Here is a 115,343-nt window from a genome sequence, read left to right as displayed (position 1 = left end):
GAATGGTGCTCGACGCGGACGGTTCGGCCCGCCGCATCGGTAACAGTGTTCAGACTTCCGCCGTCGTAACCGAACTCGAGGCCTTGGCCCCGTTGGTCGTGAATCGACAACAAGCGGCCATCGGCGGCGAACGACAGCTCGCGCTGATCCGGGGTAACCGCGCGGAAGCCGCCACCGTCCCTGGCGAACAGCTGGGTCCGCACCCCCGGTGGTGCCCGATAGCCGCTCAGATAGCGCCGGAACGTCGCCTCCGAACCGTCCTCGGCACGAAGGATCACTCGCGGTTCGTTCGGCAGCGGAAACAGGCGCATGCCGTAGGACCAGTTCCACCCGGGCCCGAGCGCACCGTCACGGGTGTCCGAGGAAACATAGGTGCGCTCCGCGGCGAAGGTCTCTCCGAAACCGGGCAGCGTGAGATCCGTGCGGTTGAGGTTGTACGCCCCCGTCGCCGTGTTGACCGGGTCGCCCCGCAACCCGTTGAGCACCGATGTGCACCCCAGGCTCGTTCCGGCGGAACATCCCTGACCGTGTCCGAACTCAGGCTTCGGAGGCACCGGTAGACGCCTCGGTGAGGCGACGTTGGACAGTGTTTCAACAGCGGGCTGTTTTGGGTCGTAGGAGACCGAGAGGCGGATCTTGTACTGCTGCCCGGCCTCGATTGGTGGCGGAGTTGCCCCCAATGACGGACTGAAGGTGTAGCAGTAGGCCGTGCGTACACCGCAGCGCAGTTTCGTCAGATCTTCGGGAAAGAACTGGACATACCAGCGATCAACCGATTGCCCGGACTCGTCCAGCAGATCGAAGTACATCTTGGCGTAGTCGGTGTCCGGCAGGTTGAAGTACAGGCGCATCGAGAGCTTGCCGGTAAGCGTTCCCGGGGCCAGATGCACATCGGTGGCGCCGCTACCTGCAGCCGCGGACGTACCGGAGCGAACACGAGGCTGTGCTGCCCGCTGTCGGTCTCGATGGCCTGGCTTGGTGAACGGTTCGGTCGGGGCCCGCTGGTCCGGGGACAGACCGTGGTGCGACAGCGAGGTGAACGGAGTCCGCGACGTGCTCGACTCGGCCGCATCCTCACGAGGAGGTTCGGCCGCGACAGCTTGAGTCGGGATGGTGACCAGCGAAACCAGCAGTGTCCAGGCCACCAACAGCGTCAGGATCATCGCGCCGCGCCGCGTTCCGATACGCACAGCCGGTGCGTCGGGCATGACATCCCCCAGTGAGGAAAACGAGAAACAGTCCGCGCGGAGACCACCGGAAAAACAACCAAGATCTCTCCACGCCGCCGAAGGAGGCTAGGGGACACGAAAGACCGACACAACGGTCGAGACCGTTCCGATCGCAAATACGTCCATATGGACCACGCAGTTTTGCAACGATCACCAGCATCCCCGTGTGCGATTTGTCACGATATTTTTTCTTGGCGTGCTTACTCCCGCTCGCTAGGTTCGACGCAATCGTGTGACCAACAAGGAGATGCGATGAGCAAAACACACCGTGTCCTCGGAACAGTCATCATGGCGATGTCGATATTCGCGTTGTGCACGACACCTGCCTTCACTTCCACTGCCCGAAACTCTTCGGACGAAACAAGATTGACATTACGTCCGGCTACCGGAGCACAATCGCGGATGGCAAGACCGCCCAACATTCCAGATGGCGCCGAAGGCCCTTTCCTCATAGCCAGTTCCTACAACGACTTCTGCCTGGATGCGGACCTCAACACGATTGGCGAAAACGGAACGAAAGTCCAGCTGTGGACCTGCACAGACGGAAACACCAATCAGTGGTGGTGGTCGGAAACCACTGATAGCGGACATCGTCGATTCATCAGTCACTACAGCGGCCAGCATCTGGATGCGAACCTGAACAACATCGGTCAGAACGGCAGCGAAGTGCAACTGTGGGAGCCCCTTGCCGGCGTCAAAAACCAGCAGTGGAAGCTCGAGGATTCCTCCGGAGAAAGCTTTAGAATCAGCAGTGTGCACAGCGGTCAGTACCTGGATGCGAACTTGAACAACATCGGTCAGAACGGCAGCGAAGTATACCTGTGGGAATCTCTCGCCGGCGTCAAAAACCAGATGTGGTACTGAATCCCCGGGGCAGCGCAACGCTGGAAAACATGTCTCGGGGATGAGGCATCCCGGCAGCAACGATGGGGCAACCGAGGAACGCCAGCGGTAGGAGCCAGGTACGTATCGGGGGACAGCGGCCAACCGATGGCATCGCGCCTACGACGCGGACGAAAGCGAGGGTTGGCCTCCCGTAGCTCTGGCTGGTATCGGGCAAAACTGGATGCCAAAACCTACGCCCGCTAATGGCCGAGGCGCTTGAACACACCTGGTCGCTCCGTCGTTGGGTTCATCTCCCGACGACGGAGCGACCGGGTGAAGTGGTTCAGCGCACGGACGTCACGCTTCGCTCGGGTTCGGCCCCCACTCCGGTGCTGGTGACTGCCCGAACGTGCGGTACAGCCCGCGCTTGCTGATGTACTGAACGATCCCGTCGGGGACGAGGTACCAGACCGGCATTCCGGCGGAGACGCGCCGGCGGCAGCCGGTGGAGGAGATGGACATGGCCGGTATCTCGACCAGCGTGACCGACCCCTTCGGCAGGTGCTCGTCGTCGAGCGCGTAGCCCGGGCGCGTGACCCCGATGAAGTGGGCCAGGTCGAACAGGTCCTCGATCCGGTGCCAGGACAGTATCTGCTCCAGCGCGTCCGCACCGGTGATGAAGTACAACTGCGCGTCCGGGTACTGGCGTTGCAGATCGGCCAGGGTGTCGATGGTGTAGGTCGGACCACCACGTTCTATGTCCACCCTGCTGACGGAGAACCGCGGGTTCGAGGCCGTGGCGATCACCGTCATCAGGTACCGGTCCTCGGCCGAGCTGACCTCCTCGTGACCCTTCTGCCAGGGCTGCCCCGTCGGGACGAAGAGCACCTGCTCCATGCCGAACTGGGCCTGCACCTCGCTCGCTGCGACGAGATGGCCGTGGTGGATGGGGTCGAAGGTTCCCCCCATGACGCCGATTCGACGGGGTCGCGACATGGTGCCCCAGCCTAACCCGACGCGCCGGGACGTGTGACGGGCAGCCGAGCACGTGGTGATCGACCCCACCCGTGGCTCCCCCGCTCTTGGCGACCGGCACCTCCGCCGCGAATCCGCGTGCGGTCGCGGCGAGCTCCGGATCCGGCGCGCCCGCAGAGCCCGATCAGTACTCGGGGGCCAACTTCCGCCCCGAGTCCGCCTCCCGCACGGTGATGGCCTCCACCGGACAGGACTCCGCCGCGTCGACGACGTCGTCCGCCGGATCGACCTCGGCGCGCACCGGCTGGGAAACCCCGTCCACCAGCTCGAAGTACCCCTCCGCTATCGCCGAGCACATGCCCGAGCCGATGCACGTCCCACCGTCGACCTCGATCCGCCAGCTCATCCGAAAACCTCCAAGTTCCGCATCCACCGATGTCCCGGGAGAAAACCCCGATCAGCCCGCTTGCCAGGCGACCGGAAGTCGCTGGGGCCCGCGCACCAGCATCCCGCTCTTCCACGAAACGTCCTGCTCGGCCACCCCGAGGCGCAGCTCCGGCAGCTCGCCCAGCAGGGTGCCGAGCGCCACCTGCAGCTCCATCCGCGCCAGCTGGGCGCCCAGGCAGTGGTGCGGACCGTGGCCGAAACCGATGTGCGCGTTGGACTCGCGCGCCAGGTTCAGCTCCTCCGGCCGCTCGAAGACCTCCTCGTCGCGGTTGGCCGAGGCCAGGCTGGCCAGCACCGGCTCACCCGCGCGGACCAGCACACCACCCAGCTCCACGTCCTCCAGGGCGTACCTGGGGAAGGCCGCGTTGACACCGAGCGGCACGAAGCGCATGAGCTCCTCGACGGCCTCGGGAACCCGTTCCGAGTGGTTCCGCAGCCACTCGAGCTCGGCGGGGTGGGTCAGCAGCACGTAGACGAAGTTGGGGATCTGGGTGGCCGTGGTCTCGTGCCCCGCGACCAGCAGGCCGACGGCCAGGTCCAGCAGCTCCGTCTCGGAGAGCTTGTCCTGCTCGTCACGCGCCTGTATGAGTCCGCTCAACAGGTCGTCCTCGGGCCGGGCGCGGCGTTGCTCGACCAACCCGGCCATGTAGGCCCGCATCTGCGCGACGTAGTCCTCGATCTGCTGCTCGGAGAGCTTGCTCGTGGACAGGAACGCATCGGACCAGACCCGGAAGTCGTCCCTGTCCTCGTAGGGCACCCCGAGCAGTTCGCAGATCACGGTGATCGGGAGCGGGAGGGCGAACTCCTCGACCAGGTCCAGCGGAGCTCCCTTCCGGCGCATCCGCCCGACGAGGTCGTCGGCTATCCGCTGGGCGCGCGGCCGCAGCTGCTCCACCCTCCGCGCGGTGAACGCCTTGGCCACCAGCTTGCGCAGCCTGGTGTGCTCCGGGGGGTCCATCGTCAGGATCCCCGTGCGCTGCTGAGTCGGTCGCGCTCTCGGCTCGTCCCGCTCGGCCGCTTCGGCGCGGCTGAAGCGCGGATCGGCGAACACGGTTCGCACATCGGAGTACCGCGTGGCCAGCCACGCGGTCTCCCCGTAGGGCAGACGCACCCTCGACACCGGTTCCTGCTTGCGCAACTCCGCGTAGAACGGGTCCAAGCGCAGTCGGTCGGGGGCACTGAACGGGTAGGTTCGCGGCGTCGGGTCGGTCGTGGTCATGCTCGGCTCCCCGGACACGAGACGAAAGTAAGCAACTGCTTACTAGGGTCATCGTAGGCAGCCGCACCCCGCACGAGCACTCCGCCGAACAGGTGGCGTTCCGCGCGCCTCAATCCTCCCCCAGGTCCTCCTCCGGCGCGGGGGCGCTCTTTTCCAGCAGGTACGAGACCGCGCGGGTCACGTGCCCGAGGATCACCTCCTCGGAGGCCTCGGCGAGCGGGTCCTTGCCCAGCACGGAACGCATCATGCCGATGCCGAACAACCAGGCCAGCACCAGATCCGCGCGCAAGTCCGCGTCCGCCGCGTCGCTGAGCCGCGCGAGGCGCTCGACGTAGGACCCGCCGAGTTCGTCCCGCAGCACACGAGCCGCCCGCTCGTCGCTGAACGAGCGCAGCATGGCCACGATCGTGTGCTCGGCCCCGGAACCGGCCCGCTCGGCGAGGACGTTCTCCAGTATCCGCCTCGGCAGCTCCGGGGCGGCGACGCTGTCCAGCAGGGCCTCGCTGTTGTGGCTGAGCACCTCGGCGAACAGCTCCTGCTTGGAACCGAAGTAGCGGAACAGCAGAGCCTGGTTCACCTCGGCACGGGCGGCGACTTCCCGGACCGTGGTCTGGTCGAAGCCGCGCTCGGCGAACAGCTCGGCGGCCGCCCGCAGCAGCGCCGTTCTGGTCGCGGCGGGGTCACGCCTGCGCCGTGGCTGCCGGTCCGCGCACAAACCGCCTCCCGAGACCGAGCCGGGGAATCTGGAGCACCGACGGTAGAGCATGCGGCCCGGAGATTCACCAGGAACTCACGACGAACTGCCTGCAGCGGCAGCGCAGCGGACGCCCCGGCGCCCACGGCGAGCGACCGCAGCGGATCCCCCGAGCGGCGTCGGCTCGAGCTGCCGCGCGCCCAACCGGTGGGCAGCGGCCTCCCCGCGGCAACGGCGGGATCAGTTCGCGGGCCGGACCTGCCCCTCGCCGTGGACCAACCACTTGGTCGTGGTCAGCTCGGGAAGGGCCATGGGCCCACGCGCGTGCAGCTTCTGCGTGGAGATGCCGATCTCGGCCCCCATGCCGAACTCCCCGCCGTCGGTGAAGGCGGTGGAGGCGTTGACCATCACCGCCGCCGCGTCGACCCGCGCGGTGAACTGCTGGGAGGCACGCAGGTCGTCGGTGACGATCGCCTCGGTGTGCCCGGAACCGTGCGCGGCGATGTGCTCGACCGCGTCCGGCAGCGAGTCCACGACGGAGGCCGCGATGTCGGCCGAGAGGTACTCGGTGTCCCAGTCCTCCTCGGTCGCGGGGACCACACCCTCGCCGCCCCCGGCCAGCGCCAGGAAGCGCTCGTCGGCGTGCACCGTCACGCCTTCCGCGCGCAGCGCCTCGACGGCCTCGGGGACGAAGGACTCGGCGATGTCGCGGTGCACCAGCAGGTTCTCGGCCGAGTTGCACACGCCGTAGCGCCGCGTCTTGGAGTTGAGCAGGACGTCCAGCGCGGTCCGCCGGTCGGCTGCCGCGTCGACGTAGAGGTGGCAGTTGCCCACTCCGGTCTCGATCGCGGGCACGGTGGCCTGCTCCACCACCGTCGAGATCAGCCCGGCCCCTCCCCGGGGGATCACCACGTCCACCAGCCCGCGCGCGGTGACCAGGTGGTGCACCGAGGACCTGTCGTGGCAGGGCAGCAGGCGCACCGCGTCCGCGGGCAGCTCGTGCTCGCGCAGCACGTCGGTCAGCACGGACACCAGCGCGGCGTTGGAGCGCTCGGCCGAGGCTGAACCGCGCAGCAGCACGGCGTTGCCCGACTTCAGCGCCAGCCCGGCCGCGTCCACGGTGACGTTGGGACGGCCCTCGTAGACCATGCCGACCACCCCGAACGGCACCCGCACCTGCTGGAGCCGCAGCCCGTTGCCGAGCACGCTGCCGCGCACGACCTCGCCCACCGGATCGGGGAGCTCGGCGACGGTGCGCAGCCCCTCGGCCATGCCCCGCACTCGCTCCGGGGAAAGGGTCAGCCGGTCGACCAGGCTCGCCTCCGTGCCGGAAGCCCACGCCGCCTCCACGTCGAGGGCGTTGGCAGCCAGGATCTCGTCGCAACGATCGCGCAGGGCGTCCGCCAGGGCGTGCAGCAGGGCGTCCTTGGTGTTGCGCGTGGCCAGCCCGAGCTCGTTCGCGGCGCGGCGCGCCCGGCGCGCGTCCTCGCGCACGCGCTCGCGCAGGTCCTGCCCCGTTTCCGGACTCTCCGCCACGGCTACCTGCCCGTCGCCGGATTCGGTGTCGATGCTCACACCGCCAGCTTAGGCGATCCGGGGCTCGGCCCACGCGGGTGGTTCCGGCCGGTGACACCCCACGAGCTCCCGCTGCCTCCCACTGCGGACGCCCCGACGTCGGCGACGTCTCCCCGCGCTCCGGCGGGGTCGTCCGCGCCGGAGCACCACGGAGGAACCGGACCGGTTACCTCGCGCCGAACGGCCTGCGCAAGAATCGGCGCGTGGACGAACAGGCTCTTCGCGAGATGGCCGAGCAGCACCTGCGCGCGCTGGCGGGACCCGACGCCGAACTACGCGAGGACCAGTGGAGCGCCATCCGCGCCCTGGTGCTGGACCGGCGACGGGCCCTGGTCGTGCAGCGCACCGGCTGGGGGAAGTCGGCGGTGTACTTCGTGGCCACCGCCCTGCTGCGCGAGCTCGGGGAGGGGCCCACGGTCATCGTCTCCCCGCTGCTGGCCCTGATGCGCAACCAGGTCGACGCGGCGGCGCAGGCCGGCGTGCACGCCGTCACGATCAACTCCGCCAACCCGGAGGAGTGGGCCTCCGTCGAGGAGGAGGTCGCCATCGGCGCGGTGGACGTGCTGCTGGTCAGCCCGGAGCGGTTGAACAACCCGGAGTTCAGGGACAACGTGCTTCCCGAGCTGACCCGCAACACCGGGCTGCTCGTCGTCGACGAGGCCCACTGCATCTCCGACTGGGGGCACGACTTCCGCCCCGATTACCGCAGGCTGCGCACCCTGCTCACCGAGCTGCCCGAAGGCGTGCCCGTGCTCGCCACCACGGCCACCGCCAACGACCGCGTGGTCCACGACGTGTCGGAGCAGCTGGGCGTGACCGACCAGTCCGACGGCGCCGACCGCCCGCTGGTGCTGCGCGGCACCCTCGACCGGGAGAGCCTCCGGCTCGGGGTGCTGCGGCTGCCCGAGCCCCGGCAGCGCCTGGCCTGGCTGGCGGAGAACCTCGATCGGTTGCCCGGTTCGGGCATCATCTACGCGCTGACGGTCGCCAGCGCCGAGGAGACCGCCGACTTCCTCCGCGAGCGCGGCTTCGAGGTGAGCTCCTACTCCGGCCGGACCGGTGCGGCCGAGCGCGGCGCGGCCGAACAGGCGCTGCTGAACAACGAGGTCAAGGCCCTGGTGGCCACCTCTGCCCTGGGGATGGGCTTCGACAAGTCCGACCTCGGGTTCGTCGTGCACCTGGGCGCCCCCGCCTCCCCGATCGCCTACTACCAGCAGATCGGCCGCGCGGGGCGCGGCGTGGAACGCGCCGAGGTGCTGTTGCTGCCCGGCCAGGAGGACCAGCGGATCTGGGACTACTTCACCTCGCTGACCTTCCCGCCCGAGGCGACCGTGCGCGCGGTGCTGAACACGCTCGACCAGGCGGACCGCCCGCTGTCCACCGCCGCGCTGGAGCCCCACGTCGAGCTGAGCCGCTCCCGGCTGGAGATGGTGCTCAAGGTGCTCGACGTGGACGGGGCCGTGCAGCGGGTCAAGGGCGGCTGGACCAGCACGGGCAACCAGTGGTCCTACGAGGCCGAGCGCTACGAGCGGATCGCCGAGCAGCGCCGCGCCGAGCAGCGGGCCATGCTCCAGTACCTGGAGACCACGCAGTGCCGCATGGAGTTCCTGCGCACCGAGCTCGACGATCCGCACGCGGCCCCGTGCGGGCGGTGCGACAACTGCACCGGCACCAGGCTCTCCGAGCAGGTCTCCGCGGAATCCGTCGAGCAGGCGCAGCACCACCTCGACCGGGCGGGAACGCCGCTGACCCCCCGCAAGATGTGGCCGAGCGGGATGCAGTCCGTCGGCATCGAGATCACGGGCAGGATCCCCGCGGACGAGCAGCACGAACAAGGTCGCGCTCTCGGCAAGCTGACCGACATCGCCTGGGGGAGCAGACTGCGCGAGCTGTTCGCCGCGGACGCGGCGGACGGGCAGGTCCCCGAGGACCTCGTGCAGGCCTGCGTGCGCGTGCTGGCCGAATGGGACTGGGCGCAGCGGCCGGTCGCCGTCCTGGGAGTCGGTTCCCTGAGCAGGCCGCAGCTGGTCGGCAGCCTGGCCGAGCGGATCGCCGCCATCGGAAGACTGCCGCTGCTCGGCCAGGTGGCCCCCGATCCGGCCCGGCGGGTCTCGGCGAGCCCGAACAGCGCACGGAGGTTGGCCGGCCTGTGGAACAGGTTCGAGCTGCCCGCCGGGAGCTCACCGACCGAGCTCGGCGGCCCGGTGCTGCTCGTGGACGACTACACCGACACCGGGTGGACCCTCGCCGTCGTGGCGAGGCTGCTGCGCAGGGCCGGGGCTCCGAGCGTCCTCCCGTTGACCCTGGGAACCACCTGATGGTGCTTCGCCAGTACGTTCATCCGTTGTCCCAGAAGGGCTCCGTCCACCCCGAGTGCTCTGAGCCTGCGCTCTCATGGCCACGACCGGAGACGTCGTGCAGGCCGCTACCCGATCGGGGCACCCGCTCACGAGCCCACGAGGGGTCCTGCCACGGAACCCACCAAGCAAACCAAGCCGCGCACTCTCTCAGTGCGTCGGTGCGAGATCGTCGGCATGCACCACCTCGCGGCGCTGCTCGACCGGGAGCTCGTGGCTGGACCGTCCGATCAGGTCCGGAAGCTCGGCGGCGTCGTAGGCCACCACTCCCCTGGCCACAGCACGACCGGAGGGACCCACGAGCTCGACCACGTCCCCACCGGCGAAAGCGCCCTCCACCCCTGTGATCCCGGCAGCGAGCAGCGAGCGGCGCCTGCGGATCACCGCCGAAACCGCCCCCTCGTCGAGGTGCAGCCTGCCGCTGGCCCCCGCGGCGTGGGCCAGCCAGAACCTCCGGGCCGACAGCCGGGGTCCCGTCGTCGCGAAGACTGTCCCCACGTCGGCGTCCCCCAACGCGGAGTCCGCCAGATCGGCCGAGGTCAGCAGCACGGGAACCCCCGCGGAGCAGGCCACCCGCGCGGCCTGGACCTTGGAGGCCATCCCACCGGTCCCGAGCCCGGACGAGCCCGCACCGCCAACGGCGACCTCCTCGAGGTCCTCGGCGGAGGAAACCTCCCGCACCGCGCTGGCCCGCCCGTCACGCGGATCACCGTCGTAGAGCGCGTCCACGTCCGACAGGAGCACCAACGCGTCGGCACCGACCAGGTGCGCCGCCAAAGCGGCCAGCCGGTCGTTGTCCCCGAAGCGGATCTCCGCGGTGGCGACCGTGTCGTTCTCGTTGACCACGGGAATCGCGCCGAGGTTCAGCAATCGCTGCAGGGTCCGGTGGGCGTTGCGGTAGTGCGACCTGCGGACGACGTCGTCGGCGGTCAGCAGCACCTGACCGACGGTGAGGCCGAAGCGGGCGAAGGTGGCCGCGTAGGCGTGGGCCAACGCCTGCTGCCCCACGCTGGCCGCGGCCTGCTGCGTGGCCAGGTCCACGGGACGCCTCTCCAGCCCCAGCGGAGCGATGCCCGCCGCTATGGCACCGGAGGAAACCAGCACCACCTGGCTGCCCGCAGCCACGCGTCGCGCCAGCGTCGCCACCAACGCGGTCAACCGTTCCTCGTTCAGCCCGCCCTCGGCCGTGGTCAACGAGGACGAGCCGACCTTGACCACCACGCGGCGTGCGGTCGAGACGGCACGCCGGGTGGGTGATTCCGCGGAGGTCGCGACACCGGAACTCATCGCAGTTCGTCCTCGTCCTCGTCCGCTTCCGCCTCGGAGATCTCGACGGGCTCCGCGGCGCCCTCCTCGGCCGCGGGAAAGCCCGCGGCGTCGGTGGTCCCCGTGCGGCGGGCCCGTTTCGCCGCCTTGCGCTCCTCCGGAGAAGCTCGCCCCCGTCCGGACACGCCCGCACCACCGGTGGCGGCGTTGCCCTCGGGGGTGGTGGGCTCCCACTCGAAGGACACCGAGCCGATCGTGACCTGGCTTCCGGGCTGAGCCCCCTGCCGGGCCAGCTCGTCCTCCACGCCGAGCTTGGCCAACCGGTCGGCCAGGTAGCTGACGGCCTCCTCGTTGTCGAAGCTGGTCTGCCGCACCCACCGTTCCGGCTTCTCGCCGCGCACCACGTAGCCGTCCGCGACCTCGGGGTCCGATTCGACGGTGAATCCGCTCTCGTCGACCGGTTTGGGGCGCACCGTCACCCGCCTCGGCTCCGGGGCCGGTAGCTGCGCACGGAAGTTCTCGACCTGCTCAGCCAGCGCGAAGCGCAGCTCCCGCAGCCCGTCGTGCGTGGCCGTGGAGATCTCGAACACCGGCCACCCGCGCTCGCGCACCCCCTCGTGGACCAGGTCCGCCATGGCGCGCGCGTCGGGGATGTCCATCTTGTTCAGCACGATCAGGCGCGGCCGCTCGTTCAGGTCGACGGCCCCGTGCTCCTCGCTCAGCGCCGGGGTGTACTCGGCGAGTTCGTGCTCCAGGGCGTCGATGTCGGACAGCGGGTCCCGCTCCGGTTCGAAGGTGGCGCAGTCCACCACGTGGACGAGCACGGCACACCGCTCGACGTGCCTGAGGAACTCGAGACCGAGCCCACGGCCCTGGCTGGCCCCGGGAATCAGGCCGGGAACGTCGGCCACCGTGAAGACCTTGTCATCGGCCGTGACCACCCCCAGGTTCGGAGCCAGCGTGGTGAACGGGTACTCGGCGACCCGGGGACGCGCCGCGGAGAGCACCGAGACCAGCGAGGACTTGCCCGCGGAGGGGAAGCCCACCAGCCCCACGTCGGCGACCGACTTCATCTCGAGGACGAAGTCGCCGGACTCACCCGGCTCGCCCAGCAGGGCGAACCCGGGGGCCTTCCTGCTCCTCGAGGCCAACGCGGCGTTGCCCAGACCGCCGTTGCCTCCCCTGGCGAGGACGAGCCTGGTTCCCTCGCCCACCAGATCGGCGATCACTTCGCCTTCCGAGTCGGAGACGACGGTTCCCTCGGGGACCAGCAGTTCGAGGTCCGCACCGGAGGCCCCGTTGCGCATGCTGCCCTGCCCCTGCTTGCCCCGCTCGGCGGTGACGTGGGGGCGGTAGTGGTAGTCCAGCAGCGTGTGCACGCCGGGGTCCACCACCAGCGTCACGTCACCGCCCTTGCCCCCGTTGCCACCGTCGGGGCCCCCGTAAGGCTTGAATTTCTCCCGGTGTATCGAGGCGCAACCATTACCTCCGTCGCCTGCGGCGACATGAATCGTCACGCGATCGACGAAGCGCGACACGGGAACCTCCAAGGCGGGGGTGGAAATCAAACGAGGGGCGGCGCCGGTTCGCGACCGGCCCGCCCCTCGCGGAAAACACGGATGTGCCGGAAGCCGGTTCAGGCCTCGCTCGGCACCACGTTGATGAACTTGCGGCCGCGCTTGCGGGCGTACTCCACCGAACCGGCGGACAGGGCGAACAGCGTGTCGTCACCGCCACGCCCCACGTTGCCACCGGGGTGGTACTTGGTACCGCGCTGCCGCACCAGGATCTCGCCAGCGTTCACGCGCTGGCCGCCGAAACGCTTGAGTCCCAGGAACTTGGGATTCGAGTCACGGCCGTTCCGAGAGTTGGACGCGCCCTTCTTAGTTGACATGTCTTCTCACGCCCTCACTTGGTGATGCCGGTGACCTCGACGCGGGTCAGCTGCTGCCGATGCCCCTGCCGCTTGTGATATCCGGTCTTGTTCTTGAACTTGTGGATGTGGATCTTGGGACCTTTGGTCTGCTCGACCAGCTTACCGGTCACCGAGACCTTCTTGAGCGCGTCGGCGTCGGCGGTGACTTCGGAGCCGTCGACGACCATCAGCGCCGGGAAGGTGATCTCGGAACCCGGTTCGCCCTCGAGCTTCTCGACCTCGACGACGTCCCCGACGGCGACCTTGTGTTGTTTGCCGCCGGTCTTGACGATCGCGTACATGAGTCGGAAGTCTCCTGCTGCTCGGTTTCGCTAGTTCACCAGTCTGCGACGTACGCACATCCCCACTTGCAAGGGGGATTCCCAGTACGCCGACCAGGCGGCGCCACAGTGGGTTCCTGCCTCCGCGACGACAGCCGACCTTACCGGGCGGACCTCGCCTGACAGGCGTCGAACCCCCTCCGCCCGTCCGGCGGCGAGAAATTCCACACCATCATACAGTGCTCTGCACAGCGCATCTCGCCCAGGGGTCGCCCGAAGGCACCGTGCGTTCGAAGAGAACGACGATCCCGCGCAAGGCCGCTCGCAACCCACGTCACTCCGGGGCGATCTCCGCCCCCGGTATGAACAGTTTACCCCCGTCGAGATCGACGTTGCGCACCACCGCGTCACTGAAGGTCAGCTTCGGCAGCTCCAGGAACCCCAGGTCGAGGTTCGGCAGCAGCAGCGCCTCGGGGGAGAGCTCCACCGGCACGAGCGGGTAGCCCGCGACGTTGAGCTTTCCGGTGAGCTTGCGCGTGTAGAGCTCGATGGGGCCTTCGGTGATCGTGGACACCGAGCCGCGGTCCGCCGCGACCCGAACGTCCTTCCCGCCGGCCAGGCGGCCACGCTGCACCAGGTCCCCGATCCGCAACGCGTCGACGGTGAAGTGCATGGTGCGCACCTGCTCGCCGTTGACCTCATGGGTGGCGAAGCCGTTGTAGTGCACCCCCTCCAGGGTCAACGTGCTCGCCGTCAACGTCCAGATCCGTCCCGGTCCCGGCCGCACGTCGGGTCGCTGCTCCGGAGGAGGTGGCAGTCTCTCCGCCGCCCCGCTGTCGCCGGAGCCCTCCTCACCCGGTTCCGCGGAACCTCCCGCGGACGTTCCGTCCTCCCGCTCGGAGCTCTCCTGCTGCCCGGCTCCCTGCTCGGGAGGAGTTTCCGAGGACGTGGGCGCCTCCTCCGGGGACTCGTCGCTGCCCGGCAGCAGGGACGTGTCCGTCGGCCCGGGAAGGAGCTGCACGGAGTCCGACTGCTGGGCCACGCCGAAGGGCGGGTCGACCAGTCCGGCGGCCCCGGTCACCACGGCCAGCCCCATCACCAGCGAGGTCGTGCCGACGCCTCGGACCCTGCCCGAACGCCCGCGGGTCGCCTCCGCGTCCTTGCGCGGTGAGCGCGCGTGTTCGCGGTCCCGACTCACGACTCGCCTCCGTCGACTCGCGCGGCACCCGCGGGCGAAGCCGTCCCGTCCCCGTCCGTCCCGGCGCGCTCGCGCGGGACCGGGGAAGGCTTGGAAACGTCGTCGCGGGCAGGGGCGGTTCCGCTCGAACCCTCGGCCCCCGCGGAGTCCGCGGCATCCCCGGAGTCCCGCTCGTCGCTTCCCCGCCGCGGGGACCAGGCGATCGCCAGGGCGGCGCCGATCAGTCCCGTGGTGGTCCCGAGCAGCAAGGAACCGAGGTTGACCGTCACGACGGCCACCACGGACAGCACCAGGGTCACGATGCCCGCAGGCATCCGCAGCTCCGGACGCAACCAGAACGAGAGGCCGCACGCGATCAGCACCATGCCGATCACGAGCGCCGTGATTCCCGCCGTAGTGCGCAGCGACACCTCGATGTCGCCGAACTTCAACGAAGCGTACGGCGGGTACAGCAGCAGCAGTGCGGCGATCAGGGTGAATACTCCCGCCCAGAACGGTCGCGTTCTGCGCCACTCCCGGAAGACGACGCGCCCTCTCGCGAGCCGCTGCCTGTTGCTCCCTCCCGGGTGGTTCTTCGACGCTTTGCTCACGGGCGCCCCCTCCTCGGGCCGTGCCTCACGGCGTACGGATCGGGTCGTCAAACGGACTGGTCGAGCGGACGGTCGGAAGCGACTCGTCCACGTCAGTAGCAGGGATCGTTCCCCGCCGTCGTGGAAATGTTCACGTCGTTGAGGTTGAGCGTGGAGGCCGTCGTCGACCAGGCCTCCTGCTTCAGGTCATCGATCGTGGCGCCACTGGCCTGAATGCCGAAGCCGCCCGAGGTCCCCTGGACCCCCTCCGGACCCGCGTCCAGCTTGGCGGCGTCCCTGCCGATCTCGACGTTGTTCAGGGTCAGGTCCCCCTGGACCTGTTCGACGCCGAGGACGAGGTTCTCGGCGGTCATTCCGTCGGCGGCCTCGATGCGCACGGTCGCGTCCCCGATGCCGGGAAGGTCGGGCACGCGGATGGACTGGCAGAAGTTGGTCAGCTTCGCGTGTTTGAAGCCGTTGACCAGCACCGGGTGCGCTTCCTCAGCGCTGCGGTCGACGGAACCGAACTGCACCACGCCCTCCGCGGTGAGTTTGTCCGCCGAAGCCTTGTAGCTCGTACCGGAGACTGCGAAGGAGGCAGCCACGGCACCCTTGGAAAGTCCCGTGAGCATCAGCGCCACTCCGGAGAAACCCACTACGAATACGAGCGTGAAAACCTTCCAGCGGGTGCGTCCATTGGCTGCGTTGTCGTTTTCGGCGTCGGCCCTTCGCCTCGTGGCCATGAGGTCACCTCGGTGGTCCGGGAACTTGAGCAAGCACGGCACTCACTCGACCAGTGGGATGAAAAACACAGTGAGTGATATCCATTACTTTTACCGACAGGTAACTCTAGACGCAAGTCACACGGAACGCCATACCGTGACCTTAAACACGAAGAAATTTTGTGAAATTAGTCACTATGAGCTACTTCGGGCCGGTGCCTCGCGCGCAACCACCCGCAGGCGAGAACGCCGTTGTCCGACGTGAGCGCCACGCGCCGAACACTCTCCCGGAGCGGACCGGGCACGTTGCGCAACAACTGCGCGCTGGGACAGCACACCGCTGCCCGGAACAACAAAACCGTGCCGTTCCCGTCACGAGCACGACACGGTCATGCAGGCACCGACAATTCGGATGAAAACCCGAGCCCGATCGGGAGAGCATTCGACGGAAGAATACGCTTACCGAATCGCTTTCATGAAAACTGCAGGAACCGAACCACTGCCGGAACACGCCATTCGGTTCCGCGACGCGCTCCACTCGCGAGGGATGCGTCCCTTCCCCCGCCAGTTCGCAAGACGCGGTGCTATCGGTGAAACCGGGCAGCGGCCGGAACCACGACGAGCAGTCGGGTCCCGGCCGCGCCGCAGATCACTCCTCGGAGGGCTCCACCGGTGGCCCCGTGGCGCGTCCCGCCGCACGGCGCCTCGGACGACGTGCGGGCCCCGCCGAGATCACGGAGGACTCCGTCTCCGTGCTCGCCTCCCCCGAGGCGACTTCGGAGGAATTCGGCGCGGGGTTGACGACCACGGGCTGGGCGGTCGAGCCGGTGCTGCCCATCGGCCTGCTGGCCTTGCGCCTGCTCCGTCCCGCAGCCTCCGTGGAGGATCCCGCGCTCTCGGCGGACTCCTCCCCGGAGGACTGCGGCTGTCCGTTCCGCTGCTGCTCGGAATCGGCCTCTGCCGGAGCGGATGCGGCCGGAGCGGACTGAGCGGGACCCGATGCGGCGGAGCCGGATTTGGCCGACCCCGACTTGGTACCTCCCGACTTGGCCGACCCCGACTTGCTACCTCCCGACTTGGCCGAGTCGGACTTGGCCGAGTCGGACTTGGCCTGCGCTGAACCGTTGGGGCTCACCTCGGCGACCGGTTCGGCCGCGGTGCCGTCCCGCCCGTTCTCCGCGGCGGCTTCCTCCGCTTCACCGGCGGAGCGGGCGGTCTTGCGCTTCCACTCGGAACGCTTGCCCGTGGTCGCGGTGGAGTCCGCCTTGCCGGACTCCCCGGTCGCGGAGGGCTTTTCCTCCGCGGCGGCACCGCCGCGATCCCGCGAGGTCTCCGCGGTGGCGGAAGCGGAGGCGGAGGCCTCGGACTGACGGCCCGAATTCTCGGACGACTGGCCCTTGCCGCGCTGCTTGTTCTTCCGCGACCCCCCGGAAGAACCGCCGTGCTGGCTGTGGTCGATCGGCTCGCTGGAAACCAGCACCCCGCGACCACGGCAGTGTTCGCAAGTGCTGCTGTAGGCCTCCAGCAGCCCCGTTCCGACCCGCTTGCGGGTCATCTGCACCAGCCCCAGCGAGGTGACCTCCGCGACCTGGTGCCGCGTCCGGTCCCGGCCCAGGCACTCGGTGAGCCTGCGCAGCACGAGATCCCGGTTCGACTCCAGAACCATGTCGATGAAGTCGATGACCACGATGCCGCCGACGTCCCGCAGTCGCAGCTGGCGGACCACTTCCTCGGCCGCCTCCAAGTTGTTGCGCGTGACCGTCTCCTCCAGGTTGCCCCCGGAACCGGTGAACTTGCCCGTGTTCACGTCGATGACGGTCATGGCCTCGGTGCGGTCGATCACCAGGTAGCCGCCGGAAGGCAACCAGACCTTGCGGTCGAGGGCCTTGGCGATCTGCTCGTCCACCCGGTACTCGGTGAAGACGTCCTTGTTGCCCACGTGCTTGTTCAACCGCCCCAGCAGGTCGGGAGCCACGTGCTGCACGTAGGACTCGATCGTCTGCCACGCCTGCTCGCCCTGCACCGTCAACGAGGAGAAGTCCTCGGTGAACAGATCACGGACGACCTTGACCAGCAGATCCGGTTCCGCGTAGAGGAGCTGCGGAGCCTGCGTGCTCGAGGCCGCGGACTTCTCCTTGATGTCCTCCCACTGCGCCTGCAGCCGCCGCACGTCGCGGTCGATGGCCTCCTCGCTGGTCCCCTCGGAAGCCGTGCGGATGATCACCCCGGACTCGTCGGGAACGATCCGCTTCAGGATCTCCTTCAGGCGTTTGCGCTCGCTGTCCGGCAGCTTGCGGCTGATCCCCGTGGCACCACCGCCCGGAACGTAAACCAGGAAACGACCGGGCAGGCTGACCTGGGTGGTCAACCGCGCGCCCTTGTGCCCCAGCGGGTCCTTGGTCACCTGAACCAGCACGCTGTCGCCCGTGGAAAGCGCCTGCTCGATCCTGCGGGACTTGCCTGCCAGCCCGGCGGCCTCCCAGTCGACCTCGCCCGCGTAGAGCACCGCGTTGCGGCCACGGCCGATGTCCACGAACGCCGCCTCCATGCTCGGGAGCACGTTCTGCACCCTGCCGAGGTAGACGTTGCCGACCAACGACCCGTTCCCGGAGGAGGTCACGAAGTTCTCGGCCAGGATGTCGTCCTCGAGGACAGCGACCTGGGTCTGCCCCTCGCTCTCCCGCACGACCATCTTGCGCTCGACGGACTCGCGCCTGGCCAGGAACTCGGACTCGGAGAGCACCGGCGCCCGGCGACGTCCGGCCTCCCTGCCGTCCCTGCGTCGCTGCCGCTTGGCCTCCAGGCGCGTCGACCCCTTGATCGCGCGCACCTCGTCCTCGGCCTCCTGGCGCCCGCCCTCGGGGCTGTTCTCCCGAACGTGCACCACGGTGTTCGGCGGGTCGTCCTCGCGGGTGGCGCTCTCGGAGTCGCCGGAGCTCTTACGCCGCCTGCGGCGCCTGCGCCTGCTGACCGAAGCCGTTTCCGCTTCCTCGTCCTGCCCAGCGGTGGACTGCTCGGCGCTCTCGGGAGCGGACTCGGTCGAGACCCCCCCGCCGGAGCGGCCACCCTGCTGCGTGGTGGAACCGGACTCGGCCTGCTTGTCCTTCTTGTCCTTCTTGGACTTCTTGTCCTTCTTCGATTTCTTGTCCTCACGAGCGGCCTTGCCGCCGTCGGACTCCTCCGCGGTCGCGGAGTACTCACCGGAGTCACTCGACACAGCGCCTTCGGAGGAGGACTCGAAGCTCTCGTTCTCGCTCTCGCCCTCACCGCCTCGGCCGCGACCACGACCCCTGCGGCCGCGGCGCCGCCTGCGCCGCGTCGACGCCCCCTCGGACTGCTCGCTCTCCTCGACGGTGCCGGCGGAGTCGGACTCCTCCTCCCCCTCGACCGTCTCGGCAGTCGCGGTGCTGTCGGGAACTTCCGCGTGCGTGTCCGCGGACTCGGCGGCCCGCCGGGTCTCGGGCGCGAGGAACATGGCCTGAGGCGCGGCGAAGGCGGGCGCCAGCGCGCCTTCCCCCTGTTCCGCGCTCCTGTTTTCCGCTTTTTCGGAGCGCGCGCCCATTTCCTCACCCACCGTACCGGGGGTCTTCGGCGAGTCCGAGTCACTCGTCCCGCCGGCCTCCCCGCTAGTCTCAGTCCGTTGTGTCGGTTCACTCTCCGTGTCTTCGGAAGCGGTCCGGGAGGCCTCCGCAGCCGCACCCGGTGCACTCGCCCCGGTCGACTCACCCGGATCAGCGCCGCCCTCGTCACGCCCCGCTCCGGAGTCGAGCCGTTCCGGGCGCAGCGAACGCACCACTTCGAGAGCGACCTCCCGCGTGATGTTCGACTGCGCACTGCGCACGGATTGGCCGATCTCACCCAGAGTGGCTATGACCTCGCGGCTGGTCGCCCCCAGCATCTTCGCCAAAGCGTGCACCCGCAGCTTGGCGGGCACTTCAAAGGTTCGATTGGCGGATTCGTCCTGCGCCCGCTCATCCCTCTGAGATGTCACCGATTGTCCGCTGGAGTCTCCAGCGGACGTGTCCCTGTTCAACATTCAGCTCCTTCGCCCCCGGGCGCGTCCGACGCGGACGCGGCCACACGGGGGTCTGCATACGTTCTCTGCCCTCCGCCACTCGGTGGCGGTAATTCTGTTGGATCCCTTGCGCCCCTGGCCAAAACCCCAGGAAACCGCACGGTGGTCGACGGCGTCCCCGCCGAACCCATCACCCGAACGTGGTGCCCACTTGCCGGGTTCCGGCCGCCGCCCTGTCAGGGGCCAGCGGATCGGCGATCGCGCCTCCGTCGTCGAGCCGACCCTGCGCCAACCGTGTGGCTCGCGCAACCCCCGGTGCGGGCAGGTCGGCGACGACGCGAAGGGCCTTAAGTACGTCGTCGGGTCGCACGACCGGCGTAGTGTGTCGTACAACCATCACAAGTATCCCATATCGTTGTGCACGATCTGGGCAATCGTCCACACGAGGGGCATCGACCGAGTGACAAGCACTCTCCGTGTCTTCGTGTGCACCGGGGTGTGCGAAATCGCGCACCTCGGCGGAAACCAACGCCGCCCTCACGTCCAGGGTACGACGCCCCTTCTTCGTTACCCGCTCGACCTCCGCGGTCTCGGAGTCCAGCAGCTGCCGTACCGCCCGCTCCAGCTCGGCCGGCCCGACTCCCTCGATCTCGACCCGCCAGGAACTGGCTTCCAGGCGTTCGGACAGCGCACCCGACTCCGCGGGCACGATCTCCGCCACATCCATCCCGGCGGGAAGCGTCGAGCGCAACTCCTCGTGCAGGGTCGGCACGGCGATGTTGCGCACGAGCTGAACCTCGGCGTACTCCGCCTCACTGGCCACCCCCGTCGGAGCCGCCCCGGCCCAGGAGATCTTCGGGTGCGGGCTGTACCCCTCGGAATAAGCCACGGGCACCCCCGCACGCCGTAACGCGCGCTCGAAGACCCTGGCCAGGTCGCGATGCGAGGTGAACCGCAGGTGACCACGCTTCGTGTACCGAAAACGAATCCTGTGCCCCGTGGAGAGCACGGGGCGAGGCTGGTGTTGCGGACTCAGAGCATCCTCCGTGGTCTTGTCGAGGACGAAGCCGACCCCGGACGAGACACCAACCGGGGACATCCCGCACCATACAGCCTCACCGATGTTTTCTGTTCTTCCTCTTCGCAGGTACTCGCGCGCGACTTCCCCGCACTCGGCGGAAAGCCCCGCACGAGACCTGCGAGCCGACCGGAGGAGCTCCGTCAGGCGTGGCCGCCCGCGGAGTCGAACGCGGCGTTGTTGACCGGCGTCCCGCTGCTCACCGGAGTGATCGGAAGCAGGGGCCGGTCCGAGGGTCCCACCTCGATGTCGGTGCCCATGGTCGGACACACACCGCAGTCGAAGCAGGGTGTCCAGCGGCAGTCATCCTGCTCACGGGCATCGAGGGCGTCCTGCCAGTCCGTCCAGAGCCACTCCTTGTCCAGCCCCGAGTCCAGGTGCTCCCAGGGCAGGATCTCGCCCTCGGAGCGCTCCCTCGTCGTGAACCAGGCGAGGTCCACGCCCAGCGGGTGCAGCGCCTCGGCGGCGGCCGTCACCCAGCGGTCGTAGGAGAAGTGCTCGTTCCAGCCGTCGAAGCGCCCGCCCGAGCGCCACACCTGCTCGACGACCCGGCCGACCCGGCGGTCCCCGCGCGAGAGCAGTCCCTCGATCAGCGAGGGCTTCCCGTCGTGGTAGCGCACGGCGATGTTGCGCCCCAACCTGCGGTCCGAGTTGATCGCCTTGCGGAGCTTGCGCATCCGCTCGTCGACGGTGTCCGGATGAGCCTGAGCGGCCCACTGGAACGGGGTGTGCGGCTTCGGGACGAAACCACCGATCGAGACCGTGCAGCGGATGTCGTTGCGGCCGGAGACCCTGCGGCCCTCCCTGATGACCTCCTTGGCCATCGAGGCGATCTGCAGCACGTCCTCGTCGGTCTCCGTCGGCAACCCGCACATGAAGTACAGCTTGACCTGCCGCCAGCCGCTGGAGAAGGCGGTGGACACGGTTCTGATGAGGTCCTGCTCGGAAACCATCTTGTTGATGACCCGCCTGATCCGCTCACTTCCCCCCTCGGGGGCGAAGGTCAGACCGGAACGGCGGCCGCTGCGGGAGAGCTCGTTCGCCAGGTCGACGTTGAAGGCGTCCACCCGCGTGGAGGGCAGCGACAACCCGGTGTTGGTCCCCTCGTAGCGGTCGGCGAGCCCCTTGGTGATCTCACCGATCTCGGAGTGGTCGGCCGAGCTCAGCGACAGCAGCCCGACCTCCTCGAAGCCGGTCGCCTCCAGGCCCCGCTGGACCATGTCGTTGATCCCGCGGTTGGAGCGCTCCCGCACGGGGCGAGTGATCATCCCGGCCTGGCAGAACCGGCAGCCGCGCGTGCAGCCGCGGAAGATCTCCACGCTCATCCGCTCGTGCACGCTCTCCGCCGTCGGCACCAGCGGCTGCTTCGGATAGGGCCACTCGTCCAGATCCGTCGTGGTCCGCTTGAACACCCGGTGCGGCACCCCGGAGCGGTTCGGCACCAACTCGGCTATGTGGCCGGCCTCGTCGTAGTGCACGTCGTAGAAGCCGGGGACGTAGATCCCGCTCGCGGCGAGCCTGGACAGCAGCTCGGCTCGCCCTCCCGGAGTTCCCTCCTCCTTGAAGGCGCGGACCAGTTCGGTGATCTCCAGCACCGCCTGCTCGCCGTCACCGAGCACCACCGCGTCGACGAAGTCGGCGACCGGCTCCGGGTTGAACGCGGCGTGCCCACCCGCCAACACGATCGGGTGCTGTTCCGTGCGATCACGGGCGTGCAGGGGGATTCCGGCGAGGTCCAGCGCGGTGAGCAGGTTCGTGTACCCCAGCTCGGTCGCGAAGCTCACCCCCAGCACGTCGAAGGCGTCGACCGGTCGATGGGCGTCCACGGTGAACTGGGGAACCCCGTGCTCACGCATGAGCTCTTCCAGGTCGGGCCAGACGGAGTAGGTCCGCTCCGCGAGCACGCCGGGCTGCTCGTTGAGGATCTCGTAGAGGATCATCACGCCCTGGTTGGGCAGCCCGACCTCGTAGGCGTCCGGATACATCAGGCACCAGCGAACGGTGGCCTCGTCCCAGTCCTTGACGGTGGAGTTGAGCTCGCCGCCGATGTACTGAACGGGCTTGGAAACCCGGGAAAGCAGCGGCTCCAGGCGATCGTACACGGATTCCACAGGCACGTCCCCAGCGTAACGAGCGGGCCACGCGGAGAAAGTCGGTGTGCCCGCCCGCGTGGCGAGAACACGCCGGGCGGGCACGCCGTGGACCGCAGGCTCGACGCACGCCCCGGGAACGTCGCCCGGACGATTCCGGAACCGCCCGCGAGCCGGTAGGCCGATGCACGCGGGCGCGCCTCGGCCGTCGGTTCGGATTGTTCAGAGGTCGCGGGTCAACCACACCTCGTCGTGGAACTGCTCGTCACCGGTCCGCAGGGAGCGCGGCCAGCGCCCCCGTTCGGTCCAGCCCCGCTCGGAGTAGAACTGCTCCGTGGCCGCGTCCGAACGGGCCCGCAGAGTCAGCTGGGTCAACCCGAGCGCCACGGCGTGCGACTCGGCCGCGTCCAACAGCTGCTCTCCGACGCCGCGTTCGGAGACCTGCGGGTCGACCAGCAACCACTCGACCTCGGCGCGGTGCCGCTCCACCGGGAACTCGCCCACGCGCAGCACCACCGCCCCCGCGAGCGTGTGCTGCTTGCCCGCGGTGAGGATGTGCCGCCGCTTCGGCCGCGTGGAGGCGTCGTCGACCACGCGCTGAGCCGTGTCCGTGAGCGTTTCCAGTTCGGTGTCTGCCGTGAAACCGGTGGCACCCCCCGCGACCGTCACCCTGCCGAGCAGGTCGGCCAGTGCCTGGGGCAGCTCGGGATGCGGCTGGTCGACCCGGTGGGGGCCGCTGATGAATTCCTCTTCGCTCATGCCTGCAGATCCGGGAACCAGAGCTTGAGCTCGCGCTCGGCCGACTCGGCGGAGTCGGAACCGTGCACGAGGTTGTACTGCACTTCGAGACCGTAGTCGCCGCGCAGACTGCCCGCGTCCGCCTTCTCCACGGGGTCCGTTCCACCGGCGATCTGCCGGAAGGCCGCGATGGCCTTCGGGCCCTCCACGACGGCGGCGACGACGGGGCCGGAGGTGATGAACTCCAGCAGCGAGTTGAAGAACGGTTTCCCGTCGTGCTCGGCGTAGTGCTGCTCGGCGAGCCGCTGATCGACGTGGCGCATTTCCAGCGCGACGAGCTTGAGCCCCTTGCGCTCGATCCGGCTGATCACCTCACCGACCAGGCCTCGCTCGACGCCATCGGGTTTGACGAGGACGAGAGTGCGCTCGCTCAACGGGTTTCTCCTACAAGTCCGGGGTCGCTGCGGACCCGGTCGACAACGCCGGGATTCCTCCCGTGTCAAGGGTATTCGCCACGTTTTCCCCCTCGATCCAGGGGGCGATTCCCGGAGTCCGGCCCGATTCGGTCGCGCTCTCGGGGGTGGTCCGCACGCGGTTGTCGCGGTAGCTTCCCCGATGATGTACCGACCAGCTGGTCTGTCGCCCGAGTGGTGAGGAGCTCAGGTATGCGCGCCGCCGTACACACCGCCGTGAACGAGCCACTGCGCTTGGAGGACATCGAGCACGCGGCCCCAGCCGAGGACGAGGTGACCATCGACGTCGCCTCCTGCGGCGCCTGCCACTCGGACCTGCACGTCCGCAAGGGCGAGCTTCCGTTCCCGACTCCGGCCGTGCTCGGTCACGAGGTCGCGGGAACCGTCGGCGAGGTCGGGCGCGCGGTGAGCGGGCTCTCCCCCGGAGACCGCGTGGTCACCAGCTTCATCATACCGTGCGGGCGCTGCGCCCGGTGCGCGGCGGGCGAGGAGGAGATCTGCCTGGACTTCTTCGCCTACAACAGGGCCAAGGGCCAGCTCTACGACGGCCGGAGCAGGTTGTCCCGCCCCGGCGGCGAACCGGTCTGGATGTACTCGATGGGCGGACTGGCCCAGCGCACGGTCACCCCGGCCACCTCGGTCTACCGGGTTCCGGACGGGGTCGAGCTCTCCGACGTGGCCGCGGTCGGCTGTTCGACGATGACGGCCTACGGAGCGCTGCGTCACGCGGCCGACGTGCGGGTCGGCGACACGGTCGCCGTGATCGCAGCGGGTGGTGTCGGTTCGGCGCTGATCCAGCTGGCCCGCGTCTTCGGCGCGGGGGAGATCATCGCCGTGGACATCGGGGAGGACAAGCTCGAAGCGGCCAGGCAGCTGGGCGCGACCAGCACCGTGAACTCGAGCGAGACGGACGCGCCCGCCGCGATCCGCGAGCTCACCGGAGGACGTGGTGTAGACGTCGCCTTCGAGGCGCTCGGTTCACGGGCGACCTTCGAGGTCGCGCGGGACTCGGTCGTCGAGGGCGGCCAGGTCGTCGTGGTCGGAATCGCTCCGCCCGAGACGGTCGGCGAGCTGAACCTGGCGACCATCGCTCGGCGCAAGCTCCGGGTGAAGGGCTCCTACGGGGCCAAGCCGCGCCGGGACATGCCAGTGCTGCTGGACCTGGTGGCCCGCGGGTTGCTGCGCCCGCAGGACGCGGTGAGCAGGCACTATCCCCTGGACGAGGCCGAGGAGGCGTTCAACGCGCTGGACCGCGGGGAGATCAGGGGCCGCGCGGTCATCGACGTGGCCTGAAAGCACCCCGAGCAGCCGGCGGCGGGTTCCCGCTCCGCTCGGCGGATCGCTGCTCGGCGGATCCGCCGCCTGCTCGTACGCGAGGTCCGCCCGCGCTCCCGAGCCTCACCGCTGCGGCGGATGCCCGGGAGGATGACCGAGCTGATCGGCCAGCCTCCCCTCGCGCATCCGCTTGGCCACGTCGTGCCGCAGGTACAGCACGTAGCCCCAGACACCGGCGAAGATCAACCCCATGATCCCGATGGCCGGGTGCACGAGGAAGCACGCGATCATGCACAGCTGCAGCACCAGCGCCACGCCGAGACCCCAGCGGCGGCGCTGCACGAACGCCGCGCACAGCTGCAGCACGGTCAGCACGGCCACCACGGCGAAACCGACGCTGCTCGCGCCGGATCCGAGCTGCCAGACGACCGGAAGCGCGAGCCCGAACACTATGAACTCGAGAACCAGGGTCCCCGCCATGACGCCGCGCAACCCCTTCCACGGGTCGCGCACCTCCTCGGGCGGCTCCGGAAGTCCCCGACGGCGTTCGGCCCGCTCCGCGTCGTCCGCGCGCCCCTCGTTCACACCGGCTCCTTGCCGAACAGGGCGCGCGCCTCACCCGCCGTCACCACGGAACCGGTGATCACGATGCCCGCTCCCGAGATGGAGTCGCTCGGATCGGTGGTGTGCTCGGCGAGGCTGATCGCCGACGCCACCGCGTCGTCCAGCCTGGGCTCGACGTGCACCCGGTCCCTGCCGAAGATCTCCTCGGCCAGCGCGGCGAGGTCGTCGGGCTCCATGGCCCGCGGAGCGGAGTTGCGGGTGACCACGAGCTCCTCGATCACCTGTTCCAGCTCGGTGAGGATGCCCCTGGCGTCCTTGTCGCTCATCACGCCCACGACACCGACCAGCCTGCGGAACGAGAACTCGGCGCTGACCGCGTCGGCCAGCGCCCGCGCGCCGTGCGGGTTGTGCGCGGCGTCGACCAGCACGGTCGGGGCCGCGCGGACCCTTTCGAGCCTGCCCGGGGTCACCACCCCGGCGAAGGCGTCCCTGACCTGCTCGATGTCGAGCTGCCGCTCCGTGCCCGCACCGAAGAACGCCTCGACCGAGGCGAGCGCGAGCGCGGCGTTGTGGGCCTGGTGCTCCCCGTGGACCGGGAGGAAGACGTCCTCGTAGATCCCGCTGAGCCCCTGCAGTCGCAGCATCTGCCCGCCCACGGCGACGGTGCGCTCCAGCACGCCGAACTCCTGGCCCTGCCGCGCGACCGTGGCGTCCATCTCCGCGACCTTGCGCAGGATGGGGTCCTGGGCCTCCTGGCTCTGGGAGGCCATCACCACCACCGAGTCCTGCTTGATGATCCCGGCCTTCTCCGCGGCGATCTCGGCGATGTCGGACCCGAGGTACTCGGCGTGGTCCAGCGAGACCGGGCACAGCACGGCCACCTGGGCGTCGGCCACGTTGGTCGCGTCCCAGCCGCCTCCGAGCCCGACCTCCAGCACCGCGGTCTCCACCGGGGCCTCGGCGAAGGCCGCGAAGGCCATGCCGGTCAGCACCTCGAACTTGCTCATCGGGACCTCGCTGTTGGAGTCCACGATGGAGACGTAGGGGGCGATGTCCCGGTAGGCCTCGACGTAGGCGCTGGGGCTGATCGGCCCGCCGTCGATGTTGATCCGCTCGGTGACCAGTTGCAGGTGCGGGCTGCTGTAGCGACCGACGCGCAGTCCGATCCGAGTCATCAGCGCGTCGACCATCCGCGCCGTCGAGGACTTGCCGTTGGTCCCCGCGACGTGCACGACCGGGTAACCCCGCTGCGGCTCGGCCAGCAGATCGGTCAGTGCCCTGATCCGGTCCAGCGAGGGCTCGATCTTGGTTTCCGGCCAGCGCTCGTTGAGCTCGGACTCGACGACCCGCAGTTCCTGCAGCTCGCCGGACTCGGACTCGGCCACGAATAACACTCTCCTCCCGGTGCGGCTCCCTCCCCGGGGCAACCCGCACCACGACACGCTCACGCCTCCGGAAGCGACTCCAGCCGGGTGTTGATGCGCTCGATCTCGGCGAGCGCACTCTCCCGCCGGGAGCGGATCTTGTCCACGACCTCCGCGGGAGCCTTCTCGGTGAACGACGGGTTGTTCAGTTTCTGCTCGGTTCCGGACAGCTCCTTCTGGGCCGCCTCCAGATCCTTCGCGAGCCGGTTGCGCTCGGCGGCGATGTCGACGGCTCCCGAGAGGTCGACCCCCACCGCGACCTCACCGTCCTGCAGGCCCACGCGCATCGAGGAGGAGGCGCCGAAGTTGTCCCCCGGCTCGGTGAGCTTGGCCAGCGTGCGGATCGCGGCCTCGTGCTCGGCGATGCCGACCGCCTCGATGCCGGCCAGCTCGGCCGCGACCTTCTGGTTCGGTTTCAGTCCCTGGTCGGCCCGGAACCGACGGATCTCGGTGACCAGCTTACGGACCGCGTCGATCCGCTCGGCGGCCGCCGTGTCCGCCGGAGTCCCCTCCGGGGTCGGCCACTCGGCGATCACGACGGACTCCCGCCCGGTCAGCGCCGTCCACAGCGCCTCGGTGACGAAGGGGATCGTCGGGTGCAGCAGGCGCAGCAGCACGTCCAGCACGTGGCCGAGCACCGCCCTGGTCGACTCGGCCCGCTCGCCGCCCTCGTCGAGCTGGACCTTGGACAGCTCCACGTACCAGTCGCAGAACTCGTCCCAGGTGAAGTGGTACAGCGCCTCGACCGACTTGGCGAACTGGAAGTCCTCCAGCAGCTCGTCCACCTCGGTGACCAGGGCGTCGCAGCGGTCGAGGATCCAGCGGTCGGCATCGGTCAGCGTCTCCCGGTCCGGCAGCCGCTCGGGGGCGAAGGCCTCCTTGCCGAGCGCGAACTTGGTCGCGTTGAACAGCTTGGTCACGAAGCTGCGCGCCCCGGCGACCCACTCGTCGCTCATCGGCGCGTCCGCGCCGGGGTTGGCCCCCCTGGCCAGGGTGAAGCGCACGGCGTCGGTGCCGTAGGTGTCGATCCACTGCAGCGGGTCGACGGTGTTGCCGGAGGACTTCGACATCTTCTTGCCGTGCTTGTCCCGGACGATGCCGTGCAGCGCGATCCTGCGGAAGGGCACCGCCTCCTCCGGAGCACGATCGGACATGCCGTAGAGGCCGAGCATCATCATCCGGGCGACCCAGAAGAACAGGATGTCGTAGCCGGTGACCAGCACGCTCGTCGGGTAGAACTTGCGCAGGTCCGGCGTGTCGTCGGGCCAGCCCATCGTGGAGAACGGCCACAGGCCGGAGGAGAACCACGTGTCCAGCACGTCCTCGTCCTGGCGCCACCCCTCGCCCTCGGGGGGCCGCTCGTCCGGCCCGACGCAGACGACCTCGCCGTTCGGCCCGTACCAGATCGGGATGCGGTGGCCCCACCACATCTGCCTGGAGATCGCCCAGTCGTGCAGGTTGTCGATCCAGTCGAAGTAGCGCTTGGCCAGTTCCGGCGGGTGCACCTCGACACGGCCGTCGCGCACGGCGTCGCCCGCCGCCTCGGCCAGCGGACCGACCTTGACGAACCACTGCATGGACAGGCGGGGCTCGATCGGCTCCTTGGAGCGGGAGCTGTGCCCGACGCTGTGCACGTAGGGACGCTTCTCGGCGACGATGCGCCCCTCCGCGCGGAGCGCCTCGCGCACCGCCTCGCGCGCCTCGAAGCGGTCCATGCCGTCGAACCGGGTGCCCGTGTCGGCGATGCGCCCGCGCTCGTCCATGACGGTCGGCATCGGCAGGTCGTGGCGACGCCCGATCTCGAAGTCGTTGGGATCGTGCGCCGGGGTGACCTTGACCGCACCGCTGCCGAACTCGGGGTCGACGTGCTCGTCGGCCACGATCGGGATGCTGCGCCCGGTCAGCGGGAGTTCGATCTCCGTACCGATCAGGTGCTCGTAGCGCTCGTCCTCCGGGTGCACGGCCACGGCCGTGTCACCGAGCATGGTCTCCACCCGCGTGGTGGCCACTTCCAGGGCCGCGTCGCCGTCGCCGTAGCGCATCGTCACGAGCTCGCCCTCGACCTCGCGGTGCTCGACCTCGATGTCCGAGATCGCGGTGCGCATCTCCGGCGACCAGTTGACCAGCTGTTCCGCGCGGTAGATCAGCCCGTCCTCGTAGAGGCGCTTGAACATCGTGTTGACGGCCCTGGACAGGCCCGCGTCCATGGTGAATCGTTCGCGGCTCCAGTCCACCCCGTCACCGAGGCGGCGCATCTGGGAGAGGATCGCCCCGCCGTGCTGCTCCTTCCACTGCCACACCCGTTCGAGGAACTTCTCCCGACCGAGCTCGCGGTGGTCGATGCCCTCTTCCTGCAACTGGCGCTCGACCAACGCCTGGACGGCGATGCTGGCGTGGTCCATGCCGGGCAGCCAGAGCGCCTCGTAGCCCTGCATCCTGCGGCGCCGCGTGAGCAGGTCCATCAGCGTGTGCTCGAACGCGTGGCCGATGTGCAGGCTCCCCGTCACGTTCGGCGGGGGGATGACGAGTGAGAACGGCGGACGATCGCTGTTGGGGTCCGCCTCGAAGTAGCCGGCGTCTACCCAGCGCTGGTACAGCTCGGCCTCTACGTCGGCCGGGTTCCAGGTCGACGGAAGTTCACGGGGCTGTGCTGCTGGGCTGGTCTGTGTCACACCGGGATTCTACGAACCCCGTCGGGCATGCTTGTACGGTGCTAGGCCTCAACGGCGGATCCGAGCGTGGAAGGCGGCCCGCGAACCATGAACGAAGCCGTTCTAGACCGGGTGAGGGAAGGTCATCACGAACTGTTGGACCTGGTCAGCGAGCTGGAGCCCGAGGACTTCCGGGCGGGTTCCAGACTGCCCGGTTGGTCCCGCGCGCACGTGGTCGCTCATCTGGCCAACAACGCGATCTCGCTGGCGAACATGACCAGCGCCGCGGGGCGCGGGGAGTTGGTGGACCCGTACCCCGACGGTGATCGGGACGAGGCGATCGAGCGCGACGCGAGCCAGGACGCGATCGGGCTGGTGCAGCAGCTGGCCACCTCGCACGCGCAGCTGGAGATCGTCTGGGACTCGGTGGCCGAGCAGGACTGGCAGCGTCCGGTGCGCTTCCGCGACGGCACCGTCTCCGACCTGGTGCTGTGCCGCTGGCGTGAACTGGAGATACACATGCTCGACCTCGATCTGGGGCGGACCGAGCAGAGCTGGTCGTCCGAGTTCTGCGCCCACGCGATCGATTTCCTGCTGCCGCGGCTGGAGGGCGCCGAGGTGGTGCTGGCTCCGCGGGATCTCGACCGGACGTGGGAGGTGGGCAGCTCTCCGACTCACAAGATCGAGGGATCTTCTCACTCGATCGCGTGTTGGTTGGCGGGGCGCACGCCGCAGCAGGAGCCGAGCGGCGGCCCGCTTCCCGAACTCGGCCCGTGGCCGTGAGGAACGCGAGGTGATTTTTCTTCCGGTCACGAGAGGTTCGGAATCGACTCCTGGTTCGGGTGTGACTGGCGAAGTGCAGTGGAGCGAGTTGCAGCGTGACCCACGCTCCGTGGCGGAACGGGCCGAGCGCGGAGCCGTCCGTGTTCACCGGCGGGAAAAGGTCCCGCTGCTTCTCCTCCAGGAGGCGGGCTTCCCGTGATCGCCGCTGAGCGCCACGGGACACTCGCCGACGAGTCCACGCGGGGTCGCGCCGCCCCGCATCGCCGAGCAGCCGCGATCCGCGCGGACCTCACGGGCGAACTCGCGACGTCGTCCCCTCGGGATCCGGCAGGCGGCGCCGGCCACTCCGACCACATGGCCGTCGGGGATGTGGAGCGGGAAGTGCTGCCGGTTCACCGCCTCCGATCAGGCTGTCGCATCGTCCGGACGAGTGGCCCGCTGGCACGGTCCTGCCGTGGCAGGACGGGCGATGGCGGAAGGAACGCCGGCAGCAGGCACCCCGGATTAGTCGTCTCTTCCCGAACCCGGAAGGGCGATACGTCTACGCTTCGGCACGGACGGCCGCCAGGAAGGACCGCCACTGGGCAGCCGGAACCGCGAGCACACCCGTGTCGGGCGACTTCGAGTCCCGCACAGCGGTGAAACCTTCGCCGAAGGCGACCTCGACGCAGTTACCGCCGCCGGCTCCCCCACCTCCCGAGCGACTACTCCTACGCCACGCTGTCAACACGGAGTTCTCGATGCTGCTCACTGGTGCGTCTCCTTCGAATGCGGACTACAGCGAAGTATCGCCTGTTCGATCCTCTTACGTGAATCGTCCGCGGAAAATGCCTGCTCGGTAAGAGTACCGAAGCGCAGCGTGTAAGACCTCACATCGTCACGATCCTCTATGTAGACAGCACGTCCAGGCCCTTCCGAGTAGCCGATGTCCGGCATCGGTGCTGGTGGCGTGAGCACCGAGAAAGGCCCCTCCAGAGCAGGACTCGCTCCGGAGCTTTTCGGCAGCACCTGCAATGTGACGTTCGAGCGTTCGGCCACTTCGTTGAGATGTACGAGCTGGGGCCGCATAACCGCGAGCGGTCCCACGTGCCTGTCGAGCAGAGCTTCATCGATGATGACGTGCAGCTGTGGCGGAGTGGCACGCTCCAACACGCGTTGACGCGCCATGCGAGCAGTCACCCGCCGCTCTACTTCCTCCTCGGTAAGGCCCGGATTGACGCCGCTGATGATGGAGCGCGCGTACTCAGGCGTCTGGAGCAAGCCTGGCACGAGCAAAGTTTCGAACTGCCGCAGCGCAACCAGCTCACCTTCCATGTTGAAGAAGGTGTGGAAGTCCTCGGGGAGGTTCTTCCGCATGTCGACGGCCCACCCGCGCGCACGTGCCGTGGTGGCGAGCTCGAGCAGCCAGCCACGAAGCGAGCTGTCGACCACACCGTAGATATCGAGCAGCTGCTCCACCTCACGAGCTTTAATTCCCTGCGCGCGGTTCTCTATGCGAGACAGCTTCGGCCGCGACCACTTTCCCGGCACCCTCCGCAGTTCGGCGATCACTTGATCATGCGTAAGTCCTGCCTCTTCGCGAGCTCTGCGCAGCGTTTCGGCAAGCTGCCATCGCCGGACCACAGACCCCGTTTCCTGAGCTTCGTTCGTCATCGATTCCTCACGTCCCGAGCGCCTTCACCTATCCGAGTGTTTATGCAGACGTTCACTTCCAAAAGTGGACGTTCACATACATGCTGTCTATCGCACACAGTGTCCAAACAACAACGTTTCGGGAGGTTGCGATGCTATCCGGATCAGCTGAAAGCAAGATGGTCTCCTTGTGGGAGACCGCAGCAGGAACGGTCGAGACTGTCAGCCTCGAGCAGCGACCCCAGGTGTTCGCGCTGCTGGAGAGAACCGGGCCCGATACCGGCGAGCTGGAGCTGTTCGCCTGGGGTGTGGAAGTGGGTGGGAGTGCCAACGTGTTCCGCTCCGACGGGCACGTGCTGGCCCACTGCGGCTCCGCTGCCGACGCGCAGCACATGTTCGCCCTGATCCGCGACGTCGTACTCGCCTGGCCCGAAGAAACCAACCGGATCGAGTGAAGTCCGGCGGAAGCGTCCTGCACGCCGAAGCCACCCCTGCGGAGAAGCCGGACCGCCCGGCGACTCCGGAACAGCGGAGATCGCCGGGCTGGTTCACCGGTAACCACAGCGCCCTGCTCTCCGGGAACAGCTCCAGCAGCCGCGCGTGGCCGGGAATGCCGTCGAACTCGCGGCAGGCCACCACGGCCGCCACGATCCTCTCGCAGTGCTCCGGCAGCAGGTAGTTCTGCGCCTCGGCCCGCCGAGGGGTCGGCGGCGGCGTCGACGAACAGCACCTCGTTCCGCCGCTCCACCGACATCCCGGCTGCCGTCCCCGAGCAGCTCCGCAACACCCCTCCACGAGCCGATCCGCCGGGGACTGCCGGAGCGTATGCTGTCCGAACGCACCGGTCCGGCTGCGCGGAGCAACGCGGGAGGAGCACATGGGGCGGATAACGACACGGCGACCCGTACTGCGGGTGGACGCGGGTAGCACCAGGAACCGTCCCGACACCCTCGCGGCCGAGGAACCGCTGGAGATCAGGCTGAGCTCGAAACCGCTCACCGTCACCATGCGCACCCCCGGCCACGACGTGGAGCTCGCGCACGGCTTCCTGCTCACCGAGAGCGTGATCGGCGACCACGCCGACGTGGCGGGGGCGCGCTACTGCGACAGCCCCGGCCCCGACGGGCGCAACACCTACAACGTGCTCGACGTCCAGCTGGCCCCCGGGGTCCCGCCGCCGGACAACTCGGTGGAGCGCAACTTCTACACCACCTCCTCCTGCGGGGTCTGCGGCAAGGCCGCGCTCGACGCGGTCCGGCTGCGCAGCGCCCATCCCCCCGAGCAGGACCCGCTGCGGGTCCGGGCGGAGACCCTCGTCGACCTCCCGGACAGGCTGCGCACCGCGCAGCGCGTCTTCTCCAGCACCGGAGGCCTGCACGGGGCGGGCCTGTTCGACTCCGCGGGAGAACCGCTCGCCGTCCGCGAGGACGTGGGCAGGCACAACGCCGTGGACAAGGTCCTGGGGAAGGCACTGCTCGACGGGAGCGTGCCGCTGCGCGGCAGCGTGCTCATGCTCTCGGGAAGGGCGTCCTTCGAGCTGGTGCAGAAGGCGGCCATGGCCGGGGTCCCGTGCGTGGCCGCCGTCTCCGCACCCTCCTCGCTGGCGGTCGAGCTCGCCGAGGAGCAGGGAATCACCCTGGTCGGCTTCCTGCGCGGAACCTCGATGAACGTCTACACCGGCGCGGAGCGCCTCGTGCTCGACGAGAACGCCCCCACCGCCTGACTCCCGGAGGCGCCGCGCTCACACCAGCCGGAAAGCGCTGGAGGAGGCACCGAAGGTGTTCGCCTCCGTCTCGAACCTGTCCGCCAGCGGAGTGCTGCCGTGCAGCGTCCAGCGCAGCACTGCCGGCCAGGGGCCGTATCCCGCGTCGGTGTTGAGGTGCTCCCCGTCCGGGAGCACGTCCATCTCCACTCGCAGGGTCTCCGCCAACCAGTGCCCGTCCTGAACCGACAGGTACGGGTCCCCCGAACCGATCACCAGCCGGGTGGACCCGGCGGCACGACGCAGCGCGTGGGCGTCCACCGGGTACGGCACGACTCCCCGAACATCGGGGTGACGCCAGTCCGGTCCCGGCGGGGAGACCAGCAGCACCCGGTCGGCCCTCCTGGCCCTGCCCGCGATGGTGGCCGCGTGGTGCAGCCAGAGCGCCGCTCCGCACGAGTGGGCGGCCACCACCAGCTCGTCCTCGGCGGGAACGCTGTCCAGCCGTGCGCGCAGCACGGCCAACCACCGGTCCAGCTCCGGATGGTCCTGGTCCGGAAGCGCGGGCAGCTCACACGAGACATCGCGCTCGGCCAGCCGACCGCTGAGCCACTGCTGCCAGTGCCACGGCCCGGAACCACCGAACCCGTGCACCAGCAAAACGTGCATGTCGCTCACAGCACGCCCCTCCCCAACATCGGTGATCACCACGGTCACGTGGCACCGATGATCCCCCATGGCGGAAAACCACGCCGACGACACACGCGGAAACGACGACATGTCCCCCGACGGGGGAAGTAGCTCATCGAGGCTGTCCAGCCGGATCATCGACCGGGTTCTTCCTCCGGCGCGCCGGCGCGCCGGCGCCGAAACATTCCCCCAGGCAACCGGCACCGCCGCAGCCCCGAACAGGAACTCCAGTTCAAAGGGCTCCGCTCCAGCGCAAGTGCTTACGAGCCTACGCAGCCCGACCGACCGCGGGTTCTCTCGTGGTGCTCTCGCGAGGAAGGCCCGACGTTGTGTAGGTGGCTACCCGATGTCGGGCCTCCCGGAGCGAGAGCCCGCGAGAGGTTCCGCCACCCGCACCGCCAAGCAAACCGAGCCGCCGACCCTCAGTCTCGTTCAGGCCGACTTCTCTCGCCTCTCGTGCCGACTGCTCTGCCGGGCGACGATGGTGGGGTTCACGTTCTCCTGGACGGTCCGCTCGGTGATGACCACCTTCGCCACGTCCGAACGGCTCGGGATGTCGTACATCACCGGGAGCAGCACTTCCTCCAGGATCGCCCGCAAACCACGGGCACCGGTGCCCCGCGCGATCGCCAGGTCCGCTATGGACTCCAGCGCGGCCTGGGTGAACTCGAGTTCCACACCGTCCAGCTCGAACAGCCGGGTGTACTGCTTGACCAGAGCGTTGCGGGGTTCGGTCAAGATCTTGACCAGCGCGGACTTGTCCAGGTTGGTGACGCTGGCGACAGTGGGCAACCTGCCGATGAACTCGGGGATGAGCCCGTACTTGATCAGGTCCTCCGGCAGCACCTCCGCGAAGTGGTCCGCGGAGTCGATCTCGGCCTTGGAGCGCAGGTCAGCGCCGAAGCCGACGCTGTGCTTGCCGATCCGGTCCTCGACGATGTCCTCCAGACCGCCGAAAGCACCGGCGACGATGAACAGCACGTTCGTGGTGTCGATCTGGATGAACTCCTGGTGCGGGTGCTTGCGGCCGCCCTGGGGCGGAACGCTCGCGGTGGCGCCTTCCAGGATCTTCAGCAGCGCCTGCTGAACACCTTCCCCGGACACGTCCCTGGTGATCGAGGGATTCTCACTCTTACGAGCGATCTTGTCGACCTCGTCGATGTAGACGATGCCCTTCTCGGCCTGCTTGACGTCGTAGTCGGCGGCCTGGATCAGCTTCAACAGGATGTTCTCGACGTCCTCGCCGACGTAGCCCGCCTCGGTCAGCGCGGTGGCGTCGGCGATGGCGAACGGCACGTTGAGCATCTTGGCCAGCGTCTGCGCCAGGTAGGTCTTGCCGCAGCCGGTGGGACCGAGCATGAGGATGTTGGACTTGGCCAGCTCGATCTTCTCGTCCTTGGCCTCACGACCGCTCTGCTGTTGCTGCTCGCCGGCCTGGATCCGCTTGTAGTGGTTGTAGACGGCCACCGAGAGGTTGCGCTTGGCGGCGGACTGCCCGATCACGTACTGGTCGAGAAAGTCGTGGATCTCACCCGGCTTGGGGAGCTCATCGAGCTTGACCTCACCCGATTCGGCGAGCTCCTCCTCGATGATCTCGTTGCAGAGGTCGATGCACTCGTCACAGATGTACACGCCGGGGCCGGCGATGAGTTTCTTCACCTGCTTCTGGCTCTTCCCGCAGAAGGAGCACTTCAGCAGGTCGCCGCCGTCACCGATACGTGCCATGCCGCTGACCTCGTCCCCTCCGGCGCGCCGCTGAGCACGCGCCTAGCCTGTTGTTCGACGTCGGTTCTGCACACGACGGTACCCGCCATATCCCGGCCGCGGGGAGGAACGTCGCCCGAGCAGCTCACCACCGCGGCTCAGGCGCCCCTCCGGACCGGTCTGGGCCACCTGATCAACATCCTGCCTCGCCGATGCCGAGCACGTCGGCACCACCGGCGTGCTCGGCGTGTCGGCCGAGTTCAGGACTTCTTGTTCGAATGCTTGCGGTACGGCATGACCTCGTCGATCAGGCCGTATTCCTTGGCCTGCTCGGCGGGCAGGATCAGGTCCCGCTCCACGTCCTGGTGGATCTGCTCCTGGGAGCGCCCCGTGTGCGTGGACAGCGTGGACTCCATGAGCTTGCGCATCCGCTGCACCTCGTTGGACTGGATCTCCAGGTCGGAGACCTGACCGTAGATGCCCTCGGTGGCGGGCTGGTGGATCAGCGCACGCGCGTTCGGCAGCGCCATGCGCTTACCGGGCGTGCCCGCGGCGAGCAGCACGGCGGCGGCCGAGGCCGCCTGCCCGAGGCAGGCCGTGCGGATGTCGGGACGCACGTACTGCATGGTGTCGTAGATCGCCATCAGCGCGGTGAACGAACCACCGGGCGAGTTGATGTAGAGCTGGATCTCGCGGTCCGGGTCGTCGGACTCCAGGTACAGCAACTGCGCCATGATGTCGTTGGCCGAGACGTCGTCGACCTGCACCCCGAGGAACACGATCCGTTCCTCGAACAGCTTGTAGTACGGGTTCGACTCCTTGACTCCGTACGTGGTGCGCTCTGTGAACGAGGGCACCATGTACCGGGCCTGGGGTGTCTGGAATGAGCTCACGTCGGTGACTCCTCGTGACTGTGATGCCGACAGGACTGGCTGGTTCGCGCGATCAGCTGCTCGGCAGGTTCGCGCGGTTGGCGATGTGGTCCACGAAGCCGTACTCGAGCGCTTCGTCGGCGGTGAACCAGCGGTCGCGGTCGGAATCCTGAATGATCTTCTCGACCGTCTGGCCGGTCTGTCCCGCGATCAACTCGGCCATCTCCTGCTTCTGCCTGGAGAACACGTCGGCCTGGATCGCGATGTCCGAGGCGGTCCCCCCAAGTCCGGCGGAGGGCTGGTGCATCAGCACCCGGGCGTGCGGCAGGGCGAAGCGCTTGCCCTTCGCACCGGCCGACAGCAGGAACTGTCCCATCGAGGCCGCGAAGCCCATCGCCACAGTGGCCACGTCCGGCTTGATGAGTTGCATCGTGTCGTAGATGGCCATGCCCGACGGAACCGACCCCCCGGGCGAGTTGATGTAGAGGGCGATGTCGCGTTCGGGGTCCTCCGCCGCCAGCAGCAGCATCTGCGAGCAGATCTGGTTGGCGATAGTGTCCTCGACCTGGGAGCCGAGGACGATGATGCGCTCCCGCAGCAGCCGCTCGTAAACCGAGTCGTTCAGCGAGAGCCCGTTGCTACCGGACCGCATCTGCGGTGACTGTGCGTCGAACGCCTGAACAGTCTGTTCCTGGGTCACGTCTCCCTGCCTTCTTCCACAATGGACCCGGTAGGCACGTCGTCTGACCGGGCCGCTCGAAGTGTTGCCCGTTACCGGAGATGCCGGAGTCCGGGTGATCCGTTACAACCGACCCTAACGAACGTGGGCGGCACCAGCTTCCCGGTGCCGCCCACGTTCGCTGAGAGCTTTAGGACCTTCTCACGAAACACGCGTCGCGAGAACGCGTCCGGCGATCCCGCGGGATCGTCTCGCGAGAGGTCCGAGCCGCCGAACCGGAGTGGAGTTCATCCGACCGACGAGCCACCACGCACGATCACTGCTGCGCGGCGTCCCGCTCCTCCTGCTCGACCGCCTCGCCCTCGACCTGCTCGGGCTGCTGATCGCCCTCGTCCTGCTCCTGCGTACCGAGCAGCTCGTCCATGTCCAGGGCGTTGCCCTCGGAATCCGTGACAGTGGACTGACGCACGACCGAGAACAGCGCCTTGCTGCGCCTGATGTCGGAGTAGATGCGTCCCAGCTGCCCGGACTGCTGGATCTGCTGAACGTACTGGTCCGGACTGATCCCCGACTGCTGCGCCTGGTAGATGATCCGCTCGGTGAGCTCGTTGTCCGAGACCGAGATCTCCTCGTTGTCGGCGATGGTGTCCAGCACCAGCTGCGTCCGGACCGCCTGCTCGGCCTCCTGACGCGTCTCGGCGTCGAAGTCCTCGCGGGTCTTGCCCTGCTCCTGCAGCGACTCGAGGAAACGCTGCTCGTCGTGGTCGTACGGATGGATCGCGTCGTGCTCGCGAACCTCGATCTCGGACTGAACCACGCTCTCCGGCAGCGGGACCTCGACCTGCTCCAGCAGGGCCTCGAGGACCTTGTCCCTGGCCTGCATGCCCTGCTGCATCCGCTTGACGCGTCCGAGCCGCTCGCGCAGGTCGGCGAGGAGTTCGTCGATGGTGTCGAACTCGCTGGCCATCTGGGCGAACTCGTCGTCCGCCTCGGGAAGCTGCCGCTCCTTGACCGAGTTCAGCTTCACCTCGACCTCGGCCTCCCGGCCCGCGTACTCCCCGGCCACGAGCGTGGTGGTGAAGTTCTCGGTCTCCCCGGCGCTCATACCGGTCAGCGCATCGTCGATGCCGTTGATGAGCTCGCCCGAACCGACCTCGTAGGAAAGGCCGCTGGTCTGCGCGTCCTCGACCTGCTGGCCGTCGACGGTGGCCGAGAGGTCGATGCTGACGTAGTCGCCGTTGGCCGCCGGGCGGTCCACCCCTACGAGCGTTCCGAACCGGGCGCGCAGCTCGTCCAGCTGTTCCTGGACGTCCTGCTCGGTGACCTCCTGGTCATCCACGCTCACGGCCAGCTCGTCGTAGGAGGGCACAGTCAGCTCCGGCCGCACGTCGACCTCGGCCGAGAACTCGATCTGCTCACCATCGACGATGTTGGTGACCTCGAGCTCCGGTCGACTCAGTGCCTGGACCTCGTTGTTGCTGACGGCCTCCGAGTACTTGGAGGGAACGGCCTCGTTGACGACCTCGTCGAGCACGGGTCCACGGCCGATCCGGCTCTCCAGCACCTTGGCCGGAACCTTGCCGGGACGGAAGCCAGGGATCCGGACCTGCTTGGCCAGTTCCTTGTACGCGCGGTCGAAGTTCGGCTTGAGCTCGTCGAACGGCACCTCGACGTTGAGCCGTACGCGCGTCGGGCTCAGGTGCTCGACGGTGCTCTTCACGTGGTCTCCTCGTGCGAACGTGCTTGAAAGGCTCCCGGCTGTTCAACTGGAAGAAACCCCACGGCACACCGTGAACGAGCTCCTTCAACGCCGGGCTGACCTCCGATTCTATGGCCTGAGTTCGCAAGCGGCCGTTCCGGGTGCCAACCCGCCCGAGCGGGCACGTCCGCACCCCCTCGTGCTTGAGTGGGCGTGTGCAGGAATCGCAGGACAGTGTCGGCGCCGCACCGAGCACGTGCGCGGCGTGGTCCGAAGCCCTCTCGGAACCGATGGCCGGAACCGCGCCCGTGGCCACGAGCTGGTTGTGCCTGGAACAACCGGGCCCGTGGGGGCGCGACGCGCTGCTGCAGAGCCATCTGGACCCGGAGCTGGGAAACCGCCTCGCGTCCCTGGCCGCGGCCAACGGCGTGCGGATCCAGCTGATCCGCCGCACCGGGCGCCACCCGGATCTCGGGGCCGACTTCCCGCGCACGGTCTACCTGGCGCACACCACCCCGGGGGCGAGCTGGTTGCGCAGGGCGGAGCTGACCGACCCCGCGCAGCTGCTCGACCTCGACCTGGAGGGGCTCTCCTCCGGCGAGCACGGTGGCTGGGGCGAGCCGTGCGCGGATCCGGTGCTGCTGGTCTGCACCAACGGGAGGCGGGACCGGTGCTGCGCGCTGCGGGGCCGGGAGCTGCTCGAGCGGTTCACCGAACGACACCAGGGGCAACTGTGGGAAACCACACACACCGGCGGTCACCGGTTCGCCCCGACGGGGGTGGTGCTGCCCACCGGGTACAGCTACGCCCGCCTCACCCCGCACGCGGTGGACGCGGTGCTGTCGGACACCGCGGCGGGCAAGGTCACGACCACCCACTGCCGGGGCCGCTCCGCGCTGAGTCAACCCGCCCAGGTGGCGGAGCTGGCCGTGCGCGAGGCAACCGGGGAGCGCGCCGAGGAGTCCCTGCTGGTCCGTGCCGAGACCTCCGGCGAAGTGGTGCTGGAGCACCTCGACGGGCGCAGCTGGCGAGTGCCCGTCGAGGAGGTCCCGCTGTCACCTCCACGGCCGAACAGCTGCGGCAAGCAGGCCGTCGAGCCGAGCGCACGGCTGGCCGGGCGGATCAGCCGGCTGAGCTGAGGCGGTCCAACGGGACTCCGCGCGCGGACGCGGCGGAGGTGCTCGCCCGGCCATGCGCCGGCCGCGCGATCGCCCCCGGGGCGGGCACCTCGATGGGCGGGACTTCGCGCCCCAGGAAACGAAAAAGCCGGATACCCCTCGGGGGATATCCGGCCGAAACGTCGGGGTGGCGGGATTTGAACCCACGGCCCCTCGCACCCAAAGCGAGTGCGCTACCAAGCTGCGCCACACCCCGATGGGGTCCTTTGCGGGAACCCTACCTCGAATGTTTAGACTACGGCACCAGCGGTCGTCGTGATCGGTGGGACCCCCCGGGGATCTTCCCCGCTGATCCCTACTGTAATATGGACGGCGCACTGCGGGTGTAGCTCAATGGTCAGAGCCCCAGCCTTCCAAGCTGGTTATGCGGGTTCGATTCCCGTCACCCGCTCGGACGAAGAGAGCGGTGGTCATCCTCCGGGGTGATCACCGCTTTTTCGTGCTGTTCACCCGGTCCGGGATGCGGACCGACCGCTCCCCCGAACGCACGCACTGCCCGTGTGACGACCGCCCCACCCCGCGAAGCGGGAATTCGGTTGGCTCACACAACCTTTCTCGCCCATCCTGAGTGTTCGCACCCACACGCAAGAAGACCTTTCGGGTGACTGCGGATACCGCCGGGGCTCCTCCCACCAATGCGCTTACGGAGGCGATGCGCCGTTGCGACGGCTCGAGTACAAATGGCTGGTCGGCATCACGTTCGTGCTTGCCCTGGTCATGCAGATCCTGGACATGACCATCCTGAACGTCGCCCTCGCCACCCTCGGCGAGCAGTTCGACGTCGGAGCGGGCACGCTGCAGTGGGTACTGACCTCCTACATGATCAGCCTCGCCGTGTTCATCCCCTCCTCGGGGTGGTTCTCCGACCGCTTCGGGAGCAAGCGCACCTTTCAGTTCGCGGTGCTCGTGTTCACCGCCGCCTCCGTGATCTGCGGAGCGGCCCCGGGGATCAAAACCCTGATCGCCGCCCGCTTCCTGCAGGGGATCGGCGGTGGGATGCTGGTCCCCGTCGGACAGGCGATGCTCTTCCGCGCCTTCCCCGCCCAGGAGCGCGCCAAGGCCTCCGCGATCCTGGCCATACCGATCACCGCTGCCCCGGCACTGGGCCCGTTGCTCGGCGGGGCGCTGATCGAGGCCGCCAGTTGGCGGTGGATCTTCTTCATCAACGTCCCGGTCGGCGCTCTCGCCCTGCTGTGCTCGATCCTCTTCCTCGCCGAGGAGCGCGGCCGCGAACCGGCGCGGTTCGACTTCGCCGGGTTCCTGCTGGCCGGATCCGGGCTGGCCACGCTGCTCTTCGGCCTCGACAGGGCGGCCGAACTCGGCTGGGCGAACCCGATCGTGTGGGGCTGCCTCGCCGCGGCCGTGCTGCTCATCTCCGGGCTCGTCTGGCGTGAGCTCAGCGCCACGGACCCGATGCTGGACCTGCGACTGCTCGGCAACAGGATCTTCGGCACCGGCAATCTGCTGCTGCTGTGCCAGACGGGGTCGATGTTCGGGGTGCTGTTCCTCGTACCGCTGTACCTGCAGGACCTGCGTTCCACCTCCGCGCTGCTGGCCGGACTGGTGCTGATGCCCCAGGCCCTGTCCATGCTGCTGGTCACGCAACTGGTCAGCCGGGTCTACGGACGCGTGGGACCCCGCCGGTTGATAGCGGGCGGGTTCGCCGTGCTGCTCGTCAGCGCGGGCACGTTCCAGTTCTTGGACCTGTCCAGCTCGCTGTGGAACCTGGTCGGGTCGCTGGTGCTGCTCGGGGGCGCGATGGGGATGCTGATGACCCCGCTGCAGACCGCCGCGTTCGCGCAGACCACGGGGGCCTACATGGGCCAGGCGACCTCGCTGTTCAACGTGAGCAGGCAGGTGGCCACGGCGCTGGCCACCGCGGTGGTCGCCAGCGCGCTGGTCATGTTCACCGACTCCGCCATGAGCGGGGCCGCGCCGACCGACCCTCAGGCGGTGGCCCAGGCCAGGATGGCCGGTTTCCACGGGGCCTTCCTGGTGCCCGTGGTGTTCGGTGTGCTCGGTCTCCTCCTGACCGCCCGCGTGCGCGATGCCGACGCGGTGGCCACGCTCGACCGGGAGGTGAGGACCGCGACTCGGAGTTCCGCCGTCGACTGACGGCGATCACGTCCGGCGCGGCCGGAACGGCAGACTTGGGGACGAGATGACCGACATCAGAAGCGACGCCTCCGTCGCTTCGCACGAACCGTTCCGTTTCGCCCCCCGTCCCGACCCGACGGGGCACCAACCGGGAGTGACCGACATGCCGCACGCCGATCAGGTCCGCAAACACGCGCCCTGGAACCGAGGACTGCGATCGGGAGGCAGCAGCCTCGCCTGGCTGCTGCCCCTCGGGGACCGCCCCGAACTGCGCAAACTGGCCAACCAGTACCAGTACTCGCTGCGCGACCTGCCGGGGTTCGACCCGGTTCCGCTGGAGTGGATGCACATCCTCCTGCAGGAGGTCCAGGACCGCGAGCAGGCCCCCGCCGGGCGCGCCGAGGAGCTGCTCCGGGTGGCACGGGAGCGGCTGTCCTCCTTCGCGCCGCTGTCCCTGTCGTTCCACGGCGGGCTCGTGCTCTCCGAGTCGCTGGCGCTGCCCGCCGAACCCCAGGCGACGCTGACGGACCTGCGCGGACGACTGCGCGAGGTCACCAGCGAGGTGCTCGGTTCCGAACCCCCGGAGGCCCCGGACGAGATCGACCAGCACGTGAGCCTGGCCTACGCCACGGCGGACGGTCCCGCCGTGTTCGCCAAGGCGACGCTCGACGCCACTGTCGTCGATCCCGTGACGCTGAGCGTGCCCGCCATCTCGCTGGTGGAGCTCAACCGCGAGCAGGCGTGCAGCGAGTGGAGCAGGATCGGCGAAGTGGAGCTGTCCGGCTGACCCACGGGCGAACGGTCGCCCGGTCACTCGGCCTCGCACGGTTCGGACGAGCACTTCACTCGACCGGGCTCGATCTTCGGGCAAGCGGCGGAGCGGCTCGCGGCCACCCGATCAGTCGACACCGCCGCGGGTTATCCGTGGTGCTCTCGCGCGAGCGGGCCCCGACGTCGCGCAGATCACTGCCCGACGTCGGGGCCCGCTCACCACCCCGCCGGAGCCTCCGTCGAGTGGCCCGCTCACGCGAACAGGCCCCGGACTCCCCGGCGGGCCGGAGTCCGTCGGTGGGAGGTTCCCCTCAGCAGGAGGAGTCCGTCCTCTTCGGGACGCTGAGCCCGATCAGCGGCCGCGCCTTCAGACCGACGTAGGTTCCGATGATCGCCACTATCGCCCACAACCAGCCGTGCAGGCTGAACGAGGCGATACCGGCGAAGTAGGCACCGATGTTGCAGCCGTAGGCGATCCGCGCCCCGTAACCCATCAGGATGCCGCCGATGATCGCGCCGAGCACCACCTTGCCCGGCACGCGGCGGTGCAGCACGAACGCTCCGCCCACGGCCGCGGCGATCAGGGCCCCGAGGATGATCCCGAGGTCCATCACGGAAGTGGCGTGGGCGAGCACGGACCCGTTCAGCGCGGCGGCGTTGTCGGGAGTGGACCAGTACGGCCAGTCCTGCACGTTCACCCCCGCCGCTCGGGCGAGCTTCGACCCCCAGAGGGCGAACGCCGAGGTGATGCCCCAGGGGCTGCCCTTGATCACGAGGGTGGCGGCGTTGAGCACGGCCAGAGCGACGGCGCCGGCCCAGAGGGGCCACGAGCCGCGCAGCGCCCTGAGCACTCCCCTGGCCGCCGCCGGGCGGGAAACCTGCGGTGGCCGCTTGCGCCGTTCCACCACGACTGTCACGAGCGCGATGGCCCCCAGCACGGCCAGGCTGAGCAGCACGGCCCCGACGTAGCCCAGCGGGGTGCTCGTGGCCAGGGAGACGGACGGGGCGCTGGGCAGCGTGGAGGTCCAGAACGCGAAGTGCCAGGCCCCGAGCACCGAACCGATGACGAATCCGAGGAGCGTGCACACGATCGCGGTCTGCCCGCCCCCCACGTTGTAGAGGGTGCCCGAGGCGCAGGAGCCCCCGATCTGCATGCCCACCCCGAACAGGAATCCGCCGACGAGCACGCCGACCCCGAGCGGGGACACCGAGGCCTCCGGGGTGGTTCCGAGGCCCACGCCACCCGCGAGCAGCGGGGCGAACAGCACGCAGGCGACCGCGAGCATGAGCGTGTGGGCGCGCAGTCCGCGCCCCTGGCCGACCGAAACCAGCTGACGCCACGCCGAGGTGAAGCCGAACCGCGCGTGGAAGAGCACGAGGCCGAAGGCGAGTCCGAGCAGGTAGAGCACGAACATCCGCCATCCGGCAACGGCGGCCGTGGCCGCTCCGAGGGCCGCGGCGAGCACGGCACCGGCTATCAACGGGGTTTTCTGGACGGCCGGAAGGCCCCGCTCCGGCTCAGGGGCCTTCGTAGCTTCGACTTCCGGGGTTTGAACGGACACGTTCGACTCTCCGATCCGGGTGAGAACTCGTTCCTGAAAAGTGGTCGTGCGGACAGGGCCGGGTCAGGGAGCGGGAACCGCGGTTCCCGGCAGGCGCTCAGAAGCCGTTGTCCACGCACTGCAGCGCTTGGGCGAACAGACACGTCCGGAAAACGGGCCGCCGATTCGGAAGTCGACACATCACCGGGGCAACGCGATGGCCCCTTCCCGTCTTCCCGCTCCCCTCCGTGTCCCACATAACGAAACATCCGCGGTGGTCCCCGCGAGCGGGAACCGCTCACCGCGCGAGGCAGTTCACCGCACGGAACCGCTCAGCACACGGGGAGTGCGCGTTCGCACTCCGCGGGGATCGGTGCGACGGGTACTGTCGATGTCACCGAGTCGTGTCCCGTCTCGGTGGGAGGGAGCCATGGGAACGGCAGCGGCACTCATCGTGATCGTCGTTCTGCTGCTGGCCGGGGCGTTCTGGTGGTACCACCACAGCACGACCGTCAGGCAGCGTGAGTTCGACGACGCCAAGGCCGAGGCCCGACGTTGGGTCGAACGTCTCGGCGGCCAGGTACTCAATCTCGTCGGCAGCACAGAACCGGCCAAGCAGGCCCTGGCCGACGCGGCGGAGCGGCACAACGCGGCCGGCTCCCAGTTGGAGCAGGCGAACACACCGGAGCAGTGCAGGCTGACCACCCGCACCGCCCTCGAGGGGCTGTACTACGTGCGCGCCGCGCGGACCGCCATGGACATGGATCCCGGCCCGGAACTTCCGGACCTCGACGGCCAGCGGGAAGCGGGCACGGTCACCGAGTACCGCGAGGTCGAGGTCAACGGCGGCAAGCAGATGGCCTCACCCGAACCCGGCGAGCACACTCCGCACTACTACCCGGGAGGCCGAGTCGCGGGAAGGCCGGTCCCGCGCGGTTGGTACAGCGAACCGTGGTGGAAGCCCGCCCTCGCCGCGGGAGCCTGGGGGATGGGCTCGTTCCTGCTGATGGGAGCCCTGTTCAGCGGCATGTCCGGAGTTCCCGCCGAAGCGGCGGCGGGCCAGGACCCGGGAGGAGACGCCGGCGGCGGCGCGGACGATCCCGGAGCGGACGGTGGTGGCGAGTTCGACGGGGGATTCGACATGGACGGATTCGACCTGGGCGGCTTCTGACCCCGGAACCCCCCGCAGCGGGTCAGGCAGCGGGCCCGCGTGCTCAGTCGGCCTGACAGCCCGGGCACCAGTAGAGGTTCCGGCCCTGCAGCTCTGCCGTGGAGATCGGTGTGCCGCACACCAGGCACGCGGCTCCACCCCGGCGATAGACGTAGACCTCGCCGCCGTGCCGGTCCCGACGGGGCTGCCTGCCCATCGCCTCCGGAGAGTGCTCGCCGCGCACGGTGTCGATGCGGCCGGTCCGCACCCCTTCGGACATCAGCTCCACCAGATCACCCCAGACGGCCTCCCACTGCTTCCGGGAGAGCGAACGCCCGGGCAACCGCGGGGGCACGGAGTGCCGGAACAGCACCTCGGCGCGGTAGGCGTTGCCCACGCCCGACAGCACGGTCTGGTCCATCAGCAGGGCCGCGACCGCGGAACGCGAGCGGGAGATCCGCTCCCAGGCGCGCTCGGGGTCGGCGTCCTGCCGCAACGGGTCCGGCCCGAGCCGTGCCCGCACCTCCTCCACCTCGTCGAGGGTGAGCAGCTCGCAGGCGACCGGACCGCGCAGATCCGTGCCGTGCGTCGGGCCGACGAGCCGCATCCGGACCTTTCCGCGCGGCCGCTCGAGCGGCACGGGGGACTCGGTGAACTTGCCGTACAGCCCGAGGTGCACGTGCACCACCCTGTCTCCGCCGTAGAAGTGCCAGAGGTGCTTGCCGTGTGCCTCGGCGCGCTCGAAGGTCGCTCCGTCCAGCTCCTCCGCTGCGGTGAAACGCCCCTGCGGACTGCGCACCTCGACCGGATTGCCCGCGAAACGCCGTTGGTGGAGCCGAGCGAGCCGGTGCAGTATGTGTCCTTCCGGCACTGGAACGGCCACCACCAATCACACGATCGAAGGCAATCACACGATCGAAGGAGCGAAGACGACGCGCTTCACCGATCCGACGTCACCGCGCGCGGCGCGGACGTCGGTCGGCTCCGTCAGCTCACGGCCGGGTCACGGCATCACGTGCTGGGCAGCTCCGGGGGCTCACCGCTGCGCTCATAGTCGGCCAGCATGTCGATCCTGCGCTGGTGCCTGCCGCCCTCGAACTCCGTGGTCAGGAAGACGTCCACGAACTGCTCGATCTCGGGGGTCGTGTGCATGCGGGCCCCGATCCCCGCGAGCAGGGCGTTGTTGTGCTGCCGCGACAGCTTGGCAGTCTCCTCGTTCCAGACCAGCGCGGCCCTGGCACCGGGAACCTTGTTCGCGGCGATCTGCTCGCCGTTGCCCGAACCTCCTATGACCAGGCCGAGGCTCCCCGCATCGGCGACCACTCGCCGGGCCGCCTCGACGCAGAACGGCGGATAGTCGTCCTCGGCGTCGTAGACGAAGGGGCCTACGTCGACCACCTCGTAGCCGAGTCGGTCCAACCGCTCGTGCAGGTGGGTTTTCAAGTCGAGACCGGCGTGATCGGAACCAAGATAGACGCGCACTCTTGTAGTGTGCCAAACCGTTTCCCGTACCTTAGTCACCCGGTCAGGGGGTGAACATGTCGCACGAGCCCACCGATTCGGCGGTCGTGCAATCCGGTCACACGGTGCGCTTCGACTGGGGACTCGAAGGGTTGCGCACGCTCGGCGCGGACTGCGCCGTGCTGGTCGTGGTCGACGTCCTCTCGTTCGCCACGTCGGTCGACGTGGCCACCGGATCCGGCGCCCACGTGCTCCCGCTGCCCTGCCACGACGAGCGGGCGCGGGACGCGGCCGAAGCCGCCGGAGCAGTGCTCGCCGGCTCCCGGGGTGCGGGAGACCACTCGTCGAGTCCGTCCACGCTGGAGCAGATCCCCGAGGGGACGCTGGTCGCACTGGCCTCGCCCAACGGAGCCGCTCTGTGCTCCGAGGCCTCGGAGCTCGGGGCCGTGGTGTTCACCGGGTGCCTGCGCAACGCGGGGACTGTGGCCGCTGCCGCGGGCGCGGCGGCGCGCAACGGCCCGATAGGAGTGGTGGCCGCGGGGGAACGGCGCCAGAACGGCACGATCCGGTTCGCGGTCGAGGACCTGCTCGGGGCGGGAGCGATCATCTCGGCGCTGTCGAACGGGCTCGGTTCCTGCTCCGTGGAGGCGGACACGGCCGCGCGGAGCTACCGCAGCACCACGGATCTCCACCGGGCCGTCCGGTACTGCGATTCGGGACGCGAACTCGTTGCCCTCGGTTACGGCGCGGACGTCGAGCTGGCGGCCAGGACCGACGCGAGCACGACGGCGCCCCGGCTGCGCGCGGGAGTGTTCAGTCACCGCTGATCGGGCCCTCCCCGCTCAGCTCCACGACGACGCGCCTCCCCGCCGCACCGCAGTGCCGAACAGATCGTCGGCGCGCCGGGAACGTCTCGGCCAGTACGATCGGCTTCCGGTCCGCCCCGGCTCCCGGGGAGCGGAACCGTCCCGACACCGAACGACGCGACCGGATTGGACACCCACCCCGTGACCGGTGAAGACGATGTCCGCTGGCGGGAACTCGCGGACGGGGTCCTGATTCGCCGCTATGCCGAACTGGACCTGACCGTGGGGCTGGTGCTCGGCGACCAGCGGGCACTGGTGATCGACGCGCGCGGCGACCGCGCCCAGGGAGCGGAGCTGGCCGGGGCGGTACGCGCCGTCACCGCACTGCCCTGGCAGCTGGTGCTCACGCACGCGCACTTCGACCACTGCTTCGGGGCGGAGGCGTTCGCCCCTGCACCCTGCTGGGCCCACGTGAACTTCCCCCGGCACTTGAGCGGAACCGTCGAGTTCCAGCGTGCGGAGTGGATCGAGCACTACCGCGCCTCCGGAGACCGGGCGAGGGCCGAAGCGCTGGCCGCGACCGAGGTGCGCTCGCCCGAGCGCCTCGTGGCCGACTCCGTGGAGCTCGACCTCGGGAACAGGACGGTGCGGCTGGAGCACCCCGGCCCGGGGCACACGGACCACGACCTGACCGCTTCGGTGCGAGAGGCTTCCGTGCTCTTCGCCGGGGACCTGCTCGAAAGCGGCGCCGCGCCGGACTTCGGGGACGCTCTGCCGCTCGACTGGCCGGACACCGTGGGCAGGGCGCTGCACGAGGACCCCGCTCTGATCGTCGCGGGCCACGGGGAACCCATGACCCGGCGGCAGGCCGCCGAGCAGCACGCCGAGCTGCGCGCCGTCGCCGAGCTGTGCGCCGCCCACTCCCACGGGGGAATCACCACTGCCGAAGCGGTCGAGCGCGGCCCGTACCCACCGGAGACCATGCGCACTGCGCTGGAGCGGGCGAATCGGCGCTGAGGAAAACGGCGCTGAGGACGGAAACACGGCCGCGGGGACGCTCCGCGGCCGGGCGGGAACCGGTCCACCGCGGAGCGGTCCCGCGCGGGCCGTGAATCCGTTCAGTCGAACTGCGGGTTCTCGGTCCTGGTCCGCTTGAGCTCGAAGAAGTACGGATAGCCCGCCAGGGTGCGCGCCGCGTCGAAGAGCTCTCCGGCCTGCTCACCGCGCGGGATCCTGGTGGTGATCGGTCCGAAGAAGGCCACTCCGTCCACGTGGATGGTCGGCGTGCCGACCTCGTCGCCCACGGGGTCCATGCCCGCGTGGTGACTGGCACGCAGCTGCTCGTCGTACTCGTCGCTGTTGGCGGCCTCGGCCAACGAGGCGGGCAGACCGACCTCGGACAACGACTCGGCGATCACCCGATCGAAGTCCTTTTCCCCTTGGTCGTGGAAACGTGTCCCCATCGCGGTGTACAAGGGAGCCAGTACTTCGTTGCCGTGCTGCTCGGCCGCCGCGATCACCACGCGAACCGGCTTCCACGCCTTGGCCATCATCGTCTCGTACTCCTCCCCGAGATCACGACCCGAGTTGAGCACGGCCAGACTCATGACCCGGAAGCGCAGATCGATGTCCCGGACCTGCTCGACCTCGAGCATCCACCGCGAGGAAACCCAGGCGAACGGACAGATCGGATCGAAGTAGAAGTAGACCTCGGGACGACTTGCCTGCTCAGCAGTGCTCATGGGCACACCTCTCCATTCTTTTCACCCGAGTGGGTGCAACCGTGAATCCCGCAGGGACAACCACCACGTGCCTAGCTGTGTTCCCGCCGTGGAAAACGTCTCCCGAGCGTCCCACGACCCGGCGTGGGCCCGCTGCCGACCTTCTGCGTGCTTTCGTTCCGGCATGATTGACTCTGGACAGCGGGGGTGCAGTGCCCCGCGACTTTCCGACGACGATCGACGAGGTGATCCGTGGCTCCGCCGAACCTGACCCGCCAGCAGGCCGAACAGCGTGCCGAAATGCTCCAGGTCCACTCCTACGCGGTCGAACTGGACCTGTCCGACGGCGCGGGCGGAGACGATGTGGAAGTCTTCGGCTCGAAGACGACCGTAAGGTTCAGCACCACGCGGCCGGGCGAGTCCACCTGGATCGACCTGATGGCCGAACGGGTGCACAGCGCCGTGCTCAACGGTGTGCGGTTGGACCTGTCCGACTACGCCGAGGAGAAGGGCATCGCGCTGCCCGAACTCGCCGAGCAGAACGAGCTCGTCATACAGGCGGACTGCAACTACACCAACACCGGCGAGGGACTGCACCGCTTCGTCGACCCCGTCGACGGAGGCGTGTACCTCTACAGCCAGTTCGAGACGGCCGACGCCAAGCGCATGTTCGCCTGTTTCGACCAGCCCGATCTCAAGGCGAGTTTCCAGCTCACCGTGACCGCACCCGAGACGTGGAAGGTGATCTCGAACTCGCCGGGGGAGATCACCGCCACGAACGGGGGGCTGAGCACGCACGTCTTCCAGGCGACCCCGCCGCTGTCCACCTACCTGGTGGCGCTGGTGGCCGGTCCCTACGCCGAGTGGCGTGACGTCTACAGCGGACCGGAGGGCGAGATCCCGCTGGGGCTCTACTGCCGCGCCTCGCTCGCCGAGCACCTCGACGCCGAACGACTGTTCACCGAAACCAAGCAGGGTTTCGCCTTCTACCAGCGGGCCTTCGACGTCCCGTACCCCTTCGCCAAGTACGACCAGTGCTTCGTTCCCGAGTTCAACGCGGGCGCCATGGAGAACGCGGGGTGCGTGACCTTCCTCGAGGACTACGTCTTCCGCTCCCGCGTGACCGGCTACCTCTACGAACGCCGGGCCGAGACGGTGCTGCACGAGATGGCGCACATGTGGTTCGGCGACCTCGTCACGATGCGCTGGTGGGACGACCTGTGGCTCAACGAGTCCTTCGCCACCTGGGCCAGCGTGCTGGCGCAGACCTCGGCCACCGAGTACACGCACGCGTGGACGACCTTCGCCAATGTGGAGAAGTCCTGGGCGTACCGTCAGGACCAGCTGCCCTCCACGCACCCCGTGGCGGCCGACATCGTCGACCTGCAGGCGGTGGAGGTCAACTTCGACGGCATCACCTACGCCAAGGGCGCTTCGGTGCTCAAGCAGCTGGTCTCCTACGTGGGGCTCGACAACTTCCTCGGCGGCCTGAAGATCTACTTCGACCGCCACGCCTGGGGCAACGCCGAGCTCTCCGACCTGCTCACGGCTCTGGAGGAAGCCTCGGGCAGGGATCTGTCCTGGTGGAGCGCGCAGTGGCTGGAGACCACCGGCCTGAACGTGATGCGCCCCGAGTTCGAGACCGACGAGCAGGGACGCTTCAGCGACTTCACCGTGGTGCAGGGCCCTGCCCGGCCCGGCCAGGGTGAGTACCGCACTCACCGGATCGCCGTCGGTGTCTACGACGACGACCCGGAGACCGGCGCGCTCGTCCGGGTGCACCGCAGCGAGATGGACGTCTCGGGGGAGCGCACCCACGCCCCCGATCTCGTCGGCGTCCGGAGCGGCAAGCTCGTGCTGGTCAACGACGACGACCTCAGCTACTGCACGATGCGACTGGACCAGGGGTCCCTGGCGACCCTGGTCGAGCGGATCGCCGACATCGACCAGTCACTTCCGCGCGCCCTGTGCTGGTCCACCGCCTGGGAGATGACCCGCGACGCGGAGATGCGGGCGCGCGACTTCGTCGATCTCGTGCTCGGCAAGGACGCCACCGGAGGAATCGGGGCCGAGACCGAGATCGGAGTGGTCCAGCGGGTGCTGCTCCAGGCCAGGACGGCGCTGGGCTCCTACAGTGATCCCGCCTGGCAGCCGGAGGGCTGGCAGCGCTACACCGACAGGCTGCTGGAACTGGCCCGCGCCGCCACGCCCGGCTCCGATCACCAGCTCGCCCTGGTCAACGCGCTCACCGGTTCGAAGCTCGACGAGGACAAGCTGTCCGTGCTGCGGGGTTGGCTGGACGGCACGGACAAGCTCGAAGGGCTCGTGATCGACACCGACCTCCGCTGGCAGCTGCTGCAGGCCCTGGTCGCGCACGGTGCCGCGGACGAAGCCGAGATCGACTCCGAGCTCGCCGCCGATTCCACCGCCACTGGAAAGCGGCGTGCCGAGCGCGCCAGGGCCCTGATCCCCACCGAGGAGGCCAAGGAACGCGCCTGGCAGCGTGCGCTGTACGACGACGAGTCGCCCAACGCCATCAACGAAGCGGTCATATCCGGCTTCCAGCACCCGGCCCAGCAGCGGCTGCTAACCCCCTACGTCCAGCGCTACTTCGCCGAGATCGACGACGTGTGGCAGCGGCGTTCCAGTGAACGTGCCCAGCCGACGGTGATCGGACTGTTCCCCTCGTGGGCGGTCGAGCAGGAGACCGTCGAGGCCGCGGACGCCTGGCTCGCCGAGGAGCACCCCTCCGCGCTGCGGCGGCTGGTCTCCGAAGGCAGGGCCGGTGTGGTGCGTGCCCTCGCGGCCAGGGAGGCGGACCGCTCCTGACCCGAGCACCGGCTGTTCGACCTCGGGTGTCCGGCGCGGCAATGAGCCGTGCCGGACACCTCTTCAGCCGGACTCGTCGCCCCGGTGCTCCGCACGAGCCCCCGTTTGAGCTCCCCGCACGAGACGGGAAGGTACTCGCGGCCCGCCGCGGGGCCTTCCGAGCACTTTCGCAGTGATCCCACGGCGAGCCCATACAATCACTCGATCACGACACGTAAGCTGATGAACACACAACGTCCGCCGTGTCGTGGAGCTCCCCATGCCAGAGTTGATCACTGCCATCGCCACCCTGCTGTGGCCGCTGATCACGCTGCTACTGCTGCTGCTCTTCCGACGTGCCATCGGCAGAGTGCTGCGCACCGCGGAAAGACGCGAACTCGAGTTCGAGGTCGGAGGTCAACGGCTGACCTTCCACGAGCTCAACGACCAGCAGAACGAGATGATCCAGGACCTGCAGCGTCAACTCAGCATCCTGAGCAAGCGGCTCGACGAAAAGGAGAGGGACAACGTCACCTCCGTGCCCACCGGAGCGGGACAACCCCTCGAGCCGGCGGGCAACGTCGCGGCGCCCTCGGGGATCGAGCTGGACGGGGATCCCGTCGAGGAGTCCGAACGTTTTCCTCCCGTGCAGGCACCGAGCGGCCCCGAGCCCTTCGCCGTGCTGTGGGTGACCGACCGGGCCCAGAGCCACGCACTGCTGGTCGAGCAGCTGCGCAACAACGGGGTCCGGGTGACGATCACCGCGACGACGGCGGAAGCGGTGGCCGAGATCTCCGAGCGTCCCTATCGCCTGGTCGTTTCGGACATGGTCCGCAAGGAGGACGGCCGGTGGCGCAGCGACGCCGGGCTCACTCTGCTGCGGGAGCTCCGGGACCTGGGGGTGGAGATTCCCCTGGTCATCTTCGGGACGCATCGCGGACAGCTGCAGCACGCCGACCAGGCTCGCCAACTCGGAGCGGTGGCCACCACCCACTCGGCGTACGAGATGTTCCGGCACTTCCAGAACTTCGGCCTGCTTTGAGCCGCGAGCGCGGCCCCGGCCGGGTGGTTTCCGGAGCACGGAGCGTCCCGACCACCCGAGGGGCCGCGAGACTTCTACTGCTCGTGGCCGCTCTCGAAGTCCGTCCCTGCCGCGTCCGACAGCATCCGCAGGGCGCTGACCAGGCCTTCTATCAGATCGCCTTCCTTGAAGGAGGCGACCATGTTCATCACGGCGAGGTTGCACGAGCGGTCCGGAACCCGACGGTACGAGTGCTCACCGGTGACGATCTCCACCTTGCGCTGGGCGGGAGAGACCGCGATCAGCACCCCGTGCGGGGCTCGCTCGCCGAGATCGGCGTGGACCTGCTCGGCGCGCTCACGAGTGTCCTCGCCCAGGTCGCCGAGGTAGATCGCGAACTCCAACCCGGTGGTGCGGGTCGAAAGGGTCAGCGCCTCGTCCAACCTGGCGAGCTGCCCGGGTGAGAAGGGCAGCTTCGGACGTTCGGGCTCGATGCGCCGCGCGATGGACAGTCGGCCACCCGCCGTGAGCGCGTGTCCCGGTTCCAGCTCGTCCGGATCCGTGTTCGTCGGGGTTTTGGCCATTTCACCAGCTGCCACGAGCGCCTCCCCTCGCGGTACCGGGTTCGGAGCCCGGCGCGGCTTCCGCTTGTTCGGCCGACGGCGGACTGCTCGGGCTCACACCAGCGGGGTTGGCGACCCACAACACCGGCGGGAAGTCCCACTGCTGACTCGCCCGCCGATTGGAGCGAATCAACCTCGGCCACAACACGATCAACATGACGAGGCCGTAAACGGCCGCCGGGATCACGGCCAGGAAGAGTACGGTCTGCAGGACAGTCACACCAGCACGGTATCCGATTCCGCCCCGCCCTGGTCGACTACCTGGGGTGCTGATTCACACCCCCGCTCCGCGAAGCACGACGTCACCTTCGCCTCCCGCGGGAAACCAGCTCCACATTACGAAAACGTAACTATGTCCCATTTCACTTCACTCAGCCATTCGGCGTAACTGCTTCCTCCGGCCGGAGTCGGACCAGACGGTCTCCGTGGACGGTCAACTTGGCGGCTTGTACCGGACAGTGCTCGATTCTAGATTTCACCTGTATGGATCTTGCGTATGAGGCCTGATCCATAACAGGAGTACTTCTGATCACGAAAGGCAACAACGATGGACATGAAAAACCGCCATGCCGCCAAAAGCTTGACTCTTTCGAGTGATGACAACGAGCCGAACGGACACGGAAAGCACAAGCAGGACTACCCGCTCAGGGGAAGGACGGTTTCACGCACCCGCAATCGTGAACGCGCGCACCGGGGAGTTCGCATCAGCGCGTGGCGCGGCGTCCGGATCAGCGGCCGGAGCGGAGTGCGCATCAGCGGGAACGAAGGAGTGCGGATCAGCGGGCACCACGGGGTGCGGATCAGCGGGCAGGCGACCGAACCACGGCACGAACGCGGGGAGGCGCACGACGCGCACCATCACCGGCCTGCCCGGGCGCGGTCACTCACGCCCCGCGACAGGGCGACACCTCCACGTCGAAAAGCCGATCACGTGGCCACGGGAGGTCGTCACCGCTAATGCGCGGCGGCCTCTCCCAGGTACGGGAGCCACAGCGGATCGGGCTCGGCGGCACCGACCAGCAGGCGCCAGTGTCTGCCACGTGGCGCCTTCGGCGTCTCCGACAAACGCCATCCCAGTTCGCGGAGGGTGTAGTCCGCCTTGCGGCGGTTGCACTTGGCGCAACAGGCCACGCAGTTCTCCCAGGTGTGCGGACCGCCCCTGCTCCTGGGAACGACGTGGTCGATGGTCTCCGCACGAACGCCGCAGTACGCGCAACGATGGTTGTCCCGCATCATCAGCGCCGGACGGGACAACGGAACCCGACCGCGGTACGGAACGTGGACGAACTTGCTGAGCCTGATGACCGAGGGGATCTCGATGCTGTGCGTGGCGGAGTTCCAGGTCGAACCGGCCGAATCGCCGTGCACGACCTCGGCCTTGCCGCAGACGACGAGCACGATCGCCCTGCGCAGCGGCAATGCGGTCAACGGCTCGAACGTCGTGTTGAGCAGCAGCACTCGCCGCTTCGACCAGGCCCCCACACCCTCGGATTGTTCGGAAGGTGGCTGCCTGTGGCCACGCTTGCGGCCCGCGGGGCGCGTAGTAGTACCACGAGGCGGCGTCGCCGCCGGAGCGCCGCACGGGATCGGTTTTCGGTCGGGCACTCGACCACCTCCACCGTCTGCCGGGAACAGTCGAACACAAAACCCGCCCGGAACGCACGTGTGATCCGCACCGCACCACCGCGTTGACACGAGAAATCATGGAGAATTCGAGAACAACAACGGGTTAACGCGGAGGCGGTGGGAGCCTGCGGCCACCGCGTGCATCATTTTTCGATCTTTTCCGAAGGTGACTGGTCACACCCTCGTGTCCGGCTCATCCGCGGTCACGCCGGCCGGGAAACCGGTCGGCGCTCGCCGTCCCCGGCCGCGTGACGGCAGGTCGCACCGCGGCACGCGGCCGTGCTCACCCCGCCGCGCACCGGCGTGGGCGAGCACGAACCCGCTCGTCCGCGAGCGCGTCGGCAGCACATCGACCGGGTCCCGCGGTCGGTATCAGTATCGTGCGCGGAGTGAGTGAAGTTCAACCCGCCTCCGGGGGCTATCCGCAGCCGCCCCGCGAAGACCTGGTCGAGAACCTGCACGGCTACGAGGTGCACGATCCGTACCGCTGGCTGGAGGATCCCGAGGACCCGCGCTGCTCGAAATGGCTCCAGCAGCAGGACGAGCTCTCCTCCGAGCGATTGGCCGACCTGCCCGGCAGGGACCCGCTCGCCGAGCGGATACGCGCGCTGATGAGCACCGGCTCGGTCTCGGCCCCGACGTGGCGCAACGGTCGTTCCTTCTTCACCCGGCGGGGAACCGACCGGGAGTTCCCGGTGCTGTTCGTGCGCGACGAGTCCGGGACCGAGACACCGCTGGTCGACGTGGCCCGGATCGACCCGTCCGGGCTGACGACTCTGGACCGCTGGACACCGAGCCGGGAGGGGGACAGGCTCGCCTACCAGATCTCCACCGGGGGCGACGAGGAATCCCTGCTCTACGTGATGAGCGTGGAGACGGGAGAGTTGCTGGACGGCCCGATCGACCGCTGCCGCTACTCCTCGATCGCCTGGTTGCCCGGCGGGGAGGAGTTCTACTACATCCGCAGGCTCCCCCCGGAGGACGTTCCGGAGGACGAGCAGCAGTTCCACCGCAGGGTTTGGCGCCACGAAGTCGGCAAGGCCCCGTGCTCGGACGTCCTGATCCACGGCGAGCACCAGGAGCACACCTACTTCTTCGACGTCGACGTCTCCGCCGACGGCGGATGGCTGTTGATACACGGCAGCCCCGGCACCGCACGCCGCGACTCGCTGTGGATCGCCGAGCTGGACCACGCCGGACGTCCCGGCCCACCGCGGCTCGTGCTGGACGACTCCCAGGGCGTGCGGATCAGGGCCGGAGTCGAGCTCGACGGCAGGCTCCACATCAGGACCACCCTGAACGCACCGCGCGGCCGGCTGTGCGTGGCCGACCCGCACCACCCCGATCCCGCCTACTGGACGGAGCTGCTCGCCGAGGACCCCACCGCGGTGCTCGAGGCGACCCGCCTGGTCGAGGCTCCCGGCTCCCCTCCGGAACTGGCAGTGCTGCGCACCAGGCACGCGGTCTCCGAGCTGACGCTGCACCACACGACGACGGGAGAGCGGGTCCGCGAGGTAGCGCTTCCGGGAACCGGGCAGGTCACCGCGCTGAACACCACCGATCCCCTCACCGGAACCGGCGGGGGACGGCTGTGGATCGGTTGGACGGATTTCGTCACCGCACCGTGCGTGCGCACCTACTCGCTCGGCGACCGGGCCACCGAGCTCTTCGAGAGCGCTCCCGGGCAGGAGAGCTCCCCGAACGTCAACAGCACTCAGCTGAGCTACACCTCCACGGACGGGACCACCGTGCGGATGTTCGTGCTGTACCCGTCCGAGCTGGAAACGCCTCTGCCCACGCTGCTCACCGGCTACGGGGGTTTCGCCCTGTCCAGGGAACCCGCTTACACCCCGACCGCGCTGGCCTGGGTGGAGACCGGCGGTGTCTGGGCGCTCGCCTCGTTGCGCGGCGGTGCCGAGGAGGGCGAGCAGTGGCACCGCGCGGGAATGCGGGAGAACAAGCAGCGGGTGTTCGACGACTTCCACTCCGCCGCGCTCCACCTCGTCGACCAGGGGTGGACCAGCACCGACCGTCTCGCCATCAGCGGCGGATCCAACGGCGGGCTCCTGGTCGGAGCAGCCGTGACCCAACGCCCCGAGCTCTACCGGGCCGCGGTGTGCTCGGCTCCGCTGCTGGACATGGTGCGTTACGAGCACTTCCTACTCGGAAGGCTCTGGAGCGAGGAGTACGGCAGCGCCGAGGTCCCCGAGGAACTCGGTTGGCTGCTGGCCTACTCGCCGTACCACAACGTCAGCGGGCGGACCGAGTACCCCGCGATGCTGTTCTCGGTCTTCGAGTCAGACACGCGGGTGGACCCGCTGCACGCCCGCAAGATGTGCGCGGCCGTGCAGCACGCGACGAGTTCACCGCTGGACAAAAGCCCGATCCTGCTGCGCCGGGAGACGGAGGTGGGGCACTCGGCTCGCTCGGTCTCGCGTACTGTGGGCATGGCGACCGATCACCTCGCGTTCCTCGCCGCGGCGACAGGACTGCTGCGGGAGTGATCCGGTCAGCCGCGGGTGCCTCTTCGCGGGCACCCGCCTCCGCATCGTGGACGGCGGGGCGTGCACGAAGCGAACGATGGTCACTGACCGCGCACCGGACGTGGCGAGGATCGGATCGCGCCACGGCTCTCCCCGTTCCGACGGGCCCTGCTCGCGGGTCTTTCGAAAAAGACCCGTTCGGCTGGAGCTTTCGGCCCGTGCGAACCGAGAGACTGCCGGCGCGTGAGACGGATGCCTGGCGGGAAGGCAGGGCACCCGGGCGGTGAAACGCTGCTCGAGGTGCCCCGCAGCGCTGCTGAGGCACACCGTCCCGGGGTCGGTGGCCGAGCACTCCGCGAGGAGTTCCGACCCAGCAAGACAGTTCCGGCGTCCGGGAGCCCCGAGACCATGAGCACGTTGCAGTTAGCGCAATCCCAGTGTTCCGACGACTCCAGTCAGTGGTGCAGGACGATACTCGACTGGACGGGCAATCCGTGGTTGGCCAACTACTCGAAGTTGTTGGTCGCCACACCACTGAAGGTCCTGTCGATCATCGTGCTGGCCTTCCTGGTGCGCTACGTGCTGCACAAGATCATCACCAAGCTCAGCAGCACCAACGGCCACCCTCCTCGGCTGCTGCAGCCACTGCGCGAACGGAACGAGGGCTCCGTCTCCGGCGAGACGCTGGCCGAACAGCGCAGCCAGCGGGCCAGGACCCTCGGCTCAGTGCTGAAGTCGATCGTCAGCTTCGTGATCTTCGGCTTCGCCGCGATCTACATACTCCAGGAGTTCGGGGTGAACCTGGGGCCGCTGATCGCCTCCGCCGGAGTCGTCGGCGTCGCCCTCGGCTTCGGCGCCCAGAATCTGGTGCGGGACTTCCTGGCCGGCATGTTCATGATGGTCGAGGACCAGTACGGGGTCGGTGACTGGGTGGATCTCGGGGAGGCGATCGGCACCGTGGAGACGGTGGGACTGCGGGTCACCACGCTGCGCGACGTCAACGGAACGGTGTGGTACGTTCGCAACGGCGAGATCCTGCGGGTGGGCAACTCCAGCCAGGGTTACGCGGTGGCCGTGGTCGACCTGCCCATCGCGCACAGCAGCGACGCGCGCCGGGCCCAGGAGGTCGCGGAGTCGGTCGCCGGAACCGCGGCACAGCGCGAGCCGCTCGCCAAGGACGTGCTGGCGAAGCCGGAGATGCTCGGAATCAACCAGATCACTTCGGATACGATCACGCTGCGGTTGACCGCGAAGGTGCGTCCGGGACAGCAGTGGGCGGTGCAACGCCTGCTCCGCGCCGAGATCAAGCGGGCCTATGACGAAGCGGACATCAAACCGCCTTACCCGGCCGGACGTCTGATGCCAGACTCGGGTGAGCAGCAGTGACGTCGACAGCCTCGCGAGGAGGGCGTGTGAGCACTCCGGAAACCTTCTACGAACAGGTGGGCGGCGAGGCCACCTTCCGCACCATCGTGGCTCGCTTCTACCAGGAAGTGGCCGAGGACGAACTGCTGCGGCCGCTGTACCCCGAGGAGGACCTCAGCGGGGCCGAGGAACGGCTCCGCCTGTTCCTGATGCAGTACTGGGGTGGCCCGCAGACCTACTCCGAGCAACGCGGTCACCCCCGGCTGCGCATGCGCCACGCGCCGTTCAAGATCGGACTGGCCGAGCGGGACGCCTGGCTGCGGTGCATGCGCATCGCGCTGGACGAGGTCGAGCTGACCACCGAACAACGCGACCGCCTCTGGCGGTACTTCGAGATGGCCGCGCACAGCATGGTCAACTCCTGGTTCTGACCGATCCTGTCGTGCTGACGCCCGGAAGTGGTGCTCCCGGCGCTTTCGGCGCCGGGAGCTCGCCCCGGGCGAGCGGCACCTCCGGACCGCGTGCCGAGGCCGGGCCGCGGGGCGGTCCCGTGCGTTCGTCCTCCGCAGGTGACGGCGCACGCAGTGCCTCTCCGTCCTGCGGCTCCCCGCTCGCTCCCTCCTCCCCTTCGCGATCATTCCTCCATCGACGATTTCGCACCCCGCGTTCCGAACACGGGGTGACAACGCGCCCCCGAAACGTGATGATCGTAATTCGCACGCCCACCGCGCCATCGAGCACTCGTTTGCGGTAGGACATCATCGACGAACGTCGAGTCGGTGTCCGCGTTGGACCGGATCTCGTCGCGCGTTCGGGATCACGTGCGTGATCCAATGATCAATCAGCGAACGTCTGAGCGCATCGGCACCGTGCTCGGCAACCCCCGGACACGGTGCTCGGACGCAGTAAGGGGATGACCACTGTGCGCCGCTGGACAGAGCAGGACGGCCTCCCCGGGGGGCAAAAGCCGTGGTGGTGGAACGCGATCCATTACGCCATCGACATCCGGCTGTTCGCCGACTCCGACGGAGACGGGGTCGGCGATCTGGACGGGCTGCGCAACCGTCTCGGCTACCTGGAACTACTCGGGGTCGACACGGTGTGGCTGACCGGCGTCCCGATGACCGGGGTGGGCCCCAACGTCGGCGATCCGCAGCAAGCCGCCACCGTTCTCGAATCATTCGAAAGGTTGACGTCCGCGGCTCACGATTGCGATTTGCGCGTCACTCTCGATATCGGTGTGGACGTGGCCGACCTACGACAGCCACGCGCCCAACAGGAACTGGTACGGACGCTTCGGTTCTGGACCGATCGCGGGGTCGACGGATTCCGGCTGGCCCTCTCGCGGCGAGGCCCCGCAGCGGAGTCCGACGCGAACGGAGTCGACTTGGAAACGGCCAGAGCCATCAGGGCCGCGTTGGCCGATGACTCGGACCGACTGATCGGCTCGTTCATCGAGGAACAGCACTCGAGCCGTGGCGTGTGGGACGTCGACTTCAACCGGGCCCTCGCCGAGACGGACTTCGATGCGAACGGTATCCGGGAGGCCATCAGCAAGGAGCTGACCGCGTGCAAGGAGTTCGGAACCCGACCGGGCTGGCTCATTTCCGGACGTCACTTCCCCCGACAGGTGACCCGCTTCGGCGGCGGAGCGGTCGGACGGGCGCGAGCACATGCCACAACTCTCGTCCTGCTGGCGCTGCCGGGAGTCGTGTGCGTGGACAGCGGGGAGGAACTCGGGCTGCCCGAGGTCATCGGCAACGAGGCGGAAATCCGCACCCAGGAGCTGCTCGGAGCTCGGGTCCCCATGCCGTGGGAGGGCAGGACTCCTCCGTTCGGTTTCAGCGATGCCACGGACCTGTGCCTGTCCGCTCCGGAGGACTGGGTCGACATGACGGCCGAGGCGCAGTTGGAAAGCGCCGATTCCACGCTGTCGCTGTACCGACAAGCTCTGGAGATCAAGCGAACGGCGAGCGCCGAGAACGAGACCGGGGATCCGTCCGTGCCGCGTGAACTGTTCGACGATGACGAAGTGGAGTGGTATGGAGCCCCCACGGGATGCCTCGCCTTCCGCAGGGGTGCGGCAGGATTGATCTGCGCGCTGAACACCTCCAACCAACGGGTGCCGCTGCCGCCGGGAGAGCTGCTGCTGTCCAGTGCTCCGCTGGAGGGCGGACAACTTCCCCCCGATTCGGCGGCCTGGCTCGCCACGAGCTGAGCCCCGGTTCGTTCCCCGACGCCGGTGGCACCGGCCGAGGTTTTGCCGAGCAAAGCGGGGCGATCCTCCGCGCTGCGGGGCGGTGCGGGAACGCGCGGGCCGGTGGCCCCTCCCGGTGCAGGCGGTCCACGGCGATCGGACCGATCCGCCGGGACCGGTGAAGTGCTCCTCGGGAGGACGAAGAGCGCGGAAGCAGAACCCGATGACACGCCGGATTCGTTCACCGGCAGCCACGCCGGGGACGCGTGGGCGAACCCGAACCGCGAAAGTACCGGACAATGCGGAAACGCACGACCGCTGTGGGCCCCGGTGGGCTCACTGCACCGTGAAACACGTCGAAACCGATCCGGCTCGTATCACCCCGACAGGATGGCCACCGTGTGCTTGACCGAACTGAGCCACGAACATCCCACGACGTCGCCCGACTGGTGGGAGAATCGGGTCTTTTACCGCGTCGACATACGGGCGTTCAGCGATTCCGACGCGGACGGGATCGGCGATCTCGAGGGGGTCCGCGAAAGGCTCGGCTATCTGGAGTTGATCGGCATCGGCGCTATCTGGCTGACCGGAGTGCTGGCTTCGCCGGTCGGACGTGTCGGACACGGCAGAGACGTCGATCCTCTCGTCGGCACCATCGAGTCGCTGGAAGCCCTGTTGACCGAGGCGCACGCCGCCGACATCAGGATCGTGCTGGACCTGCCCGTGGACAGCGCGGCCGTGAGCGACTCCGGCAGCGGCCACGAGCTGGCCGAGTCCCTGCGCTTCTGGACGGCCTGCGGTGTCGACGGGTTCCGGGTGGCGGCCGTCCCCGGCATCACGGGCGCCCTGGACGAAGCCACGCACTCGATTCTGCGGGTGATTCGGTCGCTTCCCGGTGAGCAACACGCCGTTCCGCTCGGCGGCCTGGTGCGGAACTGGCGGACCGAGCACGGCATGTTGTCCGAACTGGACATAGGTGTCGACATGCGTTTCAGCTCAGTACCGTTCGACGCCGCGCAGATCCGACAAGTCGTCCAGAGCGCCCTGGACGACTCCAGGGCCGCGGGGAGCTCACCCGTCTGGTCGCTGTCCAGTTGGGACTACCCGCGACCGACGACGCGTTTCGGTGGTGGCCCCGCGGGACTCGCCAAGGCCAGGGCCATGGCACTGGTCCAGTTCGCGCTGCCCGGCGTGATCGGGTTGGACAACGGCACCGAGCTCGGACTGCCCGAGTCCGAACGCCCCGACCGCACGAGCAGACATCCGGTTCGGGGGCCGATCCCGTGGGAAGGCGCGGAACCGCCGTTCGGCTTCTCCGCGGCGCCGGGAAGCTGGTGGCCCACCCCGCCCAGCTGGGCCTCCAGCACCGTGGAGGTCCAGCTGGAGGAGCCGTCGTCGACGCTCTCCCTGCACCGCAACGCCATGGAACTGCGCCGCTTCCACGAAACGGCGCAGCACTCGACGGTCCAGTGGTACGGAGCACCCCGCGGATGCCTGGCGTTCCGCTGCGACCAGGGGAAACTGACCTGCGCGCTGAACACCTCGAACGAAACGGTGCCCGCGCCGCCGGGGAGGATCGTGCTCAACAGCGCCCCGCTCGACGGTGACCGGCTACCCCCGGACACCGCGGTCTGGCTGGTCTGAACGCTGCCGCGCCCCCGCGTCCTCGACTGCGGCAGCGTCCTGTGCTCGCTCCTCCCGGAGATCACCGATGGTGCGCAGGTCCACCGCGAGCCTCTCCGCGTCGTAGCCGTCCGTGTGCAGCGACAGATCCAGGTAGCGCGTGAGGTACAGGGCAGCGGCGAAAGGTAGTGAGACGGCGGAACTCAGCGAGTCACGCACCACGTTGCCGGACCAGCTGCCGGTCTCCGTGCTCGCCGTGGCCACCGCGGTCGTCAACGGTTCGAGCAGCGCGGGCAGCAGCAGGACCAGCGAGACGGTCCCCACGGTCGGGAGCAGCCGCCGCAGAACCATGCGACCGACCCGACCGACCGCTTCCCGCACCCCGGTGCGCTGCACCGCGAACGGGACCACGGCTACGTTGGCCACCACTCCGGACACTATTCCGGTGAACCCGCCGAGCAGCACGCACAGCAACAGCGCCACGAGCAGCAGCAACCGCCACAGCGGCGGGGACTCCTCCCCCGCGAGAACGGGAACGGCCTGCCGCTGCGCGAAGTACAGCGGAACCGCCGTGAACACCGCCGGTGCCGTGGTCAACACCAGCCCGAGAACGCACAGCCCGGCACCGCGCTTGGTGAACAACCGCCACACGTGACGCGGAGTGGGACGGTATCCGGCACAGACCCAGGCCAGCGCCGCCACGGTCACGGCCGTAACCGCGATGTCCGCCGGTGTCACGAGCACCGCTCGCAGCACGCGGGTCCAAGCGTCCACCCAAGTGTTCTGGTCCACCCGAAGCAGCCCATCGGCGATGCCGATCCTGCCGCACATCCCGAAACGACAACTCGCGAACCAGCTCAACGCCGTGAACGGAACCACGATGAGCAGCGCCACCGGAAAGAGCCACAACGTGCGCAGCAGCAGACCCACTCCACCGGCCAGCGGGCCGCTCAACAGGAACGCTTCCCGGAACGAGCGGGTCATGCTCAGCGCGTCCCGGCTCTCCGGCATCGACGGGTAGTCGTACACACCGTCGATTCTCGACACCACGATGCCGAGGGCCTAAGCCGTGAACCGAGGAATCCCCCGAATCGAGCATCGCGGTCCGCCAGCTCCAGGGCCGCCAGCTCCGCTCCCCCCGTTCGCGGGAAACGAGGGGCGTCCGGTCAGGTCAGCAGCGGCAGCAGAGCGTGCCTGCGGCGCACCACCGCACCGAACCGGGAATCGATGCGCAACCACGAGTCGGTGGCGTTAACCCGGACGATCTCGTCGTCCGAGGGGTTGCCGACCAGGAAGCCCATCCCGGTCAGGACGAACAGGCACCGCAGCGGAACCGTCACCTTGAGTCCCGACCCGCTCACGGTGAACACTTCCTGATCCATGAGCGAAGCCGGGGGAGTCCCCTTCGGGCCGACGTTCTCCCGAGCGACGCCGACCCCCTGCTCGGCCACCTCGCCCACCACCTTGGCGGGCAGGTCGTCCACGTGGCGCCACCCTTCGGGCGGGGGCAGCTCGGAACGCCACATCAGGTCGCGCTCGGGGCCGGGATCCATCACGGGCCCGTTCGCCACCGTCAGGGCCGCGAGCAGTTCCTTGCCGGAGACGCTCACATCCCGCGGTTCGACCTCGCCCTGCACCGAACGAGTGCACAACGCGTCGAAGGGGGTGGCCGACCACACGTCGATCCGCTCTCCGTCCGCACGCATCCGCAGCCGAATCACGGCCTGCTCGTCCAGCCGCACGGCACGAGCGACGAACGCGCTCAGGTCGTCCCGCTCGACCGATTGGGACATCCGCAATTCAGGCAATTCGTGGCTCCTCGTCCGCGATGACCGGATCCAGCACCCACTCCTCCAGGAAGGAGAACTCCCCCTCCGTGAGACGGCGCGGGCGACCGGCCGTGAGGTCGTACGGCACCATGAGGGTCTCGGCCGTGGCCACCGAATCCGTGCCGCCCGCGGCGACCGCGTAGTCCACCACGAACGAGGCCCGGCGCAGCTCCCGGACCGACATGCGGACCTGGACGTGCCCCATTCGGTAGTCGACGGGGCTGCGGTAGTCGACCGTCAACCTGGCCACCACCATCCCGTCGGCCATACCACCGTGACCCCGCCGCTCGGCCTCGGTGAACAGCAACCCCGCACGCGCCTCCTCCAGCAACGTGACGGTCCTGGCATGGTTGACGTGGCCGAACGCGTCCATATCGGACCAGCGAATCGGCACCTCGGTGACGAAGGCTCCCACCTTTTCCTCTCCTTACGCGTCGCTCCGCGGGCGCGGCCGACGCGACGTGCGGTACACGGGACCGTTCGGCACCACCTTACTCCGCCACGGTGCGGACACCGAACCCGACGAACCACACGCGACGCGTCGGCCGCGCCCGGCGCGAGGCTCAGCGCACCATGCTGCGCAACTGCCTGGCCGCGACCGAGAGGGTGGCCAGGTCCTGCCTGCCCGAGTGCTTGATCTCCTCGAGCGAAGCCCGCGCACGTCCGATCCGGGAGGCGTTCGCCGACTCCCACTGCGCGATCTTGTCCTCCGCCCCCTCGTCAGGTTCACCACTGCGCAGCACATCCACCGCGATGGCACGCAGCGAGGCGTACAGGTCGTCCCGCAGCGCCAGCCGCGCCAGGGCGTGCCAGCGATTGCCGCGCTCCAGCTCCCCGACCGAGACCAGCATCCGCTCCATGTCGAGGTACTCCGACAGCGCGAAGTAGAGCTCGGCGCTCTCCCGCGGGCTGCGCTCCGCCGAAACCCCCGCGTCACGCTCGGCCAACTCCGCGATCTCGGTGATGTCCAGCAGGGCGAACGTGTCCAGCAGGGTTCCGATCCGCCGCGCCAGCTTCTCGGGCACACCCTGCTCGACCAGCCTGTCGGACTTATCCGCCGCGTTCCTGGCCGCCCTGCCCTGCACCAGGTCCCAGACGGACTCGGAGAGGTCGGCCACCACGGGACGGAAGCGTTGTATCTCGGCTCCTGTGGCCAGCGGTTGCGGCCTGTTGGACAGCAACCAGCGAGAAGCGCGGTCGAGCAGCCTGCGGGTCTCCAGCACCATGAAGTCGACGACTTCACTGGGAACCGTCCCGTGCAACCCCTCGATCTCCGCCCACAGGCCGGGCAGGTCGTAGACGCCGGTCACGACCTCGAAAGCCCGGACCGCGTCGGTCGTCTCGGCGCTCATCTCCTCCAGCAGCCGGTAGGCGTACGAAACGCCCGCCCCGTCGACGACCTCGTTGACCAGCAGGGTGGTGGTGAGCTCGCGGTGCAGCGGGTGCTGCCGGACCGCGTCGACGTAGTCGCTCCGCAGCGGCTCCGGGAAGTACTCGGGAAGCCTGGAGGCGAAGGCCTCGGTGTCCGGCAGGTCGCTGCTCAGCACATCCTGCTTCAGCGCGAGTTTGACGTGCCCCATCAACGTGGCCAGTTCGGGCGAGCTCAGCCCCTGACCGGACTTCTCGAGCTCGCGGAACTGCTCCGCGCTCGGCAGGGCCTCGAGCTCACGATCCAGACCGGAGCGCTTCTCCAGCTCCGCGACCAGCCTGGAGTGCACCGAGACCATCTGATCGGCGTGGGAGCGCGAGGTCCCCAGCACGGCGTTCTGCCGGTAGTTGTCGGTCAGCACCAGGTCCGCGACCTCGTCGGTCATCTCCCGCAGCAACTCGTCGCGCCGCGAGCGGTCCAGCCGTCCCTCGGCCACGAGCTGGTCCAGCAGGATCTTGATGTTGACCTCGTGGTCGGAGCAGTCGACCCCGCCCGAGTTGTCCAGGGCGTCGGTGTTGACCTTGCCCCCGTTTCGGGCGAACTCGATGCGACCGAGCTGGGTCATGCCGAGGTTCCCGCCCTCGCCGACGACCTTCGCGCCGAGATCGGCGCCGTCGACGCGGACCGGATCGTTGGCTTTGTCCCCCACTTCGGCGTGCGACTGGGTGCTGGCCTTGACGTAGGTGCCGATACCGCCGTTCCACAGCAGGTCCACGGGAGCGCACAGGATCGCCCTGATCAGCTCGATCGGGGTGAGCCGGGACACGCTGCCGTCGATTCCGAGCACGGCGCGGATCCGCGGGTTCAGCGGGATCGACTTGGCCGAACGCGGCCAGACACCACCACCTTCGCTGATCACGTCGCGGTCGTAGTCGTCCCAGGTCGACCGGGACAGCCCGAAGAGCCGACTACGTTCGGCGAAGGAACTGGCCGGATCGGGATCCGGGTCGATGAAGACGTGCATGTGGTTGAACGCCGCCACCAGGCGGATGTGCTCGGACAGCAGCATCCCGTTGCCGAAGACGTCCCCGGCCATGTCACCGACACCGACCACGGTGAACTCCTCGCGCTGCGTGTCGGTGCCGAGCTCACGGAAGTGCCGCTTGACGCTCTCCCACGCCCCCTTGGCGGTGATGCCCATGGCCTTGTGGTCGTATCCCACCGAGCCGCCCGAGGCGAAGGCGTCCCCCAGCCAGAATCCGTAGGACTCGGCCACCTCGTTGGCGATGTCCGAGAAGGTTGCCGTGCCCTTGTCCGCCGCCACCACCAGGTAGGTGTCGGCGCCGTCGTGCCGCACGACGTTCTCCGGAGGGGCGACCCCGCCCCCGACCAGGTTATCCGTCACGTCGAGCATGGCCGAGATGAACATGCGGTAGCAGGCGATGCCCTCCTCGCGCACGGCCTCGCGGTCGGCGGCCGGGTCCCCGGTGGAAACCGGCGGCCGCTTCAACACGAAACCGCCCTTCGCACCCACCGGGGCGATCACAGCGTTCTTGACCGCCTGCGCCTTGGCCAGCCCGAGAATCTCGGTCCGGAAGTCCTCCCTGCGGTCGGACCAGCGCAGCCCACCACGAGCCACCGAGCCGAACCGCAGGTGCACCCCTTCGAACCGGGGGGAGTAGACGAATATCTCGTACTGCGGCCGCGGCTCGGGCAGCCCCGGTATCTCCTGCGGCTCCAACTTGAACGACCAGAACGAGCGCGGCAGCGCATCGGCGCCGCGTACGAAGTGGTTGGTGCGCAGCGTGGCCCTGATCAGGCTGAGGTAGTTGCGCAGGATCCGATCGGCGTCCAGGCTGCTCACCTCGTCGACGGCCCGCTCGATCGCTGCGACGAGCTCCTGCTCGCGCGAGTCGCGGCTCGTCTCGTCCAGCTCCGGGTCGAACCTGGCCTCGAACAGCTGGACCAACTGCACGGTGATCGACTCGTGCGCGAGCAGCGCGTCCTCGATGTAGTCCTGGCTGTAGGCCACACCGACCTGGCGCAGGTACTTCGCGTAGGCACGCAGCACGGCGGTCTGCCGCCAGGTCAACCCGGCGCGCAGCACCAGGGAGTTGAAGCGGTCGACCTCGGAATCGCCCTGCCAGACGGCCCGGAAGGCCTCCTCGAAGCGTTCCCGCAGCGTGTCCATCCGCTCGCCGCCCGACTGCTCCAGCAGTCCCTGGTCCGGACGCAGCCCGAAGTCGAAGATCCACCTGCGGGTCTCCTCGTCCGGTGAGACCTCGTAGGGGCGCTCGTCGACGACCTCCACCCCCATGCTCTGCAACACCGGCAGCACCCTGGACAGGGTGACGCGCTCGGTGAGGAACATCTTGAACCGCCGGTCCCCCGGTCCGGCGTCCCTGGGTGCGTAGAAGGACATCGCGAGCTCGCCCGGCCGGGAGATCCCCTCCAGGCGGCGCAGGTCCACCAACCCGTCGGCAGCGCTGAAGTCCTCCTTGTAGGCCTCCGGGAAGGCGGAGGCGTAGCGCTGCCCCTCCTCGCTGATCGTCTCGGAACCGGAGGTGATCGCACGCCCGTCCCGCCGGGCCTCGATGCGGTCACCGCGCCGCTCGGCGTCGATCTCCTCGACCATGTCGTCGTCCCAGGTGCGGATGGCCTCGCTGAGCCGCCGCTGCACCAGGTTGACTTCCGGTTCGATCCGGGTTCCCGGTTCGGTGTGCACGACGAAGTGGACGCGTGCCAGCGCGGACTCACCCACCCTGGTGCTGTACTCCAGGCCGGTGCCGTCCAGTTCGGCCAGCAGCACCTCCTGCATCGCCAGCCTCGAACGGGTGGTGTAGCGCTCCCTGGGCAGGTAGACCAAGCAGGAGAAGAAGCGGCCGTAGGGGTCCCGCCGGAGGAAGAGCTTGAGCTTGCGGCGCTCGACCAGGGCCAGCACGCCGGTGATGATCTCGAACAGGGTGTCCGACTCGGTCGCGAAGAGCTCGGTCCTCGGATAGCTCTGGATCTCCTCGAGCATGCGCTGCCCCGAGTGGGACTCCAGCGGGAAGCCCGCGCGGTGTATCACTTCGCGGGCACGCCGTTCGATGACCGGGATGTCGAGGACGTTCTCGTGCAGGGCGGTCGTGGTGAACAGACCGATGAACCGGTGCTCCCCGGTGACCCGGCCCTCCGAGTCGAAGGTCCGCACTCCCACGTAGAAGGGATGCCCGGCTCTGTGCACCGGGGAAGCCGCGTTCGCCTGGGTGAGCACGAGCAGCTCCCCGGGGTCGAGGTCGGTGACCGTCTCCGAGTCCGTGGACAGACTGCGGGCCGCACTGCTGTCGGAACGCAGCACCCCGAGCCCCGTGGCCAGGATTCCCCGCAGCGTCGCTTCCCCGCTGTCCTGATCGGAAGCCACTTCGTCGTGGCGGTACCCCAGGAACATGAAATGCCCGTCGGCCAACCAGCGCAACAGCGCGGCACCGTCCCGAATCCGCTCGGCCGACAACGGCGGAGCGTCCTTCTCCAGGGAGTCCGCGATTCCGCGGGCCGTGGCGTGCATGCGATCGGTGTCCTCGACCACCTCGCGCACGTCGGTGAGCACCGTCAGCAGTCGCTGCTCGAGGTCACGGGTGCGGTCCGACTCGGCCAACCGGTCTATCTCGAGGAACATCCACGACTCGGTCAGCGCGTCCGCGGGCGGGGCCGAGGGGTCCGCATCCGGCAGGACTTCCCGCAGCTCCCCGGCCACGTCACGACGGACCACCACGATCGGGTGCACGATGCGCTGCACCTGTGCGCCCGCCTCGGTCAGCTCGGCCACCACCGAGTCGACCAGGTAGGGCATGTCGTCGGTGACCAGCTGCACCACCGATCCGGGGCTCTGCCAGCCGTCGGTGGAGCGGTCCGGGTTGAAGATCCGCACCACGGGACGCCCCGGTGCTCTGTGCGCGGCGAGTTCGTAGTGGGCACGCAACGCTCCCGCGAGATCGGCGGGCTCGTCACCGGCCATCTCCTCGGACGGAACGTGCCGGTAGTAAGTGCGCAGCAGGTGGGCCAGCTCCGGAACCGTTCGTACGGCTCGCTCCACCAGGCTCGTCAAATGTTCGCCCCCATCCGCGCCGTGCTCGGAAGCAATCGCCGTTCCGGCGTTCGGTGCGGTGTGTTCGGTACTCAACTGTCCGGATTCAGAGGTCATCGTCACGCAGCTCCACAACTAGCGGCACCTCGTTGTGCCAACACGAACCACCCTAGAGGCTGTACGACTCCTCTTGGGGGCGGCCTGAACAGATCACCTCACGGCGCGTTCAGCGGACCTGCGGAGTCCAGGTGTGGGCGTTCCCGCCCTCGTCCTCCCCAGCCGCGTGGCGCCGACGTGAGCGTGGTTCCTCGGCGGTTCTCGACTGCTCGGAGGCCCAGCCGCTCGTTCCGCCCTCCGCGGACCGCTCTCCCCGATATCTTCCGGTGGAAGTGGTGCTCTCCTGCTCGGGGGCTGGTTCGACCGAGTCGTTGCCGTTTTCCGCAGCGGTGTCCTGCTTGCCGTGCTGATAGGCGACCAGCGCTTCCGCGAGCAGATCGGCGAGGCCTGCCTGGTCGGTGTCGTCGCCCCCGCTGTCCCTGTTCTCCAAGTCCGGAAGATCCTTGATCAGATCCCTGCTCTGCTCGAGCAGTTCCTCGGTGACAGCGGGATGTACCGGCTGCTTCTCCCCGACAGCAGCCGCGGAGGACTCGCCGGGCCCCACCTCGGAGGTGGTGTCCGTGCTCTCGGTGGGAGGAGCCGCACGACGGCGTCGCCCACCGACACTTCGTCCGCTCTCCGGAGCGGGGTCACCAAGACCGGCCCGGTCGCGTGTCGCACCCTGTTGCTCCGCCTCCAGCGCCGCCTTGATCTCGGCGAAGGACCGTCCGGACGAACGACGCCCGGTGGAGCCGTCGCGGCCGTACGAGGCAGTGGCCGGATCCTGACCGCGCTGTCCCCGCGTTTCGCCCGGAACGTGGTTCGGATTCTCCGAACGGTGTTCCTCTTCCGCGAGGGGGTCGGGGGTCCCGTTGCCGTACTGACTCGAGGGGCCCGCACTTCCGGGGACGGGCTCGTCGGGGGGCCGGTGCTGCCAGTACTGGGCGCTGTCGCTGCGCGGGGAGTCCACGTCCACCGTCGGTGCGGGAGGGACGACAGGAAGGACGGTCGTCGTCTCGCCGGCCGAGGGCCACTCCGCGTCCGTGGATGGGAGGTCGTCCCGCTCCACGTCCTCCTCCCGAGCGGTTCGAGCCGCGCCGGCGTCATCGATGTTCGGGGCGGACGCGAAGGACCGCCCGGGAGCGGGGTCCTGCGCGAAAACCCCCGATTCGTCCGGCGGGGGCGTCGTCCCCTCCGCGGGCGTGCCCGGTTCGGGCGGGGTCTCGGTGGGAAAGCCCACCGCTGCGTCGATCTCCTGCCCGCTGGGTTCGGGAGAGCGCCCGCCTTCCTGCCTGGTGCCGGGAAAGCCCTCGTCGATTCCGGACGGCCCGCCTGAATCCCCCTCCGGGAGATCCCGCCTACGACGCCTGCCCCCGGGCGCCTGTTTCCGAACCGGTGAATCGAACTCCCCCCGAGGCCACTCGGCATCCCTCGGCGAACTCGCGTCGCTGTGTTCCTCGAGGAAGGATGACCCGGTGGGGGGCGAACCTCCCGAGGAGCTGGTGCGGGCAACCGGGCCACGCCCGAAGCTCTCCCCCACCGCCTCGGCCAGCTCCGCCTCGTCCGAGACGCCGCCGTGCTTCACGAGGGTGTCCATGAGCTGGCGTGCCGCCTGCCTGGTGTCGTTGCCCTGTTCGGAGGTGGGCGGGGCTGGTTCGGGAGCCCGCCGCGGCGGCACGGTGTGCTCGGAACTCGCCCGGCTGACCTCGCCCACGGACTGTTGCCTGGGTATCGTGTGGTTCTCGCCCACGGAGGCCTCGTTCTCGGCTCCGGGGAAACATTCCAACAGCCGCACCCTGGCGTGCTCGATCATCGTGCGCCGCCGATAGTCGGCCGAGTACGCCTCCCGGACGCAGTGCAGGGCTTCCCGCAACTCCGCGGCGGACTCGTGAACATTCGACAGCATGTTGAGCACAGCCGCCTGCAGGTCGAGCAACTCGTGTCGACGTGCCCCGCCGAGGGCCTCGTTCAGCGATTCCAGAGCCGCTTGGCGCTGTCCCGCGGGCAGATGAACCCGGGTGGTCAGCGCCAGCCGCAACCACCCCACCGGAGCGGCGGCCGCCGCCCGCAGGGGCTGCTGCAGCAGATCGGTCGAACAGCGAACGGCTTCCCCGTGCCTGCCCAGGTCGAGGAGGGCCTGTGTCTGCTCCAGCACGAGGCTCGCCCTGATCCCACCGCTGTCCGCGGCGGGGTCCCCGAGGCGGTCCAGGAAGTCGAGCCCGCGGGCCGCCGCGTCGATCGCCGTGGTGAGCTCGCCGTGCGCGCGATGATGACCGGCGCGGACGGCGTCGACCCTGGCGCGGAGCAGCCGAACCGTGTCCTGATCGTGGGTCGTCTCGGCGGCGTAGAGCCGGTCGGCCTCGTCCAGCGCCTCCACCCGCTCGGACGAGCACCGATACATCGGCAGCGCACCGCACAGCTCCAGCAAGGCGTGCGCACGCAGCTGCGGCGGGATCGCCTCCCGCTCCAACAACGGGTGCAACACCCGCGAGGCCACGTCGTGACTCCCGCTACTGCGGGCGCAGCAGGCGAGCTCGACCCTCAGCTGGTCGAGCAGCTCGGTCAGCCCCGCCTGCTCGGCGTCCCGCAGTGCCCCGATGACGCGTTCCACTCCCGCGACCGAACGCCCCAACCTGTTGGCGGCGAACAGCGCGATGAACTCGGCTCGGAGTCGCTGCTCGACATCGCCCGTTTCCCTCGCCAGAGAGGTCGCGCGGTTTCCGAGTAACAGAGCCAGCTCCGGAACCCGCCAGCGCCATTGCCAGGCGGATTCCAGCAGTTCCCAACCAGGCTTGCTCACCCGCGAACCGCGCTCCCTCGCCAAGACGACTCTCCGATCTCAGCCGCGTGTCAGTTTGCGGTGGGTCACCCGGTGCGGACGTGCGGCCTCGGCGCCCAACCGGTCGATCTTGTTCTTCTCGTAGCCCTCGAAGTTGCCTTCGAACCAGAACCACTTCGCCGGATTCTCTTCATCACCTTCCCAGGCGAGGATGTGCGTGGCCACACGGTCGAGGAACCAGCGGTCGTGGGAGATGACCACGGCGCAGCCGGGGAACTCCTGCAGCGCGTTCTCCAGTGAGGACAACGTCTCCACGTCCAGATCGTTGGTCGGCTCGTCCAGCAGCAACGTGTTGCCACCCTGCTTGAGAGTCAACGCGAGGTTCAACCTGTTGCGCTCACCGCCGGAGAGCACCCCGGCCGGTTTCTGCTGGTCGGCACCCTTGAAGCCGAAGGCGCTCACGTAGGCGCGCGAGGGCATCTCGACCTGCCCGACCTGGATGTGGTCGAGCCCGTCGGAGACGACCTCCCACACGTTCTTGTTCGGGTCGATGCCGGAACGGTTCTGGTCGACATAGCTGAGCTTGACCGTGTCCCCGACCCGGACCTCACCGCTGTCCGGCTCTTCGAGCCCGACGATGGTCTTGAACAGGGTCGTCTTGCCGACACCGTTGGGACCGACCACGCCGATGATGCCGTTGGGCGGCAACGTGAAAGACAACCGATCGATCAACAGATTGCCCTCGAAGCCCTTGCTCATCTCGTTCGCCTCGACGACCAAGTTACCCAACCGCGGCCCCGGCGGAATCTGGATCTCCTCGAAATCCATCTTTCGGGTCTTCTCGGCCTCGGAGGCCATCTCCTCGTAACGCTGCAACCGGGCACGGGACTTGTTCTGCCGCGCCTTGGTGTTCGAGCGCACCCACTCGAGCTCGTCCTTGAGCCGCTTCTGCAGCTTGGCGTCCCGCTTGCCCTGGACGGCCAGCCGCTCCTGCTTCTTCTGCAGGTACGTCGAGTAGTTCCCCTCGTAGGGGTAGGTGTTGCCGCGATCGAGCTCGAGGATCCAGCCCGCCACGTTGTCGAGGAAGTAGCGATCGTGGGTGACGGCGAGCACCGCACCGTGGTAGTTGGCCAGGAAGTGCTCCAGCCACTGCACGCTCTCCGCGTCCAGGTGGTTGGTGGGCTCGTCGAGCAACAGCAGGTCGGGGCGGCTCAGCAGCAACTTGCACAGGGCGACCCTGCGCCGCTCACCACCGGAGAGGTAGCGAACCTCCGCCTCCGGGGGCGGGCAGCGGAGCGCGTCCATCGCCTGTTCGAGCTGGGAGTCCAGCTCCCAGGCGTCGGCGTGGTCGAGCTCCTCCTGGAGCCTGCCCATTTCTTCCATGAGCTCGTCGGTGTAATTGGTGGTGAGCTCTTCGGCGATGTTGTTGAAGCGGTCCAGCTTCTCCTTGATCTCGCCGACACCCTCCTCGACGTTGCCGAGGACGGTCTTCTCCTCGTTCAGCGGTGGTTCCTGTTGCAGGATGCCCACGGTGTAACCGGGTGACAGGAAGGCCTCACCGTTGTTCGGGTGGTCGAGTCCGGCCATGATGCGCAGCACGCTCGACTTACCGGCCCCGTTCGGCCCTACCACACCGATCTTGGCACCGGGGTAGAACTGGAGCGTGGCGTTCTCCAGTATTACCTTATCCCCGTGCGTTTTGCGCACGTTCTTCATGGTGTAGATGAACTCGGCCATACTCCGATCGTAGATGTGTCGACACGCGAAGTCTGCACTGCGTCCGCACGGTGCCCGCCCGCCCGAAGGGCCCTGACCAGGCGAGCGGCGCACCGTGGAGAACGCGGAGGCACTGCGGGGCGTCAGCGCCGATCGAAATGATCCCCCTCAGGCACCGATCGCGTGACGCGTGTCGGCAGCTGTGTTCGACTCGACGATTCCGAGGGGCCGCAGCTGACTCGGCGGCTCCTCCCCCGTCCCACCTTCGACCGTGTTTTCGTCACTGTCCGTGCGAACGCTGCACAGCACGTCGAGTCCGATGGCTCCGGCCTCCACCTCGGCCGTGACGCGGCGCTGCCCCTCGAACTCGTACTCCCTGGTCCGCAGCCTGCCGGTGACCACGACAGAGTCGTTCTTGTCCAGCGAGTACAGCACGCTCTCCGCGAGCTGCTTCCAACAGTTGATCGTGGCGTAGACCCGATCGCCGTCCACCCAACACTGACGGGTGCGGTCGAAACGGCGGGCGGTGCTGACCATCCGGAAGCTCGCGACCCGGTTGCCGTTCCGCGTCTCCCTGGACTTCGGGGTGCTGAGGACCTCGCCGACGAGGGTGACAGCCGTCTCGTACATGAACTCCTGCCTTTCCACCACTGGTACGTGGTCACTTCGGTTCCGACGCCGCTCGGCGCTGAGTTCACACTGCCCCGGTGCCAACACGGATCGCCATAGCTCTGTTGCTTTCTGTGCACAGCCGGAAGGCTTGTGGACAACTCCACTTCGGGCCGAGCGCCCCCCTCCGCGCTCCCTCGTCGGGCGGGCGCGCCACGACGAACACCGTTAGATTACGAATCGATACAGGAGACACACGCGACGCAGGTGAGCACGAAACGGGATCAGCACAGCAATGCGGGAATATATTCGCTGGTCAAAGCATTGCACAGCGCAGCGGAAGACCTCCGAAAAGCGATCCAGACAACTGGGACCAACCACGTGGGATTATGATCAGCTTGCCGTTCGATACCGTCTCGGCAACACCGGCCGTGTGGGTTCCCTGTAAACCACTTACGGCAGATACTCTCTTGAGGCGACACGGCGGGCGCCTGCGCGACGCCCGCGCGGGTCGTTGAGCCCTCGTAGCTCAGACGGATAGAGCAAGAGACTTCTAATCTCTAGGTCGCAGGTTCGAATCCTGCCGGGGGCGCCTTCCAGCAGGGCACAGACGTGGGGGCGGATCGATACCAAGATCCATCCCCACTCTATCCCCACTTCTGCTCATTGCTGCCCGGACAGATCGTCCAGGACACGGGCACTCACGTCACCAGCAGACTGATGCGTCCCCGTCACGGACCAGGCTCTACGGCGATGGAGTCCGTAACCGCCACCTCTCCACACGGCAGCGGGATCAGGGCGGAGGCACCTCGCGAATCGCTGCCGCGCGGACAATCGCTCCCCTCTCCGGAGCAAACACCTGCGCAGCGGGAGCACGGCAGTGGGTACGATGCGCAAGACGGCGCATCAGGTTGCCGATGACGAGGACGGCCCATGGACACCAAGCACACGGTGATCGAGTCGCCGCTGGGCCGGCTTACCGCCGTGGCCGAAGGGGATCGGCTGACCGGGCTGCACTTCGAGGACCGCGCGAACGAGGACCCCGAAGCCCCCGAGGCGGTGTTCGGCCCCCGCGTCGACACCGATTTCCGCGAGACCAGACGTCAGCTGGACGAGTACTTCGCCGGCGAGCGCACCCGCTTCGACCTGCCGCTGACCTTCCACGGCGACGACTTCGACAAGCGCGTGTGGAATCTGATCGCAGGAATCGGCTACGGCGAGACCCGCAGCTACGGCCACTTGGCCGAGCAACTCGGCAACCCCGGCCTGGCCCGAGCGGTGGGCGCGGCCACCGGCCGCAATCCGCTAGTCGTGGTCGTGCCCTGCCACCGGGTGCTCGGCGCGGACGGCAGCCTGACCGGATTCGGCGGCGGACTCGACCGCAAGCGTTACCTGCTGCGCCTGGAGGAACCACCCGCCGAGGAGGCGGGCAGACTGTTCTGACCTCCTGGCGCTGTCACGTCCGGCCCGCCGCGGCGACCGGAACCCGCCCACCCTCGACTGAAGCGGTCAGCTCAGGTGGTGCACCTCCTGCATCCCGTACACGGGAGTCGGGATGTTCTCGTAGCGGGCCTTGAGCTGCAGCGCCAGGTACAGCTAGTAGTGCCGCGCCTGGTGCAGGTTCCCGCCGTGGAACCAGAGGCCCTCCTGGTGGGTCGGTTTCCACATGTTGCGCTCCTCCCCTTCCCAGGGGCCGGGGTCCTTGGCCGTGCCGGAGCCGAGCCCCCAGCACTTGCCCACCCGGTCGGCGACCTCCTGGCCGATCAGCTCGGCGGCCCAGCCGTTCATCGAGCCGTACCCGGTCGCGTACACCACCAGGTCGGCAGGCAGCCGCCTGCCGTCCTCCAGCACGACAGCGTCCTCGGTGAGCTCGGCGACCTGGCCGTTGGCGAGGCGGATGTCGCCGTTGGCGACCAGTTCCGAGGCCCCGACGTCGATGTAGTAGCCGGACCCCCGGCGCAGGTACTTCATGAACAGCCCGGAACCGTCCTCGCCCCAGTCGTGCTGGAAGCCCGCCTTCTCCAGCCGCTCGTAGAAGTCGGCGTCGCGCTCGGCTATCTCCCGATAGATCGGCATCTGGAAGTCGGGCATGATCCGGTAGGGCATCGAGGCGAACGTCAGGTCCGCCTTGTGGGTGGTCATCCCCGCTGCGATCGCCCGCTCGGAGTACAGGTCGCCGAGCCCGAGCTCCATCAGCGAGTCGGACTTGACGACGTGGGTGGAAGAGCGCTGCACCATGGTGACGTCGGCACCGACCTCCCAGAGCGCGCCGCAGATGTCGTGCGCCGAGTTGTTGGAACCGATCACCACGGCACGCTTACCTGCGTACTCCTCCGGCCCGGGGTGCTCGCTGGAGTGGTGCTGCTCCCCGGTGAACCGGTCCCGCCCGGGGAACTCGGGCACGTTGGGCTTGCCGGACACCCCGGTGGCCAGCACCAGGTGCCTCGGGCGGAGCGTGACCCGCTCACCGTCGCGGTCGACGTGCACCACCCACTCCTGCGCCCGCTCGTCGTAGTACGCCGAAGTGCACGTGCTGGAGGTCCAGTACGGGATCTCCATCACCCGCGTGTACATCTCGAGCCAGTCGCCCATCTTGTCCTTCGGGGCGAACACCGGCCAGTTCTCCGGGAACGGAATGTAGGGAAGGTGGTCGTACCAGACCGGGTCGTGCAGGCAGAGGGTTTTGTAGCGGTTGCGCCACGAGTCGCCCGCCCGGGCGTTGCGCTCCACGACCAGCGCGGGAACGCCGAGCTGACGCAGCCGTGCTCCCAGCGTGATCCCCGCCTGACCGCCGCCCACGACGACCACGTGCGGCTGGTGGGTGTAGCCGAGCGTCGCCTGCTCCTCGGCACGCCGCTCGCCCCAGCTGGTGCTGCCGACCCCGGGCCCGTGCTCGGTCCCCTTCGGACGTCGGTTCCCCGTCGCCTCCTCGAACCCCTTGAGCTCGTACAGGGTGGTCAGCAGCGTCCAGGCACCCTCCTCGGTCAGCCGGAGGTGCCCGCAACCGCGACCGCGGGCGGTTTCGAACTCGACGAAGGCGGTCACCACTCCCTCCGATTCCTGCGGTGCTTCCGTGGTGCGGAACCCGGAGGGGGCGGTGTCGGCGAGCCGGGCCGTCAACATGTCGGCAACGCCTTCGCGTCCCTCGACGGTTTTGATGTTCCAGGTGAACGCGATCAGGTCACGCCAGTAGCTGTCGACGGCGAACATCTCGCAAGCCCGCCGAACGTCGCGGGCGGCCAGTGCGGACTCGAATTCCGCGAGCCACGCGTCCACCCGTCGCTGCGGGGCCACATCGTTGCGTGCGGTGGTCTCGTCGAGCTCAGTGGGGCCGGTCCGGGTCATCACGACTCCTCTCCTCGCGTGCCCCACAGCACAACCCGATGTGTCCTGATTCACAAGAGTTGCATCGCGTTGCACCACTTCTCGGCTATGGTGTGCTTCACAGCCCCGGGTTATCGTCGTGCGGGACTCGGCCTACGGGAACGTGATCGTGAAGGACTTCAGCGCGGCCGGACAGAGCACGGATCTGCACGCGCACGCCCGCCTGCTCGCCGAGACGCACGAGGCGGTCATCGGCGGTTCCGCCCCACGTGTCCGTCCACGTGGGATCGTGGCTCGCTCCTGGTCCCGAGCGCTCGCGCTCGGGCTGGACCCCGAGGGGCGCAACTCGCGCGACGCGCTGCCCGCTGATCAAGTGGAGCTGCTGCGCCGCGAGTCCCCGCTCGGCTCGGTCGTCGAAGAGCTCCGCGCCCTGATATCGACGGTGGCGGACGCCTCGCGATTCCTGCTCGTGATCACCGACGGCGACGGGGTGATCCTGTGGCGCGAGGGCGCGGTCGACGTCGCTCGCCGGGCGGACGAGCTGGGCTTCGTCAGCGGCACGCGCTGGGCCGAGTCGGTGGTGGGCACCAACGCCATCGGGACCGCGCTCGCCGAGTCCTCCCCCGTGCAGCTGTTCTCCGCGGAGCACTTCGAACAGCCGCAGCACCCCTGGTACTGCAGCGCTGCCCCGATCCACGACCCGCGAACGGGCGAACCGCTCGGTGTCGTCGACATAAGCGGCCCCGCGCTGAAGCTGCACCCCACGGTCGGCGCGCTGGTCGGCACCGCGGTGCGCTTCGCGGAGCTGCGGCTGTGGCGCGAGCATCAGCGCGAGCTCGAACAGCTGCGCACTGCGGCAGCACCCTGGCTGGCCGGAACGCCGGGGCCGTGGCTGCTCGTGGACGGGCACGGCTGGGTGGCGCACAGCTCAGGCGTAACCGCAGGGCAGCGCACAGCGGTACCGCGCACGGATCGTCCCGTGGCCGTCCCCGGAATGGGGCTGTGCTTCGCCGAACCCCTCGCGGGGGGTTGGCTGGTGCGCCCCCACGACGAGGACGTCGCCCTGCGACTGCTGCTCGACCTGTCCACCGGCACCCCCGCGGTCGAGGTCGGTGGCCGCGGAACGCCGTGGCGCAGCTCGCTGGGGAAACGGCACGCCGAGATCCTGCTGCTGCTCCACCTCGCAGGCCCGGAGGGGGTCAGCACCACCACGTTGAGCCGCTGCCTCCACGGCGACGCCGAGCACGCGGTCGCGACCCGCGCGGAGGTGTCCCGCCTGCGCAGGCTGCTCGGGGGCGTGATCGGGGCGCAACCGTACCGCGTGGCTCCTGAGGTCGAGCTGCGTGTGGAGCTCGGCAGCGCCGAACGCGTGGAGGACTGCGCCTTCGTCCGCGACTCGGCCTCGCCCGGGGTGCGTGCCTTCGTCCGGCGGCAGGCACCGCTGCGGCGGGAGTAAGCCGCCGCCGGAACCTAGGAAGCAACGGTGCGCCCCGGGTGGTCGCGGTCCGATATCGCTGCGCAGCATTCCCCCTCCGCCTCCGCAGGCGGCTCCCGCACCTCCCGAACGCTCCAGGCGTCCGAACACCGGGACGGTGTTATCCAATAACTGTCCAAATCGTTACTGTTTTGATACTCATGGCTAGTATGTGAGGGTCGTGTTGTGGCTATGTTCGACACACCTACCCATGTGGACGACCCCGCTTCGATGGAGGGGACCGAGAAGGTGAGCACGTCCCTTCAGTGGCACGGGCGGACCGCTGTTCTGGCGATCACCGGAGAGGTCGACATGGTGACCGCACCACTGGTCCAGGGGAAACTGACCTCCACGCTGGAGGAGCACCGCCCCCCAGTGCTGGTGGTCGATCTGGAGCACGTCGACTTCTTCGCATCGGCGGGACTGTCCGCGCTGGTCGCGGCGTACCAGCAGGCCGGGGAGAGCACCACCCTGCGCGTCGTGGCGGGCAGCAGCGCGACCGCACGACCGCTGCGGGTCACCGCCCTGGACCGCAAGATCTCCGTGTACTCCTCCCGGCAGGAGGCCCTGTCCGCCGGCCGGTGAGTGCGACCGCCACGGCGGCACACCCGCACGGGGACGCTTCCGGGCATGAACGGATGTCCCCGTGGGGTACCCCGGGCGGGAATTCGAGCTCCGAATGGCACGAGGACCGAGTGAGTACGCATGATGACCACCCGCCCAGCCTGTGCTCGCGATGAGCCCACCTCCGAGTTGTGCTACCGGGAAGTCCCCGCCGCTCCCGAGCGACTTCCCGCGTTGCGCAACGCGCTCTCCGAATGGGCCGGAAGGGCCGGTTTGGACGCGGAGCAGGTGGAAAAGCTGATACTGGCGAGCTACGAGGCGCTGGCCAACGTGGTCGCGCACGCCTATCCGGACGGAGGCGGTGTGCTGGACCTGCAGGCACGTCTGCTGCGCGATCCCGCGCGGGTAGAAGTGACCGTGACTGACTACGGGCATTGGCGTCCGGAGGCGCAGCGACGACGGGACCTCGGTGGGCGCGGACTGATACTGCTGCGCAGCCTGGCCGAGCACGCCGAGGTCCTCACCGGGGGCGCGGGCACCACGGTGCGGATGAGCTGGACCCCGCCCTCGCCTTCGTGAGAGCTCACGCCACTCGGCACCGGACCGAGCGCGCGCCGAGCGCGCTGCGGCCTCCCGGTGCCCCGGCGCCCGGGAGGCGGAAGCCCTACCGCCCCTGGTCGTCCGCGATCCACCGGTATCGGTGCTCGGGTCTGCCCGCGGAGCCGTACCGCAGGTTCAGCTCCACCTTGCCGATCGCGACGAAGTGGTCGAGGTAGCGCCGCGCGCTCACCCGGGACATCCCGGACCTCCGCGCCACCTCCACCGCGGAGAGGTCCGCGTCGGCCGCGCGCAGCGTCTCGGTCACCAGCCGCGCCGTCACCGCGGAGAGCCCCTTGGGCAGCTCGGCGGGCACGCTCTTGTGCTCCCCCGGACGCAGCAACCCGTAGGCACGGTCCACATCGGCCTGCTCCGCCTCGACCACCGAGTCCAGCTTCCGCTGCGCCTCGGCGTAGTTGTTCAACCGCTCGCGCAGCTCGCTGAACGGGAAGGGCTTCAGCAGGTAGTGCACCGCACCTCCCTGCATGGAGGCCTTCACCGTCTCCACGTCCCTGACCGCGGTGATCACGAGGACGTCCACGGCACGAGCGTTGCCCCGCAGCCGCTGCAGCACCCGCACCCCGGAGTCGTCCGGCAGGTACAGGTCCAGCAGCACCAGCTCGGGCCGCAGTTCCTCCGTCAGCCGCAACGCCTCCGCTGCCGTGTGGGCGACGCCGACCGCCTCGAAGCCGTCCAGGCCGTCGACGAGCTTGCGGTGGTTCCTGGCCACGAGTACGTCGTCGTCGACCACGAGAACCCGGATCATCGCCCGTCTCCCGAGTCCGCTGCGTCCGCATCCGCTGAGCCCGCATCCGCTGAGCCCGTATCCGCTGCGTCCTGGTCCGCGCGGTCCGAATCCCCGCGAGTCACAGCGGGGGCGGGTTCTGCCACCACGGGCAGCAGCGCGGTGAACACGGCACCTCCGTCGTTGTCGACGCGGACCCAGCCACCCCGGTTGCGGCAGGTCTGGCGCACCAGCGCCAGCCCGAGACCGCCGGTTCCGCCCTGTTCGGCCACCTTGGTGGTGAACCCGGCCCGGAAGACCTCGCTCACCAGGTCCGGGGCGATCCCGGCTCCCGAGTCCCCGACCTCGATCCCGGTGGCCGCCGCACCGTCCTCCTCCGTGGAGCGCAGTGACACCCGCACCCTGCCACCTTCCCCGCCCAGCGAGTCCAGGGCGTTGTCGATCAGGTTGCCGACGACGAGGATCAGGTCGTCGCGCGCGGTGGAGCTGGGCAGCGCGTCGAGGTCGGTTTCCGGGTCCAGCACGAACTCGGCACCGCGCTCACCCGCCGCGGCCGACTTCGCCAGCAGCAGGGCCGACACCGCCGCGTCCCGGACGCGCGTGGTGAGCTCCTCGGTGAAGCGGCCGTGAGCGGCGCTGAGCTCCGCGACGAAGGTCCGCGCCTCCTCGTGCTCGCCGAGCTCCAACAGCCCCGAGATCGTGTGGATGCGGTTGGAGAACTCGTGGGCCTGGGCGCGCAGCGCGTCCGTGGTGGTGCGCGCACCGTCCAGCTCCTGCGCGAGCTGGTCGAGCTGGGTGCGGTCCCGCAACGTGACCACGGAACCGCCGTCGCTGCGGTCCGCGCGTATCGGCATCCGGTTGAGCGCGAGCACCCTGCCCGCGCGCAGGACGATCTGGTCCGTCCCGTCGGCCTCGCCCGCCAGCACCTCGTGCAGCCGCTCCGGCAGCTCCAGCTCGTCGAGGCGACGCCCCTCCGCGTCGGCGGGCAACCCCAGCAGCCGGTGGGCCTCGTCGTTGACCAGGGTGATCCTGCCGTCCGAGTCGAACGCCACCACTCCCTCCTTGAGCGCGTGCAGCATGGCCACCCGGTGGTCGACCAGCCTCCCGATCTCGTCGGAGGCCATGCCGAAGGTCTTCCGGCGCATCCTCCGGAAGACCAGGTAGGTGCCGAAACCGCCGAGCAGCATCAGCGTCAGCACGGTCCCGAGCAGCGCGGGCAGGCTCTGGGTCACCTCCTCGCTGACGGTCGAGACCGGCACCCCCACGGAGACGACCCCGATGACCCGGCCGGAGTCGTCGAGCACCGGCACTTTCGCCCGCATGGAACGCCCGGTGGTCCCGGTCTGCACACCGGTCCACACCTCCCCCGCCAGCGCGGGCGCGGCGTCGGTGGACAGGTGCTCGCCGATGCGCCCCGGATCCGGGTGGGAGTAGCGGATCTGCTGCCTGTTGGCGACGACGATGAACGAAGCTCCGGTCGCCCGGCGCATCCGCTCGGCCAGCGGAGCGATCGTCCTCTCGGGGTGCGGGTCGTCGAAGGCCTCCCGGACCGTGTGCAGCGAGGCCACCGACTCGGCGATCACCAGCACGCGCTGCGCGTACTGCTCGTCGAGTTCGGCTCGGGTGTTGCGCCACCAGAACAGCCCGCTCGCCACGAGGGCTATCACGATCAGCACCAGCTGCAGCGCGAAGAACTGGGCCGCCAGTGGCCAGCGTCGCGCCGCTCCGCTGCCACGCGCGGAATTGCCCTCGGCGATGACGTCCACCCTCCTCACGCTCGGAGATCACCCTCGTGGAACGGCAGCACGGCACGAAGGGCATCACACCGCGAACGGATCCCCCGCACTCCCCCACCTCCCGTGACCACAACGACCACTACTGAATTTATGAACACCACATTTCCCACGAACGGGTGTGACCCACACCCTGTGATCCACAACGCTTAACGTGATGTTCACGTCGACTTCGCAGGGAAGGACCATGACAGGACGACTGATCCTCCGCGTGGCCGCCGCGGTCCTGGGCGTGGTCGTGGTGGGCGCCGGGCTGGCCGACGCCCACACGAAGGCCTCCAGCGGGACCGGCCCGCGGGACAAACTGCACCTGGTCGCTCCGGCCGACCCCGGTGGCGGCTGGGACAGCGTGGCGCGCGAGATCCAGAGCGCGGTGGACGCGCACGGCTTCTCCCGCACCACCGAGGTGCTCAACGTCCCCGGTGCGGGCGGAACCATCGGGCTGTCCCGGCTGGCCAACCAATCGGGCCAGGACAACAAGCTGATGATGACCGGAGCCGTCATGACCGGCTCCATCCAGACCACCGATTCGCAGGTGACCCTCGACGACGCCACTCCCGTCGCCCGGTTGGCCGACGACTACGAGGCCGTGGTCGTGCCGGCCGACTCGCCGTTCCACACGGTGCAGGACCTCATGAACGCCTGGCGGAAGTCCCCGAGCTCGGTGGCGGTCGGCGGTGGCTCCGCCGGTGGGACCGACCACCTGTTCGCCGGGATGCTGTTGCGGGAGGCCGGGGTCGACATATCGAAGCTGAACTACGTCGCCTACTCCGGTGGCGGCGAAGTGGTGACCGGTCTGCTCGACGGCGGGCTCGACGTCGGGGTGTCCAGTTACCAGGAGTTCGCCGGGCAGATCGAGGCCGGGAACCTGCGGGCGCTCGGAATCTCCTCGGAGCACCGACTGGACGGCATCGACATTCCCACCTTCGTGGAGCAGGGCGTGGACGCGACGCTGGCCAACTGGCGCGGCGTGATCGCACCTCCGGGGATCAGCCCCGAGCAGCGCGCCGAGCTGGAGCGGATCGTCGAGCAGGTGCACGCCACCGATCAGTGGCAGCGGGCGGTGCACCGCAACGGCTGGCAGGACACCTTCCAGACGGGAGCCGAGTTCGAGAGGTTCCTCGAATCCGAGACCGCACGCATCAAGGGGATCAGTGAGGAGCTCGGGCTGTCATGAGCACATCGGTGGACCACACCACCCCGACGGGGGAGGACCCCGTGCGGGGCAACGACACGCGGTCGTTCTGGACCGGGCGCAGTGAGCTGTTCGTCGGTGTCCTCGTGATCGCGCTGGGCGGGTTCCTGCTGATCCGCTCGGCGATGATGGACGTTCCCTCCTCGGTGAGCTTCCTCGGACCGCGGTTCTTCCCCGTCGTGGTCGGCGCGCTGCTGACCGCGCTGGGAGTGGCGCTGACCGTGCGGATGCTGCTGCCCCGCAGCGCTGCCGCCTCCGCCGAGGGCGACGGCGAGGACTCCTCCGCCGCGGCCGGGGCGAGCAGCGACTGGAAACCGCTGCTGCTGACCGCGGCCGCCCTGGCCGCGCACCTGGCGCTGCTGCAGACGGCGGGGTGGATCATCGCGGGTGCCCTGCTGTTCTGGGGCGTCTCCTGCGCGCTCGGCAGCGGGCACAAGCTGCGCGACCTCGGCATCTCCTTCGTCGTCTCGGCAGCGGTGCAGCTGGCCTTCTCCGCGGGGCTCGGGCTGCCGCTTCCCTCCGGTGTCCTGGTTGGGGTGTTCTGAGTGGAAACGTTGTCCTTGCTGGGCGGGGGTTTCGCCGAAGCGGTGACCCCGCTGAACCTGCTGCTGTGCCTGACCGGGGTGATACTCGGCACCGTGGTGGGCGTGCTGCCCGGACTGGGCACGGCCATGGCGATCGCGCTGCTCGTCCCAGTCACCTTCCAGCTCGACCCCACCGGCGCGTTCATCATGTTCGCCGGGGTCTACTTCGGAGGGCAGTTCGGCGGTGCCACGACCGCGATCCTGCTCAACACCCCCGGGCAGAGCTCCTCGATGGCCACGGCCTTCGAGGGGTTCCTGATGGCGAAGAACCGGCGGGCTCCCCAGGCGCTGGCCACCGCGGTGCTCGGTTCCTTCCTCTCGAGCATCGTCGCGGTGACCCTGGTGGTGTTCTTCTCGCCGCTGATGGTGAACCTGGCCGTCGGCTTCGGCCCGCCCGAGTACTTCGCGCTGACCGTGCTGGCCTTCCTGGCCACCTCGGCCGTGGTGACCGGTGACATGCTGCGCGGGCTGAGCTCGCTCGGCATCGGGCTCGCCGTCGCGATGGTCGGCATCGACGAGCAGAGCGGGGCCGTGCGGTTCACGCTGGGCAGCACCCAGCTGCTGGACGGGATCAGCGTCGTGGTGGTCACCGTGGGGCTGCTGGCCATCGGCGAGGTGCTGCACGTCGCGTCGCGCTCCCGGCGCGCACCGGCCACCGAGACCGTCGCCTCGGGGCGCCCGTGGTTGAGCAGGCGGGACCTGACCCGTTCCTGGCGTCCCTGGCTGCGCGGCACCGCGCTCGGCATCCCCTTCGGGGTGATCCCGGCGGGCGGGGCCGAGATTCCCACCTTCCTGTCCTACGGCACCGAGAAGAGCCTGTCCAGGAGGCGGGGCGACGACGAGTTCGACCACGGCGCCATCGAGGGGGTCGCGGGCCCGGAGGCCGCGAACAACGCGACGACGGCGACCTCGCTGGTTCCGCTGCTCGGGCTGGGCCTGCCCACCTCGGCCACCGCTGCGATCATGCTCGGCGCGTTCCAGCAGTACGGGATGCGCCCGGGACCGCTGCTGTTCACGCAGGAGTCCGATCTGGTCTGGGCGCTGCTGGCCAGCCTGTTCATCGGCAGCGCGATGCTGCTGGTGCTGAACCTGCCGTTCGCCCCCGTCTGGGCGAAGCTGCTGCGCATCCCGCGCAACTACCTCTACGCGGGGATCGTGGTGTTCGCGACCCTCGGGGTGTACACCACCAGGTCGTCGGTGTTCGACGTGCTGCTGCTGTACGTGATCGGTGCGCTGGGCTTCCTGCTGCGTCGCTACGGCTTCCCGATCGCTCCGGTGCTCATCGGGGTCATCCTCGGACCGCTGGCCGAGACCTCGCTGCGCCGCGCGATGGCGATGAGCCAGGGTGACGTCGGGGCGCTCGTGGACAGTCCTTTCGCGGTGGCGATCTACTCGATCCTGGTGCTGGCCGTGGTGGTCTCGCTCGTGCTGCGCGCGCGCAACCGTCGCCGAGCGTCCTGAACCCGCAGGTTCGCTCGCCGGATCCCCTCGCTGGTTCCTCCGTGGTGCTCTCGCGGCCACAGCCCCGGCACCGTGCGGAAGCACTGCCCGGTGTCGGGGCACCCGCCGCGAAAACCCGACCGGCCCCGATCGACCCGCCGAGCGAACCGAGTCCCGCCTCTCCGATTCGGAACGCGTTCAGCCCGAGGAGCTGGTCCGAGCGTGTCACGACGTCCATCCACTCTTCACCGCACTATTGACCCGCGTTGACCGGCGCTTGTCACGCTGCGGTGGTCTCCCCAACCACTAACGTGAGGAGGACGGTCGTGCGAAAGCTCGTCACCACGCTCACCACCGCGCTCTCCGCGGTGGCTCTGCTGGCCGTTTCGGCGGGAACGGCCACAGCCTATCCACCCACCCCGCCCGACCGGAGCACCGCGAGCCAGCAACTGGCCGAGCTCACGGTGCGCTCCGAGGGCTCCATGAACGGCTACGACAGGGACCGCTTCCCCCACTGGTCGAGTCAGTCCGGCAGCTGCGACACCCGCGAGACCGTGCTGAAGAGGGACGGCAGCGAGGTGAGCGTCGGAAGCGACTGCTACCCGACCTCGGGAAGCTGGTACAGCGTCTACGACCAGCAGTGGGTCCAGGATCCCAGTGAGGTGCACATCGACCACATGGTCCCACTGGCGGAGTCCTGGAGGTCGGGCACCGCGAGCTGGAGCGACTCCAAGCGCGAGAACTTCGCCAACGACCTGGACAGCCAGCAGCTGATCGCGGTGTCCGGAACGTCCAACATGGACAAGAGTGACTCCGACCCCGCCGAGTGGAAGCCGTCGAACACCGGCTACCACTGCATCTACGCGCGCGGTTGGATCAACGTCAAGCACAAGTGGGGGCTGAGCATCGACTCGGCCGAGAAGACGGCGCTGTCGAACATGTTAGGCAGCTGCTGAGGCACCTCCGCGCGGGTGGCGGGCGCGCCTCGCTCGTCACCCGCGGCCGGCCCACCGCCCCTGCCGGGGCAGGGGGATCCGCCGGGACGAACCCCCTTCCGCGCGGCCGGGGTGGTCCACGGCTCTCGCCCGGGCGAAAGGCGCGCACGCGGTACCCTGGTTAACAGCGCCGCCCGCTTCCCGGCCGCGACCGCCTCGGAGGTGTCCCGGATGAACCAGCCCGAGAACCGTGACGAAGAGCCGTTCCTCGGTTCAACGCCGCCTCGCGAGGAGGTCCGCACCGACCTGCCGAACGCCGCGCGGATGTACGACTACTACCTCGGGGGATCCACCAACTTCGCGGCGGACCGGGAGGCGGCCGAGGCCGGTTCCGCCGCGGTGCCGCACGCACGCGAGTACGCGCAGGCGAACCGCGCGTTCCTGCAGAGGGCGGTCACCTTCCTCGCCGAGAACGGCGTCGACCAGTTCCTCGACCTCGGATCGGGCATCCCGACCGTCGGCAACGTCCACGAGGTGGCCCGGCAGTCCAACCCGCGGGCCAGGGTGGCCTACGTCGATCACGAACCGGTCGCCGTGGCGCACGCCCAGCGCCTGCTGGGCGAGCTGTCCGGAGTCACGATGACGCTCGCCGACATCCGCTCCCCGGAGGAGGTGCTGTCCGCACCCGGTGTGTCCGGGCTGCTGGACTTCGACCGCCCCGTCGGCCTGCTGGCCGTTGCGGTGCTGCCCTTCGTCCCCGACCAGGACGAGGCGCGCGAGATGCTGGCGACGTATCGCGGGGCCTGCGCTCCGGGAAGCCACTTCGTGCTGTCCCACATCTCCGCGCTGTCCGCGACTCCCCAGCAGGTGGCCGCGGCCGAGGAGGTCATGGCCCGCACCCCCACCCCGGTCAGGTGGCGCCCCCCGCACGAGATCGAGGAGCTGTTGGCGGGCTTCTCGGTGGTGGACCCCGGTCTCGTCCCCCTCCCGAGGTGGCGGCCCGAGGCCCCGGTGACCGAGGACGAGGTCAACATCGCCAACGCCTACGGGGCCGTCGGCCGGCTCGACGGGTGACCCCGACCGTGACGGCGCGCCCGGGCAACCACCGGGCGCGCCCCGTGCACGCGGGGGTCAGCCGCGGCGCTGTCCGGGCACGGGGGCCGGATGGCCGAACCTGGCCAGCACGTGTGGCTCCCCCGCGAGACCGAGGCGTTCGCGCAGTCCCCGCCGAACCTCGGCCAGGTGCAGCGGCTGGGTGATGACCGAGGCCACCAGTCCCAGACTGGTCGCCGTCAACCAGGCCAGTTCCAGCGCTTCCCCCGTTCGGAAGTGGTCGGACGGCTCGTCGGAGTCGGTGCACAGCACCATGACCGACTCCTCGGCTATCCACTCGGCGAGTCGGCCCTGTTCGGGCAGCCGGGTGCCCGAAGTGGTCAGCCCTACCCCGGGGACCCCCTCCCCGACCAGGTCGTCCCCGTCGAAGCCGCTCCCGGCCCCGCCGGCCCGGCCGGACCTGTCGATCATCCACATCGCCAGCTCGCGCTGGTAGTGGCGGTCCTTCTTGTGGACCCGTGCCGCGTACCCGAGCAGCTCCGCCACGTGCCGGGCCTCCGCCGTGCCCGTGACCCAGCGGGCCCCCACCCCGGAGGAACCGCCCGCGGCGAGCAGGGTCTCCCTGGAGACGTGCGCGAGTCCCTCTTCGTGGAAGGGGCGCCGGTGGCTGCTGCGCCGGGTGATGGCCCTGAAGCGCTGCCCTTCCAGCACGGAGGGCTCCCGACGGGCCGTTCCGGTCACGACTCCCACGAGATCCGGTTCCTCCGGCCCCGGTCCGCGACGCAGCTCGACGTCCCATCCGGTCGCGCGCACGGCGAGGAACAGGTTCGTCAGGGCGGCCCCGCAGGAGATCCTCCGGTCCCTTCCCTCCGGATCGTGCTGCTCCAGGGAGACCTCCGCCCGCTCGTACAGGCTCGCCGTGCGCCCTCCGAAGACCAGCGACCACGGTTGCGTGTTGTGCACCGACGGCGCGCGTCCCACGGACTGCTCCATGCTGCGGACGTCCTCGGGCGGCCACTCCTGTCCCTCGGTGGCGGTCCCGGCTCCTCGCCGGTGCGATCTTCGCGGACTCATGGGCGAACCACCCCCGGCACGATTCACGACCCCGGATTCACACGGCCCCGGATCCACGCCCCCGACTGTGCCGACCGGCTCGTCCGCCCGGGGGCCCGAGACCGGGTGACACGGCAACATCGCTGGACACCGTCCGCGCGACCCGACATCACTATCCCCTCCTCATCCGTGCGCCGCATTTCGGGCACCACCCGCGCGGACGCGCCGCTCCCGCGAAGGCGCGCGGTGACGGGAGGAGGGGCACGGGGCCATCCGGCGGAGGACTGCCTCCATCGCCCGGAGGAACGAGCGCTGCTGCCGACGCTCTTCGAGGTCCGCCCCGCCACCGCGGAGCGGAACCGACTTCTCCGACGCTCTTGTCGTGAGCCGAGGCCGTCGCTACGGTACCGAAAAACTTACAGCGTTAGTTACCTGGGACACACCCGAGAGTTACACCGACACGAAGGGTGCGTAGCGATGGCCGGTTCGACGACCACGCAGTCCGGAAGAGTGGCCCTGGCCAGTCTGATCGGTACGACGATCGAGTGGTACGACTTCTTCATCTACGGCACAGCCGCCTCGCTGGTGTTCAACGAGCTCTTCTTCCCCTCCTTCGACCCGCTGGTCGGCGCCCTGGCCGCCTTCGCCTCGTTCGCCATCGGGTTCCTGGCCCGCCCGCTGGGCGGAGTCGTCTTCTCCCACTTCGGGGACCGGCTGGGACGCAAACCGATGCTGATCTGGTCCCTGATGCTGATGGGCGTGGCCACGCTGCTGATCGGCACGCTGCCCGCCTACGGCTCCATCGGGGTGTGGGCGCCCGTGCTGCTGGTGCTGCTGCGCTTCGCGCAGGGGATCGGAGTCGGAGGCGAGTGGGGCGGGGCGGCGCTGATGGCCGTCGAGCACGCCCCCGACAAGCGGCGGGGCTTCTACGGGGCCTGGCCGCAGGTCGGCGTCCCTGCCGGTCTGCTGCTGGGCAACATGACCTTCTCGCTGGTCTCGGCCAGCGTGACCGACGAGCAGTTCATGGCCTGGGGCTGGCGGATTCCGTTCCTGATGAGCGCGGTGCTCATCGTGCTCGGGCTGTTCATCCGGCTCAAGATCAGCGAGAGCCCGGTGTTCGAACGCGTGATGCGCACCAAGGAGAAGTCCCGCGTCCCCGTGGTCGAAGCGCTGCGCTCGCACCCGAGGACGATCCTGCTCGCCACGGGAACCTTCCTCGGCACCCACGCCACCTTCTACATAACGAGCACCTGGCTGGTCTTCTACACCACCGAGGAGGGCCTGTTCGAACGGACCACCGTGCTCAACGCCAACTCGCTGCTGAGCTTCGTGGACATACCGTTCATGCTCGCCTTCGGACTGCTATCGGACTACCTGGGCAGGCGGCGCATGATGATCAGCGGCATGGGCGTCATGGCGCTGTTCGCCCTTCCCTACATGCTGCTGGTGGACAGCGGGTCCATCGTGCTGTACCTGCTCGGCGGCATGGTGCTGCAGCTGTGCCGGACCTCGGTGTACGGGCCGCAGTCGGCCTACTACTCCGAACTGTTCTCCACCCGGCTGCGCTACAGCGGCATCTCCATCAGCTACCAGCTGGCCTCGATACTCGGAGGAGGAATCGCCCCGATGATCTGCACGGGGCTGTACGCGGCGACCGGCTCCCCCGTGGCGATCGCGGGCTACATGGCGGTGCTGGCCGTGATCTCGTGCGGATCGGCGTACCTGCTGACCGAGACGTACAAGCGCGATCTCGCCGAACCCGCTGCCGCGCGGGAGGTCGACGGCGAACCCACCGCCTCCGGCTGAAGGCCGGGAGTTCGCTCTCCGAGCCGGCCACGGACGCCGGGCTCGACGTCGGGCCTTCCCGGGAGCGAGCACCCGCGGAAGGCCCGCCGAGCGATCCCGCACGACCACCGCGCCGAACGGCCCGATCGAGCCGACCCGAGCTCGCCGATCCGGACCACCCGGGCCGGTCAGGCCAGCACGGGCAGCCCCACCGCGGCGTCGACGGCGATGGCCAGGAACAGCCCGGTGAGATAACTGTTCGACAGGTGGAACAGCTTCATGGGGTTGACCTCGTGGCCCCGGCTTATCCCGCTGTGCAGCCGGTGAGCCATGACCAGGAAGGTGACCCCGACGATCACCGCCCAGGCGACGTAGATCCAGCTGGTCACCGGGATCAGCAGCAGCGTGCTGGCCACCGTCGCCCAGGAGTAGGCCAGGATCCGCACGGACACCTGCCGCGGTGTGGCCACGACGGGCAACATCGGCACGGCGGCGCGTTCGTAGTCCTCGCGGTACTTCATGGCCAGGGACCAGAAGTGCGGCGGGGTCCACAGGAAGACCACCGCGAACATCACCAGCGCGGGCCATTCCACGGTGTTCGCCACCGCGGCCCAGCCGACCAGCACCGGCATGCACCCGGCGGCACCGCCCCAGACGATGTTCTGCGCGGTGCGCCGCTTGAGCAGCAGGGTGTAGACGAAGACGTAGAACAGCGTGGCCGACAACGCCAGGGCCGCGGCCAGCACGTTGGCGCCCGCCCAGAGGACGGCGAAGGACAGCACGCTGAGCGCGATGCTGAACACCAGCGCGTGTCCGCGCGAGATGCGGTAGCTGACCAGGGGGCGCGACTTCGTCCGGTCCATGACCGCGTCGATGTCGGAGTCGACCACGCAGTTCAGCGCGTTGGCGCTGCCCGCTGCCATGGTCCCGCCGATCAGGGTGACCAGCACCAGCCAGAGCGAGGGGATCCCCCGTTCGGCGAGGAACATGGCCGGGATCGTGGTCACCAGCAGCTGCTCGATGACACGTGGTTTGGTCAACGAGAGATAGGCACCGAGCACTCCGCGGACTCCCGCTCTGCCCGGTGTCGTCTCGCTCTGGACGGTTCGATTCGTGATTGTCATGAGTGTGCCGACCCGGTCTGCTCGGCGGCCCCTGCACCGGGACCGGACTTCGCTGCGTTCCACGTGCGGAACCACTGGACCACCCTGCGCTCTGCGAAGAAGGCGCCGAAGGGGATGGTTCCGGCCAGCAGGACCAACAGCATCGGACCGACCGGAACTCGCAGCAACCGGGTGATCAGCAGGGCCAGCACCAGATAGACCATGTACAGCCACCCGTGGGCGATACCGATCGTGGTAGTGGCTGTCTCACCGACGTGCTGGACGTCGGTACCGCTCGGCCAGCCGTACTTACCCACCATGGCCACGCACAACGCGATCAGCAGCACGGCCGTCACGTACGCCATCACCCGGTAACCGGCCAGCAGAACACTCGGCTTCACGACAACTCCCTCAATCCCGCCTCGTGCCTCCACCAGGACCGCGGCAGCGATGTTCGTCCCGCTCCAGGACGAAGGCTCGGCCGCCGACCGCAGCCCGACGGATGAGGCGGGACACCGTGGCTGCCCATCGTTGAAAACCGTACGCCACGCCTTCGCGCCGCTCGCGACTACCTGACTCCGAGAGTGGCGCCGCCCACGTCACAGCATGCGCCCGGCGGAGATCACCCGGCCACTGGAACTGATCGCCGTGTCGCTACGTCCCCGGCAGGCGGTAGGCCTCGGCGATCAGCTCGTAGGAACGCAGCTTCGCCTTCCGGTCGGCGATGTTCGCCGTGATCATGATCTCGTCAGCGGCGGTCCGCTCGGTGAGCGCGTCCAGCTCCTCCCGCACGGTCTCGGGGGTGCCGTAGATGGCATCGGCCAACCAGTTGTCGATGAACGCCTGCTCGCGCTCGGTGAGCTCCTGGGATGCCGCCTCCTCAGGGGTGGGCAGCTTGCCGGGGTTTCCGGAACGCAGCCGCAGCATGCTCAACGCGATCGGACGGGCCAGGTGCAGCGCCTGCTCGTGCGTGTCCGCCGCGATGACCTGGGCGCCGACCATCGCGTACGGCCGGTCGAGCACGTTCGAGGGCTGGAAGGAGTCCCGGTAGATCCCCAGGGCCGGGACCGTGTTCGCGGAGGCGAAGTGGTGCGCGAACGCGAACGGCAGCCCGAGCGAGGCAGCGAGCCTGGCGCTGTAGTCGCTGGATCCGAGCAACCAGACGACGGGCTGGGTCTCCCGCGGGACGGCGTGCACGTCCACGTGGGGGTGGTCGATGGGCAGCTCGTCCTGGAGCAGCCCCAGCAGTTCCCCCAGCTGCTGGGGGAACTCCTCCGCGGACGGCGGGCCGCTGGTGCGGCGCAGCGCCCGCGCGGTTCCCTGGTCGGTCCCGGGCGCCCTCCCGAGTCCGAGGTCGAACCTGCCCGGGTGCAGCGCTTCGAGCATCCCGAACTGCTCGGCCACCACCAGCGGCGCGTGGTTGGGCAGCATCACGCCGCCGGAGCCGAGTCGCAGCGTGCCGGTCGCCGCGGCCAGGTGGGCGAGCAGCACGGCGGGTGAGGAGCTGGCGATGCCGGGCATCCCGTGGTGCTCGGCGACCCAGTAGCGGTGGAAGCCCCACCGCTCGGTGGCCTTGGCCAGCTCCGTGGAGGTGAGCAGCGCCTCGGTCGCGTCGGTGTCCACCGACACCGGGGCGAGGTCGAGCACCGAGAGCGGAACGGGCGACTGGCCGCGGGCGACTCCCGCGATCCTGGCCGTGGTCTCCCCGTCCGGGGTGTCGCCCAGCGAGGTGCGGTCCGGGTTAGCGACGGAATCCATCACCGGGTGCAACCCCGCGCTCCCGCCGATTGTTCCCGACCGGGGCCGGGAACCGGACGAGCGTGCCTGCGCCCGGGCTCGGGAGGGGGCCGAACTCCTCGGAAGCGCGAAATCTCACCGGAAAGAGAGTTTCGGCGGAGTTCACCGCAGAACAGAAATAAATCCTTCACATTTTCCGCGCGTCGCTCATTCGAGTGAGAAAGCAGACGTGCACAGCAAGCTTGAACAAACGGGCAGCCGAACCCACCTAGGATACAGCCCAGCACAGTTTCGATCGGAAATGCGGTGGACTATGGAAGACGAGGCCATCGTTCCCCTCAGGCCGGGGTTCGATAACGAGTTCCGCGGATTCAACCGAAAACAGGTTTTGGAACATATCGAACTGCTCGAGGACCAGATCCGAATCCTCGTCACCGACCGCGACGAGGCCATTCGCCTGAACGAGGACCAGCGGCGTATCACCGACGAGACCCGCAGGCAGATGGAGGAGACCGCCGGAGAGCTCAAACGACTCCAGAACGCCGAGACGGGACAACCGTACGCCACGGCACGGATGCAGCACATGCTCAACATGGCCGAGGAGGAAGCCACGGCCATCCGCGAGCACGCCAACCGAGAAGCCGAAACGGTCCGCGGGGTCGCCGAGAACGACGCCGAGCAGATCAGGCGCGAGGCGGAGAACCGGGCCGCCGAACTCCGTCAGGAGTGCGCCGAGCTCGTCGACGACCTCGAACGGCGCCGGCAGCACATGGACGAGGAGCACGCGGCGCGCTCCGCCGAGCTCGAGGCCAAGGCGGACCAGCTGCAGTACGTCTACAACAACACCTACGAGGAGGCGTTGAACGCCGCGCGCAAGGAAGCCGACGAACTGCTCCAGCAGACCAGGCAGCAGTGCGCGGAGCTGGAGGAGGGCACCCTGCGCAAGCACTCCGAACTCATGGCCGACCTGCGCTCCAGGGCGGAGCAGCTGGAGGAGATGCGCACCAGGCTGCTGCAGAACGTGGACGCGGCCGCGAACTTCATCGGTCAGCAGCGCACGGTCCTCAGCGACCAGTTGAAGCCACTGCTGGTCGTCGACGAGACGTCCGAGCCGAACTCCGGACCGTCCGAGGAAGCCTCCGGGGGAACCTCCGGTTCGCAAGCCCCCTCGGCCAACGAGGAACGCCCCGTCCCCGCCGCGCAGCACCACACCGCGCGTCCGGCCGCGGAGTCCGCGGTGGACGGCGGGATACCCGCTCAACCGGGTCACGGGGCATCGGATGCGCTCAACCGTCCGATCCCGCTCGACCCGGTCACCGAGGACGACCCGGTGCACGAGGAGGTCCCCGTGCTGAACCGCACGGGAACGCGGGGAACGGACGGCGGAAACCAACCCTATTCGGTCGAATACGGACACTGATTCGATGCTTGCTGAACTGACGTCATGGGGTCCGGCCGGGGAACGGTTCCTCCGGCTGGGGCTCGCGGTGCTGTGCGGCGCACTGATCACCGCGATCCCCGCGACGGTACTGCTGGTTCGGGCACGACACCGCCAAGCACGTCTGCGCAGCCAACTGGCCAGGTTGACCACTTCCACGGCCCTGCTCACCGGAACGGGTCGAAACGGTCAACCGCGCAGAGTGGGGGCGGGGGACGCGGAGGAAACCTCCGGAGGAAGAACCGAGACCACCTCGGCCGGCTCCCACCCGAGCGCCCCCTCCGAAACACCCCGGCAGCCCTCCCCCGGCGTGTTCCCCGAGCCGGAGACGGTACCCGACCAGACCCGACCGAACGCACGGAACGAGATGCCCGACGGGGACAACACCATGCGAACGGAAACGACGCCCGACAACGGCCGTCCGAGCGAACCCGCACGGGAGCGCGGCGAGGAGCCCCAGCGGGAGTCCGAGCAGGAACGGAATCGGACGCAGCACACCTCCGCGGAGAACCTGGACTTCGGCAGTCAGGAGATCGCCGAACGCTTCCGCCGCGAGTACATGGAGGCGCTGGACGACAGCAAGAACCGACTGGATCAGCTCCGCAGCAGGCTGACCGGAGAACTGCGCACGGACGAGGCCGCGCACTCGACCAACGGGCACCGGCCGGAGAGCTGAGCCAGTCGGCACGAAGAACCGCAACCACCCGCGAACGGGGGAGACCGTTCCCACTTGACGACTCCTCCCCCGTTCGCCGGGCGGCGCTCCGACGACACATCCACTCTTTTCGAATATCGAACCGACTTCGCAGGGGCAGTGGCGGACAGGAGGATTCGACATGGAAGACGCCGCCGACGCCGTGGTGCCACTCCGGCCGGGGTTCGACGTCACGTTCCGCGGTTTCCACCGGGAGCAGGTCCTCGAGCACCTCGAAGTGCTGGAGAACCAGCTGGAACTGGTCACCATCGACCGCAACGAGGCAGCCCGACTCAACTCCGACCTACGGGCGCTCTACGACCGGACCCGTGAGGAGCTCAACGCGACCCAGCAGCGGCTGCGTCACCTGGAGACCTCCGACACCGGATTGCCCGTGGCCTCCCAGCGTGTGCAGGAAATGCTGAACATGGCCGAGGAGGAGCTGCAGACGCTGCGCGAGCAGGCCAGGCACGAAGCCGAGATCATTCGCGGGGCGGCCGAGACCGAGGCCGACCGGCTGATCGAACAGGCCGAGGAGACCGCGGGAGAGCTGCACGAGCAGTGCGAACAGGTGCTGGCCGAGGTGGAGCGGCGGCGCGATCAGTTGAATCAGGAACGGACGCACCAGCTGAAAGAGCTGCGCGAGCGGGAACAGCGGATGCGCCGCTCGATCCGGGACGCCTACAAGTCGCTGATGAGCTCGGCCGAGCAGCAGGCCGAGGAGCTCAGCGAGCGGACGCGGCAGGAGTGCACGCGCCGCGAGACCGAAACCGAGAACTACCGGCAACGCGTTCTCGAGGAGATCGAGCACAACCGCTCGGAGCTGGAATCGCTCCGCGCGCAGGTGCTGGCGGCCCTGGACACGGCCACGGACAGGATCGGGTCCTCGGTGACCTCGCTGCAGCGGAGCTCCATCGAGGAGGTGGGCTCGGCCGAGCCGAGCGGCAACCATTCGATTCCGGAGCAGTCCACGCGGGAGTCCTCGGAGGACGCGGCGGGGACCGCGGCGGAGGACGAGGGTCCGACCGAACAGACGTGGCTGCCGGTCCAGTGGGGGGACCCGACGAACGCGGAGGTCACCTACTTCGAGTCCCCCGAATCCGTCTACCGCGACTCGAACGGACCTCCCGGAAGTGAGAGCTCCCGGGAGTTCACCACGGAGGCCACGGCACAGGCCCTCGATCAGGACGAGGAGTCCGGTGGCGGGCGGAAGCACGGAACGGACACCACCGGCCCCGCGGCTCGCAACTGAACGACGTGTGGAGAGACATCATGCCATCGGCGCAGTCCACCTTCCCCGCCATCGACATGCTGGTGCTGACCTTCCTCGTCGGTTTCGGACTCGCCGCCGCGGTGTTCGTCCCGCTGTTGCTCCGCGAGCACCGCAGGAGCGGCAGGAGGGCAGCGCGTTCGAGGCGGTCCAGCCGGACCCGCCCCGGCGCCTCCCCCACCGCGGAGCGAGCCCCCGCGCAACGACGGCGGAGTCCCGAATCGACCTCCTCCTCGGAGGCTCGGGAGCAGGACTCCTCCCCGGAAGATCCGGAGCGGGAAGCGGACGGGGAGGAGGCTCCCGAAGCGCGAGATCCGCAGGAGTCCCCGAGCTGGCAGGACGCGGAGCGCTCGTTCGGCACCACCACGAGCAGGTGGGAGAAACGGGTCGAGCTGTGTGCCGCCGACTGCGCGGTACGCTTCGGAAGGGCAAGAGCGCGCCTGCTGAGCGTCACCAGGGAACTCGGCATCGAGTGACTCACTTCGCGGCGACCGTTCTCAGGGGACGCTCCCCAAGCGGCGTCTTCCGACACGGTCAAGGAGCGCGTAAGTGAGCAACCCACCCCCGGAGCACAGCTCCTTCTACCTCGTGGGCACCACGGGCAACCCCAACTACGGTGACGAGCTCATCGCCGCCACCTGGTTGAAGTACCTCGCCCACCAGGCCCCGGAGGCCACGGTGTGGCTGGACTGCCCGAATCCGGGGCCCAGCGAGGTGCTGCTGGGGGACCTGCACCCGAACGTGCGCTTCACCGACACCTTCTGGCGGCTGTGCTGGCAGGCCTCGTCGAGCGAGCCCTGGCAGGTGGCCTCCTTCGTCAGGCAGGCGATCGACAATCCCGGAATGGCTCCCCGCTGGGTGGCCGGAATCAGGGTGGCCGCGCGGGCCGATGTGTTCCACATCATCGGCGGCGGCTACATCAACGGCATCTGGCCGCACCACATCGGACTGCTGGCCGCCGCGGTGGCCAGCAGCGAGCACTCCGGTGGGCGGCTGGCCATGACCGGACAAGGCCTCACGCCCGTTGCGGCCGACGCGCGTCCACTGGTGCGGGAGCTGGCACGGCACTTCGACGTCGTCGACGTCCGGGACGAACCCTCCGCCGAGGTGCTGGCCGACGTTGCAGGGGTCACCTCCACCGGCGACGACCTCTTCTTCGACACCGGGGCCGGGCTCTACCGGGAGGATCAGGTTCCCGAGGTCATGGTCTGCATCCAGTCGGACCTGCTCACGCTGAGCGCCCCCGCGCTCGCCGGGCACGTGCTGGACACGCTGCGCCAGTGGGGGGCGTCTTCCGAGCAGGTCGGTTTCGTGGAGGGAATCCCCCGGGTGGACCGGGAGATATTCGCCCTGGTCGAGCACGAGCTTCCGGGCGCGCGCTTCTACCCCTTCTCCGAGATCATGGACAACGGTCTGCCCGCCACGGCCGGACAGCGCTGGTTGTCCACCCGCTTCCACATGCACCTGATGGCGGCCGCTGCCGGTGCCAGTGGCACGGCGATCGTGATCGACACGAACTACTACACCAACAAGCACCGTTCGCTGATCGAACGCGGCTCGGGGTGGTCCCTGAGCACCGATCTGAGCACGTCCCAGCCGCCGACGGGCGGGTTCGACCCGAAGACGCTGCGCAAGCTGCGCGCCGCCAAGGTCTCGCTCGCGCGCCGGATCTACTGAACCGAGGTGCTGCCCGCGCACTCCGACCGGCTCGCCGGTCGGAGCCCCACCGGCCTCGCCCGGGCTCCGAGCTCGTGGTTACCCCGTGCGGGCACCTCGAGGGTTCACTCCACGTGGTCGCCCCGGCGGGGGAGCCAGCGCGCGGTCGGCCACTCCTGCTTCTCCCAGGCGCTGTTCCAGAAGAGCCACTCGTACTCGCTGCACCGGACGAAAGCCGTGAGCATCCGCTCGCGGGTCCGCTCGTCGGCGGCGGCGGCCAACCTGTCGGTCAGCTCCCTGGCTCCGCGCACCGTCGCGGCGAACTCCTCGTCGGCGTAGGTCGCTATCCACCTGCCGTAGGGGTGCCCGGAGGTGTCCCCGGTCCGCTCCAGGATCGTGCTGCCCACGTGCTGGTACACCCAGAAGCACGGCAGCAGCGCGGCCACAGCCACCGGGTAGGGCTCGCTCTGCGCGCTCGCCCGCAGGTACGAGGTGTAGGCCAAGCAGGTCGGCGAGGTCTCGATGCCGGACATCTCCTCCGCGGTGAGACCGAGCTGCTCGACGTAGCCCGCGTGCAGCCTGCGTTCCTCGGCCAGGGCACCGTGCGCGCTGCCCGCGAGGAAGGCCGAGTCAGCCGGGTCCTCGGCGCGCGCCGCCGCCGCGGCCAGGGCTCTGGCGAACCCGAACAGGTAGCGCGCGTCCTGAACGATGTAGAACGCGAAGCGGTCGCGCTGCAGCGTTCCGTCGGCGAGTGCCAGGTTGAACGGATGACGAACGATCGCGTCCTGCAGCTCGGCCGTGTGCGCCCACGCGGCGGCGCAGAACCCCTCCGGATCGGGCTCGGGCAGTCGACGGTTCATGGCTCTCCTCCCGCCCGGCGCGCGAGCCGGGCGTTCCGGTGGCTGCTCTCGGTGTCCCGGTCCTTCGCTCGCCGGACCGGGGTGTCCAGGTGCTCCGGGCGACCCGCCGGACGAGACGGCCCGCCCGTGCTCAGTCCCATCGGTCGTGGAAGTGGTGCACCGGACCGTGGCCCTGCCCCACTTCGAGCTGCTCGGCGGCGCGCAGCGCCCCGCTCAGGTACTCCTTCGCCTCCCGGACCGCCGTCGCCCAGTTCGGGCGTCGTGCGCGCAGCGCGGCCGTCGCGGCGGAGAGGGTGCAGCCGGTTCCGTGGTCGTTCTTCGTGTCCACCCGCTCCTCGCGCAGGAACTCCACGGCACCGTCCGCGTCCAGCACGTCGACGCTGGAGCTCCCGCCGAGGTGGCCGCCCTTCAGCAGCACCCGTGCGACGCCGAGCCTGCGCAGTCGGGCCGCCTGCGCGGGCATGTCCGCGACGTCGGTGATCTCCTCCGCGCCCAGCAGGTCGGCCGCTTCCGGCAGGTTCGGGGTTATCAGGTCCGCGCGGGGCAGCAGCTCGTCGCGCAGGGCCAGCACCGCCTCCTCGGCGAGCAACCTGTCTCCGCTCTTGGCGACCATGACGGGGTCGAGCACGACGTTCGGCAGGCGGTACCGCTCCAGTTCCGCGGCGACCGCACCGATGATCGCGGCGTCCGAGAGCATGCCGATCTTGACCGCGTCCACCCGCACGTCGTCCAGCAGGGTGCGCAGTTGCTCGGTCACGAACCCGGCCGGCACCTCGTGCACCGCGGAGACCCCCGTCGTGGTCTGGGCGACCAGGGCCGTGATCACCGACATCCCGTAGGTCCCGTGAGCCGAGAACGTCTTCAGGTCGGCTTGCACGCCCGCTCCCCCGCTGGGATCGGTCCCCGCGATGGTCAAGACGTTCCGGATCACTGGCGCCCCTTTCCGAGGGGACGCGCACGCGGGTCGCACCACCGCCCACACGCGGCGGCCGCCGCCGGTCGATCGACTCGCCACCGGCGGGTTCCGACCACGAGCGAGGAGCGCGACGACAGCACAGCAGTACCGGTAACACTGCGACGTCCCTCCGCTAGTACGAACTAGTTCAGGTTCGACGGGTCTTTCTCAGCCCGGTCCGAAATCCGGGCACCCCGCGTCACTCACCGGAATCGTGGGAATCACCCCCGATTCGGTGAGACAAACATAGCAGCGGAGGTCAACAACGCACCGGCTGCGGCCGTTCCAGACCGCTCGGTGCGGGTGCGGCTCGGGGCGAGCGCTCACCCGGCCGGATCGACCGCGGGACGAGCACCGTGGGCGCTCACCTCCACCCGCACCGCCGAGCGCACCTCTCAAACCACTCCGCAGTGCCGCGCGAGACCGGCGGCTATTCGATCAACCCGACCGGAAACCCCGAGATCACGGATTCCCCGGCTCTGACCTGCTGGCGCAGCGTTCCGGTCGCCAGCGCGTTCACGTGGGTGTGGTGCTGCCCGGTGCGCACCTCCGCCAGCGGTTGCCCCGAGTGCACGGGGCTCCCCTCGGGGGCCAGCCACCGGACCAGCACGGCGCGGGCGGTTCCGAACCCTCCGGCTGCGGTGTGTTCGGCGCAGTACAGCAGCTCCGTCATCGATCGTCTCCGGCCATCCTGTTCACGTACCGCGCCCGCCTCGGTCGCTTCCGAGGCGAGGGGCGGGATCGGTTCCCACGGGCGGAGCCTGTACAACGCGGAGTCACCGCGACAAGACCGTGCGGACACTGAGTCCGCTCCGGGGAGCAATCCCCGGTGCAGGTGACCAACCGACTTCCCCGCCCGCCGCGTGGTCCGTGTGACCGCCACTGACGGCGAAATACGTCACACCTGCGGTAAATCACACCACACAGCCGAACCGCACCCGTGAATCGATGCGCACCCCCGGACTAGAGTTGGGGTAATGAATAGCACTACCGAGGGACTCAGCACGCGCTCTCGGCAGGCTGACCAGGACCCCGCCGCAGTATGGGGCCCACTGACCAGCCTCGCCGATGCGGCAGCGCGAACCGCGAGCGACTCCACGACGGTGGCCATCAACCGCGGGTTCGACCGCAACGCGCGCGAACGCGCCCGAGCACTGCGACAGCTGCTCAACGAGCGCGGCGCGAACGCCGTGGAGATCACCCCGGCCCCGGACAGCGAGGAACTGCTGACCGGCACCGAGGTCAATTCGGTGGTCAACCTCGTCGGCACCGGATCCTGGCAGCCCTACCGACTCGCCGCGAAGAAGCGGGCGGCGCTGCTGGCTCCCTCTCCCGACGGGAGTGAACCGGGGGAGAACGTCCGCCGGGACGTCATCGGAATGACACGTCAGGACTCCAGCAGGGACGCCGCGCTGACGCGGGTCGTGGTGCTGCCGGAGACGACCGAGGAGAGCAGCCTCACCCTGACCAGGGACGGCGAAACGCTCTCCATCCCCGGTGGTCAGGTGACCATCACCCTGCACGAGGGACAGCTGGACATCCGGCTGCAGGGCCCCGACTACGCCGAGCAGCACTTCACCGCCGACCGGCTGAGCGTGGAGACGCACGGCGCCTCCCACCGGCTGATCAGGGACGAGATGCCGGTCGCCGAGTTCGAGGGCTCGTTGGACTTCGGCTGCGAGCAGGACGGGCTGGTCGTCCACTCGGTCTGACGGCTCGCGGCGGAGCCTTGCCCGCGGGCGGGCACAGCCGTCGCGTAACTCGACGCCGCGCGCCGGAGGGCGCCCAGCGAGAGCCGACCGGAAGGCCTCAGCGCCGCCGGGTCCGGGTGAGACGACTGGCAAGGGTCGTCAGCCCGGCCCCGGCGAGCACTGGGACCGCCAGCGACAACGGGGCGAGCACCCCCGGAACGAGCAGGTTCACCAGCGTCCAGAGGGCCGTCAACACCGCCGAGCAGGCCAGCAGTGCCGCCGTGATCGTCAGCAGCAGGCGGTGCTTCGGCAGCTCCGGCAGCCTGGCCCGCGCGTGCGGCGGCATTCCCCGCACGGTCAGCGCGGCCGGCGCCACGGCCAGGCCCAGCAGCAGCAGACCGAACAGCGAGTCTGCGCGCTGCGCTCCCCGGCCCAGCCCGATCAGCAGGAGCACCGTCCCGAGGGCCAGCACGAGCAGCGCCCTGTGCAGCGCCCGCCACAGTCGCACGTCGTAGTCGCTCACTTCTGCGGACTTCCCCTTCGATACCGGTCCGGTCGTCTCGACACCACCGCGCGCACCGGGGCAGCGGTCGAACGCCCCGCGCGGCGCGGAGCGCCCGTGCCGCTCAGTCTGTCAGCCGGCTCACATCCGTGGACATTCCTCGCTCGTCCCCTCTTTCCCAAAAGCGACACTCAAGGCATTATCTACTCACCAGTAGGTAGATTTGCGAGGTACCGCGTGACCAGTGAGCGGATTGCGAAGGAACGGCGGCGATCCAGGTGGACCGCGGGCACCGCGGCGCGGATCACGCGCTGGGCCGAGCGGCGCACCCCGAAGGCACTCGACGCGCTGACCCTGATCAAGCAGGGGGTCGTCCGCCCGATGCGCCCGGACAAACTGCTGCGCACGGCGCTGGCTTACCGGCGCTGGGGGATCACGATCCCGCTCGGGTACGCGGTGGGCGCGGTGCGCCATCCCGACCGCCCCGCCGTGATCGACGAACGCGGAGCGCTGAGCTTCGCCGAGGTGGACCGGCGCACCACGCGCCTGGCCGGCGCCCTGCGGGAGCGCGGGGTCGAGTCCGGCTCCAGAGTCGCGATCCTGTGCCGCAACCACCACGGATTCGTCGAGGCGCTGGTGGCCGCGGGCAAGCTGGGCGCGGACTCGATACTGGTCAACACCGGCATGAGCGGCGAACAGATCTCCACCGTGCTCTCCGAGCAGGGTGCCCGGCTGGTGATCGCCGACTCCGAGTTCACGGGGCTCTTCTCCCCGCCGGAGGGCGTGGAACTCGTGGTCAGCTGGACCGAGGGCACCACCAGCCACCCCACGGTGGAACAGCTGATCGGACGCTCCGGCGCGGACGAGCTGCCGAAACGGCCCCGACACGGTCGGATGATCGTACTCACCTCGGGGACCACCGGCACCCCGAAGGGGGCTCGCCGCCCCGACCCGCCGAGCCTGAGCCCGGCCACCACGATCCTCTCCAGGGTTCCGCTGCGCAGCGGCGAGCGCGCGATGATATGCGCTCCCCTGTTCCACACCTGGGGGCTGGCTGGGTTCCAGCTCGGAGCCGTTCTCGGCGCCACGCTGGTGCTGCACCGCAAGTTCGACCCGCAGCAGACCATGGCCGCCCTGCAGCGCCACCGCTGCACCTCGATGTTCGCCGTCCCCGTGATGCTGCAACGGCTGCTCGAACTGCCCGCCGAGCAGCGCAGCTCCTACGACCACGGAGCGCTGCGCATCGTGGCCTGCAGCGGGTCCGCGCTGCCCGGAGAGCTCGCCAAGGACTTCCAGGAGGTCTTCGGTCCCGTGCTGTACAACTTCTACGGCTCCACGGAGGCCTCCTGGGTGAGCATCGCGACCCCGCGGGAGCTGCGCGCGAACCCGGACACCGCGGGACGCCCGCCCAGGGGCACCACGCTGCGCGTCCTGGACGACACCGGCGCCCCCGTGCGGCGGGGCGAGACGGGCAACATCCACGTCCGCAACGACATGCTGTTCGAGGGCTACACCAACGGCGGGAGCTCGGGGCGGCACGACGGCCTCATGCCCACCGGGGACCTCGGCTACCTCGACGGGAGCGGACGCCTGTTCGTGGTCGGCCGCGCCGACGACATGATCGTCTCGGGCGGGGAGAACGTCTACCCCAAGGAGACCGAGGACCTCATAGCCGGTTTCCCCGAGGTGAGCGAAGCGGTCGTCACCGGGGTCGACGATCCGGAGTACGGACAGCGGTTGGCCGCTTTCGTGGTGCTGCACGAGGGCGCGACGCTGGAGGCGGACACCGTGCGCGAACGCACCCGGCAGCGATTGTCGAGCTTCGCCCGCCCCCGCGACGTGGTCTTCCTGGACGCGCTGCCCAGAAACGCCACCGGCAAGGTCGTGCCGGGCAGGCTGCCCGCGGTGTCCCCCGAGCGAAGTCGGTAGCCCGGCCCGACGACGCACCGACAGTTTCGCGTGCACGCCTCGTGGCAAGTTAGGCTCACCACGGTGAATGACCGTCTCGTGTGGATCGACTGCGAAATGACCGGGCTGGAGCTCGGCAAGGACGCGTTGATCGAGATAGCCGCTCTTGTCACCGATGCCGACCTGAACATTCTCGGGGAAGGCGTGGATGTGGTCATCCACGCCGACGAGGAGACCCTCGGGGGGATGCCCGAGGTCGTGCGCGAGATGCACGACCGCTCGGGGCTGACCGAGGAGGTCCGCCGCTCCCGGGTCACGCTCGCCCAGGCCGAGCAGCAGGTCCTGGAGTACCTGCGCCAGCACGTCCCGGACGGGCGCTCCGCCCCGCTGGCGGGCAACTCGATCGCCACGGATCGCGGGTTCATCGCCAGGGACATGCCCGAGCTCGATCAGTACCTGCACTACCGCATGGTGGACGTCTCCTCCATCAAGGAGCTCTGCCGCAGGTGGTACCCGCGCATCTACTACGCGCAGCCGGAGAAGGGGCTGGCGCACCGGGCCCTCGCCGACGTGCGGGAGTCGATCCGCGAGCTCGCCTACTACCGGCGAACCGCTTTCGTCCCGGACCCGGGCCCGTCGAGCGAGGAGGCCCAGCAGGTCGCCACGGAGTTGCTCTCCGCGGAGGAGCTGGGAGGCACCGAGCAGGCGCGGCGGCAGCTGGACGAAAGCTGATTCCCGCAAACCGTCCGGGCTTGCGCAGCGATTTCGTCCTGGTGAACCACGAAGGGGGATCCCGTTGCAAGAGCGCGAAACGGGCACGCTAGGATGGAACCTGTTGTTCGGGCATGAGCCCGGGCGAGCACGGTGGGTGTAGCTCAGGCGGTAGAGCACTGGGTTGTGGTCCCAGGAGTCGCGGGTTCGAATCCCGTCACTCACCCGGTCGACGGCGGCCCCGATCTCGTTCGGTCGAGATCGGGGCCGCCGTTTTCGTCTCTTCCCATCCGCTGCTCCCGGTGCCGGTGCGCACCACCCGAGCAACCGGCACCGCCGCGCGAACCGGGCCGGTCGAGTTCCCCGGCTCAGTTCTGCGCGCTCAGTTCTGCGCGGTGTCCTCCTGCAGCATCTTCCCGAGCTCACGACTCAGCTCCAGCGCGCGGTGGGCCCAGCGCGGCGACGCCCCGGCCAGACCGCACACCGGGGTGGGCAGTACCTGCTCGGCCAGCACCCGTTCGGAGAACCCGAGGTCGTTGACGAACCTGCGCGCAGGCTCCGCGAGTTCGCGCAACCCCGGCTCCCGCGCCGGTTCGACCGTGGGGACCATGCCGAGCATCAGCGTGATCCCCCTGTCCCAGGCATCGCCGATCTCCTGGGCCAGCTCGCCCTCGGGGGATCCGAGCACGGCCGTGTCCAGGCCGATCACCCCGGCCCCGGCCCGGTGCAGCAGCCGCACCGGCGGGCGCTGCGCGCAGCAGTGCACCAGCACCGGACCCGCCGTCGCCTCTCCGAGTCGAGTGATCACATCGCTGAGCAACCGCTCCGCGTCGGGCTCGGGCACGGCGGGCACCGTTCCGTAGTCGGAGGGCGTGGGCAGGTCTCCGGCCAGGACTGCGGGCAGGGTCGGCTCGTCGAGCTGGAGCAGCACGCGCCCCCCGGTGCGCGTCGCCAGCTGCTCGACGTACTCCCGAACTCCTTCCACCAGGGCCTCGGAGAAGTCGCGCAGCGCGCCGTGGTCGGTCATCACGCGGTGGCCGCGTTCCAGCTCGATCCCCGCGCTCAGGGTCCACGGTCCGGCGATCTGCAGCTTGATCAACCGTGGCTCGGTGTCTCCGGCCGTGGCCGCTTCCACGGCGTCCAGGTCCCACCGCAGCAGGTCCAGCGCACGCCGGTGGTCGCGTCCCGCGACACGTGCCACGCGGTACCCGGAGGGCACCACCTGCACGGCCAGATCGCGCAGCATCCCCGCGGTGTGTCCGATCACGTCGCCGCCCACTCCCCTGGCGGGAAGTTCCGGCACCGGGGTCAACTCGGGCAGCTCGCCGGTGACGATCCGAGCGGCCTCCGAGGAGTCGGTGCCCGGCATGGAGCCGATCGCGGTGGCAGTACCGGGTTTCCAAGGCTGTTGCGTCACACGGCGATTCTCTCAGCCGCGAAGCAGGGCACCCGCCACGCGGGCCGAGAGGCGCGGGAGAGAACCTCTCCTCCCGCCGCCTGGAGACGTCATGCCCACGAACGGGTCAGAAGGGGCACGCGACGCGCCGTCACGGGCAGAATCGGGGGCAGTCGGCCCCGCACACACGGCGCGCCTGGAGGTTCCCTTGCCCGACCTGCCGAAGCACTCGGTCAGCGTGGCCGGTGTGGTCCTCGACAGCAGGGGGCGGATCCTGCTGGCCCGCCGCAGGGACAACGGTCACTGGGAGCCCCCGGGAGGCGTCCTCGAACCGGAGGAGTCCTTCGAGCACGGGGTACGGCGCGAGATCCTGGAGGAGACGGAGGTCTCCGTCGGGGTGGACCGGCTGACCGGGGCGTACAAGCACCTCGCGCGCGGAGTGGTCACCCTGGTTTTCCGCTGCCACGTCCTCGGGGGCTCTCCCCGGCCCACCGAGGAGAGCTCCGCCGCGGACTGGTTCGAGCTCGCCGAGGCGCTGGCGCTGATGACCGAGTCCCGCGCCGCACGGGTCACCGACGCGCTGCGGGACACCCCCGCGGTGCGCACCTACCCGGGATGACCGGAGGCGCGGGCCGCTGCGCAGCCCGCGCGGGACTCACACAGTTACAGGCAAAATTGGCGCACCTCGCCGGGGCTCACCGCGTCTCGGAGATCTTCGCGCTGCCCAGCACCAGGTCCCCTGCCGGATCCGGGCGGTAGAGCACCACCGACTGTCCGGGAGCCACGCCGCGCATCGGTTCCCGCAACCGCACCCGGAAGCCCTCACCGGTCATCTCGGCCACGGCTTCACCCGTCTCACCGTGCGCCCGGATCTGCGCCACGCACTCGGTCGGCCCGTCCAGCGCGCTCTCCGAGGGCCACACCGGCCGGGTCGCGTCGATCTCGGTGACGCCCAGCTCGTCCGCCGAGCCCACCTTCACCGTCCCGGAGACCGGCTCCAGCGACAGCACGTAACGCGGACGCCCGTCCGGTGCGGGCTTGTCGATCCCCAGCCCCTTGCGCTGTCCCACGGTGAAGCCGTGCACACCGGAGTGCTGGGTGAGCACCTCCCCGGAGTCGGCGTCGACCATGTCGCCGGGGCGCTCCCCCAGCTTGGAGTCCAGGAACTTCTTGGTGTCCCCGTCCGGGATGAAGCAGATGTCGTGGCTGTCCGGCTTCTGCGCCACGGCGAGGTCCCGCTGCTCGGCCTCCGCGCGCACCTCGGACTTCAACGAGTGCCCCAGCGGGAACATGGCGTGCCGCAGCTGCTGCGAGGTCAGCGAGGCCAGCACGTAGGACTGGTCCTTGCCCTCGTCCCTGCTGCGCCGCAGCTCCGGGACGCCGGACTCGTGGGACAGCCGCGCGTAGTGCCCCGTGGAGACCGCGTCGAAGCCCAGCGCCGTGGCCTTCTCCAGCAGGGCCTCGAACTTGATCTTCTCGTTGCAGGTCATGCAGGGGTTCGGAGTGCGCCCTGCCGCGTACTCCCCGACGAAGGTCTCGATGACCTCCTCGCTGAACCTCTCCGCGAAGTCCCAGACGTAGAACGGGATCCCGAGGATGTCCGCCGCGCGCCGGGCGTCCCGGGAGTCCTCCACCGTGCAGCAGCCGCGCGCTCCCTCGCGCAGCGTCCCTGGCTTGGCGGACAGGGCCAGGTGGACCCCGGTCACGTCGTGGCCCGCGTCGACCGCCCGCGCCGCGGCCACCGCGGAATCCACCCCGCCGCTCATCGCCGCGAGTACTCGCACCTCACACCTCCGTAGGGGCGGTGGCCGATCCCACCGAAGTCTTGCTCAAACCGGAAAGGCCGGCGCTGCGGGCACGCCGCACGGCCGGTTCGAGCGCCTCCAGGAACGTCCGCACGTCATCGGCCGTCGAATCGTGCCCGAGTGTCAGCCGCAGCGAACCACGCGCGACCCGCACGTCCGCCCCCATCGCCAGCAGCACGTGGCTGGGTTCGGCGACCCCGGCGGTGCAGGCGGACCCCGTGGAGCACTCGATCCCCTTCGCGTCCAGCAGCATCAGGAGACTGTCACCCTCGCATCCGGGGAACGTGAAGTGCGCGTTTCCGGGCAGGCGCCCGCCCTCGACGGTACCCGGGTCCCCGTTGAGCACCGCGTCGGGCACCACCTCGCGGACGCCCGCGATCAGCCGGTCCCGCAGGCGGGTGAGCTCCTCGACGTGGTGCTGTCTCGTGTCCACCGCCTCCCGCAGCGCGTTGGCCAGCGCCACCACGGCCGGGGTGTCGAGAGTCCCCGAGCGCACCTCGCGCTCCTGCCCGCCGCCGTGCAGCAGCGGCGTGCAGCTGACCTCCCTGGACAGCACCAGCACGCCCACGCCGTAGGGGCCACCGATCTTGTGCCCGGTCATGGTCAGCGCGGACACCCCGCTGCTGCCGAAGTCCACCGGGAGCGTCTCCACCGCCTGAACCGCGTCCGTGTGCAGCGGAACACCGTAGCGCTCGGCGATCTCGGCGATCTCCGGGATCGGGTTGATCGTGCCGACCTCGTTGTTGGCCCACATCACGGTGGCCAGGGCCACCTCGTCCGGGGCCTCCCGCACGGCCCGCTCGAACGTCTCGGGAGTCACCCTCCCCCAGGAGTCGACCTCCAGCCAGGTGACCTCCGCGCCCTCGTGCTCGGCCAACCACTCCACCGTGTCGAGCACGGCGTGGTGCTCCACGGCGGAGGCCAGCACCCGGCGCCGCCGCTCGTCGGCCGCGCGGCGGGCCCAGAAGATGCCCTTGACCGCCAGGTTGTCGCTCTCGGTGCCGCCTGCCGTGAACAGCACCTCGGACGGGCGCGCACCGAGGGCGTCCGCGATGTCCTCCCGCGACTCCTCCACGGCTCGACGCGCTCGTCGGCCGGAGGTGTGCAGTGAGGAGGCGTTGCCGAGCGTGCTCAGGGCATCGCTCATCACGGCGATCGCGCGGGCCCTCATCGGGGTGGTGGCCGCATGGTCCAGGTACGTCATCGCCCGTCCAGGATAGTCCTTCCGGAGCGGATGACCAGGCGCGCACCCGTCAGACCGATGACGATCAACGTCGCGCTCAGCACGAGCACCCCCGCCGTGGGGTCACCGGCGTCGGAGAGCAGGTTGACCAGCACGCCGCCCAGCCCTATCAGCAGCGCCTGGCCGAGCATGTCCGACAGCTGCAGCGCGGCGGAGTTGAACCCGCGCGCGGACTCCTCCGAGCGGCCGAGCACTCCCACGGCGGTGCTGGTGATGGCGATCCCCATCCCGGCACCGCCGAGTGACCAGGACAGCAGGACCAGCCAGCCGGGGCCCCACGAGGGGGCGATCGCGCCCACCCCGGCCACCGCGGCCACGACCAGCAGGAACCCCAGGGCGACCATGCCCTCCCTGCTGATCCGCTCCCACCGGCTCTGCAGGAAGGCCCCCAGGCTCCACCCGAGCGAGCCCAGCGTGAGCGGGACCCCGGCCAGCGCCGGTGAGTAACCGTGCACCACGGTCAGCACCAGGGGGACGAACGCCTCCGCGGCGAAGAAGACCCCGGCCAGCAGCCCGCGAGCCAGCACCAGCATCGGAACCCCGGGACGGGCCCGCAGCGTCCCCGCAGGCAGCAGCACGCGGAAGCAGCGCCACAGCAGCACGGCGGCCAGCGTCCCGAGCACCGCCGAAACGGCTCCGGGGTGCTGGGCCGCCCAGTTCACGCCCAGCGTGCCCACACCGGCGCCCAGCGCGGCTGGAACGAGTCCGGGGCGCTGCCGCGCGCCCTCCGCCCGCTCGCTTCCCGAGCTCAGCACGGTCGAGGCGAGGAACACGGTCCCGAGCAGCACGAGCGGAGCCAGTCCGAGGAAGACCCAGCGCCAGTGCAGGTGCTCGGTGATCAGCCCGGAAACGGCCGGGCCGACCAGGGCGGGGACCACCCAAGCGGCCGACATCGCCCCGAACGCCCTGGGACGGTCCCGCTCCGGGTAGACCCGGGCGATCAGCACGTAGAGGGGCACGGCCACGCTGCCTCCGCCCATTCCCTGCAGCGCTCTGGCCGCCAGCAGTACCGGCATGTTGGGCGCCGCCCCGGCCAGCACCAGCCCGGCCGCGAACAGGGGCAGGGCCAGCAGCAGGGGCAGCGCGGGTCCGCGGTGGTCGGCGAGCCTGCCCGCGAGGACGGTTCCGACCGCGCTCGCGGCCATGAACAGGGTGAACGACCAGGAGTACCAGCGCTGTCCGTCCAGTTCGGAGGCTATGGTCGGCAGGGCGGTGGCCACGCCCATCGCCTCGAAGGCGACCAGCGTGACGACGAGCAGCAGGCCGATCGTGAAGCTACGGTACGGCGGAATCCACAGTGAACTCCTCCTGCGCCGGCGGGGCGACTCGCGGGTGGCTTTCGGATCGGTCGAAGCGCTCACCCGGGAATCCTGCAACTTCGCCCCCGCTGGAAGTCCATCCCGCCCGCGCGGACCGTTCCGGCGCTACCGCTCCCGCGGCGCGCGCGCAGCGCAGCGCCAGTTCACGACGCGCCCGCCCGCCGGTTCCGCCGGAGACCTCGCGCTCCGTGCTCGGGCTCCGCGTCTGCCGCGCCGGGAAAGGCGGCAACAGCTCCAGCTCGACCACGAGACCACGCGCCCCCAGCACGCTCACCACCGAACGCAGCAGGGTGTCGTCGCCCACGAAGGCGGCGGCGGTGGTCGGCTGACCACCGACGCGGTAGCGCAGCACCGCCGGACGGACCTGGGCGTTCGCGTCCAGGGCCGCCTGGAAAACGGCGGGGCGGTACTGCCCGGAGGCCCGCCCGCACCACGTGGTTCCCTCGGGGAACACGCCGACCACGGACCCCTCGTCCAGCGCCCCGGTGATCCGGTCCACCGCCGCGGGCAGACAGCGCAGCCTGTCCCGCTCGATGAACAGGGTTCCCGAGCGAACCGCGAACGTCCCCAGCAGGGGCCAGCTCCGCAGTTCCGACTTGGCCAGCATCCTCATCGGACGCACCGCCTGCAGCGCCAGGACGTCCAACCAGGAGACGTGGTTGGCCACGACCAGCGTGCCCACCCCTCCACCGGGGAACGAGGTGTCCCCGCGCACCCGCAGTTCCACGCCGAAACCCGCCAGCAGGCCCGCGAACCAGCGACGCGCCGCACACCCCCGGATCCCCCGGGGCAACAGCGGGGACGCGCAGCCGAGCGAAAACCCGCAGCACAGCAGCACCACCACGACGAGCAGCCGCAGGATCCTGCGCACCACCCCGACCGAGGGAAGGGATCCGCTGCGCGGGAGGCACTGCCGCCCGCACGGGGACTCGGGCAACCACCCGCGGACGGGGCTCATCCCGCCTCCCCCAGGAAACGTTCGAGATACCGGCGGTCCATCGTCTCGGTGTCCAGCAGCACGAAGAAGTCGGCCACCCCGAACTCGCGGTCGTGCGCGGGCGGACCGCAGACCCGCGCTCCCAGCCGCAGGCACCCGCGCAGCAGCGGAGGGGTTCCGGGCCGCTCCGGTTGTTCCCCGGGCTGTGCCCGCCACGGGACGTAGGGCCGGACCCGCCGTGCCTCCGGGGCGTAGTAGCGCCGGCTGACCACGCTCCAGACGCCCGCGGCCGTGCCGCCGCCGTCGCGCAGCGGCACCGAGGCGCAGCCCGCCAACCAGCGGTGCCCGTGCAGCAGCATGTAGCGCGCTATGCCCGCCCACATCAGACCGACCACAGTTCCGTTCCGGTGGTCCGGGTGCACGCAGGAACGTCCCGTCTCGACCGTGTCGGGACGTATCGGATCCAGTCGCGCCAGGTCGAACTCGGACTCGGAGTAGAGCCCTCCGGCTGCCGAGGCCCGGTGCGGCGGCAGCATTCGGTAGGTGCCGACCGGTTCACCGGAGTCGTCGTCCCGGATGATCAGGTGGTCGCAGAACTCGTCGAAGTCGTCGCTCTCCAGTCCGGGGGCGTCCCCGCGGACGGTGGCTCCCATCTCCCCGGAGAACACCAGGTGCCGCAGCCGCTGCGCGGCGCGGACGTCGGAGGGTTCCCCCGTCAGGTGCAGTGAATAGCGGTTGATTCCGTCTCGGTTCGATCCGCCGGTCGAAGCCAGCACCGTCGAGTCGGATCGCCCTGTTTCTGCCATACCCGAGGTGTAGCCGCGTGAGCACTACGGCCGGTAGACGCGCCGGTGAGCCACGACGGGAATTCTCGGTGAATGCGCGGTGCAGTCTCTGACAGCACCCGGGGCGGGCCCGAGCGGACCCGCCCCGCTGCGTCGCTCACAGGAGTCCGCGGTCCGAGCGAGCGCTTTGAGCTTGGTAAACCGGCACCGCCGGGGGTTCTCAGCCATGGGTCTCGCGAGGACAGCCCCGACGTTGTGTAGGTCGCTACCCGATGTCGAGGCGCCCGAAGCAAGAGCCCGCGAGAGGCACCACCGCTCAATCACCTACGACAAGCCAGTCCCCGAGAGGCCTGTCGCCCCAACGAGAACGCTTACGAGCCTGAGCAGTCGGCACCGCCGGGGGTTCTCAGCCATGGGTCTCGCGAGGACAGCCCCGACGTTGTGTAGGTCGCTACCCGATGTCGAGGCGCCCGAAGCAAGAGCCCGCGAGAGGCACCACCGCTCAATCACCTACG

97 protein-coding genes, 4 tRNA genes, 1 pseudogene and 1 riboswitch (1 of these 103 running past the window's edge) are annotated in these 115,343 nt (G+C 69.1%); of the genes and pseudogenes, 42 read left to right on the top strand and 60 right to left on the bottom strand.

Translation table 11 applies throughout. The features are described from left to right. Positions 1-1,208, bottom strand: partial view of a DUF6531 domain-containing protein gene (locus tag G9Q41_RS15630; protein WP_165633218.1) — the beginning only. Its footprint begins 4,030 nt before the window's first position; the window shows 1,208 of its 5,238 coding nt (coding positions 1-1,208); its start codon is at positions 1,206-1,208; the stop codon falls past the left edge of the window. A 273-nt stretch (positions 1,209-1,481) separates the two neighbouring features. On the opposite strand from G9Q41_RS15630, the gene G9Q41_RS15625 reads away from it, so the two are divergent. Next, the gene (locus G9Q41_RS15625) at positions 1,482-2,093 is read left to right on the top strand and encodes an RICIN domain-containing protein (protein ID WP_165633219.1); all 612 of its coding nucleotides are present in this window, start codon (positions 1,482-1,484) and stop codon (positions 2,091-2,093) included. 318 nt (positions 2,094-2,411) lie between these two features. On the opposite strand, the gene nadD is transcribed toward G9Q41_RS15625, so the two are convergent. The 5 genes from nadD to G9Q41_RS15600 form a co-directional block, all read right to left on the bottom strand. Next, positions 2,412-3,050: a nicotinate-nucleotide adenylyltransferase gene (gene nadD / locus G9Q41_RS15620; protein WP_092523332.1), complete on the bottom strand. Its 639-nt coding sequence runs from the start codon at positions 3,048-3,050 to the stop codon at positions 2,412-2,414. A gap of 163 nt (positions 3,051-3,213) precedes the next feature. Continuing rightward, complete coding sequence (locus G9Q41_RS15615) at positions 3,214-3,435, bottom strand: ferredoxin (protein ID WP_092523334.1); 222 nt, start codon at positions 3,433-3,435, stop codon at positions 3,214-3,216. A gap of 51 nt (positions 3,436-3,486) precedes the next feature. Further along, positions 3,487-4,695 carry a cytochrome P450 gene (locus tag G9Q41_RS15610; protein WP_165633220.1) on the bottom strand — a complete coding sequence of 403 codons (1,209 nt, stop codon included), beginning with the start codon at positions 4,693-4,695 and terminating at the stop codon, positions 3,487-3,489. Between the two features lie 109 nt (positions 4,696-4,804). After that, positions 4,805-5,410 carry a TetR/AcrR family transcriptional regulator gene (locus G9Q41_RS15605; protein WP_165633221.1) on the bottom strand — a complete coding sequence of 202 codons (606 nt, stop codon included), beginning with the start codon at positions 5,408-5,410 and terminating at the stop codon, positions 4,805-4,807. A 219-nt stretch (positions 5,411-5,629) separates the two neighbouring features. After that, the gene (locus G9Q41_RS15600) at positions 5,630-6,925 is read right to left on the bottom strand and encodes a glutamate-5-semialdehyde dehydrogenase (RefSeq protein ID WP_165633279.1); all 1,296 of its coding nucleotides are present in this window, start codon (positions 6,923-6,925) and stop codon (positions 5,630-5,632) included. A gap of 266 nt (positions 6,926-7,191) precedes the next feature. On the opposite strand from G9Q41_RS15600, the gene G9Q41_RS15595 reads away from it, so the two are divergent. Then, the gene (locus tag G9Q41_RS15595; RefSeq protein ID WP_165633280.1) at positions 7,192-9,282 is read left to right on the top strand and encodes a RecQ family ATP-dependent DNA helicase; all 2,091 of its coding nucleotides are present in this window, start codon (positions 7,192-7,194) and stop codon (positions 9,280-9,282) included. Between the two features lie 189 nt (positions 9,283-9,471). Here G9Q41_RS15595 and proB read toward each other — a convergent pair whose 3' ends face one another. From proB to ndk, 12 genes are all read right to left on the bottom strand, one after another. Further along, positions 9,472-10,608, bottom strand: coding sequence for a glutamate 5-kinase (gene proB, locus G9Q41_RS15590; protein WP_165633222.1), 1,137 nt, complete (start codon positions 10,606-10,608; stop codon positions 9,472-9,474). Beyond that, a complete protein-coding gene (gene obgE / locus G9Q41_RS15585) occupies positions 10,605-12,137 on the bottom strand; it encodes a GTPase ObgE (protein WP_207631202.1) in 1,533 nt (510 codons plus the stop codon). Before obgE ends, proB begins: the two co-directional genes overlap by 4 nt. 86 nt (positions 12,138-12,223) lie before the next feature. Continuing rightward, positions 12,224-12,481, bottom strand: a complete 258-nt coding sequence (gene rpmA, locus G9Q41_RS15580) for a 50S ribosomal protein L27 (RefSeq protein WP_017973807.1) — start codon at positions 12,479-12,481, stop codon at positions 12,224-12,226. A 14-nt stretch (positions 12,482-12,495) separates the two neighbouring features. Next, positions 12,496-12,804, bottom strand: coding sequence for a 50S ribosomal protein L21 (gene rplU, locus G9Q41_RS15575; RefSeq protein WP_092523342.1), 309 nt, complete (start codon positions 12,802-12,804; stop codon positions 12,496-12,498). Positions 12,805-13,117: 313 nt separating this feature from the next. After that, a complete protein-coding gene (locus tag G9Q41_RS21590; protein ID WP_207631203.1) occupies positions 13,118-13,981 on the bottom strand; it encodes a hypothetical protein in 864 nt (287 codons plus the stop codon). Continuing rightward, a complete protein-coding gene (locus tag G9Q41_RS15565) occupies positions 13,978-14,571 on the bottom strand; it encodes a DUF6114 domain-containing protein (RefSeq protein WP_347567573.1) in 594 nt (197 codons plus the stop codon). Before G9Q41_RS15565 ends, G9Q41_RS21590 begins: the two co-directional genes overlap by 4 nt. A 92-nt stretch (positions 14,572-14,663) precedes the next feature. Then, complete coding sequence (locus G9Q41_RS15560; protein WP_092523346.1) at positions 14,664-15,293, bottom strand: DUF6230 family protein; 630 nt, start codon at positions 15,291-15,293, stop codon at positions 14,664-14,666. Positions 15,294-15,921: 628 nt separating this feature from the next. Continuing rightward, the gene (locus G9Q41_RS15555; protein ID WP_165633223.1) at positions 15,922-19,308 is read right to left on the bottom strand and encodes a translation initiation factor IF-2 N-terminal domain-containing protein; all 3,387 of its coding nucleotides are present in this window, start codon (positions 19,306-19,308) and stop codon (positions 15,922-15,924) included. A gap of 169 nt (positions 19,309-19,477) precedes the next feature. Beyond that, positions 19,478-20,386, bottom strand: coding sequence for a TIGR03936 family radical SAM-associated protein (locus tag G9Q41_RS15550; RefSeq protein ID WP_207631204.1), 909 nt, complete (start codon positions 20,384-20,386; stop codon positions 19,478-19,480). Between the two features lie 122 nt (positions 20,387-20,508). After that, positions 20,509-22,482 carry a TIGR03960 family B12-binding radical SAM protein gene (locus G9Q41_RS15545; RefSeq protein WP_165633224.1) on the bottom strand — a complete coding sequence of 658 codons (1,974 nt, stop codon included), beginning with the start codon at positions 22,480-22,482 and terminating at the stop codon, positions 20,509-20,511. A gap of 195 nt (positions 22,483-22,677) precedes the next feature. Then, positions 22,678-23,214, bottom strand: a complete 537-nt coding sequence (locus G9Q41_RS15540) for a GNAT family N-acetyltransferase (protein WP_165633225.1) — start codon at positions 23,212-23,214, stop codon at positions 22,678-22,680. After that, positions 23,211-23,627 carry a nucleoside-diphosphate kinase gene (gene ndk, locus G9Q41_RS15535; RefSeq protein WP_165633226.1) on the bottom strand — a complete coding sequence of 139 codons (417 nt, stop codon included), beginning with the start codon at positions 23,625-23,627 and terminating at the stop codon, positions 23,211-23,213. Before ndk ends, G9Q41_RS15540 begins: the two co-directional genes overlap by 4 nt. A 231-nt stretch (positions 23,628-23,858) precedes the next feature. Here ndk and G9Q41_RS15530 point away from each other — a divergent pair, with 231 nt between their 5' ends. Next, positions 23,859-24,959: a zinc-binding dehydrogenase gene (locus tag G9Q41_RS15530; protein WP_165633227.1), complete on the top strand. Its 1,101-nt coding sequence runs from the start codon at positions 23,859-23,861 to the stop codon at positions 24,957-24,959. Between the two features lie 105 nt (positions 24,960-25,064). Here G9Q41_RS15530 and G9Q41_RS15525 read toward each other — a convergent pair whose 3' ends face one another. From G9Q41_RS15525 to G9Q41_RS15515, 3 genes are read right to left on the bottom strand one after another with little or no spacing between them, the layout of a single operon-like run. After that, the gene (locus G9Q41_RS15525; protein WP_092523358.1) at positions 25,065-25,526 is read right to left on the bottom strand and encodes a DUF4233 domain-containing protein; all 462 of its coding nucleotides are present in this window, start codon (positions 25,524-25,526) and stop codon (positions 25,065-25,067) included. Further along, positions 25,523-26,890: a folylpolyglutamate synthase/dihydrofolate synthase family protein gene (locus tag G9Q41_RS15520; RefSeq protein ID WP_092523360.1), complete on the bottom strand. Its 1,368-nt coding sequence runs from the start codon at positions 26,888-26,890 to the stop codon at positions 25,523-25,525. Before G9Q41_RS15520 ends, G9Q41_RS15525 begins: the two co-directional genes overlap by 4 nt. A gap of 59 nt (positions 26,891-26,949) precedes the next feature. Then, positions 26,950-29,601, bottom strand: coding sequence for a valine--tRNA ligase (locus G9Q41_RS15515; RefSeq protein ID WP_092523362.1), 2,652 nt, complete (start codon positions 29,599-29,601; stop codon positions 26,950-26,952). 87 nt (positions 29,602-29,688) lie between these two features. Between G9Q41_RS15515 and G9Q41_RS15510 the strand changes: the two genes are divergently transcribed. After that, positions 29,689-30,363, top strand: coding sequence for a maleylpyruvate isomerase family mycothiol-dependent enzyme (locus G9Q41_RS15510; RefSeq protein ID WP_165633228.1), 675 nt, complete (start codon positions 29,689-29,691; stop codon positions 30,361-30,363). Positions 30,364-30,904: 541 nt separating this feature from the next. On the opposite strand, the gene G9Q41_RS15505 is transcribed toward G9Q41_RS15510, so the two are convergent. Continuing rightward, positions 30,905-31,114, bottom strand: a complete 210-nt coding sequence (locus tag G9Q41_RS15505) for a DUF397 domain-containing protein (protein ID WP_165633229.1) — start codon at positions 31,112-31,114, stop codon at positions 30,905-30,907. Continuing rightward, complete coding sequence (locus tag G9Q41_RS15500; RefSeq protein WP_165633230.1) at positions 31,111-32,016, bottom strand: helix-turn-helix transcriptional regulator; 906 nt, start codon at positions 32,014-32,016, stop codon at positions 31,111-31,113. Before G9Q41_RS15500 ends, G9Q41_RS15505 begins: the two co-directional genes overlap by 4 nt. Before the next feature lie 131 nt (positions 32,017-32,147). On the opposite strand from G9Q41_RS15500, the gene G9Q41_RS15495 reads away from it, so the two are divergent. The 3 genes from G9Q41_RS15495 (at position 32,148) to fdhD (ending at position 33,718) form a co-directional block, all read left to right on the top strand. Beyond that, positions 32,148-32,450, top strand: coding sequence for a hypothetical protein (locus tag G9Q41_RS15495; protein ID WP_165633231.1), 303 nt, complete (start codon positions 32,148-32,150; stop codon positions 32,448-32,450). Beyond that, positions 32,447-32,674, top strand: coding sequence for a hypothetical protein (locus G9Q41_RS15490; protein ID WP_165633232.1), 228 nt, complete (start codon positions 32,447-32,449; stop codon positions 32,672-32,674). Before G9Q41_RS15495 ends, G9Q41_RS15490 begins: the two co-directional genes overlap by 4 nt. Before the next feature lie 198 nt (positions 32,675-32,872). Next, positions 32,873-33,718 carry a formate dehydrogenase accessory sulfurtransferase FdhD gene (gene fdhD, locus G9Q41_RS15485; RefSeq protein WP_165633233.1) on the top strand — a complete coding sequence of 282 codons (846 nt, stop codon included), beginning with the start codon at positions 32,873-32,875 and terminating at the stop codon, positions 33,716-33,718. An 18-nt stretch (positions 33,719-33,736) separates the two neighbouring features. On the opposite strand, the gene G9Q41_RS15480 is transcribed toward fdhD, so the two are convergent. The 5 genes from G9Q41_RS15480 to tig all read right to left on the bottom strand — a co-directional run bounded on the left by G9Q41_RS15480 (position 33,737) and on the right by tig (position 39,362). After that, positions 33,737-34,366 (bottom strand): alpha/beta hydrolase, encoded by a 630-nt coding sequence (locus tag G9Q41_RS15480; RefSeq protein WP_092527338.1) that lies wholly within the window; start codon positions 34,364-34,366, stop codon positions 33,737-33,739. Positions 34,367-34,819: 453 nt separating this feature from the next. Next, positions 34,820-36,112, bottom strand: a complete 1,293-nt coding sequence (gene clpX / locus G9Q41_RS15475; RefSeq protein ID WP_092523370.1) for an ATP-dependent Clp protease ATP-binding subunit ClpX — start codon at positions 36,110-36,112, stop codon at positions 34,820-34,822. A gap of 239 nt (positions 36,113-36,351) precedes the next feature. Next, positions 36,352-36,984, bottom strand: coding sequence for an ATP-dependent Clp protease proteolytic subunit (locus tag G9Q41_RS15470; protein ID WP_165633234.1), 633 nt, complete (start codon positions 36,982-36,984; stop codon positions 36,352-36,354). A gap of 52 nt (positions 36,985-37,036) precedes the next feature. Continuing rightward, a complete protein-coding gene (locus G9Q41_RS15465; protein WP_092527339.1) occupies positions 37,037-37,615 on the bottom strand; it encodes an ATP-dependent Clp protease proteolytic subunit in 579 nt (192 codons plus the stop codon). A 343-nt stretch (positions 37,616-37,958) separates the two neighbouring features. Further along, a complete protein-coding gene (tig, locus tag G9Q41_RS15460; protein ID WP_165633235.1) occupies positions 37,959-39,362 on the bottom strand; it encodes a trigger factor in 1,404 nt (467 codons plus the stop codon). 194 nt (positions 39,363-39,556) lie between these two features. Here tig and G9Q41_RS15455 point away from each other — a divergent pair, with 194 nt between their 5' ends. Further along, a complete protein-coding gene (locus tag G9Q41_RS15455; RefSeq protein ID WP_165633236.1) occupies positions 39,557-40,480 on the top strand; it encodes a sucrase ferredoxin in 924 nt (307 codons plus the stop codon). A gap of 161 nt (positions 40,481-40,641) precedes the next feature. Here the strand turns inward: G9Q41_RS15455 and G9Q41_RS15450 are convergent. Beyond that, positions 40,642-40,715, bottom strand: a tRNA-Pro gene (locus tag G9Q41_RS15450). Between the two features lie 123 nt (positions 40,716-40,838). Between G9Q41_RS15450 and G9Q41_RS15445 the strand changes: the two genes are divergently transcribed. From G9Q41_RS15445 to G9Q41_RS15435, 3 genes are all read left to right on the top strand, one after another. Beyond that, a tRNA-Gly gene (locus G9Q41_RS15445) sits at positions 40,839-40,910 on the top strand. 269 nt (positions 40,911-41,179) lie between these two features. Then, positions 41,180-42,634 carry an MDR family MFS transporter gene (locus G9Q41_RS15440; protein ID WP_165633237.1) on the top strand — a complete coding sequence of 485 codons (1,455 nt, stop codon included), beginning with the start codon at positions 41,180-41,182 and terminating at the stop codon, positions 42,632-42,634. A 46-nt stretch (positions 42,635-42,680) separates the two neighbouring features. Further along, positions 42,681-43,403 (top strand): 2'-5' RNA ligase family protein, encoded by a 723-nt coding sequence (locus G9Q41_RS15435; RefSeq protein ID WP_207631206.1) that lies wholly within the window; start codon positions 42,681-42,683, stop codon positions 43,401-43,403. A gap of 295 nt (positions 43,404-43,698) precedes the next feature. Here the strand turns inward: G9Q41_RS15435 and G9Q41_RS15430 are convergent, their stop codons facing one another. Then, entirely contained in the window at positions 43,699-44,949 is a 1,251-nt protein-coding gene (locus tag G9Q41_RS15430; protein ID WP_165633238.1) for a YeeE/YedE family protein, read from the bottom strand. A gap of 409 nt (positions 44,950-45,358) precedes the next feature. Between G9Q41_RS15430 and G9Q41_RS15425 the strand changes: the two genes are divergently transcribed. Continuing rightward, on the top strand, positions 45,359-46,099 hold the full coding sequence (locus G9Q41_RS15425; RefSeq protein ID WP_165633239.1) for a hypothetical protein: 741 nt from the start codon (positions 45,359-45,361) through the stop codon (positions 46,097-46,099). A 43-nt stretch (positions 46,100-46,142) separates the two neighbouring features. On the opposite strand, the gene G9Q41_RS15420 is transcribed toward G9Q41_RS15425, so the two are convergent. Together G9Q41_RS15420 and G9Q41_RS15415 are read right to left on the bottom strand one after the other, a co-directional pair. After that, the gene (locus G9Q41_RS15420) at positions 46,143-46,949 is read right to left on the bottom strand and encodes a DNA-formamidopyrimidine glycosylase family protein (protein ID WP_092527341.1); all 807 of its coding nucleotides are present in this window, start codon (positions 46,947-46,949) and stop codon (positions 46,143-46,145) included. Positions 46,950-47,089: 140 nt separating this feature from the next. Next, a complete protein-coding gene (locus tag G9Q41_RS15415) occupies positions 47,090-47,560 on the bottom strand; it encodes a ribose-5-phosphate isomerase (RefSeq protein WP_092523384.1) in 471 nt (156 codons plus the stop codon). A 56-nt stretch (positions 47,561-47,616) separates the two neighbouring features. Between G9Q41_RS15415 and G9Q41_RS15410 the strand changes: the two genes are divergently transcribed. After that, positions 47,617-48,366 (top strand): 2-phosphosulfolactate phosphatase, encoded by a 750-nt coding sequence (locus G9Q41_RS15410; RefSeq protein ID WP_165633240.1) that lies wholly within the window; start codon positions 47,617-47,619, stop codon positions 48,364-48,366. Positions 48,367-48,546: 180 nt separating this feature from the next. Continuing rightward, positions 48,547-49,362, top strand: a complete 816-nt coding sequence (locus tag G9Q41_RS15405) for an MBL fold metallo-hydrolase (protein WP_245695753.1) — start codon at positions 48,547-48,549, stop codon at positions 49,360-49,362. Positions 49,363-49,463: 101 nt separating this feature from the next. Here the strand turns inward: G9Q41_RS15405 and G9Q41_RS15400 are convergent, their stop codons facing one another. After that, positions 49,464-50,087, bottom strand: a complete 624-nt coding sequence (locus G9Q41_RS15400; protein ID WP_092523390.1) for a DsbA family protein — start codon at positions 50,085-50,087, stop codon at positions 49,464-49,466. A gap of 231 nt (positions 50,088-50,318) precedes the next feature. Here G9Q41_RS15400 and pepN point away from each other — a divergent pair, with 231 nt between their 5' ends. Further along, a complete protein-coding gene (gene pepN, locus G9Q41_RS15395; RefSeq protein WP_165633241.1) occupies positions 50,319-52,895 on the top strand; it encodes an aminopeptidase N in 2,577 nt (858 codons plus the stop codon). A 259-nt stretch (positions 52,896-53,154) separates the two neighbouring features. Further along, the gene (locus tag G9Q41_RS15390) at positions 53,155-53,916 is read left to right on the top strand and encodes a response regulator (RefSeq protein WP_092523394.1); all 762 of its coding nucleotides are present in this window, start codon (positions 53,155-53,157) and stop codon (positions 53,914-53,916) included. A gap of 74 nt (positions 53,917-53,990) precedes the next feature. Here G9Q41_RS15390 and G9Q41_RS15385 read toward each other — a convergent pair whose 3' ends face one another. From G9Q41_RS15385 to G9Q41_RS15375, 3 genes are all read right to left on the bottom strand, one after another. Then, the gene (locus G9Q41_RS15385; RefSeq protein ID WP_165633242.1) at positions 53,991-54,494 is read right to left on the bottom strand and encodes a DUF5130 family protein; all 504 of its coding nucleotides are present in this window, start codon (positions 54,492-54,494) and stop codon (positions 53,991-53,993) included. Continuing rightward, on the bottom strand, positions 54,481-54,738 hold the full coding sequence (locus G9Q41_RS15380; protein ID WP_092523398.1) for a hypothetical protein: 258 nt from the start codon (positions 54,736-54,738) through the stop codon (positions 54,481-54,483). Before G9Q41_RS15380 ends, G9Q41_RS15385 begins: the two co-directional genes overlap by 14 nt. A 734-nt stretch (positions 54,739-55,472) precedes the next feature. After that, positions 55,473-56,000: an HNH endonuclease gene (locus tag G9Q41_RS15375; protein WP_175455070.1), complete on the bottom strand. Its 528-nt coding sequence runs from the start codon at positions 55,998-56,000 to the stop codon at positions 55,473-55,475. 524 nt (positions 56,001-56,524) lie between these two features. Here G9Q41_RS15375 and G9Q41_RS15370 point away from each other — a divergent pair. From G9Q41_RS15370 to G9Q41_RS15350, 5 genes are all read left to right on the top strand, one after another. Continuing rightward, the gene (locus G9Q41_RS15370) at positions 56,525-58,648 is read left to right on the top strand and encodes a prolyl oligopeptidase family serine peptidase (RefSeq protein ID WP_165633243.1); all 2,124 of its coding nucleotides are present in this window, start codon (positions 56,525-56,527) and stop codon (positions 58,646-58,648) included. A gap of 387 nt (positions 58,649-59,035) precedes the next feature. Beyond that, the gene (locus G9Q41_RS15365; protein WP_165633244.1) at positions 59,036-60,013 is read left to right on the top strand and encodes a mechanosensitive ion channel domain-containing protein; all 978 of its coding nucleotides are present in this window, start codon (positions 59,036-59,038) and stop codon (positions 60,011-60,013) included. Between the two features lie 26 nt (positions 60,014-60,039). Then, on the top strand, positions 60,040-60,423 hold the full coding sequence (locus G9Q41_RS15360) for a globin (protein ID WP_092523404.1): 384 nt from the start codon (positions 60,040-60,042) through the stop codon (positions 60,421-60,423). 482 nt (positions 60,424-60,905) lie between these two features. After that, positions 60,906-62,210 (top strand): DUF3459 domain-containing protein, encoded by a 1,305-nt coding sequence (locus tag G9Q41_RS15355; protein ID WP_165633245.1) that lies wholly within the window; start codon positions 60,906-60,908, stop codon positions 62,208-62,210. Between the two features lie 369 nt (positions 62,211-62,579). Then, positions 62,580-63,833: an alpha-amylase family glycosyl hydrolase gene (locus tag G9Q41_RS15350; protein ID WP_092523408.1), complete on the top strand. Its 1,254-nt coding sequence runs from the start codon at positions 62,580-62,582 to the stop codon at positions 63,831-63,833. Here G9Q41_RS15350 and G9Q41_RS15345 read toward each other — a convergent pair. The 7 genes from G9Q41_RS15345 to G9Q41_RS15315 all read right to left on the bottom strand — a co-directional run bounded on the left by G9Q41_RS15345 (position 63,801) and on the right by G9Q41_RS15315 (position 76,297). After that, on the bottom strand, positions 63,801-64,841 hold the full coding sequence (locus G9Q41_RS15345; RefSeq protein ID WP_092523410.1) for a hypothetical protein: 1,041 nt from the start codon (positions 64,839-64,841) through the stop codon (positions 63,801-63,803). The two genes, G9Q41_RS15350 and G9Q41_RS15345, sit on opposite strands and share 33 nt — an antisense overlap. A gap of 137 nt (positions 64,842-64,978) precedes the next feature. Next, a complete protein-coding gene (locus G9Q41_RS15340) occupies positions 64,979-65,620 on the bottom strand; it encodes a hypothetical protein (protein WP_092523412.1) in 642 nt (213 codons plus the stop codon). Beyond that, positions 65,613-66,056 (bottom strand): thioesterase family protein, encoded by a 444-nt coding sequence (locus G9Q41_RS15335; protein WP_092523414.1) that lies wholly within the window; start codon positions 66,054-66,056, stop codon positions 65,613-65,615. Before G9Q41_RS15335 ends, G9Q41_RS15340 begins: the two co-directional genes overlap by 8 nt. A 148-nt stretch (positions 66,057-66,204) precedes the next feature. Beyond that, entirely contained in the window at positions 66,205-71,193 is a 4,989-nt protein-coding gene (locus G9Q41_RS15330) for an NAD-glutamate dehydrogenase (RefSeq protein WP_207631208.1), read from the bottom strand. A 109-nt stretch (positions 71,194-71,302) separates the two neighbouring features. Next, positions 71,303-73,972 carry a hypothetical protein gene (locus G9Q41_RS15325; RefSeq protein ID WP_165633246.1) on the bottom strand — a complete coding sequence of 890 codons (2,670 nt, stop codon included), beginning with the start codon at positions 73,970-73,972 and terminating at the stop codon, positions 71,303-71,305. A 39-nt stretch (positions 73,973-74,011) separates the two neighbouring features. After that, positions 74,012-75,688 carry an energy-dependent translational throttle protein EttA gene (gene ettA / locus G9Q41_RS15320; RefSeq protein WP_092523420.1) on the bottom strand — a complete coding sequence of 559 codons (1,677 nt, stop codon included), beginning with the start codon at positions 75,686-75,688 and terminating at the stop codon, positions 74,012-74,014. A 147-nt stretch (positions 75,689-75,835) separates the two neighbouring features. Continuing rightward, entirely contained in the window at positions 75,836-76,297 is a 462-nt protein-coding gene (locus G9Q41_RS15315) for a single-stranded DNA-binding protein (RefSeq protein ID WP_207631209.1), read from the bottom strand. Positions 76,298-76,794: 497 nt separating this feature from the next. Here G9Q41_RS15315 and G9Q41_RS15310 point away from each other — a divergent pair. Next, positions 76,795-76,868: transfer RNA gene (locus G9Q41_RS15310), tRNA-Arg, on the top strand. A gap of 341 nt (positions 76,869-77,209) precedes the next feature. Beyond that, complete coding sequence (locus G9Q41_RS15305; RefSeq protein WP_165633248.1) at positions 77,210-77,719, top strand: methylated-DNA--[protein]-cysteine S-methyltransferase; 510 nt, start codon at positions 77,210-77,212, stop codon at positions 77,717-77,719. Positions 77,720-77,785: 66 nt separating this feature from the next. Here the strand turns inward: G9Q41_RS15305 and G9Q41_RS15300 are convergent. Continuing rightward, a pseudogene (locus G9Q41_RS15300) lies at positions 77,786-79,621 on the bottom strand (NAD(P)/FAD-dependent oxidoreductase). 118 nt (positions 79,622-79,739) lie between these two features. Here G9Q41_RS15300 and G9Q41_RS15295 point away from each other — a divergent pair. From G9Q41_RS15295 to G9Q41_RS15285, 3 genes are all read left to right on the top strand, one after another. Beyond that, complete coding sequence (locus G9Q41_RS15295) at positions 79,740-81,056, top strand: GAF domain-containing protein (protein WP_347567574.1); 1,317 nt, start codon at positions 79,740-79,742, stop codon at positions 81,054-81,056. 267 nt (positions 81,057-81,323) lie between these two features. Further along, positions 81,324-81,659 carry an STAS domain-containing protein gene (locus G9Q41_RS15290; RefSeq protein WP_347567575.1) on the top strand — a complete coding sequence of 112 codons (336 nt, stop codon included), beginning with the start codon at positions 81,324-81,326 and terminating at the stop codon, positions 81,657-81,659. Between the two features lie 123 nt (positions 81,660-81,782). Beyond that, positions 81,783-82,217: an ATP-binding protein gene (locus G9Q41_RS15285; RefSeq protein WP_165633249.1), complete on the top strand. Its 435-nt coding sequence runs from the start codon at positions 81,783-81,785 to the stop codon at positions 82,215-82,217. Positions 82,218-82,302: 85 nt separating this feature from the next. Here G9Q41_RS15285 and G9Q41_RS15280 read toward each other — a convergent pair whose 3' ends face one another. Both G9Q41_RS15280 and G9Q41_RS15275 read right to left on the bottom strand, forming a co-directional pair. After that, positions 82,303-83,001 carry a response regulator gene (locus G9Q41_RS15280; protein ID WP_165633250.1) on the bottom strand — a complete coding sequence of 233 codons (699 nt, stop codon included), beginning with the start codon at positions 82,999-83,001 and terminating at the stop codon, positions 82,303-82,305. Further along, positions 82,998-84,746, bottom strand: a complete 1,749-nt coding sequence (locus G9Q41_RS15275) for a sensor histidine kinase (RefSeq protein ID WP_207631210.1) — start codon at positions 84,744-84,746, stop codon at positions 82,998-83,000. Before G9Q41_RS15275 ends, G9Q41_RS15280 begins: the two co-directional genes overlap by 4 nt. Positions 84,747-84,960: 214 nt before the next feature. Here G9Q41_RS15275 and G9Q41_RS15270 point away from each other — a divergent pair, with 214 nt between their 5' ends. From G9Q41_RS15270 to G9Q41_RS15250, 5 genes are all read left to right on the top strand, one after another. Then, positions 84,961-85,950, top strand: a complete 990-nt coding sequence (locus tag G9Q41_RS15270) for a tripartite tricarboxylate transporter substrate-binding protein (protein ID WP_165633251.1) — start codon at positions 84,961-84,963, stop codon at positions 85,948-85,950. Next, a complete protein-coding gene (locus G9Q41_RS15265) occupies positions 85,947-86,513 on the top strand; it encodes a tripartite tricarboxylate transporter TctB family protein (RefSeq protein WP_165633252.1) in 567 nt (188 codons plus the stop codon). Before G9Q41_RS15270 ends, G9Q41_RS15265 begins: the two co-directional genes overlap by 4 nt. Further along, positions 86,514-88,013, top strand: coding sequence for a tripartite tricarboxylate transporter permease (locus G9Q41_RS15260; protein WP_165633253.1), 1,500 nt, complete (start codon positions 86,514-86,516; stop codon positions 88,011-88,013). It begins immediately after the preceding gene. Between the two features lie 305 nt (positions 88,014-88,318). Next, the gene (locus G9Q41_RS15255) at positions 88,319-88,948 is read left to right on the top strand and encodes an HNH endonuclease family protein (RefSeq protein WP_347567576.1); all 630 of its coding nucleotides are present in this window, start codon (positions 88,319-88,321) and stop codon (positions 88,946-88,948) included. A gap of 210 nt (positions 88,949-89,158) precedes the next feature. Next, a complete protein-coding gene (locus tag G9Q41_RS15250) occupies positions 89,159-90,001 on the top strand; it encodes an SAM-dependent methyltransferase (RefSeq protein WP_092523497.1) in 843 nt (280 codons plus the stop codon). Between the two features lie 57 nt (positions 90,002-90,058). On the opposite strand, the gene G9Q41_RS15245 is transcribed toward G9Q41_RS15250, so the two are convergent. After that, complete coding sequence (locus G9Q41_RS15245) at positions 90,059-91,054, bottom strand: hypothetical protein (protein ID WP_242687513.1); 996 nt, start codon at positions 91,052-91,054, stop codon at positions 90,059-90,061. Positions 91,055-91,510: 456 nt separating this feature from the next. Here G9Q41_RS15245 and G9Q41_RS15240 point away from each other — a divergent pair, with 456 nt between their 5' ends. Continuing rightward, entirely contained in the window at positions 91,511-92,839 is a 1,329-nt protein-coding gene (locus tag G9Q41_RS15240) for an MFS transporter (protein ID WP_092523501.1), read from the top strand. A gap of 167 nt (positions 92,840-93,006) precedes the next feature. Here G9Q41_RS15240 and G9Q41_RS15235 read toward each other — a convergent pair whose 3' ends face one another. From G9Q41_RS15235 to G9Q41_RS15225, 3 genes are all read right to left on the bottom strand, one after another. Further along, entirely contained in the window at positions 93,007-93,942 is a 936-nt protein-coding gene (locus tag G9Q41_RS15235; protein ID WP_092523503.1) for a heme o synthase, read from the bottom strand. Then, on the bottom strand, positions 93,939-94,322 hold the full coding sequence (locus G9Q41_RS15230; protein WP_092523505.1) for a DUF3817 domain-containing protein: 384 nt from the start codon (positions 94,320-94,322) through the stop codon (positions 93,939-93,941). Before G9Q41_RS15230 ends, G9Q41_RS15235 begins: the two co-directional genes overlap by 4 nt. 253 nt (positions 94,323-94,575) lie before the next feature. After that, positions 94,576-95,679, bottom strand: coding sequence for an LLM class flavin-dependent oxidoreductase (locus tag G9Q41_RS15225; RefSeq protein ID WP_165633254.1), 1,104 nt, complete (start codon positions 95,677-95,679; stop codon positions 94,576-94,578). Between the two features lie 367 nt (positions 95,680-96,046). On the opposite strand from G9Q41_RS15225, the gene G9Q41_RS15220 reads away from it, so the two are divergent. The 5 genes from G9Q41_RS15220 (at position 96,047) to G9Q41_RS15200 (ending at position 100,737) form a co-directional block, all read left to right on the top strand. Continuing rightward, positions 96,047-97,078, top strand: a complete 1,032-nt coding sequence (locus G9Q41_RS15220; RefSeq protein WP_165633255.1) for a hypothetical protein — start codon at positions 96,047-96,049, stop codon at positions 97,076-97,078. Positions 97,079-97,082: 4 nt separating this feature from the next. Further along, positions 97,083-97,772: a hypothetical protein gene (locus G9Q41_RS15215; protein WP_139186544.1), complete on the top strand. Its 690-nt coding sequence runs from the start codon at positions 97,083-97,085 to the stop codon at positions 97,770-97,772. Between the two features lie 160 nt (positions 97,773-97,932). Then, positions 97,933-99,042, top strand: a complete 1,110-nt coding sequence (locus tag G9Q41_RS15210; protein WP_165633256.1) for a hypothetical protein — start codon at positions 97,933-97,935, stop codon at positions 99,040-99,042. A 20-nt stretch (positions 99,043-99,062) separates the two neighbouring features. After that, on the top strand, positions 99,063-99,536 hold the full coding sequence (locus G9Q41_RS15205; protein ID WP_165633257.1) for a hypothetical protein: 474 nt from the start codon (positions 99,063-99,065) through the stop codon (positions 99,534-99,536). A gap of 73 nt (positions 99,537-99,609) precedes the next feature. Further along, a complete protein-coding gene (locus tag G9Q41_RS15200; RefSeq protein ID WP_165633258.1) occupies positions 99,610-100,737 on the top strand; it encodes a polysaccharide pyruvyl transferase family protein in 1,128 nt (375 codons plus the stop codon). A 104-nt stretch (positions 100,738-100,841) separates the two neighbouring features. On the opposite strand, the gene tenA is transcribed toward G9Q41_RS15200, so the two are convergent. The 3 genes from tenA to G9Q41_RS15185 all read right to left on the bottom strand — a co-directional run bounded on the left by tenA (position 100,842) and on the right by G9Q41_RS15185 (position 103,204). Next, positions 100,842-101,576, bottom strand: coding sequence for a thiaminase II (gene tenA, locus G9Q41_RS15195; RefSeq protein ID WP_092523518.1), 735 nt, complete (start codon positions 101,574-101,576; stop codon positions 100,842-100,844). Positions 101,577-101,706: 130 nt separating this feature from the next. Then, entirely contained in the window at positions 101,707-102,507 is an 801-nt protein-coding gene (gene thiD / locus G9Q41_RS15190; RefSeq protein ID WP_165633259.1) for a bifunctional hydroxymethylpyrimidine kinase/phosphomethylpyrimidine kinase, read from the bottom strand. 132 nt (positions 102,508-102,639) lie between these two features. After that, positions 102,640-102,738: riboswitch (TPP riboswitch) on the bottom strand. A 223-nt stretch (positions 102,739-102,961) separates the two neighbouring features. Beyond that, positions 102,962-103,204: a biotin/lipoyl-containing protein gene (locus G9Q41_RS15185; RefSeq protein ID WP_092523522.1), complete on the bottom strand. Its 243-nt coding sequence runs from the start codon at positions 103,202-103,204 to the stop codon at positions 102,962-102,964. 304 nt (positions 103,205-103,508) lie between these two features. Here G9Q41_RS15185 and G9Q41_RS15180 point away from each other — a divergent pair, with 304 nt between their 5' ends. After that, positions 103,509-104,243: a hypothetical protein gene (locus tag G9Q41_RS15180; RefSeq protein WP_092523524.1), complete on the top strand. Its 735-nt coding sequence runs from the start codon at positions 103,509-103,511 to the stop codon at positions 104,241-104,243. 97 nt (positions 104,244-104,340) lie between these two features. Here G9Q41_RS15180 and G9Q41_RS15175 read toward each other — a convergent pair whose 3' ends face one another. Further along, positions 104,341-104,745, bottom strand: a complete 405-nt coding sequence (locus G9Q41_RS15175) for a hypothetical protein (protein ID WP_165633260.1) — start codon at positions 104,743-104,745, stop codon at positions 104,341-104,343. A 216-nt stretch (positions 104,746-104,961) separates the two neighbouring features. Here G9Q41_RS15175 and G9Q41_RS15170 point away from each other — a divergent pair, with 216 nt between their 5' ends. From G9Q41_RS15170 to G9Q41_RS15160, 3 genes are all read left to right on the top strand, one after another. Next, positions 104,962-106,653 (top strand): AMP-binding protein, encoded by a 1,692-nt coding sequence (locus tag G9Q41_RS15170; protein ID WP_347567577.1) that lies wholly within the window; start codon positions 104,962-104,964, stop codon positions 106,651-106,653. Positions 106,654-106,716: 63 nt separating this feature from the next. After that, positions 106,717-107,364, top strand: a complete 648-nt coding sequence (gene orn, locus G9Q41_RS15165; RefSeq protein WP_165633261.1) for an oligoribonuclease — start codon at positions 106,717-106,719, stop codon at positions 107,362-107,364. A gap of 132 nt (positions 107,365-107,496) precedes the next feature. Continuing rightward, positions 107,497-107,569: transfer RNA gene (locus G9Q41_RS15160), tRNA-His, on the top strand. Between the two features lie 156 nt (positions 107,570-107,725). On the opposite strand, the gene G9Q41_RS15155 is transcribed toward G9Q41_RS15160, so the two are convergent. Then, positions 107,726-108,760, bottom strand: a complete 1,035-nt coding sequence (locus G9Q41_RS15155) for a methionine synthase (RefSeq protein ID WP_165633262.1) — start codon at positions 108,758-108,760, stop codon at positions 107,726-107,728. Positions 108,761-108,947: 187 nt separating this feature from the next. Between G9Q41_RS15155 and G9Q41_RS15150 the strand changes: the two genes are divergently transcribed. After that, positions 108,948-109,358 carry an NUDIX domain-containing protein gene (locus G9Q41_RS15150; protein ID WP_092523568.1) on the top strand — a complete coding sequence of 137 codons (411 nt, stop codon included), beginning with the start codon at positions 108,948-108,950 and terminating at the stop codon, positions 109,356-109,358. A 76-nt stretch (positions 109,359-109,434) separates the two neighbouring features. On the opposite strand, the gene mnmA is transcribed toward G9Q41_RS15150, so the two are convergent. Genes mnmA through G9Q41_RS15125 form a run of 5 tightly spaced genes read right to left on the bottom strand, consistent with a single transcriptional unit; the run spans position 109,435 to position 114,849 of the window. Then, the gene (mnmA, locus tag G9Q41_RS15145) at positions 109,435-110,523 is read right to left on the bottom strand and encodes a tRNA 2-thiouridine(34) synthase MnmA (RefSeq protein ID WP_165633263.1); all 1,089 of its coding nucleotides are present in this window, start codon (positions 110,521-110,523) and stop codon (positions 109,435-109,437) included. Position 110,524: 1 nt separating this feature from the next. Continuing rightward, positions 110,525-111,748 carry a cysteine desulfurase family protein gene (locus G9Q41_RS15140; protein WP_165633264.1) on the bottom strand — a complete coding sequence of 408 codons (1,224 nt, stop codon included), beginning with the start codon at positions 111,746-111,748 and terminating at the stop codon, positions 110,525-110,527. After that, a complete protein-coding gene (locus G9Q41_RS15135; RefSeq protein ID WP_347567578.1) occupies positions 111,745-113,148 on the bottom strand; it encodes an MFS transporter in 1,404 nt (467 codons plus the stop codon). The genes G9Q41_RS15140 and G9Q41_RS15135 overlap by 4 nt, the downstream gene beginning before the upstream one ends. Further along, on the bottom strand, positions 113,063-114,064 hold the full coding sequence (locus G9Q41_RS15130) for a lysophospholipid acyltransferase family protein (RefSeq protein ID WP_092523576.1): 1,002 nt from the start codon (positions 114,062-114,064) through the stop codon (positions 113,063-113,065). The genes G9Q41_RS15135 and G9Q41_RS15130 overlap by 86 nt, the downstream gene beginning before the upstream one ends. Next, positions 114,061-114,849, bottom strand: coding sequence for a GNAT family N-acyltransferase (locus tag G9Q41_RS15125; RefSeq protein WP_165633266.1), 789 nt, complete (start codon positions 114,847-114,849; stop codon positions 114,061-114,063). Before G9Q41_RS15125 ends, G9Q41_RS15130 begins: the two co-directional genes overlap by 4 nt. Positions 114,850-115,343: the final 494 nt, after the last annotated feature.

The organism is Actinopolyspora sp. BKK2 (assembly GCF_011291845.1).
Classification (GTDB): Bacteria; Actinomycetota; Actinomycetes; order Mycobacteriales; family Pseudonocardiaceae; genus Actinopolyspora; species Actinopolyspora saharensis.
Note: the sequence above shows the minus strand (reverse complement) of the source record. Positions and strands in the feature narration are given on the sequence as shown.

Bases quoted from the DNA above. Each gene is read 5' to 3' on its own strand.
- G9Q41_RS15610 (WP_165633220.1), bottom strand. From the start codon at position 4,695: ATGACCACGACCGACCCGACGCCGCGAACCTACCCGTTCAGTGCCCCC.
- rpmA (WP_017973807.1), bottom strand. From the start codon at position 12,481: ATGTCAACTAAGAAGGGCGCGTCCAACTCTCGGAACGGCCGTGACTCG.
- G9Q41_RS15390 (WP_092523394.1), top strand. From the start codon at position 53,155: ATGCCAGAGTTGATCACTGCCATCGCCACCCTGCTGTGGCCGCTGATC.
- G9Q41_RS15560 (WP_092523346.1), bottom strand. From the start codon at position 15,293: ATGGCCACGAGGCGAAGGGCCGACGCCGAAAACGACAACGCAGCCAAT.
- G9Q41_RS15265 (WP_165633252.1), top strand. From the start codon at position 85,947: ATGAGCACATCGGTGGACCACACCACCCCGACGGGGGAGGACCCCGTG.
- G9Q41_RS15495 (WP_165633231.1), top strand. From the start codon at position 32,148: ATGCTATCCGGATCAGCTGAAAGCAAGATGGTCTCCTTGTGGGAGACC.
- G9Q41_RS15425 (WP_165633239.1), top strand. From the start codon at position 45,359: ATGGGAACGGCAGCGGCACTCATCGTGATCGTCGTTCTGCTGCTGGCC.
- G9Q41_RS15465 (WP_092527339.1), bottom strand. From the start codon at position 37,615: ATGCGGTCCGGTAGCAACGGGCTCTCGCTGAACGACTCGGTTTACGAG.
- G9Q41_RS15250 (WP_092523497.1), top strand. From the start codon at position 89,159: ATGAACCAGCCCGAGAACCGTGACGAAGAGCCGTTCCTCGGTTCAACG.
- tenA (WP_092523518.1), bottom strand. From the start codon at position 101,576: ATGAACCGTCGACTGCCCGAGCCCGATCCGGAGGGGTTCTGCGCCGCC.
- rplU (WP_092523342.1), bottom strand. From the start codon at position 12,804: ATGTACGCGATCGTCAAGACCGGCGGCAAACAACACAAGGTCGCCGTC.
- fdhD (WP_165633233.1), top strand. From the start codon at position 32,873: ATGGGGCGGATAACGACACGGCGACCCGTACTGCGGGTGGACGCGGGT.
- G9Q41_RS15235 (WP_092523503.1), bottom strand. From the start codon at position 93,942: ATGACAATCACGAATCGAACCGTCCAGAGCGAGACGACACCGGGCAGA.
- G9Q41_RS15180 (WP_092523524.1), top strand. From the start codon at position 103,509: ATGAATAGCACTACCGAGGGACTCAGCACGCGCTCTCGGCAGGCTGAC.
- G9Q41_RS15410 (WP_165633240.1), top strand. From the start codon at position 47,617: ATGTCGCACGAGCCCACCGATTCGGCGGTCGTGCAATCCGGTCACACG.
- G9Q41_RS15400 (WP_092523390.1), bottom strand. From the start codon at position 50,087: ATGAGCACTGCTGAGCAGGCAAGTCGTCCCGAGGTCTACTTCTACTTC.
- G9Q41_RS15215 (WP_139186544.1), top strand. From the start codon at position 97,083: ATGCTTGCTGAACTGACGTCATGGGGTCCGGCCGGGGAACGGTTCCTC.
- G9Q41_RS15205 (WP_165633257.1), top strand. From the start codon at position 99,063: ATGCCATCGGCGCAGTCCACCTTCCCCGCCATCGACATGCTGGTGCTG.
- G9Q41_RS15540 (WP_165633225.1), bottom strand. From the start codon at position 23,214: ATGAGCGAAGAGGAATTCATCAGCGGCCCCCACCGGGTCGACCAGCCG.
- G9Q41_RS15530 (WP_165633227.1), top strand. From the start codon at position 23,859: ATGCGCGCCGCCGTACACACCGCCGTGAACGAGCCACTGCGCTTGGAG.
- G9Q41_RS15435 (WP_207631206.1), top strand. From the start codon at position 42,681: ATGACCGACATCAGAAGCGACGCCTCCGTCGCTTCGCACGAACCGTTC.
- G9Q41_RS15240 (WP_092523501.1), top strand. From the start codon at position 91,511: ATGGCCGGTTCGACGACCACGCAGTCCGGAAGAGTGGCCCTGGCCAGT.
- G9Q41_RS15130 (WP_092523576.1), bottom strand. From the start codon at position 114,064: ATGAGCCCCGTCCGCGGGTGGTTGCCCGAGTCCCCGTGCGGGCGGCAG.
- G9Q41_RS15615 (WP_092523334.1), bottom strand. From the start codon at position 3,435: ATGAGCTGGCGGATCGAGGTCGACGGTGGGACGTGCATCGGCTCGGGC.
- G9Q41_RS15355 (WP_165633245.1), top strand. From the start codon at position 60,906: ATGACCACTGTGCGCCGCTGGACAGAGCAGGACGGCCTCCCCGGGGGG.
- G9Q41_RS15225 (WP_165633254.1), bottom strand. From the start codon at position 95,679: ATGGATTCCGTCGCTAACCCGGACCGCACCTCGCTGGGCGACACCCCG.
- G9Q41_RS15480 (WP_092527338.1), bottom strand. From the start codon at position 34,366: ATGCACGTTTTGCTGGTGCACGGGTTCGGTGGTTCCGGGCCGTGGCAC.
- G9Q41_RS15140 (WP_165633264.1), bottom strand. From the start codon at position 111,748: ATGACGTACCTGGACCATGCGGCCACCACCCCGATGAGGGCCCGCGCG.
- G9Q41_RS15330 (WP_207631208.1), bottom strand. From the start codon at position 71,193: ATGACCTCTGAATCCGGACAGTTGAGTACCGAACACACCGCACCGAAC.
- G9Q41_RS15595 (WP_165633280.1), top strand. From the start codon at position 7,192: ATGGCCGAGCAGCACCTGCGCGCGCTGGCGGGACCCGACGCCGAACTA.
- G9Q41_RS15280 (WP_165633250.1), bottom strand. From the start codon at position 83,001: ATGATCCGGGTTCTCGTGGTCGACGACGACGTACTCGTGGCCAGGAAC.
- G9Q41_RS15185 (WP_092523522.1), bottom strand. From the start codon at position 103,204: ATGACGGAGCTGCTGTACTGCGCCGAACACACCGCAGCCGGAGGGTTC.
- clpX (WP_092523370.1), bottom strand. From the start codon at position 36,112: ATGGCACGTATCGGTGACGGCGGCGACCTGCTGAAGTGCTCCTTCTGC.
- G9Q41_RS15500 (WP_165633230.1), bottom strand. From the start codon at position 32,016: ATGACGAACGAAGCTCAGGAAACGGGGTCTGTGGTCCGGCGATGGCAG.
- G9Q41_RS15550 (WP_207631204.1), bottom strand. From the start codon at position 20,386: ATGTCCCCGGTTGGTGTCTCGTCCGGGGTCGGCTTCGTCCTCGACAAG.
- G9Q41_RS15285 (WP_165633249.1), top strand. From the start codon at position 81,783: ATGACCACCCGCCCAGCCTGTGCTCGCGATGAGCCCACCTCCGAGTTG.
- proB (WP_165633222.1), bottom strand. From the start codon at position 10,608: ATGAGTTCCGGTGTCGCGACCTCCGCGGAATCACCCACCCGGCGTGCC.
- G9Q41_RS15305 (WP_165633248.1), top strand. From the start codon at position 77,210: ATGGACACCAAGCACACGGTGATCGAGTCGCCGCTGGGCCGGCTTACC.
- G9Q41_RS15555 (WP_165633223.1), bottom strand. From the start codon at position 19,308: ATGTTGAACAGGGACACGTCCGCTGGAGACTCCAGCGGACAATCGGTG.
- nadD (WP_092523332.1), bottom strand. From the start codon at position 3,050: ATGTCGCGACCCCGTCGAATCGGCGTCATGGGGGGAACCTTCGACCCC.
- G9Q41_RS15625 (WP_165633219.1), top strand. From the start codon at position 1,482: ATGAGCAAAACACACCGTGTCCTCGGAACAGTCATCATGGCGATGTCG.
- G9Q41_RS15350 (WP_092523408.1), top strand. From the start codon at position 62,580: ATGGCCACCGTGTGCTTGACCGAACTGAGCCACGAACATCCCACGACG.
- ettA (WP_092523420.1), bottom strand. From the start codon at position 75,688: ATGGCCGAGTTCATCTACACCATGAAGAACGTGCGCAAAACGCACGGG.
- G9Q41_RS15510 (WP_165633228.1), top strand. From the start codon at position 29,689: ATGAACGAAGCCGTTCTAGACCGGGTGAGGGAAGGTCATCACGAACTG.
- G9Q41_RS15245 (WP_242687513.1), bottom strand. From the start codon at position 91,054: ATGAGTCCGCGAAGATCGCACCGGCGAGGAGCCGGGACCGCCACCGAG.
- G9Q41_RS15315 (WP_207631209.1), bottom strand. From the start codon at position 76,297: ATGTACGAGACGGCTGTCACCCTCGTCGGCGAGGTCCTCAGCACCCCG.
- G9Q41_RS15210 (WP_165633256.1), top strand. From the start codon at position 97,933: ATGGAAGACGCCGCCGACGCCGTGGTGCCACTCCGGCCGGGGTTCGAC.
- G9Q41_RS15365 (WP_165633244.1), top strand. From the start codon at position 59,036: ATGAGCACGTTGCAGTTAGCGCAATCCCAGTGTTCCGACGACTCCAGT.
- G9Q41_RS15125 (WP_165633266.1), bottom strand. From the start codon at position 114,849: ATGGCAGAAACAGGGCGATCCGACTCGACGGTGCTGGCTTCGACCGGC.
- G9Q41_RS15270 (WP_165633251.1), top strand. From the start codon at position 84,961: ATGACAGGACGACTGATCCTCCGCGTGGCCGCCGCGGTCCTGGGCGTG.